The 113,595-nt window shown below is 58.4% G+C and carries 115 protein-coding genes and 1 riboswitch (2 of these 116 running past the window's edge); of the genes, 61 read left to right on the top strand and 54 right to left on the bottom strand.

Annotated features, from left to right (window positions below; translation table 11 throughout):
- The 5 genes from DHN55_RS08340 to DHN55_RS08320 all read right to left on the bottom strand — a co-directional run.
- Nucleotides 1-1,101: the 5' portion of an acyl-CoA dehydrogenase family protein gene (locus DHN55_RS08340; protein ID WP_108880839.1), read on the bottom strand. 123 nt of this gene lie to the left of the window's left edge; the window shows 1,101 of its 1,224 coding nt (coding positions 1-1,101); the start codon lies at nt 1,099-1,101; its stop codon lies off the left edge, out of view.
- 47 nt (nt 1,102-1,148) lie between these two features.
- Nucleotides 1,149-1,925, bottom strand: coding sequence for a glucose 1-dehydrogenase (locus DHN55_RS08335; RefSeq protein ID WP_108880838.1), 777 nt, complete (start codon nt 1,923-1,925; stop codon nt 1,149-1,151).
- 10 nt (nt 1,926-1,935) lie between these two features.
- Nucleotides 1,936-4,599: a TRAP transporter large permease subunit gene (locus DHN55_RS08330; protein WP_108880837.1), complete on the bottom strand. Its 2,664-nt coding sequence runs from the start codon at nt 4,597-4,599 to the stop codon at nt 1,936-1,938.
- A 73-nt stretch (nt 4,600-4,672) separates the two neighbouring features.
- Nucleotides 4,673-5,653, bottom strand: a complete 981-nt coding sequence (locus tag DHN55_RS08325) for a TRAP transporter small permease subunit (RefSeq protein WP_337660061.1) — start codon at nt 5,651-5,653, stop codon at nt 4,673-4,675.
- Nucleotides 5,654-5,793: 140 nt separating this feature from the next.
- A complete protein-coding gene (locus tag DHN55_RS08320) occupies nt 5,794-6,888 on the bottom strand; it encodes a TRAP transporter substrate-binding protein DctP (RefSeq protein ID WP_108880835.1) in 1,095 nt (364 codons plus the stop codon).
- A gap of 303 nt (nt 6,889-7,191) precedes the next feature.
- Between DHN55_RS08320 and DHN55_RS08315 the strand changes: the two genes are divergently transcribed.
- Nucleotides 7,192-7,980 (top strand): gamma-glutamyl-gamma-aminobutyrate hydrolase family protein, encoded by a 789-nt coding sequence (locus DHN55_RS08315; protein WP_108880834.1) that lies wholly within the window; start codon nt 7,192-7,194, stop codon nt 7,978-7,980.
- 138 nt (nt 7,981-8,118) lie between these two features.
- Nucleotides 8,119-9,270, top strand: coding sequence for an L-lactate dehydrogenase (locus tag DHN55_RS08310; RefSeq protein ID WP_108880833.1), 1,152 nt, complete (start codon nt 8,119-8,121; stop codon nt 9,268-9,270).
- A gap of 80 nt (nt 9,271-9,350) precedes the next feature.
- On the opposite strand, the gene DHN55_RS08305 is transcribed toward DHN55_RS08310, so the two are convergent.
- Both DHN55_RS08305 and DHN55_RS08300 read right to left on the bottom strand, forming a co-directional pair.
- A complete protein-coding gene (locus DHN55_RS08305) occupies nt 9,351-9,572 on the bottom strand; it encodes a hypothetical protein (RefSeq protein WP_337660060.1) in 222 nt (73 codons plus the stop codon).
- Between the two features lie 75 nt (nt 9,573-9,647).
- Nucleotides 9,648-9,887: a DUF1127 domain-containing protein gene (locus DHN55_RS08300; protein ID WP_108880831.1), complete on the bottom strand. Its 240-nt coding sequence runs from the start codon at nt 9,885-9,887 to the stop codon at nt 9,648-9,650.
- Nucleotides 9,888-10,126: 239 nt separating this feature from the next.
- Between DHN55_RS08300 and DHN55_RS08295 the strand changes: the two genes are divergently transcribed.
- Nucleotides 10,127-11,038: a transcriptional regulator GcvA gene (locus DHN55_RS08295; protein ID WP_108880830.1), complete on the top strand. Its 912-nt coding sequence runs from the start codon at nt 10,127-10,129 to the stop codon at nt 11,036-11,038.
- A gap of 1 nt (nt 11,039) precedes the next feature.
- Here the strand turns inward: DHN55_RS08295 and DHN55_RS08290 are convergent, their stop codons facing one another.
- From DHN55_RS08290 to DHN55_RS08275, 4 genes are all read right to left on the bottom strand, one after another.
- Nucleotides 11,040-11,822 carry a transglutaminase domain-containing protein gene (locus DHN55_RS08290; protein WP_108880829.1) on the bottom strand — a complete coding sequence of 261 codons (783 nt, stop codon included), beginning with the start codon at nt 11,820-11,822 and terminating at the stop codon, nt 11,040-11,042.
- A gap of 123 nt (nt 11,823-11,945) precedes the next feature.
- Nucleotides 11,946-13,079 (bottom strand): aminotransferase class V-fold PLP-dependent enzyme, encoded by a 1,134-nt coding sequence (locus DHN55_RS08285; protein WP_108880828.1) that lies wholly within the window; start codon nt 13,077-13,079, stop codon nt 11,946-11,948.
- A 206-nt stretch (nt 13,080-13,285) separates the two neighbouring features.
- On the bottom strand, nt 13,286-14,488 hold the full coding sequence (locus DHN55_RS08280) for an amidohydrolase family protein (protein WP_108881785.1): 1,203 nt from the start codon (nt 14,486-14,488) through the stop codon (nt 13,286-13,288).
- 17 nt (nt 14,489-14,505) lie between these two features.
- A complete protein-coding gene (locus DHN55_RS08275) occupies nt 14,506-14,952 on the bottom strand; it encodes a MarR family transcriptional regulator (RefSeq protein WP_108880827.1) in 447 nt (148 codons plus the stop codon).
- A 144-nt stretch (nt 14,953-15,096) separates the two neighbouring features.
- A riboswitch (TPP riboswitch) is annotated at nt 15,097-15,222 on the top strand.
- An 88-nt stretch (nt 15,223-15,310) separates the two neighbouring features.
- Between DHN55_RS08275 and thiC the strand changes: the two genes are divergently transcribed.
- Genes thiC through dusA form a run of 8 tightly spaced genes read left to right on the top strand, consistent with a single transcriptional unit; the run spans nt 15,311 to nt 22,456 of the window.
- Complete coding sequence (gene thiC / locus DHN55_RS08270) at nt 15,311-17,125, top strand: phosphomethylpyrimidine synthase ThiC (RefSeq protein WP_108880826.1); 1,815 nt, start codon at nt 15,311-15,313, stop codon at nt 17,123-17,125.
- 7 nt (nt 17,126-17,132) lie between these two features.
- Nucleotides 17,133-18,143: a glycine oxidase ThiO gene (thiO, locus tag DHN55_RS08265; RefSeq protein WP_337660059.1), complete on the top strand. Its 1,011-nt coding sequence runs from the start codon at nt 17,133-17,135 to the stop codon at nt 18,141-18,143.
- A complete protein-coding gene (thiS, locus tag DHN55_RS08260; protein ID WP_108880825.1) occupies nt 18,112-18,309 on the top strand; it encodes a sulfur carrier protein ThiS in 198 nt (65 codons plus the stop codon). The genes thiO and thiS overlap by 32 nt, the downstream gene beginning before the upstream one ends.
- Before the next feature lie 4 nt (nt 18,310-18,313).
- Entirely contained in the window at nt 18,314-19,084 is a 771-nt protein-coding gene (locus DHN55_RS08255; RefSeq protein WP_108880824.1) for a thiazole synthase, read from the top strand.
- Nucleotides 19,081-19,692, top strand: coding sequence for a thiamine phosphate synthase (locus DHN55_RS08250; protein ID WP_108880823.1), 612 nt, complete (start codon nt 19,081-19,083; stop codon nt 19,690-19,692). Before DHN55_RS08255 ends, DHN55_RS08250 begins: the two co-directional genes overlap by 4 nt.
- Nucleotides 19,692-20,657, top strand: a complete 966-nt coding sequence (locus DHN55_RS08245; protein ID WP_108880822.1) for a ThiF family adenylyltransferase — start codon at nt 19,692-19,694, stop codon at nt 20,655-20,657. Before DHN55_RS08250 ends, DHN55_RS08245 begins: the two co-directional genes overlap by 1 nt.
- A 7-nt stretch (nt 20,658-20,664) precedes the next feature.
- Nucleotides 20,665-21,399, top strand: a complete 735-nt coding sequence (gene thiD / locus DHN55_RS08240; RefSeq protein ID WP_108880821.1) for a bifunctional hydroxymethylpyrimidine kinase/phosphomethylpyrimidine kinase — start codon at nt 20,665-20,667, stop codon at nt 21,397-21,399.
- A gap of 34 nt (nt 21,400-21,433) precedes the next feature.
- Nucleotides 21,434-22,456: a tRNA dihydrouridine(20/20a) synthase DusA gene (gene dusA / locus DHN55_RS08235; protein WP_108880820.1), complete on the top strand. Its 1,023-nt coding sequence runs from the start codon at nt 21,434-21,436 to the stop codon at nt 22,454-22,456.
- An 8-nt stretch (nt 22,457-22,464) separates the two neighbouring features.
- On the opposite strand, the gene DHN55_RS08230 is transcribed toward dusA, so the two are convergent.
- A complete protein-coding gene (locus DHN55_RS08230) occupies nt 22,465-23,784 on the bottom strand; it encodes a 2OG-Fe(II) oxygenase family protein (protein WP_337660058.1) in 1,320 nt (439 codons plus the stop codon).
- 202 nt (nt 23,785-23,986) lie between these two features.
- Here DHN55_RS08230 and DHN55_RS08225 point away from each other — a divergent pair, with 202 nt between their 5' ends.
- Complete coding sequence (locus DHN55_RS08225) at nt 23,987-25,060, top strand: COX15/CtaA family protein (protein ID WP_108880818.1); 1,074 nt, start codon at nt 23,987-23,989, stop codon at nt 25,058-25,060.
- Between the two features lie 3 nt (nt 25,061-25,063).
- On the opposite strand, the gene DHN55_RS08220 is transcribed toward DHN55_RS08225, so the two are convergent.
- From DHN55_RS08220 to DHN55_RS08200, 5 genes are all read right to left on the bottom strand, one after another.
- Nucleotides 25,064-26,344: an O-acetylhomoserine aminocarboxypropyltransferase gene (locus tag DHN55_RS08220; RefSeq protein WP_108880817.1), complete on the bottom strand. Its 1,281-nt coding sequence runs from the start codon at nt 26,342-26,344 to the stop codon at nt 25,064-25,066.
- Nucleotides 26,345-26,445: 101 nt separating this feature from the next.
- Nucleotides 26,446-26,973: a CoA-binding protein gene (locus DHN55_RS08215; protein WP_108880816.1), complete on the bottom strand. Its 528-nt coding sequence runs from the start codon at nt 26,971-26,973 to the stop codon at nt 26,446-26,448.
- On the bottom strand, nt 26,970-27,401 hold the full coding sequence (locus DHN55_RS08210; protein WP_108880815.1) for a VOC family protein: 432 nt from the start codon (nt 27,399-27,401) through the stop codon (nt 26,970-26,972). The genes DHN55_RS08215 and DHN55_RS08210 overlap by 4 nt, the downstream gene beginning before the upstream one ends.
- Complete coding sequence (locus DHN55_RS08205; protein ID WP_108880814.1) at nt 27,398-28,195, bottom strand: enoyl-CoA hydratase; 798 nt, start codon at nt 28,193-28,195, stop codon at nt 27,398-27,400. The genes DHN55_RS08210 and DHN55_RS08205 overlap by 4 nt, the downstream gene beginning before the upstream one ends.
- The gene (locus DHN55_RS08200; RefSeq protein ID WP_337660057.1) at nt 28,195-28,920 is read right to left on the bottom strand and encodes a hypothetical protein; all 726 of its coding nucleotides are present in this window, start codon (nt 28,918-28,920) and stop codon (nt 28,195-28,197) included. Before DHN55_RS08200 ends, DHN55_RS08205 begins: the two co-directional genes overlap by 1 nt.
- A gap of 383 nt (nt 28,921-29,303) precedes the next feature.
- Here DHN55_RS08200 and DHN55_RS08195 point away from each other — a divergent pair, with 383 nt between their 5' ends.
- The 3 genes from DHN55_RS08195 to rpsI all read left to right on the top strand — a co-directional run bounded on the left by DHN55_RS08195 (nt 29,304) and on the right by rpsI (nt 30,865).
- Nucleotides 29,304-29,732 (top strand): hotdog domain-containing protein, encoded by a 429-nt coding sequence (locus DHN55_RS08195; protein WP_108880812.1) that lies wholly within the window; start codon nt 29,304-29,306, stop codon nt 29,730-29,732.
- 181 nt (nt 29,733-29,913) lie between these two features.
- Nucleotides 29,914-30,378: a 50S ribosomal protein L13 gene (gene rplM, locus DHN55_RS08190; RefSeq protein ID WP_108880811.1), complete on the top strand. Its 465-nt coding sequence runs from the start codon at nt 29,914-29,916 to the stop codon at nt 30,376-30,378.
- 4 nt (nt 30,379-30,382) lie between these two features.
- The gene (gene rpsI, locus DHN55_RS08185) at nt 30,383-30,865 is read left to right on the top strand and encodes a 30S ribosomal protein S9 (protein WP_108880810.1); all 483 of its coding nucleotides are present in this window, start codon (nt 30,383-30,385) and stop codon (nt 30,863-30,865) included.
- A 100-nt stretch (nt 30,866-30,965) separates the two neighbouring features.
- Here rpsI and DHN55_RS08180 read toward each other — a convergent pair whose 3' ends face one another.
- From DHN55_RS08180 to DHN55_RS08150, 7 genes are all read right to left on the bottom strand, one after another.
- A complete protein-coding gene (locus DHN55_RS08180; protein WP_108880809.1) occupies nt 30,966-31,175 on the bottom strand; it encodes a hypothetical protein in 210 nt (69 codons plus the stop codon).
- A 318-nt stretch (nt 31,176-31,493) separates the two neighbouring features.
- On the bottom strand, nt 31,494-33,074 hold the full coding sequence (locus tag DHN55_RS08175; RefSeq protein ID WP_108880808.1) for a sulfotransferase: 1,581 nt from the start codon (nt 33,072-33,074) through the stop codon (nt 31,494-31,496).
- Nucleotides 33,075-33,242: 168 nt separating this feature from the next.
- The gene (locus tag DHN55_RS08170; RefSeq protein ID WP_337660056.1) at nt 33,243-34,112 is read right to left on the bottom strand and encodes a hypothetical protein; all 870 of its coding nucleotides are present in this window, start codon (nt 34,110-34,112) and stop codon (nt 33,243-33,245) included.
- Between the two features lie 467 nt (nt 34,113-34,579).
- A complete protein-coding gene (locus tag DHN55_RS08165) occupies nt 34,580-36,058 on the bottom strand; it encodes an FAD-dependent monooxygenase (protein WP_108880806.1) in 1,479 nt (492 codons plus the stop codon).
- Nucleotides 36,055-37,296: a S8 family peptidase gene (locus DHN55_RS08160; RefSeq protein ID WP_337660055.1), complete on the bottom strand. Its 1,242-nt coding sequence runs from the start codon at nt 37,294-37,296 to the stop codon at nt 36,055-36,057. Before DHN55_RS08160 ends, DHN55_RS08165 begins: the two co-directional genes overlap by 4 nt.
- A 428-nt stretch (nt 37,297-37,724) precedes the next feature.
- The gene (locus DHN55_RS08155; protein WP_337660054.1) at nt 37,725-38,393 is read right to left on the bottom strand and encodes a hypothetical protein; all 669 of its coding nucleotides are present in this window, start codon (nt 38,391-38,393) and stop codon (nt 37,725-37,727) included.
- Entirely contained in the window at nt 38,390-39,166 is a 777-nt protein-coding gene (locus DHN55_RS08150; RefSeq protein ID WP_337660053.1) for a sigma-70 family RNA polymerase sigma factor, read from the bottom strand. Before DHN55_RS08150 ends, DHN55_RS08155 begins: the two co-directional genes overlap by 4 nt.
- 662 nt (nt 39,167-39,828) lie before the next feature.
- Between DHN55_RS08150 and DHN55_RS08140 the strand changes: the two genes are divergently transcribed.
- Nucleotides 39,829-43,365: a hypothetical protein gene (locus DHN55_RS08140; protein WP_337660052.1), complete on the top strand. Its 3,537-nt coding sequence runs from the start codon at nt 39,829-39,831 to the stop codon at nt 43,363-43,365.
- A 97-nt stretch (nt 43,366-43,462) separates the two neighbouring features.
- Here DHN55_RS08140 and DHN55_RS08135 read toward each other — a convergent pair whose 3' ends face one another.
- Entirely contained in the window at nt 43,463-44,923 is a 1,461-nt protein-coding gene (locus tag DHN55_RS08135) for a solute carrier family 23 protein (RefSeq protein WP_108880801.1), read from the bottom strand.
- A 292-nt stretch (nt 44,924-45,215) separates the two neighbouring features.
- On the opposite strand from DHN55_RS08135, the gene DHN55_RS08130 reads away from it, so the two are divergent.
- Entirely contained in the window at nt 45,216-45,818 is a 603-nt protein-coding gene (locus DHN55_RS08130) for a CapA family protein (protein ID WP_337660051.1), read from the top strand.
- The gene (locus DHN55_RS08125) at nt 45,808-47,100 is read left to right on the top strand and encodes a Mur ligase family protein (RefSeq protein WP_108880799.1); all 1,293 of its coding nucleotides are present in this window, start codon (nt 45,808-45,810) and stop codon (nt 47,098-47,100) included. The genes DHN55_RS08130 and DHN55_RS08125 overlap by 11 nt, the downstream gene beginning before the upstream one ends.
- 620 nt (nt 47,101-47,720) lie before the next feature.
- Here the strand turns inward: DHN55_RS08125 and DHN55_RS08120 are convergent.
- The 9 genes from DHN55_RS08120 to DHN55_RS08080 form a co-directional block, all read right to left on the bottom strand.
- On the bottom strand, nt 47,721-48,173 hold the full coding sequence (locus tag DHN55_RS08120; protein WP_108880798.1) for an SRPBCC domain-containing protein: 453 nt from the start codon (nt 48,171-48,173) through the stop codon (nt 47,721-47,723).
- Between the two features lie 88 nt (nt 48,174-48,261).
- Nucleotides 48,262-49,101 (bottom strand): XdhC family protein, encoded by an 840-nt coding sequence (locus DHN55_RS08115; protein WP_443111092.1) that lies wholly within the window; start codon nt 49,099-49,101, stop codon nt 48,262-48,264.
- The gene (locus DHN55_RS08110) at nt 49,101-50,288 is read right to left on the bottom strand and encodes a VWA domain-containing protein (RefSeq protein ID WP_108880796.1); all 1,188 of its coding nucleotides are present in this window, start codon (nt 50,286-50,288) and stop codon (nt 49,101-49,103) included. Before DHN55_RS08110 ends, DHN55_RS08115 begins: the two co-directional genes overlap by 1 nt.
- Nucleotides 50,288-51,163 (bottom strand): AAA family ATPase, encoded by an 876-nt coding sequence (locus DHN55_RS08105; RefSeq protein ID WP_108880795.1) that lies wholly within the window; start codon nt 51,161-51,163, stop codon nt 50,288-50,290. The genes DHN55_RS08110 and DHN55_RS08105 overlap by 1 nt, the downstream gene beginning before the upstream one ends.
- Before the next feature lie 44 nt (nt 51,164-51,207).
- Nucleotides 51,208-53,634, bottom strand: coding sequence for an aerobic carbon-monoxide dehydrogenase large subunit (locus tag DHN55_RS08100; protein ID WP_108880794.1), 2,427 nt, complete (start codon nt 53,632-53,634; stop codon nt 51,208-51,210).
- A complete protein-coding gene (locus tag DHN55_RS08095; protein ID WP_108880793.1) occupies nt 53,631-54,122 on the bottom strand; it encodes a 2Fe-2S iron-sulfur cluster-binding protein in 492 nt (163 codons plus the stop codon). The genes DHN55_RS08100 and DHN55_RS08095 overlap by 4 nt, the downstream gene beginning before the upstream one ends.
- 15 nt (nt 54,123-54,137) lie before the next feature.
- The gene (locus tag DHN55_RS08090) at nt 54,138-54,992 is read right to left on the bottom strand and encodes an FAD binding domain-containing protein (protein WP_108881782.1); all 855 of its coding nucleotides are present in this window, start codon (nt 54,990-54,992) and stop codon (nt 54,138-54,140) included.
- A 161-nt stretch (nt 54,993-55,153) separates the two neighbouring features.
- Nucleotides 55,154-56,356, bottom strand: a complete 1,203-nt coding sequence (locus DHN55_RS08085; protein WP_108880792.1) for an MHYT domain-containing protein — start codon at nt 56,354-56,356, stop codon at nt 55,154-55,156.
- A 130-nt stretch (nt 56,357-56,486) separates the two neighbouring features.
- Complete coding sequence (locus DHN55_RS08080; RefSeq protein ID WP_108880791.1) at nt 56,487-57,329, bottom strand: helix-turn-helix domain-containing protein; 843 nt, start codon at nt 57,327-57,329, stop codon at nt 56,487-56,489.
- Between the two features lie 125 nt (nt 57,330-57,454).
- On the opposite strand from DHN55_RS08080, the gene DHN55_RS08075 reads away from it, so the two are divergent.
- Entirely contained in the window at nt 57,455-57,691 is a 237-nt protein-coding gene (locus tag DHN55_RS08075) for a DUF2061 domain-containing protein (RefSeq protein ID WP_108880790.1), read from the top strand.
- A 146-nt stretch (nt 57,692-57,837) separates the two neighbouring features.
- Here the strand turns inward: DHN55_RS08075 and DHN55_RS08070 are convergent, their stop codons facing one another.
- Nucleotides 57,838-58,776, bottom strand: coding sequence for a PilZ domain-containing protein (locus DHN55_RS08070; protein ID WP_337660050.1), 939 nt, complete (start codon nt 58,774-58,776; stop codon nt 57,838-57,840).
- A 424-nt stretch (nt 58,777-59,200) separates the two neighbouring features.
- Here DHN55_RS08070 and DHN55_RS08065 point away from each other — a divergent pair, with 424 nt between their 5' ends.
- From DHN55_RS08065 to DHN55_RS08045, 5 genes are all read left to right on the top strand, one after another.
- Complete coding sequence (locus DHN55_RS08065) at nt 59,201-61,222, top strand: BTAD domain-containing putative transcriptional regulator (RefSeq protein WP_337660049.1); 2,022 nt, start codon at nt 59,201-59,203, stop codon at nt 61,220-61,222.
- 102 nt (nt 61,223-61,324) lie between these two features.
- Complete coding sequence (locus DHN55_RS08060) at nt 61,325-61,513, top strand: hypothetical protein (RefSeq protein WP_108880787.1); 189 nt, start codon at nt 61,325-61,327, stop codon at nt 61,511-61,513.
- Nucleotides 61,514-61,589: 76 nt separating this feature from the next.
- On the top strand, nt 61,590-62,834 hold the full coding sequence (locus DHN55_RS08055; RefSeq protein ID WP_108880786.1) for a YcaO-like family protein: 1,245 nt from the start codon (nt 61,590-61,592) through the stop codon (nt 62,832-62,834).
- A complete protein-coding gene (locus tag DHN55_RS08050) occupies nt 62,831-63,568 on the top strand; it encodes a TfuA-like protein (protein ID WP_108880785.1) in 738 nt (245 codons plus the stop codon). The genes DHN55_RS08055 and DHN55_RS08050 overlap by 4 nt, the downstream gene beginning before the upstream one ends.
- Nucleotides 63,569-63,649: 81 nt before the next feature.
- Nucleotides 63,650-64,111, top strand: a complete 462-nt coding sequence (locus DHN55_RS08045; RefSeq protein ID WP_108880784.1) for a MerR family transcriptional regulator — start codon at nt 63,650-63,652, stop codon at nt 64,109-64,111.
- A gap of 113 nt (nt 64,112-64,224) precedes the next feature.
- Here DHN55_RS08045 and DHN55_RS08040 read toward each other — a convergent pair whose 3' ends face one another.
- Nucleotides 64,225-64,896: a transmembrane anchor protein gene (locus DHN55_RS08040; RefSeq protein ID WP_108880783.1), complete on the bottom strand. Its 672-nt coding sequence runs from the start codon at nt 64,894-64,896 to the stop codon at nt 64,225-64,227.
- An 18-nt stretch (nt 64,897-64,914) separates the two neighbouring features.
- Nucleotides 64,915-65,637 carry a HupE/UreJ family protein gene (locus DHN55_RS08035; RefSeq protein ID WP_108881781.1) on the bottom strand — a complete coding sequence of 241 codons (723 nt, stop codon included), beginning with the start codon at nt 65,635-65,637 and terminating at the stop codon, nt 64,915-64,917.
- 212 nt (nt 65,638-65,849) lie between these two features.
- Here DHN55_RS08035 and DHN55_RS08030 point away from each other — a divergent pair, with 212 nt between their 5' ends.
- The 4 genes from DHN55_RS08030 (at nt 65,850) to DHN55_RS08015 (ending at nt 68,712) form a co-directional block, all read left to right on the top strand.
- Nucleotides 65,850-66,242 carry a hypothetical protein gene (locus DHN55_RS08030; protein ID WP_337660048.1) on the top strand — a complete coding sequence of 131 codons (393 nt, stop codon included), beginning with the start codon at nt 65,850-65,852 and terminating at the stop codon, nt 66,240-66,242.
- A gap of 147 nt (nt 66,243-66,389) precedes the next feature.
- Nucleotides 66,390-67,373 (top strand): DUF1775 domain-containing protein, encoded by a 984-nt coding sequence (locus DHN55_RS08025; protein ID WP_108881780.1) that lies wholly within the window; start codon nt 66,390-66,392, stop codon nt 67,371-67,373.
- Entirely contained in the window at nt 67,373-67,981 is a 609-nt protein-coding gene (locus tag DHN55_RS08020) for an SCO family protein (RefSeq protein WP_108880781.1), read from the top strand. The genes DHN55_RS08025 and DHN55_RS08020 overlap by 1 nt, the downstream gene beginning before the upstream one ends.
- A 440-nt stretch (nt 67,982-68,421) precedes the next feature.
- Nucleotides 68,422-68,712 carry a hypothetical protein gene (locus DHN55_RS08015; RefSeq protein WP_108880780.1) on the top strand — a complete coding sequence of 97 codons (291 nt, stop codon included), beginning with the start codon at nt 68,422-68,424 and terminating at the stop codon, nt 68,710-68,712.
- Between the two features lie 16 nt (nt 68,713-68,728).
- Here DHN55_RS08015 and DHN55_RS22270 read toward each other — a convergent pair whose 3' ends face one another.
- The 5 genes from DHN55_RS22270 to DHN55_RS07995 form a co-directional block, all read right to left on the bottom strand.
- Complete coding sequence (locus DHN55_RS22270) at nt 68,729-68,896, bottom strand: hypothetical protein (protein WP_337660047.1); 168 nt, start codon at nt 68,894-68,896, stop codon at nt 68,729-68,731.
- 129 nt (nt 68,897-69,025) lie between these two features.
- On the bottom strand, nt 69,026-69,238 hold the full coding sequence (locus DHN55_RS08010; RefSeq protein ID WP_108880779.1) for a DUF6434 domain-containing protein: 213 nt from the start codon (nt 69,236-69,238) through the stop codon (nt 69,026-69,028).
- A 51-nt stretch (nt 69,239-69,289) separates the two neighbouring features.
- The gene (locus DHN55_RS08005; RefSeq protein WP_108880778.1) at nt 69,290-70,678 is read right to left on the bottom strand and encodes an ATP-binding protein; all 1,389 of its coding nucleotides are present in this window, start codon (nt 70,676-70,678) and stop codon (nt 69,290-69,292) included.
- Entirely contained in the window at nt 70,675-71,340 is a 666-nt protein-coding gene (locus tag DHN55_RS08000; RefSeq protein ID WP_108880777.1) for a response regulator, read from the bottom strand. Before DHN55_RS08000 ends, DHN55_RS08005 begins: the two co-directional genes overlap by 4 nt.
- A 33-nt stretch (nt 71,341-71,373) precedes the next feature.
- Nucleotides 71,374-71,829 (bottom strand): hypothetical protein, encoded by a 456-nt coding sequence (locus DHN55_RS07995; protein WP_108880776.1) that lies wholly within the window; start codon nt 71,827-71,829, stop codon nt 71,374-71,376.
- 138 nt (nt 71,830-71,967) lie between these two features.
- On the opposite strand from DHN55_RS07995, the gene DHN55_RS07990 reads away from it, so the two are divergent.
- The 8 genes from DHN55_RS07990 to DHN55_RS07955 all read left to right on the top strand — a co-directional run bounded on the left by DHN55_RS07990 (nt 71,968) and on the right by DHN55_RS07955 (nt 80,225).
- On the top strand, nt 71,968-72,279 hold the full coding sequence (locus DHN55_RS07990; protein ID WP_108881779.1) for a hypothetical protein: 312 nt from the start codon (nt 71,968-71,970) through the stop codon (nt 72,277-72,279).
- Nucleotides 72,280-72,553: 274 nt separating this feature from the next.
- Complete coding sequence (locus DHN55_RS07985; protein WP_108880775.1) at nt 72,554-73,462, top strand: CPBP family glutamic-type intramembrane protease; 909 nt, start codon at nt 72,554-72,556, stop codon at nt 73,460-73,462.
- Between the two features lie 16 nt (nt 73,463-73,478).
- The gene (locus tag DHN55_RS07980; RefSeq protein WP_108880774.1) at nt 73,479-74,552 is read left to right on the top strand and encodes a hypothetical protein; all 1,074 of its coding nucleotides are present in this window, start codon (nt 73,479-73,481) and stop codon (nt 74,550-74,552) included.
- 73 nt (nt 74,553-74,625) lie between these two features.
- On the top strand, nt 74,626-74,913 hold the full coding sequence (locus DHN55_RS07975) for a hypothetical protein (protein WP_108880773.1): 288 nt from the start codon (nt 74,626-74,628) through the stop codon (nt 74,911-74,913).
- A gap of 31 nt (nt 74,914-74,944) precedes the next feature.
- Nucleotides 74,945-75,193 (top strand): hypothetical protein, encoded by a 249-nt coding sequence (locus DHN55_RS07970; protein ID WP_108880772.1) that lies wholly within the window; start codon nt 74,945-74,947, stop codon nt 75,191-75,193.
- Between the two features lie 102 nt (nt 75,194-75,295).
- Entirely contained in the window at nt 75,296-75,724 is a 429-nt protein-coding gene (locus DHN55_RS07965) for an ion channel (RefSeq protein ID WP_337660046.1), read from the top strand.
- A 160-nt stretch (nt 75,725-75,884) separates the two neighbouring features.
- Entirely contained in the window at nt 75,885-77,042 is a 1,158-nt protein-coding gene (locus DHN55_RS07960) for an efflux RND transporter periplasmic adaptor subunit (RefSeq protein WP_108880770.1), read from the top strand.
- A 12-nt stretch (nt 77,043-77,054) separates the two neighbouring features.
- On the top strand, nt 77,055-80,225 hold the full coding sequence (locus DHN55_RS07955) for a multidrug efflux RND transporter permease subunit (RefSeq protein WP_108880769.1): 3,171 nt from the start codon (nt 77,055-77,057) through the stop codon (nt 80,223-80,225).
- 14 nt (nt 80,226-80,239) lie between these two features.
- Here DHN55_RS07955 and DHN55_RS07950 read toward each other — a convergent pair whose 3' ends face one another.
- Nucleotides 80,240-80,902: a winged helix-turn-helix transcriptional regulator gene (locus DHN55_RS07950; RefSeq protein ID WP_108880768.1), complete on the bottom strand. Its 663-nt coding sequence runs from the start codon at nt 80,900-80,902 to the stop codon at nt 80,240-80,242.
- Between the two features lie 83 nt (nt 80,903-80,985).
- On the opposite strand from DHN55_RS07950, the gene DHN55_RS07945 reads away from it, so the two are divergent.
- Nucleotides 80,986-82,092 carry an NmrA family NAD(P)-binding protein gene (locus tag DHN55_RS07945; RefSeq protein WP_108880767.1) on the top strand — a complete coding sequence of 369 codons (1,107 nt, stop codon included), beginning with the start codon at nt 80,986-80,988 and terminating at the stop codon, nt 82,090-82,092.
- Nucleotides 82,093-82,383, top strand: coding sequence for a DUF1330 domain-containing protein (locus DHN55_RS07940; RefSeq protein WP_108880766.1), 291 nt, complete (start codon nt 82,093-82,095; stop codon nt 82,381-82,383).
- A 59-nt stretch (nt 82,384-82,442) separates the two neighbouring features.
- Here the strand turns inward: DHN55_RS07940 and DHN55_RS07935 are convergent, their stop codons facing one another.
- Nucleotides 82,443-83,387: a glutathione S-transferase N-terminal domain-containing protein gene (locus DHN55_RS07935; protein WP_108881778.1), complete on the bottom strand. Its 945-nt coding sequence runs from the start codon at nt 83,385-83,387 to the stop codon at nt 82,443-82,445.
- A 9-nt stretch (nt 83,388-83,396) separates the two neighbouring features.
- Nucleotides 83,397-84,080: a haloacid dehalogenase type II gene (locus DHN55_RS07930; protein WP_108880765.1), complete on the bottom strand. Its 684-nt coding sequence runs from the start codon at nt 84,078-84,080 to the stop codon at nt 83,397-83,399.
- A gap of 88 nt (nt 84,081-84,168) precedes the next feature.
- On the opposite strand from DHN55_RS07930, the gene nthA reads away from it, so the two are divergent.
- The 5 genes from nthA (at nt 84,169) to ppk2 (ending at nt 87,677) form a co-directional block, all read left to right on the top strand.
- Complete coding sequence (nthA, locus tag DHN55_RS07925; RefSeq protein WP_108880764.1) at nt 84,169-84,813, top strand: nitrile hydratase subunit alpha; 645 nt, start codon at nt 84,169-84,171, stop codon at nt 84,811-84,813.
- Nucleotides 84,810-85,472 (top strand): nitrile hydratase subunit beta, encoded by a 663-nt coding sequence (gene nthB / locus DHN55_RS07920; protein ID WP_108880763.1) that lies wholly within the window; start codon nt 84,810-84,812, stop codon nt 85,470-85,472. The genes nthA and nthB overlap by 4 nt, the downstream gene beginning before the upstream one ends.
- Nucleotides 85,459-85,818 (top strand): nitrile hydratase accessory protein, encoded by a 360-nt coding sequence (locus tag DHN55_RS07915; RefSeq protein WP_337660045.1) that lies wholly within the window; start codon nt 85,459-85,461, stop codon nt 85,816-85,818. The genes nthB and DHN55_RS07915 overlap by 14 nt, the downstream gene beginning before the upstream one ends.
- A gap of 6 nt (nt 85,819-85,824) precedes the next feature.
- A complete protein-coding gene (locus tag DHN55_RS07910; RefSeq protein ID WP_337660044.1) occupies nt 85,825-86,694 on the top strand; it encodes a metallophosphoesterase family protein in 870 nt (289 codons plus the stop codon).
- A 107-nt stretch (nt 86,695-86,801) separates the two neighbouring features.
- Nucleotides 86,802-87,677: a polyphosphate kinase 2 gene (ppk2, locus tag DHN55_RS07905; RefSeq protein WP_108881777.1), complete on the top strand. Its 876-nt coding sequence runs from the start codon at nt 86,802-86,804 to the stop codon at nt 87,675-87,677.
- A 20-nt stretch (nt 87,678-87,697) separates the two neighbouring features.
- On the opposite strand, the gene DHN55_RS07900 is transcribed toward ppk2, so the two are convergent.
- Both DHN55_RS07900 and DHN55_RS07895 read right to left on the bottom strand, forming a co-directional pair.
- A complete protein-coding gene (locus tag DHN55_RS07900) occupies nt 87,698-87,952 on the bottom strand; it encodes a DUF6489 family protein (RefSeq protein ID WP_108880760.1) in 255 nt (84 codons plus the stop codon).
- Nucleotides 87,953-87,990: 38 nt separating this feature from the next.
- Nucleotides 87,991-88,764 carry a cytochrome c biogenesis protein CcdA gene (locus DHN55_RS07895; RefSeq protein WP_108880759.1) on the bottom strand — a complete coding sequence of 258 codons (774 nt, stop codon included), beginning with the start codon at nt 88,762-88,764 and terminating at the stop codon, nt 87,991-87,993.
- Between the two features lie 332 nt (nt 88,765-89,096).
- Between DHN55_RS07895 and DHN55_RS07890 the strand changes: the two genes are divergently transcribed.
- The 3 genes from DHN55_RS07890 to DHN55_RS07880 are packed head-to-tail and all read left to right on the top strand — an operon-like array spanning nt 89,097 to nt 91,772.
- Nucleotides 89,097-89,786: a DUF1007 family protein gene (locus DHN55_RS07890; protein ID WP_108880758.1), complete on the top strand. Its 690-nt coding sequence runs from the start codon at nt 89,097-89,099 to the stop codon at nt 89,784-89,786.
- Between the two features lie 16 nt (nt 89,787-89,802).
- Entirely contained in the window at nt 89,803-90,909 is a 1,107-nt protein-coding gene (locus DHN55_RS07885) for a HoxN/HupN/NixA family nickel/cobalt transporter (protein WP_108880757.1), read from the top strand.
- A gap of 11 nt (nt 90,910-90,920) precedes the next feature.
- Nucleotides 90,921-91,772, top strand: a complete 852-nt coding sequence (locus DHN55_RS07880; RefSeq protein WP_337660043.1) for a fumarylacetoacetate hydrolase family protein — start codon at nt 90,921-90,923, stop codon at nt 91,770-91,772.
- Nucleotides 91,773-91,829: 57 nt separating this feature from the next.
- Here the strand turns inward: DHN55_RS07880 and DHN55_RS07875 are convergent, their stop codons facing one another.
- Nucleotides 91,830-92,300 carry a DUF302 domain-containing protein gene (locus DHN55_RS07875; RefSeq protein ID WP_108880755.1) on the bottom strand — a complete coding sequence of 157 codons (471 nt, stop codon included), beginning with the start codon at nt 92,298-92,300 and terminating at the stop codon, nt 91,830-91,832.
- Nucleotides 92,301-92,404: 104 nt separating this feature from the next.
- Here DHN55_RS07875 and DHN55_RS07870 point away from each other — a divergent pair, with 104 nt between their 5' ends.
- Nucleotides 92,405-92,911, top strand: coding sequence for a tryptophan-rich sensory protein (locus DHN55_RS07870; RefSeq protein WP_108881776.1), 507 nt, complete (start codon nt 92,405-92,407; stop codon nt 92,909-92,911).
- 3 nt (nt 92,912-92,914) lie between these two features.
- Here the strand turns inward: DHN55_RS07870 and choV are convergent, their stop codons facing one another.
- From choV to DHN55_RS07855, 3 genes are all read right to left on the bottom strand, one after another.
- Entirely contained in the window at nt 92,915-93,970 is a 1,056-nt protein-coding gene (choV, locus tag DHN55_RS07865) for a choline ABC transporter ATP-binding protein (RefSeq protein ID WP_108880754.1), read from the bottom strand.
- Nucleotides 93,967-94,833 carry a choline ABC transporter permease subunit gene (gene choW / locus DHN55_RS07860; RefSeq protein WP_108880753.1) on the bottom strand — a complete coding sequence of 289 codons (867 nt, stop codon included), beginning with the start codon at nt 94,831-94,833 and terminating at the stop codon, nt 93,967-93,969. The genes choV and choW overlap by 4 nt, the downstream gene beginning before the upstream one ends.
- Nucleotides 94,834-94,960: 127 nt before the next feature.
- Nucleotides 94,961-95,917, bottom strand: a complete 957-nt coding sequence (locus DHN55_RS07855) for a choline ABC transporter substrate-binding protein (RefSeq protein WP_108880752.1) — start codon at nt 95,915-95,917, stop codon at nt 94,961-94,963.
- A 193-nt stretch (nt 95,918-96,110) separates the two neighbouring features.
- Here DHN55_RS07855 and betI point away from each other — a divergent pair, with 193 nt between their 5' ends.
- The 8 genes from betI to DHN55_RS07815 all read left to right on the top strand — a co-directional run bounded on the left by betI (nt 96,111) and on the right by DHN55_RS07815 (nt 105,029).
- Nucleotides 96,111-96,695, top strand: a complete 585-nt coding sequence (gene betI / locus DHN55_RS07850; protein ID WP_108880751.1) for a transcriptional regulator BetI — start codon at nt 96,111-96,113, stop codon at nt 96,693-96,695.
- 7 nt (nt 96,696-96,702) lie between these two features.
- On the top strand, nt 96,703-98,364 hold the full coding sequence (betA, locus tag DHN55_RS07845; protein ID WP_108880750.1) for a choline dehydrogenase: 1,662 nt from the start codon (nt 96,703-96,705) through the stop codon (nt 98,362-98,364).
- A 41-nt stretch (nt 98,365-98,405) separates the two neighbouring features.
- Nucleotides 98,406-99,875, top strand: a complete 1,470-nt coding sequence (locus DHN55_RS07840; RefSeq protein WP_108880749.1) for a hypothetical protein — start codon at nt 98,406-98,408, stop codon at nt 99,873-99,875.
- 142 nt (nt 99,876-100,017) lie between these two features.
- Nucleotides 100,018-101,055, top strand: coding sequence for a TRAP transporter substrate-binding protein DctP (dctP, locus tag DHN55_RS07835; RefSeq protein WP_108881775.1), 1,038 nt, complete (start codon nt 100,018-100,020; stop codon nt 101,053-101,055).
- 100 nt (nt 101,056-101,155) lie between these two features.
- Entirely contained in the window at nt 101,156-101,767 is a 612-nt protein-coding gene (locus tag DHN55_RS07830) for a TRAP transporter small permease subunit (protein WP_108880748.1), read from the top strand.
- Nucleotides 101,764-103,125 (top strand): TRAP transporter large permease subunit, encoded by a 1,362-nt coding sequence (locus DHN55_RS07825; RefSeq protein WP_108880747.1) that lies wholly within the window; start codon nt 101,764-101,766, stop codon nt 103,123-103,125. Before DHN55_RS07830 ends, DHN55_RS07825 begins: the two co-directional genes overlap by 4 nt.
- Nucleotides 103,126-103,240: 115 nt before the next feature.
- Nucleotides 103,241-104,593: a selenium-binding family protein gene (locus tag DHN55_RS07820; RefSeq protein ID WP_337660042.1), complete on the top strand. Its 1,353-nt coding sequence runs from the start codon at nt 103,241-103,243 to the stop codon at nt 104,591-104,593.
- 103 nt (nt 104,594-104,696) lie between these two features.
- On the top strand, nt 104,697-105,029 hold the full coding sequence (locus DHN55_RS07815) for a 2Fe-2S iron-sulfur cluster-binding protein (protein ID WP_108880745.1): 333 nt from the start codon (nt 104,697-104,699) through the stop codon (nt 105,027-105,029).
- Nucleotides 105,030-105,043: 14 nt separating this feature from the next.
- Here the strand turns inward: DHN55_RS07815 and DHN55_RS07810 are convergent, their stop codons facing one another.
- The gene (locus tag DHN55_RS07810; RefSeq protein WP_108881774.1) at nt 105,044-105,901 is read right to left on the bottom strand and encodes a D-amino-acid transaminase; all 858 of its coding nucleotides are present in this window, start codon (nt 105,899-105,901) and stop codon (nt 105,044-105,046) included.
- 293 nt (nt 105,902-106,194) lie between these two features.
- On the opposite strand from DHN55_RS07810, the gene DHN55_RS07805 reads away from it, so the two are divergent.
- From DHN55_RS07805 to DHN55_RS07790, 4 genes are all read left to right on the top strand, one after another.
- Nucleotides 106,195-107,262, top strand: a complete 1,068-nt coding sequence (locus tag DHN55_RS07805; RefSeq protein ID WP_108880744.1) for an MBL fold metallo-hydrolase — start codon at nt 106,195-106,197, stop codon at nt 107,260-107,262.
- Between the two features lie 23 nt (nt 107,263-107,285).
- Entirely contained in the window at nt 107,286-108,446 is a 1,161-nt protein-coding gene (locus DHN55_RS07800) for a thiolase domain-containing protein (RefSeq protein ID WP_108880743.1), read from the top strand.
- A 200-nt stretch (nt 108,447-108,646) separates the two neighbouring features.
- Nucleotides 108,647-109,807 carry an ammonium transporter gene (locus DHN55_RS07795; protein ID WP_443111091.1) on the top strand — a complete coding sequence of 387 codons (1,161 nt, stop codon included), beginning with the start codon at nt 108,647-108,649 and terminating at the stop codon, nt 109,805-109,807.
- 26 nt (nt 109,808-109,833) lie between these two features.
- Nucleotides 109,834-110,172 (top strand): P-II family nitrogen regulator, encoded by a 339-nt coding sequence (locus tag DHN55_RS07790; protein ID WP_108880741.1) that lies wholly within the window; start codon nt 109,834-109,836, stop codon nt 110,170-110,172.
- A 9-nt stretch (nt 110,173-110,181) separates the two neighbouring features.
- On the opposite strand, the gene DHN55_RS07785 is transcribed toward DHN55_RS07790, so the two are convergent.
- Both DHN55_RS07785 and DHN55_RS07780 read right to left on the bottom strand, forming a co-directional pair.
- On the bottom strand, nt 110,182-112,443 hold the full coding sequence (locus DHN55_RS07785) for a molybdopterin cofactor-binding domain-containing protein (RefSeq protein WP_108880740.1): 2,262 nt from the start codon (nt 112,441-112,443) through the stop codon (nt 110,182-110,184).
- A gap of 4 nt (nt 112,444-112,447) precedes the next feature.
- Nucleotides 112,448-112,909, bottom strand: coding sequence for a 2Fe-2S iron-sulfur cluster-binding protein (locus DHN55_RS07780; protein ID WP_108880739.1), 462 nt, complete (start codon nt 112,907-112,909; stop codon nt 112,448-112,450).
- Between the two features lie 118 nt (nt 112,910-113,027).
- On the opposite strand from DHN55_RS07780, the gene paaI reads away from it, so the two are divergent.
- Both paaI and paaK read left to right on the top strand, forming a co-directional pair.
- Nucleotides 113,028-113,462, top strand: coding sequence for a hydroxyphenylacetyl-CoA thioesterase PaaI (gene paaI, locus DHN55_RS07775; RefSeq protein WP_108880738.1), 435 nt, complete (start codon nt 113,028-113,030; stop codon nt 113,460-113,462).
- Between the two features lie 30 nt (nt 113,463-113,492).
- Nucleotides 113,493-113,595 carry the 5' end (the start) of a phenylacetate--CoA ligase PaaK gene (gene paaK, locus DHN55_RS07770; protein ID WP_108880737.1) on the top strand. It continues 1,205 nt past the right edge of the window, so the window shows 103 of its 1,308 coding nt (coding positions 1-103); it begins with the start codon at nt 113,493-113,495; its stop codon lies off the right edge, out of view.

Below are 113,595 nucleotides of genomic sequence, written 5' to 3'. Positions count from 1 at the left end.
ATAGCGGTAGATCCACTCAACCACGCTGTCTTCGGAATACCCTTTGGCGCCCATCAGCTGCAACGCCGTGTCAGCGGCCTGGTGCAGCGTATCCGCAACATGGATTTTCGCCATCGACACTTCGCGCTGCGCCTTGTCACCCTGGTCGATCAGCCAGGCTGCATGCATGGTCAAAAGCTTGCCGGTCTGTATGGCAGCGGCCACATCGCCCATCATGATCTGGATGGACTCCCGTTCGACCAGCTTCGAGCCGAACGCCTCGCGTTTGGAAACATAATCGTTGGCGATCTCCATGCACCGCTTGGCCATGCCAAGCCAGCGCATGCAGTGCGTCAGCCGGGCCGGGCCGAGCCGCATCTGGGTCAGCCTGAGGCCATCGCCTTCTTCCATCAGCCGGTTGGCCATGGGTATCTCAAGCCCGTCAAATTCAAGCTCGCACACACCGCCGTGCTCGTCCGGCCCCATATTGCCGATGCGGCGGACAATGCGCCATCCCGGATCGTCCTTGTGGAACAGGAAGGCGGACAGGCCGTTGCGCGGATCATCGGACGTGCGCGCCATCAGGATGAAGTGCGATGCAACTGCAGCCCCTGAGATATACCATTTGCGCCCCGAGATGATGTAGCGGTCGTTCTTGCGCTCGGCACTGGTCAGCATCATGCCGCCGGGGTCGGAGCCGGATCCGGGCGCCGGTTCCGTCATCACGAAGGACGACCGTACGTCACCGTCAATGATCGGCTGCAGCCACTTGTCCTTCATCTCGTCGCTCGCCAGCGCCTTGTTGAGGACCGACATGTTGCCGTCATCCGGTGCCTGGCAATTCAGCACAACCGGCCCGAAAATAGACCGCGCGGCTTCTTCGTAAAACACTGCCCATTCAGCAACGCCCAATCCGAGCCCGCCGCGTTCCTTTGGCATTTGCGGTGCCCACAAACCTTCCTTGCGGGCTTTTTCACGCAACGGTTTCAGCAGCGACAGCCGGATATTCTCAAACTCGTTATAGCTGTCCTTGCTGTCTTCAAGCGGCAGCACTTCGCCTGCAATGAAATCCCGCACGCGCAGCCTGAGTTTGTCGAGTTCCGGTGAGATTGTGAAATCCATTATACTGCCTTTCGGGCCTGGAGTGTCGTGTGCGGATCTGGAAGCGTCTAGTCGACCGGCAGGAGATGCCCGCCGTCCACCACCACCGTGCTTCCCGTCATGTACCCTGACGCCTTGTTCGAAGCCAGCAGCAACAGGGTGCCGTCCAGATCCGATACATCGCCGATGCGGCGTTGAGGAATACGCTTGATCATCGGCGCACTGTCGTCTGATTCAAAATATTCCTTGTTGATCTCGGTCAAAATGTATCCAGGTGCAATACCATTGACGCGAATATCGTAGCGTGCAAATTCCAGCGCCAGGTTGCGCGTCAGTTGCAGCACGGCGCCTTTTGACGCGGCATAGGCTGCAACCGTGCGCGCGGCCCGGAAGGACAGCACCGAAGCAATATTGATGATATTGCCGTGGCGGCCCGCATCCTTCATCCGGCGCGCCGCCTCCTGGGCGGCAAACCACACCCCGTCCAGATTTACCGACATGACTTTGCGCCAGTCTTCGGGTGTCACGTCGAAAACCGCCCTGTTACCGGCAACACCGGCATTGTTGACCAGTATCGTGACGGTACCGAATGCGGTTTCAGCCGCGTCGAAAGCGCCTGCAATTGCTCCCTGGTCGGAAACGTCCAGTTCCACCGCCTGGGCTTTTCCGCCTGCATCGGAAATCCGCCCGACAAGCGACGCCAGGCGGTCGGCGCGGCGTGCCGCCACTACGACACTGGCACCATGGGCCGCCAGCACTTCGGCAAACCGTTCTCCCAGGCCGGAAGAGGCACCGGTGACCAGCGCGACTTCACCGGACAGATCAAACAGTTTGCTGGCGTGCATGAGGCCCCCGTCAGAAGCTCAGCGACACATCGGTGTGATGCGACATGCAGGCGGCAACATTCAGAGCGGTACCTTCCGGCAGGCGTCTCAGCGACCTCAGGCCAATGGTGTTCCTGATCGCAGCCTCGTACTTGCCGAGTCCCTCACCAAGGTCTGCTTTTGCCGCTGTGCGCCAGCGCACTTCATCGTCATAGACCCTGCTTGTTTCAACCAGGAGGTTTTTCAACGCCGGCACATCGTCCGGTGACCTGGCTGCATGACGCGATACCTTGCGCAGCTCTTTTCTGATGTCATTGCTGCCGGCAATCGGAGAGAGTTTCGAACTCAGGGCCTTGGCAGCGGCTTCAACCGCCGTGGCATCGCCGCTGTCCGCCAGCTTCGTCAGTGCGGCAAAGTCCGGTGCAAGTTCACCCAGCGCATCGCTGGTTTCAAGAATCTTGGCAATTTCGATCACCGGCTTGTAGGACTGGTCAGTGTTGCGCCGGTAGGTCGTGCGGGCTTTCTTGTCTGCATTCAGCAGCAGTTTGAATGCCTTGTTTTTCTCTGCCCAGTCCGCCGGAATCCGGGCTTCAAGGCGTTCGACTTCGGCCATGTCCTTGTCGATACTGGCCTGCAGGCGCTCGCGCGCCGCCTTGGCTGCATCATCATCGCCGCGGGTCCGGCTCAATGCGGTGCGCAGGTGTTTCACTTCCACCTGCACCTTGCGGACATCACGCTGGATTTCGCGCACCTGGACATGCAGCGGCGAATAGGCGGGAACCGCCTGCTTCAGCGAAACCTCCGTTGCCTTGATGTCATCCAGCAGCTTGAAGGTGTTCTCCGCCTTGGCAAGACTGTCGCCGAACGACTTTGCAAGCTTTGGCGGCAGGCTCGATACATTGAGATTCTTCGCGTCACCTATGGCAGACCTGATGCGGTCGCCATCGCTCTGGAACTGGGTAAACACGGTTTCTTCAATGCAGGTCTGAAGTTTCGGATTGATCGGAGGCGGTGCCTGTTCACCCAGCAATGACAGCCTGGTCGGCAGGTAATTCACCAGGCTCGGGAAGTATCCCACGATCCCCAGTGCAGCCAGTTGCAACCCGATAAACGGCACGACGCCCTTGTAGATTGATGTGGTTTTGACCGCAGCCGGCGCCACACCGCGCAGGTAGAACAGCGCAAAGCCGAACGGCGGCGTCAGGAACGATGTCTGGATGTTCAGGCCGATCATCACGCCAAGCCAGACGGCAGTGATGTTCGCCTGCGGGTCCGCCAGCAGGATCGGCGACACGATCGGCACCACCACCACGGCGATTTCGATAAAGTCGAGGAAGAAGCCGAGCAGGAAAATCACCGCCATCACGATAATGAACTGGGCCCAGAAACCGCCCGGCAGACTGGTCAGGAACTCCTTCACCAGCTCTTCACCGCCAAAGGCGCGGAAGGCAGCCGTCAACATCGCCGCGCCGAGCAGGATGATGAACACCAGCGACGTCGTCTTGGCGGTATCGAGCATCACACCGCGCAGTGTGTTGTCAATCTGCAGGGCCCGTTTGCCGCTCCACAAAAGGGCAACAATCAGTGCGCCGAGCGCCACCACACCCAGGCCGATCCCCAGGGCATCGGTAGAGGTCTGAATGTTCTTCACGTTCATGTTGAACTGCGATGACAGGATGAAGATGCAGACAACGGCAGCCATCGCCAGCATGGCCGGCCAGTAGGCGCGCGGCTGGCCCTCCTTGAGCCGGTAGCCTGCCATGATCATGGCGCCAGCAGCACCAATGGCGCCGGCCTGGTTCACCGTCGCAACGCCTGCAATGATGGACCCCAGTACGATGAAGATCAGCACCAGTGGCGGCACCAGCGTGATCATCGCCTTGGCAATCAGGGTGCGGTCGTAACCGCCTTCCAGCGGCACGGCGGGCGCAAGCTTCGGCCTTATCAGCGCCAGCACCAGGATGAACGTCATGTACAGCCCGACCAGCACCAGGCCCGGAATGAAGGCACCAAGGAACATGTCGCCGGCACTGGTTGATGTAACGGCAAACTCGGACGGCATCGAGAACTCGCCGGTCGTCGCCTTGTACAGGGACTTGCGCGCGGTATCAGCCTGGTCGACCGCGCTGGCAAGCTGGTCAGCCAGAATGATCAGCACGATGGACGGCGGAATGATCTGGCCCAGGGTACCGGAGGCTGCAATCGTGCCGGTGGCAAGCGGGTGCGAGTAATTGTTGCGCATCATCACCGGCAGCGAGATCAGGCCCATGGCCACAACCGTCGCGCCCAGGATACCTGTGGTCGCAGCCAGAAGCGCGCCCACGAATACGACCGAAATACCGAGCCCCCCCGGTATCGGGCCAAACAGCTGGGCCATGGTGACCAGCAGGTCTTCGGCGATTTTCGAGCGCTGCAGCATGATGCCCATGAACACGAACAGCGGGATGGCAATCAGCGTATCTCGCTCTACCTCCCAGTAGATACCGCGGAAGTTGGTCACCCCGGCACTCAACCATTGCGACGGAGACCCCTGGGCAAAATAGGCCGCGCTGTCCCCGGCAAACAGATAGCCGGAAACCGCCGCTGCACTGATGGTGAGAATGGCAGCTCCCGGAAGGGCAAATGCCACCGGATAGCCTGATCCAAGCGCCGTAGCCATGACCAGCACCAGCATTGCAAGAAAGAAAAGTTCCATAACCGAATTGCCCTCAAAACCCTAGATCAGGTTGATCTGTTCACTTGAACCAGGTTGCCCTGACCTGGCCCGTTCAGTGTCCGCCGGCGTCTGCGACCTTGCGCTTGCCGGGTTCATTGCGTTGATCGGCCACTGCATCCAGCAGGTAACCGGCAAACTGCACCATCATTGTCACTGCAAAAACCGCCAGGAAGCCTGCCATCATGTATTTGACATACATGCCAAAACCGGATTGCGAGACTTCGAAATTGAGCAGTGGCGAGTTGATCACGCTGGCTTTGCCTTCCATGCCGAACCACAAGACCGCGAAGCACAAGGTCATGCCCAGCAGGATCGATCCGACATGATTGACGATGCCCTTGGCCCTGGTGGTGAAGCCTGCATAAAGCACGTCCACCCGGACATGGCCCTCCTCGATCAGCGTATAGGCGCTGGCAAACAGGAAAAGGGCGGCATACCAGAACCGCACGAGATCGCCCATATAGGCTTGTTCATATGAGAAAATGAACCGGGTGAACACGATCAGCAGCTCCGCAATCACCACCAGCAGCGCCAGCCAGATAAATCCTAAAGTCCGCGTGAATGCCGCAATGACGAATGATACCAGCAGCAGAGGGACATGTACCCAGAGCCCGCGGAACACCGGCCTGCCGAGCTCCGCCGACAAGCTGCTGCCGACAACGCTTTCAAGAAAGCCTTCGACGCGCAAGAATGAGATGAATGCATCAACCAGCCCGACCAGAAGCACCGAGAAAAACGCCCAGCGAATGATATACGCGGTCAGTCCGTAGAGCCGGTTGGCATCATCGCGCAATGGCAGTTGCGGCGACCTGCGCACAAACCATACCGCACCGGCCAGCCCCAATCCGTAAAGTGCGACCTGCAGCCAGGCAAGCGCCCCGCCACCGGCTGAAACCGACGTGGCTCCCGGCCAGCCGAACCAGTAGGTCAGAAAATTGTTTAAGAGAAAAACGAACATCAAAAATGTGACGGCCCATGAAAACGTCCGCCAGCCCAGCGTCGACATCGACGCCTGATATGTTTGATCGCTCACAGTCAGCACCCACCCTTGATTGCCGCAGCAAAACCCTCATCGATATACGCTTTTTACCTCTTGCCGGGCTTCTGGGCGTAACAGGTGGAACAGGAATTCCTGTTCCACCTGCGTCATTGTCTGTCAGGCAAAAGGCCTGCTTACAGGCCCAGCACGCGGTTGCGCTGCTGGAAGTATGCGCCTTCGGAAAGTTTCATCCAGCCGCCAACGTCGGCACGTGCTGCAACAAAGCTTTCGTGGGTCCGTTTTGCCAGATCCGAGTGTGCAACGGTTTCGCCAAACACTTCTTCGGCAGCGACACCGAAGCTGTCATAGATGTCGTCGTTGAACTCACGCAGCTCAACACCGTTTTCCTTGAGCAGCTTGGTCAGGAAAGTACCGTTGTTTGCATTGTACTCGGACATCGAGAACGTGTGCTCTTCGCCACACGCAGCCTTGATGATTTCCTGATCGGTCTTGCCGAGATCGGACCACCACTTTTCGTTCATGCCGAGAGACAGCGTCGAACCGGCTTCGTGCATGCCCGGGTAGTAGTAGTACTTGGCAGCTTCGTAGAACTTCATGAAGTAGTCATTCCACGGGCCGACCCACTCGGTTGCATCGATCGCGCCTGAGACAAGGTTTTCATAAATCTGGCCGCCCGGAAGGGACACAGGAGACGCACCCAGCTTTGCCATGACGTCACCGCCGAGACCCGGGATACGCATCTTCAGACCTTTCAGGTCGTCAGCCGAATTGATTTCCTTGTTGAACCAGCCGCCCATCTGGACGCCGGTGCTGCCGGCCATCAGGCACTTGAGGCCGAAACCGGAAGCTACTTCATCCCACAGAGCCTGGCCGCCCATATGGTTGATCCAGGCATTTTGTTCATTGTGGGTCAGGCCGAACGGTACGGATGTGAAATACGCCCATGCAGGGTGTTTGCCCTTCCAGTAATAATCGGCGGCGTGATAGGCCTGTGCGTTGCCTGATGCAACTTCGTCGAACGAGTCAAAAGCGCCGACGCGCTCACCGGCAGAGAAGTACTGCACATTTATGCGCCCTTCGGTCAGTTCACCGATACGTGCGGCAAGACGCTGCGCACCTGTACCCAGGCCCGGGAAATCCCGTGGCCATGTCGCCACGATGACCATGTCCTTCTTGGCTTGCGCAATGGCAGGCGCGGACAATGTGGTTGCGGCAGCTGCTGCACCGGTGGCGATACCGGCAGACTTGATAAACTTACGACGATCCATTCGGATACTCCCTTGTTTTCGAATGTGCCCCGCTCAACTGGAACGGGCATAATTTAAGGACCAAACACGCCCTGTCGCGAACCGTTCGATCCTCAAAGCCGACCCTTTCGGTCTGCGTGACAAGAATAAACCCCAAAGTTTTCACAGACACAACAGCAAGATGCAGTTTTTGAGATGACATTCCGGCAATGTGGTGAACGCGCGGCGAGCTAATTGGTTTGTCAATGGCGGCAGGGAGAAACTGTTGGACATGTCGGCCATCGCCAGTTTACCAAAGCCTCATTCGTTTTCAGGATCCAGCCCATGTCGACAGTACCCAGACCATCTCTTGTAGGCGTGCCCGCCGATGTATCGACCAAGGACGGGCTGCATTTTCATTCAGCCGGAGACAAGTATATCCGCGCCCTCATGGACTGCTCCAATGCACTGCCGGTCATCATTCCCGCTATGGGCGGTGATCTTGATCTGGACCAGTTGCTCGACCGGCTTGACGGTGTTCTGGTTACCGGTGCGACATCCAACGTCCATCCGCCCAGGTTCGGCGCAAAACCAAGCGCGGATCATGAACCTTATGATCAGCTTCGCGACAGCCTGACCTTGCCGCTGATCCGCGCGGTGCTCGACCGGGGCATGCCGCTTTTCTGCATTTGCCGCGGTTTTCAGGAGTTGAATGTGGTGTTTGGCGGCACTCTTGATACCGAGGTCCAGACCAAATCCGGCAATCTCGATCACCGAGCTGCGGACAGCGACGATATTGAGGTGCGCTACGGCCCGGCGCATCCGATTGCCATCGAACCAGCCAGTATACTGCACTCGATTCTGAAGAAGTCGGGCACGATCGTGAATACGGTTCACCGCCAGGCCATTGCCAGTCTGGGCACCGGGCTGAAGGTCATGGCGCGCGCGCCCGATGGTGTCATCGAGGCCGTAACCGTGGCCGAAGATACCGACAGCTTCGTGCTGGCGGTACAATGGCATCCGGAGTACCGGGCCAAGGACAATCCTGACTCGGTCCGGTTGTTCCAGGCGTTCGGCCAGGCCATGCAGCGATACACCCAGCTTCGCGACCGGGCAGCGACCCCGGACAGCTGAGCGGAGCGGCGCAGGTGCCGGGTGGTCATTTCAGCCACCGGGCTGAAATCCCGCAGGCGGGGACGGTGTTGGCCCTAGATTTTCCGGTCAGTTTATTTTACCAATTTGCCGAACCCTGAAATCGACGCCGGAGTGGCCATGCCGATCATCACCTGTATTGAAGACCTGCGCGTTCTCGCTCAACGCCGCGTGCCGCGCATGTTTTACGACTATGCGGATTCCGGCTCCTACACCGAAGGCACCTACCGGGCCAACGAAACCGATTTTTCGAAAATCAAGCTGCGCCAGCGGGTGGCGGTGGACATGGACAACCGCACCACCAAAACCAAAATGATCGGTGAGGACGTGGCCATGCCGGTCGCTATTGCGCCGACCGGACTGACCGGCATGCAGCATGCCGATGGAGAAATCCTGGGTGCCAAGGCGGCCGAAAAGTTCGGCGTACCGTTTACGCTTTCCACTATGTCGATCTGCTCGATCGAGGATGTCGCGGAACACACATCCAAGCCGTTCTGGTTCCAGTTGTATGTCATGCGGGACCGCGAGTTTTCGGAAAACATAATTGACCGGGCCAAGGCCGCGGGATGTTCCGCCCTCGTGCTGACGGTTGACCTGCAATTGCTCGGTCAGCGCCACAAGGACCTCAAGAACGGTTTGAGCGCCCCGCCGAAGCTGACCATCCCCAACATGATCAACATGGCGACCAAGCCCCGCTGGGGTCTGGGCATGCTGGGCACCAGCCGTCGCACTTTCCGGAACATCGTTGGCCATGCCAAGGGTGTCGATGACATTTCATCGCTCAACAGCTGGGCCAATGAACAGTTCGACCCGCAACTCAACTGGAAAGATCTCGAGTGGATAAAGAAGCGCTGGGGCGGCAAGATCATCCTGAAAGGCATCATTGACCCTGAAGACGCCAAGATGGCCCTGAAGGTCGGCGCGGATGCGCTGATCGTATCGAACCATGGCGGACGTCAGCTGGACGGCGCCTTGTCATCCATTTCGGCACTGCCGGCGATTATCGATGCGGTGGGGGACAAGATCGAAGTCCACATGGATGGCGGCATCCGCACCGGGCAGGATGTATTGAAGGCAAAGGCACTCGGGGCTGCCGGCACCTATATCGGGCGCGCTTTCCTGTATGGCCTTGGCGCCATGGGCGAACAGGGTGTCACCACGGCGCTCGACATCATTCGGAAGGAACTCGACACCACCATGGCTTTGTGCGGATTGCGCGATGTCAACGACCTGTCGCGCGACGTGCTGCTGATGCCGGACCGGTGGTGGTGAGTTGAAAGCCGGGGGCGGGCTTCTTCATCAACATCACCATCACCAGCGGGGGGAGAGCATCGCGGCAGTGTGGGTGAAACTTACATGTAGCCTGTCCATTTGCCGCGCCCGTCCAGCTTGACGTCACCGGTTTCGGAACCCTGGACCCGGCTGGCATCGCCGGCTTGCGGTTCGATCAGGTGAGCGGCGCCGATGACGAGCAATATGGCAATCAGCGCCCCAATCATGGTTGTCCAGGCAGGGTTTGCCTGCGGGTCGTCCTGCCTGAGCAGCAGGTGGGACGGATGGTGAATATCAGTCATGATCAATACTCCGGCATTGCGGTGAGGGCACAACAGCGCGCTCACAGATGTTCATGTTCAAAGGTCGTGTCAGCTTCAGGCCTGCCAGAATGGCTTGCTGCTTTCGTTGCTGGCATCGATGCGGCTCACGCCGATGTCGGCAAGCTGACGGTCATTCAGTTCACTCAACTGCCTGCGCTGCTTTGCCCGTTCGTGCCACTGCGCCAGTTGCCCGCTGGCATTGCCGGTCCAGCGAAGGGCCGTTGCAGACCACGAGCCGGAAGCGGATTTGGACACTGAAATTCTTGGAACTGCGTTGTATGATGAAGTCTTCATAATGATGCTCCAGTTTTGTCTTGCCCTGCGGTCGCCTGTCGACCTGACGGGTTGGTTTGTGTGAGAGCATTTATACGAAACCGGTCATCCGCCGACAAACGATCTTAATTGCATATCGGGTTAGAAAAACTAATTTGAATCTATTTCGCCAGCCCTATTTACAACAAAATTGCCATGATAATCCACTTTTCGCCCAATGTGCGGTTGATTCATGAATTATTTTTTCTTATTAAAATGCCATGACCAGACGATTACCTTCCCTGAACGCAATGCGCGCTTTTGAATCGGCAGCGCGGCATTTGAGTTTCACTCTGGCGGCAGAAGAACTGCACGTTACCCAGGCCGCGGTGAGCCATCAGATCAAGGCATTGGAGGAACATCTGGGGATGCCGGTGTTCAAGCGTCTGAACCGGGCCCTGATACTGACGCCGGCCGGGCAGGCGCTGTTTCCCGCCGTCAGCGAAGCCCTCGATATCATGGCATCTGCCGTCGACAGGCTGCATCATCAGGATCAGTCGGGTGAGTTGACCGTTACAACGATGGATTCGTTCGCCGCGACCTGGCTGGTTCCGAAGCTCGGCAGGTTCCGCAGGTCAAATCCGGACATCGATGTCCGCATCACAACATCAGACGAAAGTGTCGATTTTGACCGGGTAAACATTGACATGGCCATCCGTTACGGTGCCGGCGACTGGCCCGGCCTGAGCGTCGAGCGCCTGATGACAGAAGAAGTGTTTCCGGTGTGTGCGCCGTCACTGCTGCAGTCTGGCCCTCCCCTGACCAGCCCGGCGGATTTGATGAACCACACCTTGCTGCATGATGACCTGCGTGTGGACTGGCGCATGTGGTTGATGGCCACCGGTCAGGACAACATCGACTCGAGCAAGGGACCCGGATACCAGCACTCCAACCTGGTTCTCCTGGCCGCCGAGCAGGGCGATGGTGTCGCTCTGGCGCGCAGCGTGCTGGTCCAGCACTCGCTGGCGACGGGACGGCTGGTGAAGCCGTTCGATTTCGCCATCCCCGGTGAATATGCCTATTACATTGTCTGTCCGGAAGCGAACCTGAAACGGCCCAAGGTGAAAGCATTTCGCGAATGGCTCATTGCAGAAGCCGGCGCTTCAGTTACAAGTCTGGCGCAGCATTCCTGACTCAATTCTGAGCGGTCGAAATGTCAACAGACTGGCTGATCAGTTGCATCGGTCCATAACTGCTCAGAAAGGCGACTTCCGCGGCATCAAGCCCCACGCCGATGATCGCAGTAGCATCTGGTTGCGCCATTCCCGTCGCATCTACCAGGTGCCAGGCATCATTCAGAAAAACTTCAGCCATGGCATGAAAGTCCGGCGGTGTGACATCCGGCGCATAGACACTGGCAAACCGGGCCGGTATGGCCGAAGCCCGCGCCAGGCAAATCATCACATGAGCAAAATCACGACAAATCCCCTGCCGTTGCACGAATGTGTCCAGCGCCGTGGTCTGGCCGGTGCTGGAGCCTACGACATACTGAAACTTGTCGCCAATCCAGTCTAGCATTGCCGCAATCCGGGCTCCGCCGGAAAGTTGCCCGAATTCCGCCGACACAAACGCCTGCAACTCATCGCACGGGCAATACCGCGACGGCATCAGGTATCTGACGGTATCTGCCGGCAGAAGATGCGGCGCCACCGCGGCAAGAGACCCGACCTCCTCCACAGGACGACGGATTGCGATCCTGGCTGAGTAGTCACACAGAAAGTCGCCATTGGCGCGCAACCAGATACGTTCGCCGAGCCCCTCCTCCGCCGCAATACGGGAAAAGTGCTCGGTTTCGCTCAGATTGATATTGGCCCTCACAAGCTGTTGCCCACCGCCATCGGCTGCTTCAACCTGCAACAGGAGATCAGTCGGTTGCGCGAGGCGATAGTGAAGGTGAACCTTGATATCGAGCATCATATGGCGGGCCGGGGATCAGTGGCGAAATTCCAGGAACAGGTGTGCACGGTACTGCCGCCTGAGGTCGTCAAATTCAGGAGACCTTGGGACAGATGGTCACTGTACCCGTTCCGAAACACACCTTCACACAGGGCCCATTTGGGACAGGACCGCGTCGAGCTTGCCGATAGCAGCGTCTGTATCAGCCAGTTTCTCGAGACCGAACAGGCCCAGCCGGAAAGTCGAGAAACCTTCAGGCTCATCAACCATCAACGGCACACCGGCGGCAATCTGCATGCCGTGCTCGACAAACTTCTTGCCATTCTGGATATCCGGGTCATCGGTATAGCTGACCACCACGCCCGGCGCCTCGAAACCGGCAGCGGCCACACTCTTGAAACCGCGTTCCGCCAGGAGTCTCCGGACACCGCTGCCCAGTTCCAGCTGCTGATCGCGCAATTTGTCAAACCCCAGAGCCTGGGTCTCCAGCATGGTATCGCGAAATCCGGTCAGGGCATCTGTCGGCATGGTGGAATGATAGGCATGGCCGCCGTTTTCATAGGCCTGCATGATCTGGTGCCACTTGCCCAGGTCAACGGCAAAGCTGCTGCTCTTGGTTTCCTGCAACCTGGCCAGTCCGCGTTCACTCAACATGACCAGGCCAGCCGACGGAGAAGCGCTCCAGCCTTTCTGAGGCGCGGATATGAGAACGTCAACACCGACGTCCTGCATGTCCACCCAAACCGTTCCCGATGCCACGCAATCGAGCACAAACAGCGCTCCGACTTCATGAGCCGCATCCGCCACAGCCTTCATGTAACTGTCCGGCAGCATGATGCCCGATGAGGTTTCGACATGCGGCGCAAACACCACGTCGGGACGTTCGTCGCGTATCGACTTGACCACCTCGTCGATCGGACACGGCGCATATGGCGCCGGCAGTTCATTGCCGACGGCGCGCGCCTTCAGCACAACTTGCCCGCTGGGGATGTTGCCGGCGTCGAATATCTGGCTCCAGCGGTAGGAAAACCAGCCATTACGGATAACCAGCGCTTTGCGGTCGGTTGCAAACTGACGCGCAACCGCCTCCATGGCATAGGTGCCGCCGCCGGGCACGATTACGGCGGCCTCGGCATTGTAGACATCCTTCAGCAGTCCGGAAATATCGGTCATGACCTTGCGGAACACGGCTGACATGTGGTTCAGGGACCGGTCGGTGAAAACCACCGAGAACTCCATCAGACCATCAGGATCGACCATCGAAGAATTAGCACTCATGACAAGGTTCCCGTTAATGCAAGAAGTCCGGCCGCAGGCCTGACAAGGATCGTCCTTGTAGGCCCCATGCATGCCCGCAACAATAAGCAATTGACGCATACTTGGCATGCGTTAAGCAAAAGATTTTTACACGTATTATCGGGATCACTCTTGTCTACGCGGTTTCAGGCGCCGCTGGATAAACGCTTGCCGGCACCCGCGTCGGTTCAGTGCCCGCCCCCGGCAGCGGCCAGCGGGGCCTTGACCAGTTCCGGCAGCGTTTCAGCAGGTGGCGTGTTGCGTGAGCGTTGCGACCGCACGACGCCATCGATAATGGTCATGCCTACACCAGGCAGGTTGCCCTGCCGTATGGATTCTAACATGTCCTTGCCCGGCGCGTGCTGGGCCTTGTCAACGATGATCATGTCGGCGGACTTGCCGGCTTCGATAACACCGCAGTCCAGGTCCCGCATGCGCGCCGTGTTGCCGGTACCGAAGCACCAGGCAATTTCGGCAGGCACATCGCCCAGGCTTGAGAGCATGGCGATCATGCGCAGGATTCCGAGCGGTTGTGCACCGGACCCGGCGGGCCCGTCAGTACCGAGGATAATGCGCTCAGGCTGTTTCAGTTCAAATGCGGTGCGCATGGCCAGCAGGCCTGCGCGCTCATTGCCGTTATGCACAATCTCGATGCCGCGCAGGCAACTTTCACACAGGCAGGTGATCTGGTTGTCCGGCAGCGCGGTGTGCCCGCCATTGATGTGGCCGATAATGTCCGCATCGGCTTCCAGCACCACGTCCTTGTCGATCAGCCCCGATCCCGGGATGGACGGACCGCCGGTGTGGATTGTCGACTGGATGCCGTACTTGCGCGCCCATGAGACCATCTCTTTCGCGGTTTCACCTGCCTTGACGGTGCCCAGTCCCACCTCGCCCAGCAATTTCACACCGGCATCGGCGAGATCCTTGAAGTCTTCCTCGACCATACCCTGTTCAAGCACCGGCGCTCCGGCCAGTACCTTGACGCCTGACGGGCGGAAATTCTCGTACCAGCGCTGGGCTGCAATCGCCATGGCCTTAAGGCCGACAATATCTTTTGGTCGGCCCGGCGCGTGTACTTCTCCGGCTGAAATCATGCAGGTCACCCCGCCGTGCAGCGTGCTGTCGATCCAGTTCAACTGTTGCTGGCGCGGCGTGTAATCGCCGATCACCGGGTGCACATGACTGTCAATAAGGCCCGGCGAAACGCAGGTGCCGTGCGCATCGATCAGCGTGTCGGCATTATCGGTATCTAGATCCTTTGCATAACCGACCTCGGAAATCCTGCCGTCAAGCGCAATGATGCAGTCACCGTCCAGTATGGGTTGCTCGATCTTGCCGGACAGAATGAGGCCGATGTTCCGAATGACAAGTTTTGCGGGTGCGGTCATGGTTTTCTCTTTCTGCATTAAGCCAGTTTTTTCAGCAGCCTTATCAGCTGGGCATGTTCGGCATCACTAAGGAGCGAAACCGTTTGCGCCGTGATGGTCGCAGCCTTGGCGGCCTGGACGAGATATTGTTTGCGCCCCTCGACCGTGAGGTCGAGATAGATGCGGCGCTGGTCGCGGTCATCACGTCGCGTCGATATCAGGTCGCGTTTGCGCAGGCGGTCGATCACCCCCTTGATGGTGGCGGCATCCATCGCTGCCTGGCGGCCAAGCTCGTTTTGTGACAGCGCACCGGTCTCGTACAGCTTGGCCATGGCGGCAAACTGGGTCGGTGTGAAATCCGGGATGTGTTCGGAAAAGATCGACAAATGGCGCTGCTGCGCCCGGCGCAGCAAAAATCCCACCTGATCATCCAGCCGGTAGGGCCGACTGGCAGGTTTTTTCGCTGACGCTGGTTTGTCTGGCATGAACCGTGTCCATTGAGTACGAAGCCGTTGCCGGCAATGTTGGCAGCAAAGTCACAAGAAAGCAATTTGTTGGTGTGCATACATGTTGGACGCGAGTTGTCCACTGCCACCCTTGACATGTCCAGCACACAGGTCCATTTGTTGAAACGTAGCCAGGGGAGCTCCGCGCAAAGGAGCTGAGAGGCCGGTAAGGTGCATAACGCACCAGTACGGCGACCCTTCGAACCTGATCCAGTTAACGCTGGCGGAGGGATGCTGACACCGGACTGGGGCCATGCAAGGTCCCAGAAACCCGGCAACAAACCCCCTCTCCCGACAAGTGCGAACTGGGTCTTCAACCGATCAGGGAGAGCCCGGAATGAACGCCATTACACCTACAGTCACCGAAGGCCCGTTGCCTGCCTCGCGCAAGGTATACAAGTCAGGCACATTGCACCCGTATGTCCGTGTGCCGATGCGCGAAATCTCAGTCCATCCGACATCCGGCGAGCAACCGGTAACCGTCTATGACAGTTCCGGCCCGTACACGGACCCCAACGTCAAGATCGACATCGCCAAGGGTCTGAGCCGGCATCGCGAAACCTGGCTGGAAACCGTGGGCCATGTGGAACGCTATGAGGGCCGTCATGTGAAGCCGGAAGACAACGGCTTTGTCACAGGCGACAAGCTGACGCCTGAATTCCCCGTGCGCAACCAGCCGTTCAGGGCCAAGGACGGTCAGGCTGTCACCCAGCTGGCCTATGCAAGAGCCGGCATCATCACCCCGGAAATGGAATTCATCGCCATCCGCGAAAACCTCGGCCGCGAGGCTGCGATGGAGAAGCTCGAACGTGACGGTGAGAGCTTCGGTGCCTCAATTCCCGATCATGTCACACCCGAATTTGTCCGCGATGAAGTCGCCCGCGGCCGGGCCGTCATTCCGGCAAACATCAACCACCCTGAAGTGGAACCGATGATCATCGGTCGCAACTTCCTGGTCAAGATCAACGCCAATATCGGCAACTCCGCCGTGACTTCTTCCATGGAGGAAGAGGTTGAAAAGATGGTGTGGGCAACCCGCTGGGGCGCCGACAACGTCATGGACCTGTCGACGGGCCGCAACATCCACAATATCCGCGAATGGATCATCCGCAATTCGGCGTCACCGATCGGCACGGTGCCGATCTACCAGGCGCTGGAAAAGGTCAACGGCATTGCCGAAGACCTGACCTGGGAGGTTTATCGCGACACGCTGATCGAACAGGCTGAGCAGGGTGTCGACTATTTCACCATCCATGCCGGTATCCGGCTGCACTACGTGCCGCTGACGGTAAACCGCACCACCGGCATCGTGTCGCGCGGCGGTTCGATCATGGCCAAGTGGTGCCTGCACCATCACAAGGAAAGCTTCCTGTACCAGCATTTTGAAGACATCTGCGACATCATGCGGGCCTACGACGTGACCTTCTCATTGGGTGACGGCCTGCGCCCGGGCTGCATCGCCGATGCCAATGACGCGGCACAGTTCGCCGAACTGGAAACCCTGGGCGAGCTGACCCAGATCGCCTGGAAAAAGGATTGCCAGGTGATGATCGAAGGCCCCGGCCACGTGCCGATGCACAAGATCAAGGAGAACATGGACAAGCAGCTCGAAGTGTGCGGTGAAGCGCCCTTCTATACGCTTGGCCCGCTCACCACCGATATTGCCCCGGGTTATGACCACATCACCTCCGGTATCGGTGCCGCCATGATCGGCTGGTACGGCACGGCAATGCTTTGCTATGTGACACCAAAGGAACACCTTGGCCTGCCGGACCGTGACGACGTGAAAACCGGCGTGATCACCTACAAGATTGCAGCCCATGCGGCTGACCTTGCCAAGGGGCATCCGGCCGCACAGGCCCGAGATGACGCCTTGTCGCGCGCCCGGTTCGAGTTCCGCTGGGAAGACCAGTTCAACCTGGCGCTTGATCCTGAAACCGCCCGTGACTTCCACGACCAGACCTTACCGAAGGAAGCCCATAAAGTGGCGCATTTCTGCTCAATGTGCGGGCCGAAATTCTGCTCCATGCGCATCAGTCACGACATTCGTGCCGAGGCGCAGAAGGAAGGCATGGAAGCAATGGCGCTGAAATACCGTGAAGGTGGTGACCTCTACATGCCGGTCGACGAAACCGCTGATCCTGCGGAGTAACCAGGCCATGAACGTCACCGTGGTCGGGGCCGGCGTTGCCGGCCTCACCGTCGCCACAGAGCTTGCCGAACGCGGCTGCAAGGTAGAGGTCATCGACCGGGCGGAAAGCTTCGGCCGGGACACCTGTTCCTGGTATGCCGGTGGCATGCTGGCACCCTGGTGCGAGGGCGATACGGCAGAAGAACCTGTCGTACGCCTTGGCCAGGAGGCCTTAAGCTGGTGGCGCAAGCATGTGCCTGAAGTCATCGAAAACGGCTCTCTGGTTGTCGCACCGGCCCGTGACACCGGCGAACTTGCCCGCTTTGCGCGGCGTACCCGGGCACATGAGACAATTGATGCTGCCACACTGGCGGAGCTCGAGCCTGATCTTCAAGGCCGCTTCCGCCAGGCGCTGTTTTTTACCGGCGAAGCTCATCTCGATCCGCGCAAGGCGATTGCCGCACTGACGGAGAAACTGGCCGGGTCGGGGGTGAACATCAGCTATGGCACGGCGCTTGAAGATCACAGGATCAGCGGATCGGTTGTCGTGGATACGCGCGGGTTTGCAGCCCGGGACGTGCTGAAAGACCTGCGCGGCGTGAAAGGCGAGATGCTGGTGCTCAAGGCAAAGGGGGTTGAGTTCTCACGACCCGTCCGGCTGCTGCACCCGCGCTCACCGGTCTACCTCGTGCCGCGTAGCGACGGTCATTTCATGGTCGGCGCGACCCAGATAGAAGCCGAGGACCGGGGCCGTATTACCGCGCGCGGCATGGTCGACCTGCTCAACGCGGCCTATGCCGTACACCCCGCCTTTGCCGAAGCTGAGATCATTGAAACCGGCGCGGACGTGCGCCCGGCCTTTCCCGACAACCTGCCCAGGCTGCGCTGGCACGGCCGCACACTGCATGTGAACGGCCTGTTCCGGCACGGTTTCCTGCTGGCACCGGCGTGTGCACGCATGGCCGCAGAGGCCATAGACAGTCCTGGCTACAAACCGGAGTTGATGGATGAAGATCATCGTGAACGGTCAATCGCTTGAGGTAACAGCCACGTTGCTTGATGCAGCGTTAGGCGAGCTCGGTTATGGCGAGGCGCGCGTGGCGACGGCACTGAACGGCGAATTCGTACCGAAACCCGCCCGCGCCGCAACAATTCTGGGCGACGGCGACCGGCTGGAAGTACTCGCCCCCATGCAGGGAGGCTGATCCGGTGCAGGTTTACGGTACCCACATCAACTCGCGCCTTCTGCTAGGCACGGCGCAATACCCCTCGCCTGCCATCCTCGGCAAGGCGGTAAAGGCATCTCGCGCTGACATCATTACCGTGTCGCTGCGCCGTGAAGCCGGTGGCGACCAGCACGGCCAGGCGTTCTGGAACCTTGTCCGCGAAATGGGTGTCCGCGTCCTGCCGAACACTGCCGGTTGCCACTCAGTGAAAGAAGCCGTGACCACCGCCCAGATGGCACGGGAAGTGTTCGACACCAACTGGATCAAGCTTGAGGTCATCGGCGACAATGACACCTTGTGCCCGAATGTGTTTCAACTGGTTGAAACCGCCCGCGTGTTGAGCGAAGACGGTTTCGACGTGTTTCCCTATACCACCGAAGACCTGATCGTGGCGGAGCACCTGCTGGAAGCAGGCTGCAAGGTGCTGATGCCGTGGGGAGCGCCGATCGGCACCGGACTTGGCCTGAACAACGTCTATGGCCTGCGCACCATGCGAGCCCATTTCCCGGACGTGCCGATGATCATCGATGCCGGTATGGGCCTGCCGTCACACGCGGCACACGCCATGGAACTCGGGTTTGACGCCGTGTTGCTCAATACCGCCGTTGCCAGGGCCGGCGATCCTGTGGCCATGGCACGTGCTTTCGCGCAAGCCGTCGAGGCCGGTTCGATGGCCCACGGCGCCGATCCGATGGAGGCTCGCGACATGGCCAGTCCGTCGACACCTGTTCTTGGAAAGGCCAGCCTCGGATGACGCGCGAGCTCGACCCGTTTTACCTGATCGTTGACAATGCCCAATGGCTTGAACGGCTGGTGCCACTCGGTGTCAGGCTGGCACAACTTCGCTGCAAGGACATGGACGACGCAACCGTTCGCGATGAAATCCGGCGCGCCAGGACCGTGTGTGCGAAACATGACTGCCAACTGGTGATAAACGACTACTGGCAGGCGGCCATCGAACTTGATTGCGACTATGTCCATCTGGGCCAGGGCGACATGGACACGGCCGATTTCAAGGCCATTCGCCAGGCCGGTGTCAGGCTCGGACTGTCTACCCACGACCATGCGGAACTGGAGCGTGCCCTTGCGCATGACCCGGATTATGTGGCGCTTGGGCCGGTTTACCAGACCATCCTGAAAAAGATGCCGTGGGCGCCGCAGGGCCTGGACAAGCTGGGCGAGTGGAAGAAGCTGGTGGGAGACCGTCCGCTCGTGGGCATCGGCGGGCTGAATCCGGAGCGCCTGCCCGGTGTGTTTGCAGCAGGTGCGGACAGTGCCGCCGTCGTCACCGACATCACGCTCAACCCCGATCCTGAAGCCCGCACGCATGAGTGGCTTGCAGCAACGCGAAGGCATGCCTGATGAGCCGCTATGCCCGCCAGATGGTGCTGCCGGAAATCGGCGCTGACGGTCAGGCCCGGCTGGCCAAAGCCCGTGTGGTTGTCGTCGGCGCAGGCGGCCTTGGTTGCCCGGTGCTGAGCTACCTGGCCGGTGCCGGTGTCGGCAGCATCACCATTTTAGATGCGGACGTGGTGGAGGAAAGCAATCTGCACCGCCAGCCGCTCTATTCCATGGCCGACATAGGCCAGGCCAAGGCCACAGCAGCCCGGCGCACGCTGGCCGCCTACAATCCGGAGATTGAAATCCTGGCCGAAGTTCACCGCCTTGAACCGGCAAACACTGTGGCGCTGTGCAAAGACGCCGACATTGTCATCGATGCCGCAGACAGTTTCGCCGTCACCTACACCTTGTCGGACCATTGCCTGGCATCCGGCCAGGCATTCGTGTCGGCATCGGTGTTGGGATTTGCCGGCTATGCCGGCGGGTTCTGCGGTGCCCGCGCGCCCAGCGTCAGGGCAGTGTTTCCTGACCTGCCGCAGTCTGCAGCCAACTGCGCGACCGCCGGGGTCAGTGGTCCTGCGGTGGGCGTACTCGGGTCGCTGCAGGCACAGATGGCATTGAGTTGCCTGCTTGGCCTGGATCCCTCCCCCCTGGGGCGCATGATCAGCCTCGACCTGCGCCAGTTCACAACCTCTTCGTTTTCTTTCAGCAACGCGCCGGAACCGCACGACGGGTTTGGCTTTGTCTCCGTTGACGACATTGCAGAGAGCGACCTTGTCATTGATCTGCGTGGAGCTGAAGAAGCGCCAGGCGTCGTCACCGCCGCGGCACATCGTTCAACAGTCGCGGACGTGGGAGCTCTTGCCGGCGATGCCCGCAACAGGCGGGCAATCCTGTGCTGCCGCTCCGGTCTGCGGGCCTGGAATGCCGGTCTTCGGCTGCGCCAGGCAGGCTGCACAGACATCTCCCTGATCGCATTGGGATAGTGCCTTCATGAAACCGGCAGTCATCATCATTGGCGGTACGGATTCCAGCGGCGGCGCAGGTATCTCCAGAGATATGGCCACGCTCACCGAACTGGAGTGTGAGGCAAGACCGGTTGTCACCGCCGTAACGGCGCAAACCGATATGGCGGTTCACGCTGTTACGGCCATCTCGCCGGACCAGGTCGCACAACAATTGTCGGCAGCCCTTGCAAGCGGACCCGTCGGCGCCATCAAGACAGGAATGCTGCATTCGGCGGAATCGGTTGTGGCGATTGCAGATGTCTTGCGTGACTTTTCAGCGATTCCGCTGGTCATCGACCCGGTGCTGGTATCGTCGTCCGGCACGCCGTTGCTGAGCCCCGACGGCATTGCTGCCCTCAAAACGCATCTGCTGCCCCTGTGCACGCTGGTTACCCCCAACCTGCCGGAGGCCCAAATGCTGACCGGCAGCAAGCAACCCGAACAGCAGGCAAGAGCCCTGCTGGAACTGGGGACAACCGGTGTGCTGATCAAGGGCGGTCACGGTGTTGGCGACGCGTCCATCGACCGGTTATTTCAGGCCAACCTTCGCACCAGGGAATTCGCATCCCCGCGACTGAACGCGACCCTGCGCGGCACCGGCTGCATGCTGGCAAGCGCCATCGCGGCAAACCTCGCTCTTGGAATTGACGTGGGCCAAGCTTGTTCAGAGGGAAAACAATTCATCGGCAAAAAGCTGCAGCGGACATTGTCCCAAGTTTGACATCACGCAACCTGTCTCTGTATGGACTGATCCCATGAGCAACCACGCCGACATATCCGCCAATGCTGCGCGCCGGCTGTCCATTGCGCCGATGATGGACTGGACCGACAGGCATTGCCGCGTGTTTCACCGGCAACTGACCCGGCATGCCCTGCTCTATACGGAAATGCTGACCACCGGTGCGGTGATCCATGGCGACCGCGGGCATCTGCTTGGCTTTGATCCTTGCGAACATCCCGTCGCCCTGCAGCTTGGCGGCTCCGACCCCGCAGAGCTTGTCGAAGCCGCCCGCATTGGTGAAGGCCTTGGATATGACGAGATCAACCTGAACTGCGGCTGCCCGTCGGACCGGGTGCAGTCCGGCCGTTTCGGCGCCTGCCTGATGGCGGAACCGGACACGGTGGCGCGTGGCGTCGATGCCATGCGTGCAGCCGTTGCTGTTCCCGTGACCGTCAAATGCCGAATCGGCATCGATGACCAGGACTCAGAGGCGGACTTTACCCGTTTCATCGAAACCGTCGCGTCAGCAGGCTGTGACACGTTCATTGTCCATGCCCGAAAGGCCTGGCTTGACGGTCTCAGCCCGAAACAGAACCGTGATGTGCCGCCGCTGGACTATGACCGGGTCTACCGGTTGAAGGCGGCCCGGCCTGACCTGCATATTTCTATCAATGGCGGCATCGAAACCCTGGCACAAGCGCATGAACACCTGACGCATGTGGACGGTGTCATGCTGGGCCGCGCCGCCTACCAGCATCCCTGGCTTCTTGCCGACGTGGACCGGGCAATATTCGATGCACCTGAAAATCCGGTGGCAACCCGGATGGACGCTGCCGAGGCCATGACAGGCTACATCGAGCAGCGCCTGGCGCAGGGTGACTATATCACCCGCATCACCCGGCACATGATGGGCCTGTTTCACGCCCAGCCCGGCGGCAGGCTGTGGCGCCGTGTCCTGTCGGAAGACGCGCGCCGCGACGGTGCCGGTGTTGAAATCATCCATCAGGCACTGGCCGTCGTGGCGGATGCGATGGCAGCGCGTCAGGCGGCGGAGTAAAACCGGCTTCAGGCTGCCTGTTTCGGGATCACGTCAAACGCGACGCAGATGCGTTTCTGCTTCGACTTGAACGGCACCGTGCCGTGGTACATGAAGGCTGGAAACAACAGCATCAGCCCTTCATGCGGCTTGACGGTTTCAACCGGAAACTCGGCCTTGAACGGCAGTTCTTCCGGTGGCCGGCCCATTTCGAAGGCACCGGCATTGTCGTCCCCCGATCCCGAAACCTCGTCCGGAATGGTCACATAATAACAACCCGACAGGTAACCTGACATGTGGATGTGCGGTTTCTGATTGCCTTCGCCGTCCAAAACGGCAGACCAGGCCACGATTTCATAGTCCCTGGGCTCTGTCGTCAGGAACGGATGATTGTCGTCATTGGGGCTTTCGGCAAAATACTTGTCGACGGCCATGCGCATCTGCTTTTCAAGCTCGCCAACCGGGCCGGAATGATCATTGTTGATGTCCGGGCCTATGCGCAATGCGGGATGATGCCAGGTCGGATGATCCTCAGGTGGTGTTTCCAGCCGGTCATGGCCCAGTACGACTGCTTCGATAGCCTTGTTGAAGGCATCCAGGTCGTCATAGCCTTCCGGCACCGCAATGGTGTGTCCCTTTACAAACCGGGCAAAGTCAAACCAGCGTGCCGCGACATCATTATTGCCCACCTCGACCTCGAGCAGGGCCATGAAGGCCATTGCCTCTATGTCCGCCGGCATGGCGGCACACCAGTCAACAGCATGGCGATGGGCTTCATCGACACGCCCCAGTTCAATCAGTGCGGCAATCAGGTTGGAATAGATCTGCTTGTCGGCAAGGCCTGCTGCCATGGTGCGGGTATACAGTTCCACGGCCCGGGTATTCTGTTTGCTCATCTGCGCCGAAATCGCGGTTGAGCGCAAAAGCGATGCGTTTTCCGGGAATTTCTTGACGGCTGCTTCAAAGATCATCAGCGCTTCGCGCCACTGTCCGGCATTGGCCAGCATGTCTGCATGCTTGACTTTCAGCTCAATATTGTCCGGCTCCTGTGAAACCGCCACTTCAAGAATGGATGTCGCGGTGTCCCACTCATCAGCCATGGCATAAAACTGGGCGAGATTGGCCCTCGCCAGTGCCGGGCGCGGAGCTTTGTCGACATAGCCGGCAACTGTCGCCAGATGATCCAGCGCCTTGTCGCGATGACCAAGCGCCAGCCAGCAACGCGCAGACAGGGTTTGCCCGCGCATCATGCCGGGTGCACCGCTGGTCACAGGTTGCAGCATTTCAAGCGCTTCACGTGGCTGCCCCGCCTGGAACAGCTGCGCCGCCTGTTCGATCTTTTGCTTCACTTTAGTCTGGTACTCCGTAGTGGCGCATATCCCGGTTCGCCATCTTTTGTAAACCATATGTACCAAGATTTGGGTGGTGTGTGCTAGAGCAACAATGACACGGTTAATTGCCCCTGCGGCAACGCGAAGACCGCGAGCAAGGCGGTGGGGTGCGGCGCTGTGCGCCCTTCAAACCGGACCTGTCACGCAATAGGTCAGGGATATGACAAGCCTGACCGAAAAACAGCTCGCAGCCCTGCCCTGCATACGCGGGTGGCTGGTGTTTGTTGCTGCAATGGTGTTTGCCATGGTGATTGTCGGCGGCGCCACCCGGTTGACGGATTCTGGCCTGTCCATCACCGAATGGAAACCGTTGCTGGGCGCCATTCCGCCATTGAGTGAAGCCCATTGGCTCGAGGCACTGGAAAAATACCGCCAGATCCCGGAATACCAGCTCATCAACAAGGGCATGAGCCTGGACGAGTTCAAGTTCATCTACTGGTGGGAATGGGGGCATCGGTTTCTGGGCCGCGCCATCGGTGTGGTTTTTTTCATACCGTTCGTCTTCTTCTGGCTGACCGGCAGGTTGCACAAGTCCCAGGTTCCCCGGCTTTTGGTGCTTTTCGTGCTGGGCGGGCTGCAGGGCGCGCTGGGCTGGTACATGGTGAAATCGGGCCTGGTGGAGCGCACGGATGTGAGCCAGTACCGGCTGTCGGCACACCTGACACTGGCAACGGTTATTTTTGCCGCCATCGTATGGACCGCGCTCGGCATTGGCCGTGACAAGCGCCGGGTTGCCACGGACGTCAATCTCGGCTGGTCCGCTCTGGCGCTCACCGGGCTGATCATCGCGCAAACGGCACTGGGCGGATTTGTGGCCGGTCTGGATGCCGGGCTGTCCCACAACACCTGGCCGTTGATGGACGGCCGGCTCGTACCCAACGGCCTGATGGCAATGGATCCGGCCTGGCGCAACTTCTTTGAAAACGTCCTCACGGTGCAGTTTCAGCACCGGGTCATGGCCTATGTCATAGCCGGGCTGGCACTGGCGCACGCCGCACGCGCCATGGGCGAGCAAAATCGCCCCGCCGTGCGCATGTCAGGCCTGGCAATCCTGTTGACCGTGCTGGCGCAGATCGGTTTCGGCATCTGGACACTGCTGGCCCTCGTACCGATCACACTGGGTCTCATCCATCAGGGCGGCGCGCTTGTCGTGCTCACAGCCTGCATCTGGCATCTGCATGAAGTTTGTGCTGCGCCGCGGACAACTGCATCATCCGCGGCACAGGCAACCTGAAGCTCAGCTCATCGCCTGGTCAAGATCGGCAATGATGTCGGCGACGTCCTCGATACCGATGGAAAGGCGCACGACGTCTGCACCGGCACCGGCACTTTCAAGCTGCTCGGGCGTGAGTTGTGAGTGCGTGGTTGAAGCCGGGTGGATGATCAAAGACCTAGTATCGCCCACATTGGCCAGGTGCGACAGGAGCTCGACCTTGGACACTGTGCCGACACCGGCGTCGTAGCCGCCTTTCAGTCCGAAGGTGAACACGGCACCAGCGCCCTTTGGCGCATACTTCTTCTGGTTGTCATGGTCCTTGTCGCCGGGAAGGGCCGCATAGCTGACCCAGGACACACGCGGATCACTGGACAACCACTCGGCCACTTTCAGCGCATTATCGCAATGGCGCTGCATGCGCAGCGACAGGGTTTCCATGCCGGTCAGGATCTGGAAAGCGTTGAACGGTGAAATGGCCGGCCCCAGATCGCGCAGGCCCAACACCCGGCAGGTGATCGCAAAGGCGATATTGCCGAAGGTTTCATACATGGTCACGCCGTTGTAAGAGGCATTGGGCTCCGACAGCATCGGGAACTGGCCCTTGTTCTTGCCCCAGTCGAAATTGCCGCCGTCGACAATGATGCCGCCCATGGAATTGCCGTGCCCGCCGAGGAACTTGGTCAGCGATTCCACCACGATATTGGCACCATGTTCAATCGGCCGGCACAGATAGGGCGAGGCCAGCGTATTGTCGACGATCAGCGGTACATGCGCCTTCTTGGCAACGGCGGCAATCGCGTCCATGTCGGTGACGCGGCCGCCGGGATTGGCGATCGATTCAATGAAGATCGCCTTGGTTTTCGGGGTTATGGCTTTTTCAAACGAAGAGATGTCGTCGATATCGGCCCACACCACGTTCCAGCCGAACGACTTGAACGAATGGTTGAAGGCATTGATCGATCCGCCATAGAGCTGGCGGGCACAGACGATTTCATCGCCCGGCATCATCAGCGAATGACAGATAATGAGCTGGGCGGAATGGCCCGATGCGGTCGCAAGTGCCGCCGTGCCGCCTTCCAGAGCCGCCACCTTTTCTTCCAGCACTGCCTGGGTCGGGTTCATGATCCGGGTGTAGATATTCCCGAATGCGCGCAGGGCAAACAGGTCTGCCGCATGCTGGGCATCATCAAACACGAACGATGTCGTCTGGTAGATCGGCGTGGCGCGCGCGCCGGTCGCAGGATCAGGCTTTGCGCCCGCGTGGATGGCCAGTGTGTCAAAGCCCGGTTGCTGATCGCTCATGTGAAATGCTCCTTGAATACGCTTGAGATTAGTCGACGCAGGGGGAGCCTTTTAGCAAAGGGCGGCAAATCAAACAATTGTTCTTTTTAGAGAACGCCAATCTACTGCTTGACGATCCCGAGGCTCTGCATCTTGCCGGACCCGTGCAGCGACTGCTTTCTCGACGATATCACACCGGAATTGCCACCAACCCAGCCCCATTCACCCGACAGTTTGCCATATTCGATTTTCGGGCACCGGTTCATGACAACGCGCACGCCGGCCGCTTCAGCTCTTTCAGCGGCCTCGTCATGGCGCACCGTCAATTGCATCCAGATGACTTTCGGCACCGGTGCTAGTGTCAGGGCCTGGTCGACAAAGCTCGCCGCAACCTCGGAATTGCGAAAAATGTCGACCATGTCGATGGCTTCCGGCACGTCGTTCAGGGATGCATAGACCTTGCGGCCGCAGATTTCCCGGCCCGCCATGCCCGGGTTGAGCGGGAACACCTTGTATCCCTTGTCGACAAGGTACTTGGTCACAAAGAACGATGGCCTGGCTTCATTGGAGGATGCCCCGACAATGGCGATGGTCCTGACATCCTCCAGGATCTTGCGGATGTAGTGGGCTTCGTAAACGTCGTGATTCATGGCGCGGTGATCCGCCCGTCTTCATCCAGCGGGAAGAACGGATTGTGGGCAATCTCCCACAAATGACCGTCCGGATCGGAAAAATACCCGGAATACCCGCCCCAGAACACTTTTTCAGGCTGCTTTACAACCTTCGCCCCGGCAGCTTCGGCAACAGCCATGACCGCGTCCACCCGTTCTTCGCTTTCGCAATTATGCGCCAGCGACACACCGGTGAACGAGCTTTCCGAAAACTCGACCTCAGCGTCTTCCGCAAGCGCCTGCCTGCCGTACAGGCCAAGGATCATGCCGCCCATATTGAAGAACGTCACATTGTCGTTGGACGACCCTGCCGCACTCCATCCCAGGCGCTCATAGAACGACCTGGCACGTTTCATGTCGTCTACCCCGAGTGTCACGATGGAAACGCGTGGTTCAAGACCGCTCATTCGTCATTCCATTCCGGTTTGCGCTTTTCAAGAAACGCGCCAATGCCTTCCTCGGCATCCTTCATCATCATGTTGTCGACGATGACTTTCGATGTGTGCCGGTACGCCTCGTCCAGCGGCATTTCAAGCTGCTCGTAAAACGCCTTCTTGCCGAGCGCCAATACGGCCTGGGACCGCTCGGCCAGTGTTGTTGCCAGTTCTTGCGTGACCTTGGCAAGGTCGTCATCGGCGCAAATCCGGTTGACGATACCTGCCGTCATCGCCTCATGTGCATTGAGCAGTGCACCGGTGGTCAACAGCTCCATGGCGCGCTTGCGGCCAATGTTGCGCGACAGCGCCACCATCGGCGTTGAACAGAACAGGCCTGAGTTGATTCCGTTGACACCGAACCGGGCGGAGGCACCTGCAACCGCCATGTCACAGGCCGCGACCAGCTGGCAGCCGGCGGCCGTGGCAATGCCGTTTACCTCCGCAATTACGATCTTCGGATGCGCAACGATCATCTGCATCATCTCAGAGCAGCGGGCAAACAGCGCTTCATAGAAAGCCCGCCCGCCATCGGCATCAGTGCGATGCGCCGTCATTTCCTTGAGGTCATGACCGCCGCAAAAACCCGGCGCCTGGCCCGCAATGACAATGGCGCGAACCGATTTGTCGGTTGCTGCCGCCTCAAGCGCGGCCACAATGGCATCAAGCATGGCTCTGGACAGGGGATTGCGTTGCGATCCGCGCATCAGCGTCAGCCGCAGTATGCTGCCGGTGTTTTCAACAGACAGTAACGGTATCTCTTTCATCAGTGCTCAACCTCTTCGGCGGACTCTTCAAGCAGTTTCAGCTTCTCCGCCCAGTCATTTTCCTTGTTGAGATCAGCGACAACCTTCTTGTTGTTGTCGGACGGCAGCATGGATTGCAATCCCTCTATGAGCGACTTCTTCATCTGCTCGTCAAGATCGACCTCGTTCTCGATGTTTTCAAGCTCCTGCTTGATCTCGTCTTCATGGGTTCCCGACAATGCCGCATAGGCGAAACTCACCGACGTGATAGCCGTGTTCCATTCGCCGACCGTCTTGAACCCGAAACTCTTGATGTCTTTCTCAAGCGCCGGACCTTCCTTGGCCTCGGCCACGAACTGCTCAAGCGATTCATACTCCGCAATATCGGTATCCTGATAGCTGTTCTTGAGTTTGACGAATCCGTCTATTGCCCGTTTGGCCAGGTCCGGTGTCAGTTCAATTGTGTCCACCGTGGAAATGGCCGGGGTCATATCCATGGTATTGTCGTCACCGGTGTTCGGGTCTCCGGTACTTCCGGGGTCGGTCTCATCACCTGACGGTATCTGCAGCAATGGCTCGTTGCCGGGCGACGGCGCAAACGGGGCCGCGCCCAGCCCGCCACCGCCTGCGGCAGGGCCTTGCATCTCCGGCAGGCGCGTCTGGTCCTTGGCTGCCAGCACAGGCTCGGCGCACACGGCAACCAACGCGGCGCCCATCAAAACAGCAATATCTCCCGTACCCTTCATGGGGACGGATTGTAGGGCACGCCAGTTTGTGGGGGAAGTGCCGAAGTGCCATTGACGGGAATGCCCGACTTGCCCAAAACCAGTGAATAATACCAAAGGAAGTAGTTATTGATCCATTTGACCGGTTTTTCGCGTTTGCTGGCTAGGCATGCTTCACGCCTTGGTCTGGCCGACCACAAGTGGAGCATAACGACGTCCGGCGAACGCGAAAAACCGGCCTTCGGTGGGTCAAATCCGTCACTCTGGTGCGTTCCGGCGCTTGCCCGATGCACCGCATCGCGCTACGCACCGCGCCTGCCAGAGTGACGGATTTGACTCCATCAAACGGATCAATAACTACTTCCTTTGGTATAATTGCAACGAGCTTGGCAGGATGCGAATAAATGGCACTTAAATGGTCGGCGGAACAGGTATTCGAATTCGTGAAGACGGAATTCCCGCAGGCCCTGCGCGATGGCGTGAATTATGAAGTGGTGAAGCTGGAGCCGGAAGAAGCCCATATCCGCCTGCTCGCCGGCGAACAGCAGTTGCGTCCCGGCGGCACGGTTTCCGGACCGGCCATGATGGAAATGGTGGACTTCTCGATTTACGTGCTGCTGCTGGCGCACCACAAGGAGGCAGCACGTCTTGCCGTGACCACCAATCTGGCAATTTCGTTCCTGCGCAAGCCGCAGCCAGGACCCATCGTGGCCCAGATCCGCCTGATAAAGCACGGCCGCACTCTCACCGTGGCCCGGGTCGATATCATTTCCGAAGCCGACGACAAGCTGGTGGCAAGCTCGGAAGCGACATATTTCATGGGCAGTGTGTGAGGTAAAATAATACCACATATATATTATATAATTAAATCAATATCATAGATGAATTATGAATTTCACAATGCGCTTGACCCGACCTCCGGACCGGCGTAGAACCCATCGCCAGCAGGATACGCGATCTTCAATGGGTCCAAAGGTATCCGGTCTGTAACTTAATCACTCAGGACTGACTGTCATGAAAACCTTTTCCATTCGGGCATCCGAAATCGAGAAGAAGTGGATTTTGATTGACGCTGAAGGTCTGGTTGTAGGGCGCCTCGCCGCCGTTATCGCCACCCGTCTTCGCGGCAAGCACAAACCTTCTTTCACCCCTCATATGGACATGGGCGACAATGTCGTCGTCATCAACGCCGACAAGGTGGTGTTGACCGGCAACAAGCGCACCCAGAAAACCTATTATCGCCACACCGGTTATCCCGGCGGCATCAGGGAAGCCAAGGCCGACAAGGTTCTCGATGGCCGTTTCCCCGAGCGCGTGCTGGAAATGGCCGTCAAGCGCATGATGCCTGGCGGTCCGCTGACCCGGGATCAGTTGTCGAACCTGCGCATCTTCGCAGGCTCCGAACATCCACATGAAGCACAGCAACCCGAGATCGTCGACGTCAAGGGCATGAACCCCAAGAACTCGCTGAGAGGTTAAGGCAATGGCTGAAGAAATCACCACACTGGAAGACCTCGGCGAAGCACTGGGCGCGACGCCTGAAGCTGCTGCGGCACCTGCGGAACCGAAAATCGACGCCCTGGGCCGCTCCTACGCGACCGGCAAGCGCAAGGACGCGGTCGCCCGCGTCTGGATCAAGCGCGGCAATGGCAAGATCACCATCAATGGCCGTGAAATCGAAACCTATTTCGCTCGCCCTACCCTGCGCATGATCATCCAGCAGCCGCTGGAAGCGTGTGAGCGCAAGGACGAGTTCGACATCGTCTGCACGGTTGGCGGCGGCGGCCTGTCCGGTCAGGCCGGTGCGGTTCGCCACGGCATCTCCAAGGCGCTGACCTATTTTGAACCGGCACTTCGCCCGGCCCTCAAGAGCGGCGGCTTCCTGACCCGCGACTCGCGTGTCGTCGAGCGTAAGAAATACGGCAAGGCCAAGGCCCGCCGCAGCTTCCAGTTCTCGAAACGCTAAGCCGCAACGGCTTCCACGAAATGCAAAACCCCGGCCTGAGTGCCGGGGTTTTTTTATGCTGATCGGCCATCGGGTTAAAACCGGATACAGCCCAAATCGCTCAGATGTCCTGTGTGATCTGCGCGGCCGTGGCACACTTCCAGCGCTTCACCTGCCACTTTGGATGGCCGTTGCTCCATTGCGCGATCTGCGCCTGCCCGCCCATCAGGCATTGCATGGGCGACACTGACTGGGCGGAATAGGTCAGGTGGACATTTTTGCAGGTATCAGCCTCGGCAAGGAGGCAGACAGACAGGACAAGCACAATCATCTTCTCAACCTTTCATAAGGCTGGCAGGTGCTCTGCTGAAATCTTCTTATAGGCCGTCTTTTTCGGTTGTCAGAGCCCGCCAGGCGGGTGGCTCTTTTTCCTGCAGAAAGTTTGAGCGTCAAAAGTTAACAATTCCGCAAAACCGGCAACCGGATACATCGGCATACCTAACGTATTGAAAAATATATACAATCAAGCGCTTCACTTCTCGCCATGTCAGGAGTGCCGAATCACTGAAACGATCATCACGGATGTGCGTTTCACATCCGGTTTTGCCTGCTTATCGCAAATTCGATCACGAAACCCGACATGCCGGGGTCAGCTTGCCGTTTCCGGCGCAGGCAGCAAGTCTTCATAGTGCTTCCAGTAGTCAACGAACCTGTCTGTCAGCTTGATTTCGCAGGTATGATCGTGCGCATCCGGCAGGGCAACTCCCAGAAAGTCCATTACACTGGCAACCGCGTCATCGGGCGACGTGACAACATCTTCATAGCAAAGTGTCAGAAAATCCTGCCCCAGATACTGCTGCCAATGAGAAATCTGCCGCTCAAACATGGCGTGATATTGCATGAATGAAGCAAAATCCCGGGTGTAATTGTACTGATTCATGAAGTGCTTCATGAAGCAGAATATGAAAATATCCTTTGGATTTCTGTCCAGGTAGAGGAATTTTGATGTCGGGAACACATGACGCAAAACTCCAATGTTGAGGAAGTTCTGCGGCAGCGTATTCACAATGAACCTGGTTGTGTGGGGCAATGAAAGCTGCTGCATTATGCCGTCGCAATATTGTTTTGCATGCAGGTTGCGACGCGCTGGTCCCAGGGATTTCAGCCGCTCGGCAAAGTTTTCAGGTATCTGGCCTTCCGGCCCCACGAAAATATCGGCGTCAATGAAGAAGCGAGGTGATATCTCGCCGCATGCGGCAATCTCCGGTGATCGGGTCAACAGTGTTTCCAGTGTCGTTTTCCCCGATCTCGGCATCCCGACAACAAACACGGGAGTGACGGCACCGGATTGCCGGTCGGCGGTCGTATTGCCATCATTGACCATTTCCGAAAGGTCCATGCAGCCCGTGATCGCCTTGCCAAAGACATCAAAGTCAAATGGCTTGGTGGATTGCGCCTTTGCGTCGGCAAAATACCTGTAGGCGTCTGCGTAATGCGACTGCTGGTCTGCAATACGACCGGCGGAAAACTTCAGCAGAACCTGGTGTTTTGCCGAAAGCGTTTTTCCGGCAAGCCGCGAAGCAACCGCCTCGCAGGTTTCTCCCGTCCAGGTTTCCGGTGGCAATCGGATCAGTTCGTACAGGGCTTCCACGTGCATGTTGTGCTTTTGCATCAGCCGGTCCAGCACCTGGCGAGCCTCCTGATACAACTCCAACTGGGACAGCACGATCGCATGCGTCATGACGTCGGATACCGCCCTCGCGGCCAACTCCGGTGGCTTGGTCAGCATTGATCTTCCCGCTGCCACATCACCTGTTTCAGCCTGAATGCGCGCAACCAGCAATCGCGCAAGCGCCATGGCGGGATCATGGGCAAGAGCATTTGTGAGATGTCTCAGCGCCAGCTTGAAACGCTTCATCAGATAATAGCCATACCCGACAAAATACTGGGTCGCGGCGTTTTTGCCACTGTCGTGCTTGCCCCACCTGGACAAAAACCTGATTGCCCCGCGATAATCATGCTGCTGGATCAGCGCGAGGCATTGCAGATGCACAGCATCCGGGTTCCCCGGATTAAGCCGCAGTACCTGCTCATAATGTTGCATGGCCTGACCAGCGCGTCCCTGCGATTGCAGTGCGTGGCCCTTTTGCAACAATTGCGGCACATGGGTAACCGCCGCCTGATTTGACGGGTGCACCGTCCTCAAATTGTTCTTTTGACGTTTCTTCATGAGCGCGGGGTTCGAAACCAATCAGTGGTGAGCAGACTCAAGTGCAAAGCGCGGCCATATGGCAGCCTCGCATTAGCATGACCGGGAGCCAGATACAAAAAGGGCCCGGCATAGTTGCCGGGCCCAGAGGATTCAATCTGAACGCTGTCTCGTCAGCGTCGTCACAGTTTACAGTTCATCAGGCCATGCAAAGGCCCGGAACAGGTCCGGCATATTGAAAGTCCCGGCACCCTCGACATCTCTCTGGCGCAGGCTGCCCGCGCCGACATCGACCCGGAAGCCTACCAAGCCGGCGTGACTGACCGCATCGGGGGTAGTGGTGCCATCTGTGGAATCTTCCACAAAATGGCCCCGATAGGCAACGAACCAGCTGAATGGCCCGGACAGTTGCTGTTCATACTCAGCCCCCCAGGCCGCGGTAAAGCCAACATCATTGTCATCGTCAAAATTGCCGAATCCACCCATGAAATCAATTTCGAATTTCTGGTCATCCGTTGGGAAATAACGGAAACCTACGCGACCGAAACCGCCTGCTTCCCAAGTGTCAGAACAGGCGCCATTTACACAAACGACACCGCCAGCTTGCGCAAACCAGGTAGATTGTGCACCGAAACCTGCGAATTCCAGACCGCCGAATACATGCTGTGCATAATCATCGCTGTCGGCAAATTCCGTATGGGCCAACGCCCCGAAGAGACCCCATGTGTTGTCCTGTGACCGCGACAGCCAATGGCCAGCACCGGAAAAGTGAGCACCGCCGCCGTGCCCACTTGAGCTATTGTCATCGGTGGTTGTATGACCTGCCCCTGCGATTTCAAACAGCCAGCTTTCTCCGGCTACCCGTGCATCTCCACCAAAAATGAAATACCCGTCTTCATCAAACTCAGCATCATCGGAGTCAAGGACTGCGCCACCGCCGTAAATTGACATGACCGAGCTGACCGACGGCAACGATGGCTCCGTGAAATCAGCCGCCGACGCCTGACCGGCACCGAACACCATCATGGCCGCAATGCTTGATTTGATAATATGTTTCATGACAACCCTCACTTCGTTGGGAACAACTAACCTCTGCACTACAAGCAAGAAATGCCTGATTATCAGGCAAACGCAAGTGAAATTGAACCGGGCACGGATTTTTTCAAAATGTGTTGCCAAAATGTCACAGTTGGGTATTTGAAGTGTTTTCTGGTGACGGCAGGCGAGGTTGCGTTGCCGGCTGTATGCGCGCCTGAGAGCAAGACATCCCGGTTTTTCGGCACAGTTGCGCGGCTCGCTGGCCTTGCACCAATCCGGGGGACCTGCCGGAAGCATCAACGCCATCGGCATGCATTGGGCAAAATTTTGCCGCTATTTCGCCCGAACTCATCCATTCTTCACTCCTGTGAACAACTTTGAGCTGAAAACATTCCGGTTTTCGGGACGACAGGCCGCAACAGCTTTCAGGAATCACCGGACCCCGGCCATGTGTTCCGCAGCTTCCTGTTGCGGTTGCAGCGTTTGCGTCATTCGGCCGTAATCTGTGCCACGTGCATATCCGGGCGCACAACCACGGCGCCTCGATCCGGCAATCCTGCTTTGGCGGCGGTCACCGCAGCTTCGCCTGTGACCTCGATTGCGGTAACCGGCCCGGTCCAGCCCGCAATGTCGCTTGCCTTGGCACCATCAAACCGAAGCACGACATATCCAGGATTTGCGAGCCATTCAAAGCTGTTTCCGCCGTCCCATTCAAACCAGGGAAACCGATCCCCGCTTCGAATTGAACGCGAGCCGGATCCGTCGCTCAGGGAACTCTTGCGGTAATCGATAACCGTCTGCGAGATGGTCTTGAACAGCAGCCGGCGGGTTTTTTGAAAGCGCAGCACCGTACTCAGCCAGTGCGGCAGAATGCGGGTGCGGACAAACTCGGCAAGCGCGGATTTCGACACCAGCATGGTGAATGCCCGGTCCGTCGTATGAACCAGCCGCATCCCGAACGGCCTGCGTTCTTCACTGTAGGAGCTCAACAGGTCCGGCCCGGCCCATCCATTGACCACGGCAGCGAGTTTCCAGCCCAGATTGACGGCATCACCAAGCCCTGTGTTCATCCCCTGCCCCCCGGCCGGGCTGTGGATGTGCGCGGCATCGCCGACCAGAAAGGCATCGCCAGAGCGAAAACTGTCCGCAATCCGGTGGTGAACCCGATAGGCGGAGTACCATGTGTGGCTGGTGATCTTTGCCGGAATCCCGAGATTGTCCTCGATATGGGCCTTTAACTGGTCGAACGGGAAGTCATCCGGATCGGCAATGGAAAGCGGCAGAACCCCGATTGCCCGATAGTGGTTGCGGCCCGGCATCGGGAAAAACGCGAAAAACTCTGCCTGGTTGAAGACCAGCAGCAGGCCGTGTTTTTCCAGGTCTATGTCCAGGTTGATGTCAGCCACAAAGAACGATTGTTCGTTGGTAGCCCCCCTGAACGGCATGTCGAGAAAGTGCCGTACCGGACTGCTGGCGCCGCCGCATCCGATAAGATACCGGCACCGGAATGGTTCCGAGGTCCCGTCTGAGCGTTTCAAGGTGCCGGTATAACCGTCAGCATGACGTTGCAGGTCCGTAACCTCGGTCGACCACTGAACTGCGCCTCCGCGCGAGGTGATGTGATCCAGCAGCAACGCCTCATTGCGCGATTGCTCCAGAATGAACAGAAACGGGTACGGGCTGAGCCCGGCACCGATCTCGCCGAACTGGGCGGTCGCCCTGATGCGGCCGTTGATGATGAACCGCGCACTTTCCGCCATGAAGCCGTCATCAATGGCAGCGTCGGCAATGCCGAGCTGACGATATTGTTCAAGCGTCCGGGCCTGCACGGCCAGGGCTTTGCTGACCTCGGTGACACCTTTCTTGCGGTCGGCAATGACATGTGCCGCTCCATAGCGGTGCAACTGCGCCGACAACATCAGGCCGGTCGGTCCTGCCCCGACAATGAGGATGGGTGTCTTTATCATTGGCGATACCCGGAAGTTCGCCTGGATTTTTTAATCAAGGCCAGTGATTTGTAAGCACTGACGCGGCCTGCCCCGAAGGTTTCATCGCGGCCCGGCCGGCCTAGATCGCCGGCCGTTTCGCTGAGCGCCCGCAGCACCGCCTTGGCCGTCAGTTTCGGTGCGCGCCCGACAATGAGCGCGATTATGCCGCTGACATGGGCGGCGGCAAATGACGTGCCGGTCTGCAGCAGGTGCGCATGCCCAAGTGCCGGTGCCAGAATGTCGACACCGGGAGCAGCGACTGCGATGTAGCTGCCCTGGTTCGCAGACCTGTACACGCGGTCGGCAATGTCGGTTGCGGTGACCGCGATAACCTGTGCATAGGCCGCCGGATAGGCTGAAGGCGCATTTGCACCGCCATTTCCGGCAGCGGCAACAATGATCGCCCGCTTTCGATAGGCGGCGATGATTGCATGGCGCAACAAGGGGTCATGCGGGCCTGCAAGGCTCATATTGATGACCCGGGCACGCTTTGACACAGCCCAGTCAAGGCCGCGCAGGAGGTTGGCTGTAGTGGCAATCGCCGGACGGCCTGAGCCGGACGACTGGAACACGTTTACATTCAACAAAGCGGCTTCGGGTGCGACCCCGCGCAGCAGCCCGCGCGCCCTGATGATGCCGGCGATTGCGGTGCCGTGATCGCCGGGCCGGATTGCGGCTTTGCCGGCGGCATCAAATGACGCCACAACCGCTTTGGCGAGGTCGGGATGGGTCACGTCAATGCCCGAGTCGATGACGGCAATGCGTACGCCGCGGCCGCGCGCCAGCGAATGTGCCGATATGATATCGGCCTTGCTCAGCGCATACTGCAGTCCGGCAGCCGGTGTTTTTCGGCCACCGGTCTGTGCGCGATACTGGTAATTGGGTTGCGGTGCCATAACCCTCGGATCGCTGCGCAATGCTGCGACCACCTGGGCAACCGTGCGCCTGTCGCGAATACGGAAACGCACCAGGCGCGCGTCAATACTGCCAAGGCTCCAGCGGCCGGCAATCTCAAGGCTGAATTTCCTGGCAACCGCATCAGCTTCAGCCGCTTTGGCGGTCCGGCGCATCATCACCAGCACGTCTCCGGCAACAGTGCGCGGAACTCCGGCGCCAGTCGCGGCAGGAAGCCCGGCACTTGCAGGCACGGTATCGCTGATCTGCCCCGCCGCTGGCTTGCCGGCACCGGGCACTGCCAGGCGCTTGCCATTCCGCATGCACGCGTATACACGCCGGCTGATTTTATACCGCCTGGCTTTTCGTGGACAGCGGCAGCGCCGGATTTTCACAAACCCGCCAATGCAAACCGTATGGGCGCGGCGGCGAGCGGTAACAGTGGGCTTTTTCGGTTTGTGATGCTTGCGCCTGTAACGCCGCTTCCTCATGCGATGCATGCGGCGAAGGACATGCCGCCGGAAGCGCTTGCGCATCCGCATGCGCATTCTCCATCTGCGGGAAACCAGAATCGGTTCAAGCAGTGTTCCGCCCTGAAGTGCGGAAACCGGCAGTATTTTGGCAGGAATCGCCGCCGCCCCGGCAGTAGCGCTGCCCGCCGCAAGCAGGCAGACACACATCGCGCCCAACGCAGACAAGAGAGCGAAACGGTTACGTATTCCTGAATGTCCGTATCTTGGCATGGCGCTGCTCATCTGGTTTCCGTGACCAGGGTCACCAGGTCGGATCGCGCAGACAGCGCCGCGAGCAATCGCTGACGATCACCCTTGCGGAGTTTGGCCGGGCCAATGCGAACCTTGAACAGCCGCCCTGCCCAGGGACCTTCGGTGATTGTCATATCCAGCTCTTTCAAGAGCCGTGCAATTTCCGGGGCCGATGCGGTATCAGTGAAACGGACAAGCGCAAATGTTCCTGCTCCCACGGTCCGCGCCTCGCCGGACGCTTCACGATAGCCCTGAACGGGCTCCGGCTGCGCAAGCAGGAAAATGGCGGCACCCTGTGCGAAAATTGTCAGCGCAGCGGCAGCGCCGACCCAACCAACCGAGCCCGAGGCCGGTGCCGTCAGCAGATGCTTGAACCGGTGCCACAGACCGGCACTCTCGTTGTCTGCACCGGATATAACGTCCGTCACAAATCGGTCGGCGGTCATAATCGGCACCGAAGACCCGGTTTCGTTGAGGTGCAGCGCCTCGTTCCGTTCCTTGGCGATCAGGTCCAGGCGATCCTGCATATCCGCATGCGACGCCAGATAGGCCTCGACGCGGGCAGTGTCCTCAGGATCGAGCTTGCCGGTGTGATACCACGGCAACAGCATTTCGATCTCGTCATGCCCGGAGATAATATTATTGCTTGAATTCATGGCCAACCTCGATCCACACCTGCCGCTGTCAGAAGCGCCTGAAGCTTCTTGCGGGCATTGAATAATCTGGCTTTCACCGTTCCCTCGGGAACGTTGAGAACGTTGCTTGCTTCCCTGATCGACATCTCGTGATAATAGACGAGGTCGATAATTTCGCGGTGCAGTGGCGCCAGCGCGTCGGCGCATTTGCGCAGCAATGCGCTTTTGCCGGCTTTCTGGCTGGCGACCTCCGGATCATCCTGCAAATCGGGAATTTGTGCGGCATGGTCCTCGTTCCAGCACAGCTCGCGCCGTTTTCTGAGCACGTTGAGCGACCGGTTATGGGCAATCGCTAAAATCCAGGTTGAAGCCGATGAGCGGCCCTGGAAGTTACGGGCACCGCGCCATACCTCCAGAAAAACTTCGTTGGTCACTTCCTCTGCGATGGCCGGATTGCGCAATATCCGCTCGATGAACCGGAAGACACGCAGCTGGTGGCGCGCGAACAGGGTTTTCATGGCTGCCGCATCAGCATTGGAAATACGCGCCATCAGGTCGCGATCATCAGCACCATGGTTCTCTGCCTGCTTGACCGGCCGACTTGCCGGGGACGCTTGGCCGCGGATTGCCGCCGAACGGGTACCGGTACAATGTGACCCACATCCCGCAGCTTGTTCGCCGGGGGCCAGGGCAAGCTCACGCAACTCGCCTGCGGCGGCACCGTTGCCTCGGGCCCGCAGGCGCCTGCGTGCAGATAATTGCGGGAACATGAAGGGCGGTTCAAACGTGCTCATGCCGCCTCCGGGAAATCCTTTGTGTCGTGTCGGTCGTCACGCCCCGCCCGCTAAGGTGCCGGCTTGGCAATACGTCGCCCCGAGTTGGCAGAACAGGCACCAACGAAGCGGTGATGACGACGACTGTGTCGATCGATCCGGCCTTGTTGATACCCATAATGATACTCCTTCACGTCCTGGCTTTTTTCTCTCTCCCGTCTTGATAAGTCGCTGCATCAGAGGTCACGGGTCCATGTAACGTTAGTCACATCACGCCGAATTCGGTTGTGTTGCACGATGCTCTCTTCCAGGCGGACCTGCCATTGGATTAGCCATCTGGTGAGCGGCACCGGCTCTCTGTTCCAGTTGGACACTTGATACTCACATCACCACACCCGGTCTGTGAGGATTTGCACAACCAGCCAAAAATTTGAGAACCGTCCTGGCCATCATTGGTCAGCGCGAGCGCAGTTTTCAGCCAAAAATATCAATATCGAAAGGACGCTCCGCGGCGCAGCAACTTGCAGGCGACAGACGCGCCGACCGTGATGCAGGTCAACAATTTTCCGCTCAGGCCACAACCAGATGACGCCCGGGCGTGACTAACGAGGTGACAAGAACGCGAAGCAGACCTTCGTGAAAATTCAACTCTTAACAGCCGGCACACCGGCAGGAGATCACCAATGTTAGATAAACTTTACAGAACCAGTTCCACACAAGCCTTATGCGCTTTTGCGCTGGCTGCCACGGCGGCCATCGTCTTGAATTCCGGCGATGCGCGAAGCGCTGCGGCAACAGAAAGCATGCTGGTCCCGGGCGACTCTGTCGTAACCGGGTTTTCCGGCGTAATGCACTCTGCCGACCCCGTTTTACCGGGCAGCAGTTCGGTGCAGGACCGCTTCATCGACCCTGACGGACCGTCCGTTCAAGTCCTTTCACTCTCCGATTTCGGACGCGCGCCGCAAGGGGCGCTTTCAGACGCTGCAATCAAGCATCGCATTACCGCCGGCCAGGTTGGCCAGGTGTTTGCAATCGCGTTGGATGACGGACGCGACAAAGCAGCTCCCGACATTTATCTCGGCTCGACATCCTATTTCGGCCTTGAGATCGTCATTCCTGATCGCAATGGCGACGGCAAGGCCGATCGGGTGAAAATAGGTCACCCGGACGCACATTGGATGCCCGGCCAGTTTGGCCCGAACGGCAAACCCGGCTCGATCTGGCGCGTCAATGGCCAGACCGGAGAGGTCACGCTTTTCGCCGCCCTTCCAGACAACAGCGGAGCCGGTGTTGGCGACATTGTCTTCGACAAGGCGCAGCGCCAGTTTTTCGTATCGGATCTCGATACAGGCCTGGTCTACCGCATCAGCCTGGACGGCACGGTCATCGACAGCTTCGACCATGGTGTTGCGGGAAGATCTGCTGTCGGCCTTGCTGCAATCGAGGACGACGGCAGGATTGCAGACATCAGCAACTCGTCGTTCAATAGTGCGGATCCCGCCACCTGGGGTCATACCCAGAAGCACCGCCGGGTTGCCGGCATGACGCATTATGACGGCAGACTCTACTATGCCGTTGCCGACGGGCCGCAGATCTGGTCGGTTGGCATTGCTGAAGATGGCAGTTTTTCCGGTGATGCCCGGCTTGAACTGGTTGTCGAGGACCTGCCTGGAACCGGTCCGGTGACCGACATGCTGTTCGACAGGTCGGGACGGCTTTACCTGGCCCAGCGTGGCGAGCAGCGCGCCAGTGATGAGCCATCGAGTTTTGCCGGGCCCGATACATCGGCAGTTGTAAGATACAGCCGCTCAGACAGCGCCGGCAGCGGTGACGCCCCGGTCTGGACGAAAGATGCAGACGGCTACGCGATCGGCACCTCTGCAGGGCATAACCAGTCCAATGGCGGTATTGCACTCGGCTATCAGCATGATCAATCCGGTGGCCTGCAACACGGCAGGCCCGACGCAACCTTATGGGCCACGGGTGACCGGCTGCGCGCCGGAACACCATCAGGTGATGCAGCCCCGGCACAGCCACGCCCGGACGTTCATGGTCTGCAGGGCAACGATGTCTCGCTCATGCGCCCGCTTAACGTTCCGCCGACACAGTCTTACTTCGTTGATTATGACGGCAAGTTCGGCGACCCGGCCAAGTCCGGCCATATGGGCGATGTGGAAATCTGGCAGTCGGACGGCGGCCAACCCCCGCAACCGGACAACGACCTGCTTGCAGAGCCCGGTTTCGAGGACCCGGATGTCGCCGGTTTTGAACCTCCCACGGACGGGCACCCGCCGGACGTACCGCCGGAGTTTCCGCCACCGGACGTTTCGTTCAAAACCAACCTGAAGCTGACCAAGCGGGTTTTGTCCAAGCCTTGCAAGACCGTCGCAAGCGGCTGGAAATGTCGTTACAGGATACGCATAAGGAACACCGGACCCGACACCTATGTCGGCCCGATCCAGATTTCCGAGCGCCTGGCAAATGCGGGCGGAGCCACGCTCAACTTCAGTTCATCGTGGAACTGCTGGACGGTTGGTACAGCCAGCTATAAGTGCAGGTTGCCGAACGTCGAGTTGCCAAAAGGCGCCAGCGTGACTTTGACCGCGGTCGCCAGGGTGCCGGCAAGTTTCGCAAGGTGCCGCCTGAAGAACATTGCGAAAATCCGCCTTGCCCCCGGCGGTTCGCGGTGGAACACCAACCCGCTGGATGATCGTGGTGTCGCAATCGCGAAAATTCCAAACGAGGATTGCGGCAACCCGCCACCGAAGCCCACCAATCTTTCATTGAAAAAGAAGGTAATGTCGTGTGGCGAAGATCAGAACAAGGTCGTGTGTTCATATCGGATCACCGTGACGAACACGGGCCCGAACACGTACGACTCACCTCTGATTGTCCGCGACGTGCCGCAGGCCGGCGCCATCGCGCCGCAGTTTGGATCACCTTCCTGGAATTGCGTGCCCGGAACCGGCAATGGCTACAAGTGCACTTATACCGGCACAAGCCTTGCGCCCGGCAATACAACTACATTGCTGACGTGGATGGGTGTTCCCAAACAGGTCGTGCGCAATAACAATTGCCGCGTCAGAAACTATGCCGGCATCGTGCGCGCACCGGGTGGTTCACCGCAAAACAGCAACCCGCAGGATGACAGCGAGCTGGCGATCGCGCAGATTCCAGAGGAAATGTGCGGCAAGGATCTCGAACCGGATCCCCTGCCACTTACCAGCAATCTCAAGATCGAGAAACAGGCTGGTGAAAGCTGCCAGATCGCTGACGGCAATCGCTGGTGCGTCAACTGGCAGATCAAGGTGACCAATACCGGTCCGGCCAGCTTCAATGATGTCATCCGGTTCAAGGAGCAGTTTCCCGCCGGTGCCACGTTGACCCCCCTGTCAACGGATCTGTCCTGCACGGGCTCCGAGTGCCAGACCAGTTCCGCGGTTGCCTTGACTGCACCGGGTTCGGTCAGGTCGTTCTATGTCCGTCTTTCGGGATCGGCAGCGCTGGCCAGGCGGCTCAAATGCCAGGTCACCAACCGGGTGAAACTGATCGCTCCGACAGGCATTCCGAACAAGAACACCGACAAGAGCGACGACCGGGCAAAGGACACGGCGTCACTGCCGGCGGAGTTCTGCAAGTGGAAGCCGCTTGATCACACGCCGGCTCCGGGTCCTGGCACGGTCAAACCGCCATCTGACAAGTGTCGCCCCGGATTTTCTCCGGTGCATGGCCGGTGCCTGCCGACCGTCGGCAGTTGCCCGCGCGGCCTGAAGAAAGTATCGGCTTCGCGTGTTCGCAAACTGCGCCACAAAGGATGGACCGTTCGCCGTGTTGCGCAGGCCGGTCGCGCGCTGTGGTGCGGTAAACCGGGCAAGAAGCAAGTGCTCAAGTGCCGCAAGACCTGGAAAAAGGTCGCAACGAAGCACCGCATTCCCAAAGGCTGGAAGAGCTACAGCATCGGCCGCGGCAGTGCCCTGATCTGGTGTGCCAAGAAGGCTCGCAAGCAGGTATCCAAGTGCCGGCGCCCGGCGCGCTGGAACGGGAAGAAGTGCGTATGCCCCGGCCACAAGAAGTGGAACGGCAAACGTTGCATTACCCCGAAAGTCCGTTCATCGAGGAAATGCAAATCAGGCTATGTAGGACGCAAGCCAAACTGCCGCCGGATATCTGCACCCAAGCGGAACAGACACCGCAACCGGCCTGGCCGCAACCGCCGCTAGAAGCCACGCGGACTTGAACAAGACCGGCGCCGGATGCTGACCGCATCCGGCGCCAATATTTTAGCACTAATCAGGCTGGTCACCCGGGGCCGTGACTCTAATTGTCCTTGTTCCCCGCCATGCCACCAGTGACCTCTTCGGTCTGATCTTGACCGATTTCCTCGGGCAGCACCAGGTTGAGAACGATGGCAAGGAATGCCGCCGGCAGCAGCCCTGACGTCAGCAGGACCTTCGCCGTGCCGGGCAGGTGGAACAGTGCATTCGGCTCCAGTTGAAGGCCGAGCCCGACCGAGATGGATATTGCGAAAATCACCATGTTGCGACGGTTCCAGTTGACGTCCGACAGCATCGAGATGCCTGCAGCAACCACCATGCCGAACATGACGATCACGCCGCCGCCGAGGACTTCGATCGGCACCGTCGAGATCACCGCGCCGACCTTCGGGAAGAACCCGCCGGCAATCAGGAACAGCGCCCCGATGGTCACGACAGTCCGGCTCATGACACCGGTCATGGCGATAAGACCGACATTCTGCGAAAACGAGGTATTTGGCAGCGCACCAAAAAGCCCGGACACGAAGGTGCCGATGCCGTCGGCAAATGTCGCCCCGCGGATCTCCTCGATTGTCGCTTCACGCCCTGCCCCGCCCTTGGTGATGCCCGAAACGTCACCGACGGTTTCAACCGCGGATATGAACGACATCAGGCAGAACCCGATTATCGCGGCAACGGAGAAGTCAAAGCCGAAATGGAACGGCTGCGGCAAAGCGAAGACGGCTGCGCGGCCAACATTGGTAAAACTTACCATGCCCAGGAAATAGGCCACGATATATCCGGCGATCAGGCCGATGAGGACGGCCGCGACCGAGACAATGCCGCGGGTGAAAAATTTTACGCCGAGCGTAACCGCAATCACCACGAGCGCCACGCCCCAGTTGAGCAGCGAGCCGTATTCGATACCGGAGAGGTCCGCCGGGGTGCCGGACGCCTTTGCAGCAGCCAGCGCGCCGGTCAGCTTGGCCATGGCGGGAACCCCGCCGGCAGCGTACTGGATGCCGACCTTGACCAGCGCGAGACCGATCATGGTGACGACCAGGCCGGTGACAAGCGGCGGCAGCGCAAACCGGATCCTGCCGATCACCGTGCCCAGCAAGGCATGGAACAGGCCGCCCACGATCACACCGCACATCAATGCCCCCATGGCATCGACACCCTTGCCGGCCACCAGCGGGATCATGATCGGAATGAAGGCAAAGCTGGTGCCCTGCACAATGGGCAGGCGAGCCCCGACCGGGCCGAAGCCGATGGTCTGGATCAGGGTTGCCACCCCTGCAAACAGCATCGACATCTGGATCATGTATATCAGGTGCGGGAAGTCCGGCGAGTTTGACCCGAAGCCAAAACCGGCGGCGCCTGCAATGATGATCGCCGGCGTCACATTGGAGACGAACATGGCCAGGACATGCTGTATGCCCAGCGGAATTGCGGACGCCAATGGTGGTGTGTAGTTGGGGTCTCGTAACTGCTCGGGCGTGCCGAGCGATGAATGTGCAGCCATTTTCGTCCTCCCCGCTGTCCGTCCCCTGTCGTTCAGACTGTTATGACTGCAGCAAGCGGGTCAAGTCAGCCTGTTCACAACTTCAGCCGCGATGTCGGCAATGGATCGGCGACAGAAGCTGCAACGCTGATGGTTTACCGCCCGCCCGGGGCCGGGAACGGACATGGTGGACACCATTCGTCGGCGTAACTAGCATTCACGAATTACTTTTATTTTCCAGGCGTACAATTTGCCATCGCTCCCAAAACCACTGTCCCTGATGAACACTTGCAGCTTTTCCTGTGACCGCTGCATGATCAATAAGGAAGATGAACGGAGAGAAAACATCGAGGCCGTAAAGCAAGCCGCCGGGCAGTCTGACCTGACGATCGTCTCAGTCCACACACACGATGAGACGAGGTGGTTATCCGGCTATGTGTCAGATGTGCTTGCTGCCGGTGCGGACATCGTACACGTCCATGGTGTCCATGCATTGTGCGGCATCCAGATCCGCGATGGCCGTCCAGTTTTTTTCGGCCTGGGCAATTTCGTGTTTCAGACAGCGCAAATCACCCCGCTGCCCGCTGAGGCCTACGAAGCTGTGGGGCTCGACGACACGGCAAGCCCTGCCGATGTTCTGGAAGCCTCAAGGCCCTGGGCTCAGTCTTTCAGACGCAATATCTTTGAAGCGTGCGCAGCCCGCTTGACGTATGCCGATGATCGTCTGACAACCATCGAGCTGGTCCCGCTGGACCTGCAGTTTGGCAAGGGTCTGGATGATCTGGGCAGGCCGCAACTTGCAGGTCCGGAAATGGGCAGAAGTATTGTCGGGGAAATCGGCTTGCAGTCTGCCCGGTTCGGAACCAGGGTTCGCTATGACGCTGCCACCAACACCGGGCGTATAGATGTTCTTTAGGCGACCAACCCTCAACGATCATCGGACAATAACCTTCCGGCGGTTAATGAGGAAAAATGTACTTGGCCCGCTGCGGGGATTGCGTGCGCCGCGCATCCCGACCGCAATGATTACCGGGTCTAGTGGCAAAACGACAACGTCAAGAATGTTGGCGCACATACTTGCATGTGCGGGCCATACGGCCGGACTTGCATGTACGGATGGTATCTATATCGCAGGCCGGAAAGTTCGGGATGGCGACAGTGCCGGCTATGACGGGGCAATGCGGGTATTCGCTGACAAGTCCATCGATGCCGCCGTACTCGAGACGGCAAGAGGCGGGCTGATTTCCAGCGGTCTCTATACCCGGCGCTGCCATGTCGCTGCATTGCTCAATGTGCAAACCGGCCAGGTTGGGATTGACGGCATCGATACACTTGACGCAATGGCAGCGCACAAGCGGCAGGTGACAGATGCGGCAACCGATCGTGTCATTCTCAGCCTTGATGATGACCGGTGCCGGAGCATGGCAGATCAATATATCCCATCGAAAACCACCTTCTTCTGCATTGATCCCAGCCGCAGCGATATTGCAGAAAGAATAACTCTGGGGAGCAGGATCTGCACCCTCGACGAAACCGGTGAATGGCTTGTGTTGATATCGCCGGAAAAGGCGCATCAGAAAATTGCGCGCGTCAACGACATCCCGGCAACCATGTCAGGCATAGTGCAGCACAACCTGCTCAATGCCATGGCTGCCGCCGCCCTCGCTGATGGTATGCAAGTGGCAACCGAAACCATTGCTCAGGGACTGATGGCATTCGAAAACTCGTTGGACATGAACCCGGGGCGTTTCAACATTATTGATGACTGTCCATTCACGATGGTGTTGGACAAAGCCTTGAGCCCACCCTCGCTGAGAATATCCATCGGGGGTTTCCTGCAGCTGCCTTGTGAAGGCCGGCGTTTTTGCATGATCTCCTCTGTCGGGAACCGGCCGGACAGCACGTTTGACGAAATGGCCAGCGTTATTGCAGGCCGGTTTGCGCGCTACATCTGCTTTGAGACAGACTATTTTCGTCGTGGTCGGCAATCCGGTGAGATTGCCCGGCGACTGTCACAAAGCCTGGTTGCGCGAGGCGTTGATGAAGCGCACATAATTTGTGTGGAAACCCCCGGCGACGCCCTCAAGCACCTCAAATCCCTGGCGACCGGTTCCGACATGGTCTTCGCCAACATGTTGTCACCGGACGAGCTTGACCAGGTTGCCGGACCAAAACTGGAAACCCCTTTATTGCCGTGACGCAATGTTGATAAGTTTCGATTGCGAAGTGAAGGTTGAAGATGCACTGTGCAACAACCTTAGACAGGTATTTTTCGATATATTGAGGCAACTGTCCCGCATCGCTCCTTGAGCAATATGCGGAACGAAAAACTGAAAGGAGATCCGAAATGATCTTTTCACCTGAACCCGACATCTCGCCGGAACCTGAAAACAACAAGTAGACGCAAGTTCTGAGAGATTGAAAACAACACGTTTCAAACGCTTCGGTTGTTGAAGCAGTGATCATCTCCGGGCATTTATCAGAATCGAACCCCGGCCAATGACCGGGGTTTTTTTATTGTGCCGTTTCAATGGGAAAACGGCAAACGCAAGCTTTCCGAAACCGGATTCCAGGCGCAATTGCCGGCATGAAAATCCCTGAACGTCTTGCAAAGGCTGAATGTCATCACCCATGGCATGATCGGATTGGTCATGCCGAACTATGAACAAACCTGGGCCAACATCCGCAAGCTGGCGGATGCTCCGGCCACAGTGGCTTCCATGTCGTTCAAGTCGAAGGAATACGCTTCCGGCCCGAGCAACTCCGGCCCCGCTGCTGTTCCCGGCAGCGAGGCCGACCCTCCCCCCGGGCTTCGCGGTCAGACAGTTGTCTCTGCACTGAGCTGCTTCGCAAAACTTGCAAAGAATTTTGCAGCCAGCTTTTTCGATGTACCGGTAACCAGCCGGCTGCCCAGTTGGGCAAGCTTGCCGCCGATGGCGGCCTTGGCCTGGTATGTCAGCACTGTTTCGTCACCGTCTTCGGCCAAATTCACATCCGCACCGCCCTTGGCGAAACCGGCAACGCCGCCATTGCCTTCTCCCTGCAGTGAGAAACTCTCAGGCGCCTCGCTGGGATCGAGGACGACATTGCCGGAGAAGCGGGCTTTCACCGGTCCGATCTTCAGCGTCACCTTTGCTTCAAGCTCGGTATCGGAATGCTTGATCAGTTCTTCGCAGCCGGGAATGCACTTTTTCAGTATCTCGGGGTCGTTGAGGGCTGCGTAAACCTGGTCTCTCGGCGCGGCGATCCGAATTTCGTCCTGAAGTTCCATATTCCCTCTTCCTTTTGATGCTCGCCCGGTACAGGAATTCACCTTGGGCTGACAGTGGTTGTCTTGCTGAATGCTTTTTTGCTTGGTCTTATGAGGTGGTGCCCTGCATAACTGCGTCACCGCGTTGGCCTTGCCTGCGAAACACAGTTATCTCCGCCAGAATGGACAAGGCGATTTCCTCCGGTGTGATGGCCCCGAGGTCCAGACCGGCCGGTGCTTTGATACTGTCGAAACTGCTCTCGCTGACCCCCGTGCTCGTCAGCTTTTGCCGCAGTGATTTCACTTTGGCCTTGCTGCCCACAAAACTGGCGAAATCGGACGGCAGTGAAAGCGCGTCTCTGGTGGCCGCCTCATCGCCGTTGCCCTGGGTGGAGATCACCACAAAGCGCTGCCGTTTACCCGCCATGTCGGGCGTATACCGGGCGACGAAATTTGCAGGGGTGTCAAACTCGCCGTGTTGATCTTCCGGCGCGCAAACCGTGCAGAAATACCCAACTGCAGGTGCCATTTCAGCCAGCGCGACGGCAACCGGGCTGGATCCGAAAATCACCAGTTCAGGTTTTGGCAGAACCGGCTCGACGAAAACATCCATTGTCCCCTTGCTCGGGCAGAAATTGGCAGCAAACCTGACACCGCCCACTTCCTCGCCAGAGGTGACACCTTGTTCATCGAGCAGGTCTTCCGGCTGGATCGAAACCAGTTGCGGCGTGCCGGACGCAATCGCCTGTCTGGCCGCTTTGACAACGGCTGCCCTCGCACAACCACCGCCAATCCATCCGTCGCTGATGATGCCGTCCGAACGCACCAGTGCCCTGGCACCGGCCTTGGCAGCGGTCACTGATACGGTTCGCACCACGGTGGCCAGCGCAAACGCCTCGCCTTCCGCTTTCAATTCAGATGCCAGCTCCAGGATGTCCGTACCGCTCATCACAACGCCTCCAGATGAGGAGTGACGGCTTTCAGCGACTCCAGGGTGTTGGCAGCGGCAAATAAGTCGACGAACGGCAGTGCCGCCGCCATGCCTTGTGCAACCGGCGCATAGTCCTTCCATCCGATCAGGGGGTTGAGCCAGATGACCTTGCACCCGCGTTTCTTCAGGCGATGCATCTGCGATGCCATTTCCTCGGGCGCATCGGTGTCATAGCCGTCCGACAATATGATCACCACGGTTCGGCCATTGACCATGCTCCGGGCGTACTGCGCATTGAAACTGGCAAGGTTGCCGGCGATCTTGGTCCCCCCGCCAAAGCCCTGCGCCATCATCGACAGCCGGTTTATGGCTCGCAACGTGTCGTGGTCCCGCAACGCCTCGCCGATGTTCACCAGCTTGGTGTGGAACAGGAAGGCTTCGGTTTTCTGGTCCGCGCTCATCAGGCCCTTTAAGAAAGCCAGAAACACCCGCGCATAGACGGTCATCGACCCGGATACATCCAGCAGCGTCACCAGGGTTACAGGCCTGTCCGGTTTTTTGAGCCTGAACAGGCTTAGTGGTTCGCCACCGGTCTGAACCGCGGCACGCGCAACCCGCCTGAGATCGATCAGTTTGCCGCGACTGTGGGCGCGCCGGCGGCGCGAGCGCCGGTCCCGGAATTGCCGGGCGATCAGACGGGCAACCTGCTCCGCCTGTGCCAGAGCTTCCGGTGTCATCATCTCGCGGAAATCGGTTTTCTCCAGGTTTGAAACCCGGCTTGCAACCAGTTTGCCTTCACCGCCTGCCGACGCCTCGCCTGTCCTGTCGGCGTCGACTTCCGACTGTGCACCGGATGAACCGTCGGTGGTCCCGTCGTCTGCCTGGCTGAGATTGGAGCGCTGGCTGGCATTATTGCGAATTTCATCGCGGCGTTCGGTGCCGCTTTTTTCACGCCCCCGGTTCAGCCAGAACGCCGTAAACAGTTCGTCGAACCGTTCAAACCCGTCCTCATTGCGCGCGCAGATGGCCTTCAGCGCCATCCGGGCAGCGTCCACGTCGACCACGTTGATACTCGCAAACGCCCGCATGGCCGCATCGGTTTCCACGAAACCGACCGGAATGCCGTTGCCGCGCAGGTGTGACATGAAATCGGTTACCCGCTCGGCAATCGAGCCGCTGCGCTCTAAAAACCGGGTCGTTTGCATCACGCTGCCTTGCCGACAAGACGCTGTGCGACCTCGGGCGGGACCGCAGCCTGGTCGGCTTGTGTCTTCAACAGGCAGACCAGCGTTGCCTGCAAGGTTGCCGGATCGTCGCTGAGGTCATTTATGCCCAGCCCGGAAACCGCCGCCGTCCAGTCCAGTAATTCCGCCACGCCCGGTTTCTTCTCCAGGTCTTCCTTGCGCAGCGCCTGCACAAACCCGACGATCTGTTCGGCAAGGTGTCCGTTCAGCTGCGAGAAGTGAGCCTTGAGGATCACCAGTTCGGTTTTCTTGTCCGGATAGTCGACGAACGAATAAATACAGCGCCGGCGCAGCGCATCCGACAGGTCACGCGTTCCGTTAGCGGTCAGCACCACATGCGGCCTGGTGGTTGCGGCAATAGTGCCAAGCTCGGGAATGGAAATCTGGAAATCCGACAGCAGTTCCAGCAGGTAGGCCTCGAACTCTTCATCCGCCCGGTCTATTTCGTCGATCAGCAATACCGGCGATACGTCCTGCTGAATGGCTTCCAGCAGCGGCCGCTTCAGCAGGTATTTTTCCGAAAAGATCCTGTCCTCGATCTCCGATGACGCAGCACCCTCATCAGCCGCCGCGCGAATGGACAACAACTGTCTCTGATAGTTCCACTCATAGATCGATGTCGCGGCATCCAGGCCCTCATAACACTGCAGGCGTATCAGCCGGGTATCGAGAACGTCGGCAAGTGTCTTGGCGATCTGCGTCTTGCCGACGCCGGCCGCACCTTCCAGCAACAAGGGCCTGCCAAGCGACTGGGCAAGATGAACCGCCATGGCAAGTTCATCGGATGCAATATAGCCGGCATTGGCGAGGTCAGATCTGATGTCTGTCCAGGTCATTTTGTCTGCTCACTCCCTGCGCTGAAACATGCCGGGCACAACACCTAGTCGTGCATGCCGAGGTCCCTGGCGGTTTTCCAGATGCGCCAATGGTCATGCGGCATGTCCGTGTGGGTGTGATTTACCCCGAACGCCCGGAACGCATCGTTTACCGCGTTGGAGAACGCAGGCACGCCGCCCACATTGGGACTCTCGCCGACCCCCTTGGCGCCAATCGGATGATGCGGGCTCGGCGTCTCGGTAAAATCGGTCTCGTAGTGCGGAGTTTCCCATGCGGTCGGAATGAAGAAGTCCATCAGCGTGGCCGTCTTGTGTGTGCCCATTTCATCATAGGCGATCTCCTGGCCCATGGTGATCGCCAGCGCCTCGGTCAGCCCGCCATGCACCTGGCCCTCAATGATCATCGGGTTGATGCGTGTGCCGCAATCGTCCAGGGCGTAGAATTTGCGGATTTCATGCTCGCCGGTGTCGACGTCGATATCCATCACGCAGACATAGGCCCCGAACGGATAGGTCATGTTGGGCGGATCATAATAGCTCACCGCCTCAAGGCCGGGTTCAACACCCGGGATTTCCTGGTTGTACGAGGCGTAGGCCACTTCCTTCATGGTCTTGAAGCGCTCTTCGGCGCCCTTGACCACGAAGCGGTCCACATCCCACTCGATGTCGTTGTCGTGCACTTCCAGCAGGTACGCGGCGATCATCTGCGCCTTGGCGCGGATTTTCCGGCCCGCCATGGCGGTGGCAGCGCCTGCAACCGGGGTAGACCGCGAGCCATAGGTGCCAAGCCCGTAAGGTGCGGTATCGGTGTCACCTTCCTCGATGGTGATGTCGTCAGCCGATATGCCGATTTCGCTGGCGAGAATCTGGGCGAAGGTTGTGGCATGACCCTGGCCTTGCGAAATGGTGCCGAGGCGGGCGATGGCCGAACCAGTCGGATGAATGCGGATCTCGCAACTGTCAAACATGCCCATGCCGAGAATGTCACAGTTTTTCATCGGCCCGGCACCGACGATCTCGGTGAAATGGCACAGGCCGATGCCCATCATCTTGCGGGTCTCGCCTTTCTTGAAGGCTTTAACCCTTTCAGCCTGTTCCTTGCGCAGCCCGTCATAGTCGACAGCCTTCATCGCCTTGTCCCACGCCGTATGGTAATCACCGGAGTCAAACTCCCAGCCAAGCGCCGAATTATACGGAAACTGATCCTTCTTGATGAAGTTGATCTTGCGCAGTTCACCGGCGTCCATGTCCAGCTTGATGGCCAGAACTTCAATCATGCGCTCGATGAAGTAGGCTGCTTCGGTAACCCGGAACGAGCATCGGTAGGCGACACCGCCGGGCGCCTTGTTGGTGTAGATACCGTCAACCGCCAGGTATGCGGTCGGGATGTCATAGGATCCGGTGCAGATGTTCATGAAGCCTGCCGGAAACTTGGTCGGGTCCGCACACGCGTCAAACGCACCATGATCGGCGATTGTGTGACACCACAGGCCGGTGATCTTGCCTTCCTTTGTTGCCGCGATCTTGCCGGTCATCCAGTAATCACGCGCAAATGCCGTGGCCATAAGGTTGTCCATGCGGTCCTCAACCCACTTGACCGGCACACCGGTCACGATGGATGCAACGATGGAACACACATAGCCCGGATAGACACCGACCTTGTTGCCAAATCCGCCGCCGATATCAGGCGAGACCACCCGGATATTGTGCTCGGCTATGCCTGACAGCAGCGAGGCAACGGTGCGCACCACGTGCGGCGCCTGGAAGGTGCCGTACAGTGTCAGCTTGCCGTTGACCTTGTCCATCGACGCCACGCAGCCACAGGTCTCCAGCGGGCACGGATGCGTGCGGTGATAGTAGACGGTTTCTTCCGCCACCACGTCGGCACCCGACAACACGGCTTCTGTCGCTTCCTTTTCACCCTGTTCCCAGGTGAAGATGTGGTTGGGGTGCCGCCGGGCGCCGTGCGCCCCGGTCTTCTGATCGGCAATGTCTTCGCGCAGGATCGGCGCGTCATCCAGTTCGGCTTTCATCGGGTCGACGAGAACCGGCAGTTCTTCATAATCCACTTCCACCAGTTCAATGGCGTCAGCCGCGATATAGCGGTCTTCCGCCACCACGAAGGCCACTTCCTGGCCCTGGAACAGGACCTTTCCATCAGCCAGAACCATCTGCTTGTCGCCCGCCAGCGTCGGCATCCAGTGCAGGCTGAGCGGTTCCAGGTCGGCTGCCGTCAAAACCGCGATCACACCGGGCAGCTCAAGCGCCCTTTCCGCGTTGATCGATTTCACCCGGGCATGGGCATAGGGCGAGCGGACGAAATCACCGAACACCATACCAGGCATCTTGATATCATCGATGTAATTGCCCTTGCCCTGGGTAAAACGAGAGTCCTCGACGCGCTTGCGCGACGTTCCAAGCCCCTTGAGGGCAGCGGCGCGTTCGGATTTTGTGGGGGTCATTTCATTCATTGTGCCGCCTCCCTGGCTGCATTCATTTCAGACGCTGCCGCCATGATGGCCTTGACGATGTTCTGGTAGCCGGTGCAGCGACACAGGTTACCCGCCATGCCGAAACGCACTTCCTCTTCGGTCGGGTTGGGGTTTTCCTGCAGGAACCGGTGCGCACGGGTGATCATGCCGGGGGTACAGAACCCGCACTGCAAGCCATGGTGTTCCTTGAACATCTCCTGCAGCACGTGCAGGTTGTCCGGCGTCCCGAGACCTTCAATCGTGGTCACGTCAGCGCCATTGGCCTGTGCTGCGAACACCGTGCAGGATTTCACCGACTTGCCGTTCATGTCGACGGTGCAGGCGCCGCAATGGGAAGTTTCGCAACCGATATGGGGGCCTGTGAGGTCCAGCCGCTCTCGCAAAACGTGGATCAGCAGTTCACGGGGTTCGGCAAGCGTTTCCACCTGCTTGCCGTTCACCGTCATCTTGATGTGCATTTTTGACATTGTTGTATTTCTCCCTCAGGCGCGTGCAATGGCGCGCTCGATCGCGCGACGCAAAATCACGCCTGCCACATGTTTCTTGAATTCAACTGGGCCCCTGCCGTCTTCGGCTGGATCGATATCAGCGAGTGCTGCATCAACAGCAGCGGAAACTGCAGCTGCATCCAGTGAGGAACCGGTCAGTGCGCCCGACGCAGCGGTGCTGTAAATCGGCGTATCGGACAGGTTGGTCATGGCAATCGACGCCTGGCTGCAAATCTCGCCGTCCTTGGCAATCAGCACCGCCGAGGCGGCTGTGGCGTAATCGCCGATTTTCCGTTTCTGTTTTTCATATGCATACCCGGCCGGGTGCGGCTTGAAGGAAACGGATGTCAGTATTTCGTCGTCTGCGCGCGCGGTGAAATAGGCCGCTTCGTAAAACTCCCGCGCGGCGATGTCGCGTGAGCCATCGGGACCTTGCACGGAAAACACCGCGTCGAGACACTGCATCAGGCCCGGCATGTCGTTGCCCGGGTCGCCATTGGCCACATTGCCGCCAACCGTTCCGACATAGCGCACCTGCGGGTCGGCAATCTGCAGGGCCGCTTCGCGAATGATGGGCGCAGCCTTGAACAGCGCCTCGTCGGCAATCAGTTCGTGCTGTGTCACCATGGCGCCAATGCGGATGCTGTCACTGCCGACCTCCATGCCCTGCAATGCATCTATGTCCTGCAGGTCCACCAGATGGGGAATGTCAGCCATGCGCAGCTTCATCATCGGGATCAGGCTGTGGCCACCCGCCATCACGCGCGCATCATCGCCGTGCGTCGTCAGCAGCTTGATCGCTTCCGGCAGGTCCGACGGGCGATAGTATTCAAAAGTACCTGGTATCATTTCTGTTTCCTCCTGCGGCCGGTCGTTTTCTGCGACCGTGCCAACTCGAAGGCACAGACTCTCAATAATGGTTTTGCCGGGGCGAGGCTCCATTCACGACTAAATCGTCAATTTGCACGAAGTGCGAAATATCAGCACGAAATGCGAATATTGGGCGAAATCTACAGGTCCAGCAAATCGCGCAAGGCGCCGACCTTGGACCGGCTGACCGGTACGCTGTCGATCGCCTCATCCCGCAGGATACACACACCGGTATCCTTGCGGCGCTCAAAAGCTGTTATCCTTGCGGTATTGACCAGGTAACTGCGGTGGGTCTGAAAGAACATCGGCGCGGGAAGATTTGCCACAGACTTGGTGATTGACCAGGGGCAGAACAGCTTTTTACCCCGGGCATAAAGCAGGGTGTAATGTCCTTCCGCCCTCACCGCAGCTATTTCATCGCATTTCACAAAATAGATTTTGTTCTCACGTTCAAACGGCACCTGCAGGTTCGCCTGTGCAGACGCGGTGTTCGTACCGGGGGGAAATGCGGAAACTGCTCCCCCCGGCCCCGCTATGGCATCTGCCTCCGAGCGGATGGCTGATGCTGCGGCGGCTTCAAACGGCATATCGGCGAAAGCAACTCCGGGCGGTGTTTGAGTGCCGCCTGGCCCGGCTGCCTGCAGGGCGAATGTCGAAGCCGACAGCAGGAAAGCCCCGCAAATTACAAAAGCGGCAAGTGTCACGATCATCGCCAGCTGGCTGTTGTGTATCGACGGCTCTATTGCAACCCCTGCAGGCAGCCGGGCAAACCCGGTCCAGTACATGGCGATAAAATGGGTGATCACCACCGACAGGCCAAACACGATTGTTCCGGTCAATACCGAGCCTTGTGTCCTGCGTGCATAGGAAATCCAGATGGCTGCAATGCCCATGATCGCGGCTGCCAGGCCTGACAGCATCTTGCCGGCAGTTGCAAATTGCGGGATGCAGCCGCGTATGCCCAGCATACCGACATAGTGCATGGAAAGGATACCTGCGCCCACCAGCAGGCCTGCAACAATGATGTTCTGCAAGGTGCGCTTGCCGAAATGCATCAGCAGCAGAGCCATGCCGACCAGCAAGATCGCGAACATTGCCGAGGCAAGCGTCAGCAGCGGATCATACCCAATATCAACGGGCAGCTCCAACGCCAGCATTGCCACGAAATGCGTCGACCAGATGCCACCTCCAAGCGCCAGGGCGGCCATGCTGACAAAGACTTTCCGTTTGACATGGGAAAGCGCAGACAGACCGCTGGTCAAGGTTAGGCCGGTGAACGCGGCAATCATGGAAATACACAATGCTGCCGCAACAAGTGTAACATCGTAGGTAAATGTCAGCATGCGCGCATCACCCTAGCGCTCAACCTTGCAGCCATCAACAAGCGACTTCAGACCGGTACAGCTACCATTTTACAGTGGGGGATCGAGATTCCTGATCTGACCATAACACCCCGGCCGGTCAGCACTTCGCTCAATCGTCCACAAGAGACCCGATATAGTCAGGAACCTCACGGGCATCCACCGTTGCCTCGCGTACCAGCCAGTCAAAATGATCTGTCAGCGAGCGCACCCGCTGACTTTCGCGGAAGGCCAGGTAGCATTGGCCAACATAGATAACAGCCAGGTTCGGCCCGAAGACGGTGACAGGCGCACTGAACACCTTATGGGCATCGAACAGGAACAGGCGCAGCCTGGGAAACATGTCGCGGCACAGCTTTGCGATAAAGCTCAGTTGTTCAAGCCGGACATTCTGTTCAACGCCTGCGTAATAAGCCGTTCCCGCCGCGCAGGCTTCCAGTTCGTGGACAGGCAGGGCAATTTCGTAATCCGACACGCCCGACTGCAGCCATTCCAGTTGGCTGCGCATCGCATTGATCGCCAGAACCAGGCGTTGATCGCGAAACGAAGAATATTCCCAGTCCAGCATTCTTTCTGTTTTCAGAATGTCCGGCAGGGTTGCGGGGACATGGCGCACCTTGTAACCGGCCGCCTCCCGGTACCATTGCATGAGCTGGGCATCAGCCGAGAGCCGTTCAGCCGGACTGAGAGACATCGCCGCTGCAACAATGTCACCAGGCCGTTCCGGACGGCCCGTGAGGCCCAACAGCCAATCTGTGCTGACACCCAGTGCCGAGGCTGCATCGGCTGCGAGTTGAGCATTGGGCAGGCGCGGCAGGTCATCTTTCAGAAGCTGGCCGATCGTCGACCGGTCAACGCCGGTTTTCCTGGCCAGTGCACTGCGGGACACATTGTTGCGGGCCATCGCATCCAGGAGGCGATTCCTGAAAACCTCTGATCGGTCACGTTTGTCCATAAAAGCCTGCTCTGCAGATAATAATCATCAAAATGGAGATTATGCAGCGAAAGAGCGTAATGTCCAGATGGTGTTTTCTGCGCTAGCAACACCACTGGCACGCTTGGGCAACACGGAGAACTGCAATGGACACCACAACCAGACTTATCGTCAAATCAGCCACCTGGCAGATCGCAGGGTTTGTCATGATGATGCTCATCGGTTTTCTGTTCACAAGCTCGATTGTGGCCAGCGGCGGCATAGCAATCGCCGGCTCAATAACCGGGTTTTTGAGCTATTTTCTGCATGAGATGGTCTGGTCGAAAATCAGCTGGGGGCGCAAGGACAACCTAGGAGCAGAATCCCTGCCCCGAAGCACTTGAATGGCAGGCAGCGGATACCCCGGAAAAAATCTACTCAAGTAGGGGCGAGAATAAATTTCAACCTGGAGACCCGCTGCCTGCCTTGCTGCTGACACTGTAGGAGACGGTGCCTAGCAAAGCCGGGTTATTCGGCAACACATCACTTTTCACTTGGGTAGTGTTTTTTGGTTTGAAACCAGGCTGTAAAACGGATCGTCGAAAAACAGTCCCTTGTCCATCACCACACCGGCCCAGTTCTTGTCGATCCGCTGGATTCGACCGGTAATATCATCACCGACCACTCTTTTGATCGTTACCCTCTCATTGATCCCGATACCGCTGAGACCGGTTATACCAAGGCCCTCTGCGGAGAAGTTCTTGATTGTGCCGGATTGTGTTCGCTGCTCTGAAACGACACTGACCTCGACCCGGCATGGATACCTCTTCGACCCTCTGCGCTCCGCCCAATTCGGAACGGACAGCCGGCCGGAACGATCCAGGCACGGGTGTTTGCCGGACAGCACGTTGCTGAGCAGTCCGGCAGGCAGTGATAGATCGTAAATCTTCTGCTCACATTTTGACTGGACATGATCACAAAGGTCCGAAGCCTCCAGCATGCCGCTTGCAATGTGTTTCCAGGCATCGGCGAAGACGTCGCTTGAGATCCTCTTGTCTGCAGGATCGCCCGCTAGTTTTGTTGCCATACGCATGCCAAACTGCATTCTGGCCGGCAACAGCATTATGTCTCCGAGATCATAGTCTTCATCAACGTTCTTGAGCAGTGAAGCCAGGGGTTTGCGCAAATCACCGACCTCGGTGGGCAGGTACAACTGCAAATCTGCATATGAGTCCCGCGACGTCATTGTTTCGTCGACGGCAATCGCCAGATCAGTAGTCGCGGCAGTCAGATAAGCGATCCCCGCTACGTTGCCGATAGCATTTGACACTTCATGCGTGCGTTTGGGCGTGCCGGGTGAACCCAGGTCCGCTGCGGCTGTCCCGGACGTAGCATAGCTGAAGTCGAAGGGCGGATCTTCAGATAAATCTTGTTCGTTAAATAGTTGCTGCGCCGTCAATAAACCGTCTCCGGATTTTGAAATATTCATCGCAATACGTCTCCCGTGTACAGGTATACTGTATTAATGCGATGGAATTTAAATTATCTAAAAAAACCTATTTCATGTTGTTTTTTCCCGCACGGTATATAAAGGCATAAAGGCATATTTCTATATCAAGATAGTTATCTCACCTTACGTTATACGCACCTATCGCGTTTGATTTGTATCAAGGTCAAAAATTTTCATTGGGTAAATATTCTGCGAGATTATCTATTTGCAGACGAAACAGTAGTAATGTGATAGTTTCCGTCTACGTCAAGTTGAGTCGTGATTCAGCTTTCCTGCAGGCGGTAACAGTGCCGCTGCTGAGTTATCGGAATTTTGTGCGCACGACGAGAAATGCAGTCCAGGTGAACGGATGCATCTTGCAATTTGCTTGGAGGTAAATTGGTCTTTGACCGGGGGAGGCGAAGTGGAGCAGATCAATCGCAAAGTGCGCGAACCAATCTATATGGTGAGTGCATTCGGCTATCCGCACGCAAGTGTGGATGGCAGGGCGATTTCTGTACCCGAGAAACTGCCCATAGCTCTCGCCGTCCTGGCAAGCCAGCCGGATCGCATGTTGAGCCAACGGCATCTGGTATCCATGCTTTGGGGCAATGCTGACAGGGCCAAAGCCAATGCCAGTTTCCGGCAATTCCTGGTCAAGGTCAGAAAGCTGGAGAAGCAATATGGCGGCGGTTTGCTGGTCAAATCCGGCAAGCTCGTTTCCTACGACTGCGCAACCGTACAGGTTGATCTCGAAAAGGTGCTTGCAAATGATATTGTCGAAGATGCCAGAAACGGCAACTATTCGCGTCTTGCAGCCTTTGTCGGTACGCTTGGCTCGCCGCTGCTCCAGGGTGCCGGTATTGATACCCATGAATTCGAAGATTGGTACTACGAGCTCACAAACAAGCTTCTGAACGCCAAGACTGCGGCACTTTCCGCACTGATGGACCACGAAACCGAGCCCAGCCAGGTTGAGAATATTGCCAATGCGCTTCTGCAACTGGATCCCAGCAACGAAGCCGCCTACAGGGCCTTGATGAAACTCTGGTGCGAGTTGGGAAACCACACCAAGGCTCTGAAGGTCTACAATGACTGTTGTCAGGTTTTGTTGACCGACTATGGCATTAAACCAAGCCTGTCGACCGAACAGCTTGCCACCACCATGGGTATCAAGGACCCCGCCTCCAGCCCGGTATTGGCACCCTTCACAGCTGCGGGCAACGCGCGCGGCGGCGAACCCGGAAACCAGCCGGGGCAGGTTGAACAGACACAGCGAATAGGCGCACCTCGAATGATCCTGTTGCCACCGCGTATGGTCATAGGCGCAGATCCATCGGTGCAACTGATAGAAGCGCTGCTTGATGATATTACTGCGGGCCTGACCCGGTATCGCAGTATTGCCGTACTTGCTGCCCATAGCGGGCGCATGGCCAGCCAGGACAGCAATCGCGACTTCGATGCAATCGGCAAGCGTTTTGGTGTCGACTATATTCTCTCCACTATCGTGACCGCCGACGATGCCGGGCCAACTGCGACCTTCCTTTTGCTTGATGCGCACACAAGCGAAAGCTTGATGGCTCTGGATAAACGGTTGTCGGAGGATCAACTGCCGAAGCTGTTTTCGCGACTGAGTTTCGAGATTGTCCGCCAGTTGGTATCGACGATTGAGCGTCGTGAAATTGCAACTCCCAAGACAACCGACAACAGCAGTGCATACCGCTATTTTCTCAATGGCCGCCGTTTGATGTGGCACTCCGATCTGCCGGAGATCAGAAAGGCGCGCAACAGTTTTCGCCGTTCGATGAACGAAGCTGAAAACTTTGCACCAGCCTATTCCGGACTGTCTCGAACCTTGAGCATGGAAAGACTGGTGCGCGGCATGTCGTCCAGCGATCTGCTCATCGAATCACTCGAATTTGCCAACAAATCGATCCGGCTGGACCCGATGGACGGGCGTGGACTGCGTGAACTTGGCTTTACCAATCTGTATCTGCGACGCCATGATCAAAGCCTTGAAAACTTTGCTGCCGCGGCAGACCTGACCCCAAATGATGCGGATATGCTTGCCGACTATGCCGATGCTCTTTCACATGCCGGACAAGGTGCGGAAGCACTTGCAATCTGTTTGCAGGCAAAGGCTTCCAACCCGGACCCGCCAGCTTATTACGACTGGATACACGCCAGCATCCTCTACCAGCTTTCTGCCTACCGGGCAGCTATCACGATACTGAAGCCGCACCGGAAAAACCCCGGCATCGCCCGTTTGCTCGCCGCATCGTATGCCATGTCAGGAGACCTGGACACCGCAAGCCAATACGGCACAACCGTCCGTGAAAACTATCCGAGCTTCGAACTCAGCCGGCTAAGTGAACTCGTTCCAGACAAAAATGCAAATGATACCAGGCACTTGATCGAAGGCCTGCGCATGGCCGGTTTGTCTTAACAAGTAACCCGGCCCACCAGATCCCACATAAATCACACTTGAGTCACACCCGACCGCATACGATTCGGCTGTTAACCAAACCAATCAAAGGCGGATACCCTGATGAACACATCATTCTCAAACGATGCATCTTCCGGCAACACTGTTCGGGCTGGCAACGGTCAGTTGTTTCCGGTTTCTGTATGTGCAGACGCGGCAGCAGACGGCGATCTTATCGACAATGGCGTAATGTCGAATATCGTCTTCACCATGCGCTCAGAGCCGGGCCGTGTGTCTTGTGATGGCAACTAGGCTGCGGGATTTTCAGATTGACTGAATTATCAACAGCACCAGTGACGGTCTTTCCATACAAGTCAGGAGCAGACCAATGATGGTCCCGAAGCAGGAAATGCGGACATCGTATCCGGCGAACGACCGCATATGCGGATCGCGTCGCACATTGTCCAGGATCCGTCCTCATTTCCCCGCTTTGGGAATCACCAGGCTCGGCGAGTTGACCGGATTGGACAATCTGGGCCTGCCCATAGCCTTTGCCACCCGGCCAAACTCGCTTAGCCTGTCCGTAAGTTTGGGCAAGGGTGCCGATCTCGACTCCGCGATGGTGTCAGCGGCAATGGAAGCGGCAGAAACCGCGATCGCGGAGATGCCACCGAAAGAACTGGTCAGGCTGTCAATATCCGAAGTGGGCACCAAAGGGTGCCGGGCGGTGGATGTCCACCGTATTGCCCGTTGTCACCCTCATCGCCTGAATCTGGAAGACAAGATATCCTGGATTGAAGCGCTCGATCTGATATCGGGCGACCGGTTTCTGATCCCGTGGAGTCTGGTAGGCCTGGATCACCGGCTCAGCCCGCCGGAATTCAACAACGCATTTTACGTTACCTCGGACGGGCTTGCATCCGGCAACAACCGCGGCGAGGCGATATTTCACGGCATCTGCGAACTCGTTGAACGTGACGCTCTGGCATCCTGGCAATTTGCAGGCACTGACGAAATCAGACGGTCACAGGTGACGGTTACGGGCGATGAAGACCCGCGTCTGCCGGTTATCCTGGAAGCCATAGCGGCTTCAAACACATCTTTGCAGGTCTACGAAATGCCCACCGACACCGGAATTCCCTGCATCATGGCAATGCTGGACGCGACACGCCAGCAAGGCGCGGTCGCCGGATCGGCGATGTGCGGAGGGTGCGGCTGTCATCCGTCATACGGGCATGCCATTGTGAAAGCCATAACTGAAGCTGCCCAGGCCCGGCTCGCTCTTGTTGCCGGCGCGCGCGACGATTTCTGCGCAAGACACTATGAGCCGGAAGATACGGTAAGACTGCCGGCTGCAGGCCACGGCAAGCGGCCATTCCGAAAAAGAGAGACAGCCGCGGTGTCGGGTCAGTTCGGCGATGGTCCGCACGACATGGACACAAACGTGTCTGATGTGGCGGGAACACTGGCCAAAGTAGGTGTTGACCAGCTTTTCGCTGTCGAATTACCCGCGCAACAATTCGGTATCAGCGCCGTACGTGTCATCGCCACTGAACTGCAGGTACCTCTTCAGGGCGAACGGGTGCAAGTCACACCTAGAGGGTTGCGGAACCTGAAGGCGGCAGCAGCATGAAAGTCCTGTTTACCGGCCCAACCCTTGCCAGCCAGTTGCCGACCATAGAACAGCGCGGTTCAGCAATTGACATCCGCGGACCGGCCGCGTGGGGTGACGTGGCACAGGCCGTTCATGACGGTGCGACCAGGATTGGCATCGTCGATGGATACTTCGAGCAAACCAGATCTGTGTGGCACAAGGAGATCATTTTTGCCCTGTCGCACGGCGTCAAGATTGCCGGAGCGGCAAGCCTGGGCGCGTTGCGCGCGGCAGAGTGCGCCCCGTTCGGCATGATCGCGATCGGCACCATTGCGAATGACTACATCTCGGGCGCACTGGTCGATGATTCCGATGTGGCGCTTGTGCATGCCCCTGCCGAAGTCAATTATCTGGCATTGTCCGAGCCCCGGGTAAATGTGATTGCCACACTCAACGCAATGGCGAAGGAAAATCTGCTTTCCACAACTGAGTGGAAAAACGCCAAGGCTGTTGCCGACAGGATGTTCTACGCCGAACTCAGTCTGCGCGCAGTATTTTCAAACATGCAGATCATGAATGCAAACCGCATCGAACGGCTGATTGAATTGGCCAAGGTCAAGTACGTAGACCAGAAGCAGGTAGATGCCCTGGAACTGGTTGACTGGCTTCAGTCTGACATAGACGTACCTGCAGCAACTGGAAAGCCCTGGGCATTCAACCAGACAACACAATGGCTCGAAATGCGCGAGGCGATGGATTCACACGATGGATAAAACTGGTTGGCTTAATGGTTTCCCGGATTGGCATCTTGCCACTCACGGGCCCTGTTTCGCCGGCACATGGGGGAGTAAGCGATGACCGTTACGATGGCCACTACCAAGATTGCGAACTTGCTGAATGAACTTTCGCAAGTCAACGGAGTGAGCAGCAAGTCTTTGATGACAATCGGAGAGGTGTCGAAGAATTTGGACATGACGCCCCGGACCATTCGGTTCTACGAGCAATCGGGCATCGTGACCCCGCACAGGAGCGGACGGTTTCGATTGTTCAGTTACAAGGACATCTGTTCCCTGCGATTGTCAAAGCAACTTCGGTCGCTGGGCATGGAAGTCAAGGACATCGCCAGCCTTGTACAGACCGCTTCAGCCGGCGGCCTCGACATTGACTACAACGATCTTCTTCTGAAAACGCTGAGCTCCCGGCTGGAATCTCTTGGATCGGAACTGCGTGCCGCCGAAGACCGCTTTTCCAGTTGCCAGCAGGCATTGAATGAACTGACCGGCAAGATCTCTGCAGACAAGCGTGCCCGGAAGTGAGAACGGGTCACTGGGAAGAACATGCCGGCTTGTGAGTGGAACCATGGACTTGGCAAGCAGCTACAGTCGCTGGCGCGGCCCACTGGCCAATTCAGGCAAGCGCCACCCCCAATCTAACGATACTCCTTGATATCGCCGTACCGGCCGTTGGTGCGCAGGGTTATGGTCACATCTTCACCGGTCCGGTTGCGCCACCACCAGCCGTGTTCACCATCGAACAATGCCTGGAACTGACCCTGTTTATCCGCTACCGCGCGACCCTTTTCATATACCACTGACTCGCCTTCAGCCTCACCATGGTGATTGAAGTTGACCACGGCACCATTGGCTGTCCAGTCGAATTCGACGACATCACCCTTGTGCATCTCAAGCTTTACTTCCAGGCCTTCGCCCGGCGCCAGTTTTACCGATGTCTCACCGGATTGCGGATCATACTGGTCCTTGCCGTCATGTGCATGGGCAGGTGTCACGAACAGGCTTGCGAGCAACTGACCGAAACTGACAGTGCTCGACTGCTGGCCGCTTGTCGGTACATTCAGCTGCACCGGCTTCCTGGAATCACGCTGCCTGTCCGCCTCGGCCTCTTCGGCAAGTTGCGACTTGATCTCACCCATCTGCTTCAGGCCCAGCATCTTGCCGGCACCGGTCGGATCGATGTTGTACTCGGACGGCAGGACCACCGTCACCAGCAATGTCGCCGCCACTCCGGCAGCAACAAGCGTGGACTTCAGCAGTTGAGCGGACGTCGGCAATTCTGGTTTTGGTGGAACCGGTGAATTGTACATGGTGTACCTCCAATAGGTTTAGGTGACGGCATATCCTGTCAGCTGGTATCCAACGAGCATGAAACCGGCTGTCATGATCACAACGTTTGCCGTGTACGCGTGTTTGGTGAATGTGGTGGTGCGCCGCCAGTAACCCATGATTATGAGCATGACCGCCAGCGCCGAGATTTGTCCCAGTTCAACCCCGACATTGAAGGCCAGCAGGTTTGGCAGCAGGCCATAGGGCGCAATGTCATAGTCGAGTATCTTGGTGGCAAGCCCGAAGCCATGGAACAGGCCGAATATCAAGGTGGCCAGCTTCGTGTCGGGCTGGAAGCCAAACCAGCGCTGAAACGCCCCAAGGTTGTCCAGCGCCTTGTAGACCACCGACAGTCCGATTATTGCGTCGATCAGATGAGCATTGATCTGCCAGCCGAAATACACACCGGAGATCATCGTGATCGAATGGCCAAGCGCGAACAGGCTGACATAGACCGCCACGTGCTTGAGGCGATAGAGAAAGAAAATCACGCCGAACAGGAACAACAGGTGATCATATCCGGTGACCATGTGCTTGGCGCCCAGGTACAGGAAAGGCACCAGGTGCGGGCCGACGATTTCCTGAATATAGCCCTTGTCGCCTTCGGTCACGTTGTGGGCCAGCACATCTGCTGCAAACAAAGGCAGAACCAGCAGTGACAGCAGCAATGCCAGCGACCACCGGGCCTTAACCGGCAGAAAACCTGTTTCGAACTGAGACATATGACCCGGCATTTCGACTCCAATCGCCCATTTGCACCAAAACCAAGCAAGCGGAATGCCAATCAATTCCCGGGTATCAGGGGCCTTCAGCTTTCCCCCACGCTGGCGGGCGACGGGCAGCCTTGGCGCAGATTTGCCGGGTCGGCTGCGCCATCATGTCAAATCGCTATTCAGCACACTGCATGATAGCTGGAAACAGGGATAAGGAAATCATGCAACCGCGCGGGCTCAGGAACCACAACACGTTCAACACATTGACACGCTTGCTGTGTGTCATCGCCCTGCTCGTCGTCGGTTTTGCACACAGAGTTCCGGCAGCGTCGCCGCAACCGGACATTGATCTTTCAGCCTATGCCCTGCCCGACGGCACCCTGCCGGTCATCTGTCATACTCCTGCCGGCACGGACGACGGCAGCGGTAACGCCATTTTCTTCAGTGACTGCGAATTCTGCCGGCTTGCCAGCGCGGCAATCCTGCCGTCCCCTCTCGATATCCGGGCACAGGCATGCGCGCCTGCGGACGTGCCGCTGCACGTGGTTCACGATCTGGCCGTGTTCCCGACCCACTACGCGGGAACACCTACACGCGGGCCACCAACCGCCTAGGCTGAAACTCCGTCTGGCGAAGCACCGGCAACAACCGGATATTTTATGCCTCGACGCTGAGATCAGCCGCGCAATTCATCTTTCCCGACTTGAAATCAAACAATTGACCGCTGCAGCAGGATCATCCGTGCGGCTATGGAGACAATAATGCACGTAAAATTTCTATCCCTGGCACTGTTTGCCAACCTCATCGCTGCGACAAGCGCCCACGCGCACGCAACATTCGAAACCCCGCAAGCCAAGGTTGACAGCTATTACAAGGCTGTTCTGAAAGTGCCCCACGGGTGCGACGGGCAGCCGACGCTTAACCTCCGCGTCACGGTTCCAGAAGGCCTGATCGCCGTCAAACCAATGCCAAAGGCCGGTTGGACACTGGAAACCAGCACGGGCAACTACGCGCAAAACTACTCGTTGCACGGCAAGAAAGTCATGTCGGGTGTAAAACAAATCACCTGGACCGGCAGCCTTGAGTCCGACCACTATGACGAGTTTGTGTTTCAGGCCCGCGTAACAAACGCCCTCATGCCCGGTAAACCGGTCCATGTGCCGGTCGTGCAAAAGTGTGCCGATGGCAGTGTTGCCTGGACCGAGATTCCGGCTGCCGGCCAGGACCCCCATGACCTCAAACGGCCGGCGCCCGGCATCATGATCCTGGCGGCATCATCAGATCACGAAACCGGCCATGCGTCGATGAAACAGCCGTCCTATAACATTGGCGACCTGGTTATCACCAATGTAAGGGCTGGCGCGACCGTGCCGAAGGCACCCGTTGCAGGCGGCTACATGTTGATAAAAAACAATGGCAGCGAAGCTGATTTCCTGGTCGGCGGCAAGGCCGCCTTTTCCGGCGATGTCCAGATCCACGAAATGAAAATGCAGGGCGACGTGATGAAAATGCGCGAGCTTGCTGATGGCCTGGAAATTCCCGCAGGCGGTGAAGTCATGCTGAAGCCCGGAGGTTACCACGTCATGTTCATGAAGTTGACTGAACCGCTGAGCGAGGGTGAAAGCCGGAAGGCGACCCTGACTTTCAAAAAGGCCGGAAGTGTTGAAGTTGAATTCGATATCAAAAACCGCAAGCACCTGAAATCTCACGGCATGGACCACTCCAAACACGGGAACAGCAACTAATGACTGCTTTACGCAGGAGACTGGGAATCTGGGCAGCAGCTGCTGCCCTCATTCTCTGTGCTGGTGTCGTCTGGCTTGTTACTACAAACGCGCCGCAGCAATTCGCTCAAAGGGTTGTTCAGTCCAAGGGCATCGGCCAGCCCTTCAACCTTACTGATCACAACGGGAACCCCATAACCGAGAAGGCCTTGGCGGGGTCTCCCTCCGCGGTGTTTTTCGGGTTTACCCATTGCCCGGAAGTATGTCCGACCACGCTTTATGAAATGGCGTCATGGCTGAATACGCTTGGGCCGGACGGAAAGTCCATCAAGGCATTCTTCATAACGGTGGATCCGGAACGCGACACGCCGGAAATCATGAAGAGCTACGTGTCCAATTTCACCGATCGCATTGTCGGCATCACCGGCAAGCCGGCCGATATCGCCGAACTGGCGAAATCCTGGCACGTCTACTGGAAGAAGATACCGCTTGAAAGTGGTGATTATACCATGGACCACACCGCTTCGGTGTTTCTGATCGATGCGAAAGGCAATTTCAAAAGCACCATCGCTTTTCGTGAGAATACCGATACGGCGGTTGCAAAATTGCGAAAACTGGCATCGCCCTAAGTCTTGGCTTGGGAACCAGCCCTGAGGCGGATAATGCAGCAGGCATTCAAAGCCGAACCTCAACCACGACACTCAAAATCCCGGCTTTGTGCCGGGGTTTGCTTTCCCCGCTGTTCCGAAATGCAATGCAGATCTGGCCACGCCATGACGGCAGCATAGTCGAGGACGCCGGATTCCCGGCTATTGCCGCACCACTTGCAACCAATCTATCTGGAATACTCATTGTGCGAATCAGTTTAGATTTTCCCCGGAACGCTCATTCGCCCGGAATTCAATCAGGCTTTGGCAACCGCCCGATTAAGAAGTTCTGGATGAATAGCTGTTACCTGTTTGGATGTTTGTGAGTTCAGCGCTAGCTTATCAGCCGGACGGAAAAGGGAATCACGCTCATCTTACCTCAATCGAACGACACGCTCTGGCAGTTTGCCTATGACAACGCTGTGCTGGTGCGTGATGCACTGGCTCGTGCCCTGCAACTCTATGAAAACGATCAGCAAACTGCAGCCGCCAGCATTCAGACAGCTTTGAGTGCCCTTGCAAGGCTGCGCGCGCGCGCACCTGAGTCTTCAGCGCTTCTGGCAACTGTGCTGTTTTTTGGCATCGAGCTGGAAGTCAGGCTGACTGGCGCAATCGCTACCGAAGGCAGCGACTTTGAACAGGCAGTTGGTGGTGAGATCGCACGAACCGAAGAACTGATTGCTGCAATCAAGAAGCATCTGGACCAGGAATAGAGTCGGGACCTGGAATCTATCCGGGAAACATCTTGCGGACAGTGACGACAATCACACCCAGAACAACAGCAAAACCGCCAAACTGAACAGCGGTGCTCTGGCTCTCGAAATCAGTAAAGACCTGCAGCAGGAAATAGGCGATGCCGAAAAAAATCCCTGCCATGATGAGTTGAACAAAGGTCACAGTTTCCTCCGCTCTTTGCCATGCTCCCACCAGGTTGTTTGATGAAGCAAGAATACCCGCTATGGTAGAATATGCAACAGGGTACTGATCCCTGCTTTGCCAACCAGACGGCAAGCGGGGGGTACCGTCTCACTCGCGTCCGCGTCTAACCCACTCATCGGCCACGTCACCCATTGTCTTGTGTGTGCCGTCCTTGATCCACAGCATGAAGGGCCGGTCAAACCTGAAGTCGGGGCCGCACTGGATTTTCAGGAACCGGCGGACGTTCTGCGTGTTTCTGTAACTCGCCGTGACCGGTGTGGACCGGGTGATAGTGTCGGTGTGCCAGTTAAACTCGTTCATGCCGGACGCCTCCTGTTCAAAGGTTCCCCGCCCCGCTGGCCAGGCTCAGGGTCAATTGCTCTTATCCAACCTGTCTGCTTCATCTGCTGCGGGCAGAAATATCTCGACTTTCAATCCGTGCGGCTCGAGATTCCCGATATCCATGCGACCGTTGTAGATTTCCAGAATGTCCTGGGTGATGGCCAGGCCCAGACCTGATCCAGGCGTTTCCTCATCCATCCGGCTGCCGCGTTGCAGTATCGACAGGGATTGCTGCTGCGGCACACCGGGCCCATTATCTTCGATGACAATTGCCACTTCGCTGTTGCCGTGAGCGCGAGCACTGACGGTGACTTTGTCGTCAGCCCATTTGCGGGCATTGTCCAGAATATTGCCCGCAACCTCTTCAAGATCCATCGCATCGATGTCGGCCCGCAAACCGGCGGCGATGTCTTCCTGCCAGGAAATTTCCTGGCCGCGCGGCAGTTGGCGGAACGCCCGGATGAGCTTGCTGACTGCCGGTTTCAGTTCCGTACCCTGGCCCACAAGCCGCTGCTGTCCGCGCGCCCGCGCCCTGGCCAGCTGCCGTTCGATCTGCCGGTTCATCACGCCGATCTGCAGATTTATCTCGCGCGCAATGCGGTCATGCCCGGCCGCTTCGATAGCCCGCCCCTCTGCCGCCAGTATAGCCAGCGGCGTTTTCAGGCCGTGAGCCAGGTCCGATGCGCTGGCCCGCGCACGATCGACCATTTCGGTTCTCTCGCCCAGCAGGCCGTTCAGTTCTGCCACGAGCGGCTCCACCTCACTGGGAAACTGCCCGTCCAGTACATCCTGCCGGTTTGTCGAAATAGCGCTGACCCGCTGCCTGAGAGTACTCAGCGGCCGCAATCCTATCAGGGTCTGGACAGCCATGGCGGCAAACAGAAACAGCGCAAGCAGGGCAACCAGAACCGACACGTCAGATGCAAACGACGCCCTTGCCGTATTGAGTTCGTTCTGGTCCATGGCCACGATCAGCCGGACCTGCAGGTCCTTTGCGCCAGCCTTCATGACTACCGTTCGTCCCACCAGCAACAAGGTCCCGGCGTTGGACTTGACATCGCGGTGCCTGGAAATTTCACCGGTTCTGCCCTGAACCGCCGGTGCCGCGATTGTCTGGTCCCACAATGACCGGGATGAATACACCTCACCGCTTGCGGTTTTCACCTGCCAGTACAGGCCGCCGAACGGGCGCTCAAACCGCGGATTGTCCAGGGTGTCGGTAACCGCGACCTCACCCTTGTCCGATGCTTCAATCCGCGTGGTCAGCTGATTGAGATGGGCTTCCAGTTCCCTGTACAGACGCTCTGATACGTGTTGCTCGAAAATTTGCGACAGCACGCTCCAGTACAGCACCAGCGCGCCGACAATGCAGATCGCCGCTGCCGCAAACAGTCGGAATTTCAACGAACGCCAGATCATTCCGCCTCATCGCCTATTATGTAACCATAGCCGCGGCGGTTGCCGATGACGGTGGCGCCGATCTTGCGCCGCAGCCGGCCGATCAACACCTCAAGGTTGTTGTTTCCCCGTTCCTGTCCGATGCCGTAGACGTGTTCGGTGAGCTCATGCGGGGCGACGACTCGACCGGCATTGTAGATCAGATAGGTCAATGCCCGATACTCCAGCGGCGTCAAACTCACCCGGGCACCGTCCACCGATACCCGCATCAGCCGGGCATCAAGCGTCAGCGGGCCGATACTGATGGACGACGTGGCCTTGCCGGCCGTCCGGCGTACAATGGCATGCAGGCGGGCAACCAGCTCTTCCATCTGGAACGGCTTGGTAAGGTAGTCATCAGCACCCGCGTCTATCCCGGTTACCCGCTCACGCCAGCCGGACCGCGCCGTCAGGATGAGCACAGGAATGGTCACGTCAGCCTCGCGCCAGCGCTGCAGCACACTGATGCCGTCGATTTTTGGCAAGCCGAGATCAAGCACGATGGCGGCATAGTCCTCGGTGCTGCCGAGGAACCAGGCATCTTCGCCGTCCTCGGCAACCTCCGGTACGAAGCCGGCGCCTGACAGAACCCGGCACACATCGCGCGACAGTTTCGGTTCGTCCTCAACAACCAGAATACGCAGAGTCTGTACCTCCCCTTGTTACCTGCCACATGGCTAGTCCCGGTGCCTCAAGCCATAATGATCGAATGCCTCGTCCAGGGTGAATATCCTCTCGTTCCTGGCATCCATGACATATCGGGTGACGCGTCCGTCCGGCAGAAGAACGATAAAAATATAGACCCGGTTCAGACCGCGCTCGCGATACCTGACATCGAGCACCTCGCCCTTCACCTGCCGCTTGAACTTGCGCATCAGGTCGAACAGCGGTCTGACTTCACCGCTTTCAGTCGCATCACGCAACTGCCGGCGCTCACGCCTGCGCAACCTGCGCAACCTGCGCCGCCGGCGTTCGCGGCGTCGCCGGCGACGGCGACGCTGCCACGGTGGCAGTCCCTGTGCTGCGGCGGGATCACTATCAAGGGCGCAACACAATATCGCCGCGCAGGCCGTCAGGAAGGCCCGGCGCGACAATTCCTGCTGATTGTCCGGCGCATTGGGAGTCTCGTTCATTTGATGTGAGCTACCATTTTAAAACTGACAAAACACTGACATCGCCTGTCAGCTGGCTCTCAGCGGCTTTTGCATATGGTTCGGGCATCGGAGCAAGACTATCCGCTCTGCCGATGAAAAAGCCAGATGGAGAAGAAAATGTACAAGTCACTTCTGATCGTTGCCGCTTCGGTCCTGACCATTTCGTTCAGTGCCGGCACAGCTTCCGCCCAGTCGACGCCGGGTGCGGACTGGCGCCAGCACAACCAGTCGGAGCGGATTTTTAATGGCGTGCAGAACGGCTCACTTACCTTTCGCGAGACCGGACAACTGGTTCGTGGCCAGGCCCGCATTCACAATCAGGAACGCCGCTTCAAGAGTGACGGTGTCGTCACCCGCCGGGAACGGGTGCGCATGCACCGGACCCTGAACCGCCAGAGCCGCCGCATCTACCGTCGCAAGCACAACTGAACGTTGCGTCCAGACAGTGTTGTGATGCTGACCAATGCCCCTTCAGATGCGTCACAGCCTGCATGCCGATCGCCGGTTCCGTCTTTGACCTCCGCCAAGCCCGCTTACCAGGCAGGTTCAATGACTGCCCAGCGCTCAGCATGAAAGCCCCGGAGAAATCCGGGGCTTTTTCGTTCTGCTGACATCAACAACTCATTGCCACGGCAAGCCCGGCCTCAACTTCGCCCTGTTGCAGCGATACGCAAATTTCGCGTAACGGGAGTATCACATCGACATGCTGCATCAGGTGGCGGAGTTTATGGCGCGGCGGGTCTGGTACGCCTGGCTGCTGCGTGTTGCAATCTGCTCGGCTGGCACTCTGCTCATCGGCCCGCTGACGGCTGCGGCACTGTTCCTGTTTTTCCCGACCGGTGATCCCGATGCCCTCAGGCAGATGCTGGGCTGGTTCAGGATAGCCATCGTGGTCAGCGCCATCGTCGCGATGGTGCTGACATACTATTTCGTCCGCCTGTGTTTTCGGTTTCTGGACCGGCGTGATCCAAGCGAGCTTCGCATGGATATCAATGCGCGCATGCCGCTGATGCTGGTATCCGGCTGTATCGTATCGGCCAACCTTCTGGCTGTCATATTCCTGTTTCAGTGGTCACTCGGCTGGATCGAGGTAAAGTCGGTGTCCGATCCCGTTAATCCGGTGTTCTTTTGGTCCGCGTTCACCAGCCTCGTCCAGTTTGCAAGTATCGGCTTCAGCGAGGAAGTACGCTATCGCGCCTATGGCTATGCATCGGGAGAGGGTTCGGTTCCGTTGCCGGTTCTGGTCATCGCAAACGCGGTGATCTACGCGCTGCTGCATGCGCAATATAACCAGTTTGGCATCATCGCATTGTTGAACCTGATGGTGATTGCGGGCTTCTACATTGCCGCGCTGCACTTCTTCAATTCGATCTGGTTTGGCGTGGGCTTTCATTTTGCCTGGGATTTCGTGCAGGTCTCGGTCCTGGGGCTGGCTTTTTCAGGCACGGGGAACTCCAGTCTGTTCGTGATCGAACAAACAGGCCCGCCCATTTTGGTGGGGGGCACTGCCCTTATTGAAGCGGGGCTGGTGTACTTCGTGGTGTTCGCAGCCGCCACGTCACTCATCGTCTACCTGCTCAGACAAAGGTCTGCTAACCTGACCCCGGTTTAGAAAGCGGGTGGCGGCGATGAGATTTCTTGAGCCGGGTGTGTTGATCAGTCTGGCGGTTATTGCAGTTGGTGTGATTTGCTATTTGGGGTACGGCATTTTTCTGAAATCGGTCAATGTGAGTGTCCCCCGCGGCGACGAAGTGGCCGAGGCCCATGACACTGAACCCGACAAGGCATCCGAACCAGCCCGGATCGCAGAACGGCTGGTCGCGGCAGGATTGAATCCGGCACCCGTGCTGGGTGATGTTGGGGTAACGGGCCATATGGAGCGCCTGGCGCAAGGTACCACCAACACTGCCACGCTTACCCGCTATGCAGAAAATCTTACATATATCGGCGAGACAACTGCGGCCAGGGGTGCCCGCATCCCGGCCAGTTTCTGGGATGTGGAAACGCCGGACCTTAAGGCAGCCGGCTGGAACACCTATCGTATCGCATATGAACTGTCACAGGATCACAGCGCGCCGTATCTCGACGTGCTGGCCCGATCATATGCCCGCTTTGCGCGCTTCAAGGCCGCTGAGATCAACTCTGATGATACTGCGCTTGATGCAGCGCTCGATATCATGCTCATCGCACGCGATTACGTGAAGTCGATACCGCCGGATCGGTTGCTCCAGCACGCCAAGGAAATCCGCACCGAAACAGATGCGATTCTGGTTGCCTGGCAGAACCTCGTCGCAGGTTCCACCCGGCGAAATCCGATTACGCACAAACCGGTATTCTCGCACGGATTTATTGCACGCTACAATGTCTCGACTATGCATCAATATGCGCTCGGCAGCGCAATGCCTGTTTCCCAGACATGGGGGGTATCCGGATTCGCGGACCGGTTCGTGGGTACACCAGACAATGCCAATCAGGTCGAGCATCTTTCTATCAGCCTGGTGCTGCAGGCAGTCCTCAAGAAGCCTTTGCTGGTTCTGAACGCGATCGAGGAAGAGAAGCTGCTGCTTGGCAAGGCAGACAAGGCCGAAGCCCGCGCCGACATGGCGTTGAATACTGCCATTCGCAAAACTTTTCTGCCCCTGCTCGATGACGACCTGGTCAAGGCGGCAATCGCGTTGCGTAGGGAACTAAAGGGCAAGTGAGACTTGTACGCTGCTGTAACATGTTTGATGCTGAGGACCGGGGTGTTGCAAACCAAACAGATGGACAAAAACTATGATCAAAAAAACTCTTGCTGCAGCGATCATGATTGGCGCCTGTGGTCCGGTCATGGCCGGCGAGTTTGACCAGCATGTCAAAGCCTGTCACGACGCGGCATGGGCACAGGAGGAGTTCAAGGATATTCCCAATGCCGGTGTGTCTGCTTATCCAGGTGGTTATGATGACAAGATCTTCTACTCCTACTGGATTATTGACTGGGATGATGTCCAGGTTGCGGGCAAGTGCACGATGGAACTCAACTCCCCTAAGCTTCTGCAACTGATCGACTTTCGCAAGAAGTGATCAATCGCGGCAATAAGGTGAGTGGCTGCACATGATTTGCAAATATGCACGTGCTGTATTCGCCGTCATATACGTTACGGCGCTGTTGCTCTACCTCACCGGCACCTATGGCTGGTTCGGCCAGGAAACTGACGCCTTGTCGGGTGTATTCCTGATCCCCCTGGGTTTCCCGTGGATACTTTTCAATGTTCCTGACAACTTTTCCGCACTGTTCGGTGCCGGTGCACCGCTGATAAATCTGGCTTTGCTCTGGATTGTCTGTCGCAGATTTGCGTCCTAGATTATTGTTTTGAAGCGCCGGACCAACGCCCCGGCCCGGGGGGTTGAAAACGGACATGCTTTGCTGCTTAGATTCCCAAGCTATTGATTAAAGAGGATAACCATGTCGGGTCAGATGATCTGGGGAACGGTGATGCTGGGCATTTGCCTGTTTTTGCATGTCGGTTTCCTGATAGTCGACATAAGGCTGTTGAAGTCGCTGAACGCGAAACTGTGGGCATCGGGACCCTTGGTCAGCACAGCAGTGCTGCTGAGCGCCGCAATTATCATAATCGTGTTTTCCCACTCGGTTCAGGTGTGGTTGTGGGCACTGTCGTTCATTGCGTTCGGTGCGTTCAATGATCCCGGCACGGCGGTATACTTTGCACTCGTCACCTATACGACGCTGGGTTATGGCGACGTCGTTCTGGCTGAAAACATCCGCCTTTACGGGGCATTTGCATCCGTCACGGGTCTGTTGGGTTTCGGGTTGAGCACGGCCTTTCTGGTAGCCGTGTTCGGCAAATTGCTGCCAAACCATCTCGCCGACTAGATGCTCCTTGTACATATCTCGAAAACGTCATATTTCAGGTGCACAGCAATGGGCTAGGCGGTAATCCGCGACGAGCTTGTTCCCGTAGGGAGAACACGCCTGGGCAACCGCTTCGCATGCCTGAAAAGACCGGGTTTCCCGACTTCGTGAGGAATTGAACATGCCAACAGGTACATCATCCCTGGCTGCCGCCCTATTGTTCGCCGGCGCGCTGCTGCTCGCCGGCTGCGACGAAGCGCCAAAGTCCCAGAGCGCACCCCCACCTGCTCCCAAGGTCAGTGTCGCCAAGCCGGTTGTTAAGAAAATTATCGAGACCGACGTCTTCACCGGGCGCTTTGAAGCAAAGGAAGATGTCGAGCTTCGTGCCCGTGTCGCCGGCTACCTGCAGGAGATTCATTTCAAGGACGGCGAGCTGGTCGAGGCCGGCGATCTACTGTTCACCATTGACCAGAAGCAGTTCCAGGCGGAGCTCGAAAATGCCCAGTCCAGTGTCGAGGTGGCGCAGAGCCGGCTTGACCTGACCAAGGAAGAATTCGAGCGCGGACAGAAACTTCGCACCTCAGGCACAATTGCCGCGTCTGCCCAGGACCAGCGCCGTCAGGAGTTCCTGGCTGCACAGGCGGAACTGGCCGGTGCCACCGCCCGGCTTCGCACTGCCCAGTTGAACCTCGGTTACACGAAAATCTATTCACCGGTGAAGGGCCGCATCGGCCGTAACCTGATATCCGTGGGCAACCTGGTTCAGGCAAACTCCACCGTGCTGGCATCCATCGTATCGCTTGATCCGATCTATTTTTATTTCGATGTGGATGAGCGCTCCTACCTTGCCTATTCCAGGTTGGGTCGCAATGGCACGGGGCCATCCGGCAGGTTGGCGCCGTATGAAGTGAGAATACAGCTCACCGACGAGGACGAGCCGAAGCACACCGGCAACCTTGATTTTCTCAACAACCGCATCGATAACGCAACCGGCACCATGCGCGGACGTGCTGTTATCACCAATGCCGATCTGTTCCTGCAGCCCGGCCTGTTCGGGCGCATTTCAATCCCCGGTTCAAATGAGTATGACGGCGTGCTGATACCGGATCAGGCCGTGGGAACGGATCAGAACCGGCGCATCGTGTTCGTGGTCGGCGAGAACAATGTGCTCACCCCCACCGTCATCAGACCCGGCCCGCGCATTGACGGTTATCGCGTGGTTCGAACCGGCCTCAAGGGTGACGAAACCATCGTGGTCAACGGCCTTGCCAGGGTTCGTCCGGGCATGACCATCGATCCGCAACTGCAGGACCTTCCCCCTGTCGCAGCCAAGAACTAGGGGCAAACAGACATGCGCTTTGCCCACTTCTTCATCGACCGGCCGATATTCGCCAGCGTGATCTCGATCCTGATCGTGCTGATGGGCGCCATATCCTATTTTCAACTGCCTGTCGGCCAGTATCCCGACATTGCGCCTCCCACCATTGTGGTGACGGCGAATTACTCCGGCGCAGATGCGGAAACGGTCGCTGAAACCGTGGCGGCACCGATCGAGGAGGAGATCAACGGCATTGAGAACATGCTGTACATGTCGTCCTACTCGACCAGTGCCGGCACCATGGCGCTGACCATTACCTTCAAGAGCGGCACCGATCTCGACGACGCCCAGGTACTGGTCCAGAACCGGGTGGCGATTGCCGAGCCCCGCCTGCCCGAAGAAGTCCGCCGCGTCGGTATCACCACCCGCAAGAGCTCACCTGACCTGATGATGGTGGTTCACATGCTGTCTCCCGACGACAGCCTGGATCAGCTCTACGTCTCCAACTATGCCCGCAACAATGTGCGCGATGTGCTGGTGCGGCTGGACGGTGTCGGCGACCTGACCATTTTCGGCGAACGGGAATACTCGTTGCGGGTCTGGATCGACCCTGAAAAACTCGCCTCGTACGGCATGACTGCCGCAGACCTGCTGGCCTCCCTGCGCGAACAGAATGTCCAGGTATCGGGAGGCTCAATTGGCGCCGAACCGGCACCGAGCGACAATGACGTGACCTTCACGGTCACCACCCAGGGCCGGTTTTCCACCGTACGCCAGTTCCGCAATGTGATCGTGAAGGCCGGCGATGACGGTCGCCTGATCCGGCTGCAGGATGTCGCGCGTGTCGAAATCGGTGCCAAGAGCTACACAACCAATTCGTATCTCAACGGCAAGTCGGCAGTTGCGCTGGCGATCTTCCAGCGTCCCGGCACCAATGCCCTGCAAAGTGCAGAGGAAATCATCGCTGCCATGGAGCAGCTGAAAACGTCGTTTCCACCCGGCATTGAATACCAGATCGTCTACAACCCGACCGAGTTTATCGCGGAATCCGTCAACGAGGTCTACAAGACACTGTTTGAGGCCATCTTGCTGGTTGTGCTGGTGGTCATCGTATTCCTGCAATCCTGGCGCACGGCCATCATCCCGATCGTTGCCATTCCGGTATCCCTGATCGGCACCTTCATGGTGATGTCACTTCTCGGGTTTTCGCTCAACACGCTGACGCTGTTCGGCCTGGTGCTGGCTATCGGTATCGTGGTGGATGACGCGATTGTGGTCGTGGAAAACGTCGAGCGCAATATCGCCAACGGGCTGTCGCCCAGGGAAGCATCGCACCGCACCATGGATGAAGTCGGCTCAGCCGTCATCGCCATATCGCTGGTGCTGGTTGCCGTGTTCATCCCGACCGCTTTCGTGCCCGGCATCTCCGGTGCCTTCTACAAGCAGTTCGCCATCACCATCGCCACGTCGACGGTTATATCGGCAATCAACTCACTGACCCTGTCACCGGCGCTGGCAGCGCTGCTGCTAAAACCTCATGATGCACCCAGGTCCAACTTCTTCCTCGCCAGGATGGGAAGCTGGGCAGCAGACAAGTTCAATTCCGGTTTTGACAAGACAAGCACAGGCTACGCCCGCATTGTCGGGTTTATGTCGCGCCGCACCGTGATGGGCCTGGTCATCTATGCAGGCCTTATCGGCCTGACCGTGTGGACGTTCGGCAAGGTGCCCGGCGGGTTCATCCCGCAAACCGACCAGGGCTACGGCATTGTCGCTATCCAGTTGCCCGAGGGCGCATCGCTGGATCGTACCGACAAGGTTGTGCAGCGCGCCACCCAGATCATCCGGGAAACCCCCGGCGTCAAGGATGCCGTCGCCTTTGCCGGTTTTTCCGGGGCGACATTCACCTCAGCCACCAATGCAGCAGCCATATTCGCGACTTTCGACAACTTCGCCGAGCGCAACAAGAAGGGCCAGTCATCGCAGCAGATCATCGGGTCGCTGTTCGGACGCCTGCAACAGATCGAGGAGGCGTTCATCATAGCCATCCAGCCGCCGTCGGTGCGTGGCATCGGCCAGGGCGGCGGTTTCAAGATGCAGATCCAGGAACGCAGTGGCACCAAGATGGACCGCGCACTCGGCACTGCCTTTGCCATGATGGGTCAGGCGCAGCAGACACCCGGTGTCAACCGTGTCTTCACTACATTCTCCAACTCCAGCCCGTCCTACTATCTGGAGATCGATCGCGTTAAGGCGCAGCAATTGCAAGTATCCATCGGCGCGATCTTCGAGACACTGGAACTCAATCTCGGCTCATCCTTCGTGAACGACTTTACCGCCTTTGGCAGGCGCTATGACGTGCGCATGCAGGCTGACCAGTCATTCCGGCTGGAGAAGGAAGACATTGCACGGCTCAAGGTGCGCTCGACCACCGGTGCGCTGGTGCCGTTGGGCACGCTGGTGGAAATTCGCGATACCAGCGGTCCCTACCTGGTGCAGCGTTACAACCAGTTCGTGTCAGTGCCGCTGCAGGGCTCAACCGCGCCCGGCGTGTCGACCGGCGAAGCCCTGACAATCATGGAAAACATGGCTGCACAAAACCTGCCGCAGGGCATGACGTTCGAATGGACTGAACTTGCCCTGCAGGAAAAGCAGACCGGCAATACCGCCATCTACCTGTTTGGACTGGCGATCGTCGTCGTATTCCTGCTGCTGGCGGCACAGTACGAAAGCTGGACCTTGCCCATGGCCATCATGCTGATTGTACCGCTGTCCATGCTGGCGGCCCTGCTGGGAGTTATGCTGCGCGGCATGGACAACAATATCCTGACCCAGATCGGGCTGATCGTGCTGGTGGGCCTGGCGGCAAAGAACGCCATTTTGATCGTGGAGTTTGCCCGGCAGGAGGAAGATGACGGCAAGCCGCTTCTGGAAGCCACCATCAATGCCTGCCGCCTGCGCCTGCGCCCCATCCTGATGACCGCTTTCGCGTTCATCCTGGGCGTTGTGCCGCTGGTCATTGCCAGCGGTCCGGGTGCCGAACTGCGTCAGGCGCTTGGCACCGCGGTGTTCTTCGGCATGCTCGGCGTCACCTTCCTCGGCCTGTTCCTGACGCCGGTGTTCTATGTGGCGATCCGCTCCGTCTCACAACGGCTGTCCGGCAAAAAGACCACGCCGACAACCGCTGAAGAAACGGCGAGCTAGCGCAAGCCAGTGAACTAGCCTGAAAACACGGCAATGGCCGCCGACATCAACTGCATCAGTTCGGCCTCCTTGCCCGGCGTGTTGATATCAAGGCGGCAATGGTCCTGGGCGAACTGAGCCATGTCGATTTCGCCCTCGGAGACTGAAAGCAGTGCTTCATAAGAGGTTTCCAGCATCACGTCAGGTGCCGTAGCCTGCCCGGCCTGCATGACAGTCTCACAGTCTCTCGCCAGCAGTGCAAAAGGCTCATCATTGATAATGAACTGCACTTCGAGATTGATATCTCCTGTGATGGCCCGTTGGCAGGCGGTTCCCAGTGTCACGGCTACGGTCCGCATGTTTCCCGGATCGACGACCTCGCCTTCCGGCGCAAACTGCCCGCCAAACAGTGCCAGGTCGAACAGGATGTTGCGGGTCCTGCAGCCAAGGTCCGTCAGCGAATAGAGCGTCGTGCCGTGAGCACCGGCGTCCTTGGAGATCAGGCCATCACTGACCAGCTTGTTCAACCGGTCGGTCAGGAGATTGGCCGCTATGCCGGTCAATCCGTGCTGCAGATCGGAAAACCGCGCCGGTCCCGCATGCAGGTCCCTGAGGATCAGCAGGGTCCAGCGATCACCAATCCTGTCGAGCCCGCGCGCGATCGGGCACAGCAATTTGTAGGAACGGACTTTCGCCATCGACACCTCACGGTTTTGTTACTTTATTTTTTAAAGTAATCACTTTATCGAATTAAGCAGTTAAGCAATAAGGATCAATCGCCATGTCTTCAAGGCCGAAAATTCTCATCACCAGTGCTGCCGGCAAAACCGGACTGCCGACAACCCTGCAACTGCTTGAAAGGGGATACCCGGTTCGCGCATTTGTCAGGCGCCTGGATCATCGCTCTGAAGTGCTGGAGCGTGCCGGCGCTGAGATTTTCGCAGGCAACCAGTACGCCCTGCGCGATATGCAGGTGGCAATGCAGGGTGTTCAACGGGCCTATCAATGCGCACCAACCGCGCCCAATGGCCTGCATTTCAACGCCGTGTTTACCGCCGCAGCACATCAGGCGGGTCTGGAGCATGTCGTAACGCTCAGCCAATGGCTGTCCAGCCGGGATCATCCGTCCCTGTTCACCCGGGAAGTCTATCTGAGCGATATCCTGATCAGGATGCGACCGGACATGACGGTCACCACGGTCAATGTGGGCTGGTTTGCCGACAATTATCTGATGGTCCTCGACATGGCGGCTCATCTGGGCCTGTTTGCCATGCCGCTTGGCAACGGCGATGCAAAGACCAATGCACCGCCATCCAATGCTGACATCGCCAGTGTCGTGGTCGGCGCACTGCTCGACCCTGCAACTCATGCCGGCAACACCTACCGGCCGACCGGGCCGCAACTGCTGTCACCCAACGAAATCGCCACCGCCATGGGCAAGGCCCTGGGCCGCCGGGTCAGGTACCGCAACATATCCGACAGGATGATGCTCAAGGCGCTCAAGGCGCACCCGCCGTCGAACTATTCCGATGCCGCCGTGTCGCAACTGAAGGTTTACGTTGACGAGTACCGCCGCGGCACCTTTGCGGTGCATGCCCCGACTACCGATGTGCACGATGTCGGCGGGCGGCAACCGCAAGACTTCGAGACCATAGTTCGCGAGGCTGTTGCGCGGCGTCCCGATCTGCGGCCGGGTTTGGCGCACACGCTGCAGGCGATGGCCGGGTTCCTGAAACTCCTTGCAACCACGCCGCCCAACCTGTCCGCCATCGAGGCGGGCAAGGATTTCGTTCAACTGGACAATCCGGCTTTCAGCCAGGACGACGCCGACTGGCGCGCCACACATCAACCCAATCCTGAAACCAACTTCCTCGGAAAGGTCGCCTGAATGCCAGCCCTGATGATTTCCAATATCACCGTAACAGACCCCCAAAAATTCCGTGACTACATCACCAGGACACAGGCCATTGCGTCTGGTTATGGCGCAAAACTGCTGTTTCGCGGCATGCTGAACGAAACCCTTGCGGGCAAGCATATGGCCGGACCCATGGTGGTCGTCGCCGAATTCCCGGACATGGAAACCTTGAGGCGCTGGAACAGCTCGCCCGAATACCAGGACATCGTGGCCCTGCGCGAACAGAGCTCGGTGCAGGTCATGAACGCCTATGAAACTCTTTAGCACTTCGGAAACGATCAGTTTTACGGGTTTTGATTGCTTCAATCAAAACCCGTACCGATCTAGGTGACACCGACCCGGTATCCGGCACGCGGAAAGTGTACGTGCAGGCTGCCGGTTTCAGGTTCGGAGCGGTGCAGCGTGATGGTGTCACAGTTCACAGCCACCACTTGTCCTGCGACCGGCTGTTCGCCGCCATCGAGGTCCGGTGATACCGTGACCTGCATGCCGGGTTCCAGGCCTTGCGGATCATTGGCGTCCTTACCTTCAACAGGGACAGGTTCGCAGGCCCCGGCACGGTCAATGGCGTCTTGCGGCGACATGTCCGTCATGGCGCCGTGGCCAAGCTTGCGGACATTGTCCCGCCATCTCTCCAGCGCCGGAAACTCCGACAGAAACGTCGGGCCCTGATCCCACCGGCCGTGCAGGAACCACACCACGTGGTAGATCTGCGCATCGATTGCAGCCGGTGCGCGCCCGAGCAGGAAATCGCGGCCATCACCCAGTTGGCGGTCAAGCCAGGCAAACGGCGCGCGCACCTGAGACACAAGATGGGGCAGTCCGGCATTGGCCGCTTTCAGGCCGTCCGCCCAGTTTTCACCGAAGTACAGCCGGCCGCGATCCTCAGCAAATTCCGGCGGCAGGTTGTTGCCCGCCGACCCCAGCACGATTTTAACCCCGAGATCGAACAGGCCACCGTCCGTCCACCGGCTCAGGCACCACATCAGGCCGGCATCTTCACCGGGAAAAAACCTTGGCGACGGATAGCGTCGCTCCAGCTCCCTCAGGATGCACTGGCTGTCACAATATATGTCAGCACCGATCTGCATCACCGGCGTACGCCGGTATCCACCGGACAGCGCGGTCAGAAACGGCTTCGGCGGCAGTCGCGGAATTTCCACATTGCGCCAGCTCAGGTTCTTGATGCCAAACGCAACCCGGGCCTTCTCGGCCACCGGCGATTGCGGATAATTGTGCAGGATGATCTCGGATTCAGAATCTGGCATGTCGATCACCTACCGCACCACGCCGGGCAGCTCTTCCAGGCTTTCGAGCAGCATGTCGGGTGTGCCGGGAATACGGTCATCCTTGAGGCCGAAGCGGTTGATGCGGGCGACCTGGAAACCAAAGCTTTTCGACGCCTGGGCATCCCATGTGTTGGCAGACACGAAGCAGATTTCGGATCTCTCTGCCACGCCCATGCGATCCACTGCCTGCTGGTAGACCTGCGGGTCCGGCTTGAAAATGCCGACATCCGCCACCGAGATGTTTTCGTCCAGGTAGGCATCAAGGCCGGACGATTTCACCGCCGCATCCAGCATGTCGGGTGACCCGTTGGACAGGATTGCCGTGGCAACGCCCAGCTCCTTCAGTACTTTCAGACAGGCCACCGCGTCATCGTATGCCGCCAGGTGCAGGTACAGTTCCATCAGGTCGTCGCGCAGTGCCTGGTCTTCGATGGAAAACGCCTCCAGCGTATAATCCAGCGCATCTCCGGTGATCTGCCAGAACGGGACATAAGCCTTCATCAGGGATCGCAACCATGTGTATTCAAGCTGCTTCTGCCGCCACAGCTTGGAAACCGCATCTGCATCCTTTCCGATGCGGGAGGACAGTTGCGCCACCGGGGCATGAACGTTCAGCAGTGTGCCATAGGCATCGAACACACATGCCTTGATGCCCTCAAGTTTCACAGCCATGTTGGATTTCCTTGTAAATTTGTGAGTTGTTAGTCTACTGACTTGATTGCAGTATGGCGCTCATTCAATCAAGAGAGTAACCCACCATATGGCACACGACACTCATGACCACGATCACCACCACCATGATGGCGAGCATTCCGAGCTGTCCGAGACAGCCCTGCGGGTCAAGGCGCTGGAAAGCCTGCTCGTGGAAAAGGGCTATGTGGACCCGGCCACACTCGATGAACTGATCGAAACCTATGAGACGCGTGTTGGCCCGCGCAATGGCGCCCAGGTGGTCGCAAAAGCCTGGACCGATGCTGCCTTCATGAAAAAACTGCGCACCGACGCCACCAACGCCATTGCCGACTTAGGGTTTATCGGCCGCCAGGGAGAGCACATGGTGGCGGTCGAGAACACCGAAGACACCCACAACATGGTCGTGTGCACGCTGTGCTCGTGTTATCCGTGGCCCGTTCTGGGGCTACCACCGGTCTGGTACAAGGCCCCGCCCTACCGCTCGCGCGCGGTATCCGACCCGCGCGGCGTGCTGGCCGAATTCGGCGTACAACTGCCCGAGCACGTCGGCATCAAGGTGTGGGACTCGACGGCTGAAGTCAGATATCTGGTAATTCCGCAACGCCCGCAGGGAACCGGGGGCTGGGATGCTGAAAAACTTGCAACCCTGGTCACCCGCAACTCAATGATCGGAACCGGGCTCGCGTTGACGCCCGAGCAGGTGGCATCATGAACGGCGGACAGGATCTCGGCGGCGTCCACGGCCTCGGCCCCATCGATCCCGAAATTGACGAGCCTGTATTTCATGCCGAATGGGAAAAGCGGGCCTTTGCACTAACCCTTGCCATGGGTTTTTACGGCCAGTGGAATATTGACCAGGGCCGCCATGCCCGTGAAAGCATGCACCCGGCCAAATACATGACATCCAGCTATTACCAGATCTGGACCGAAGGCCTGATCAAGCTGATGCTGGACACCGGGTTTGTGGTGCCTGGCGAAGTGCACCTGGGCCGGCAGGAAGTGACGCCGCGCGATTTGCATCGCGATCCGGTGGCTGCCGATGAAGTGGCCGGCATTCTGGCAAAGGGCGGACCGGCCAATCGTGACCTCGACACACAACCAAAGTTCAAGACCGGCAGCAAGGTTCGCGCGGTACGCATGAACCCGGACGGCCATACCCGGCTGCCACGATACTTGCGTGGCTGCGAAGGCGAGATCGTCGCCTGGCACAAGGGTCACATATTCCCCGACAGCAACGCCCACGGCAAAGGTGAAAACCCGCAGCACCTGTATACTGTGCGATTTGCAGCCCGTGAGCTTTGGGGAGAAGATGCCCCGGCCAATGACGCCATGCATGCTGACCTGTGGGAGAGCTACCTTGTCCCTGCCTGAAGATGTCAGACAGCTCCCCGGTCTTGTTACGGAAGCTGACGAGCCGGTGTTTGCCGAACCCTGGCAGGCGCAGGCCTTCGCCATGACCGTGAAGCTGCATGAAAAAGGCCTGTTTACCTGGGTCGAATGGGCTGATGCGCTGAGCAGGGAGATTGCCGCTGCCGGTCCCGACGATGCGGCGGAGAACTATTATATGCGCTGGCTTGCGGCGCTTGAAAAAATCACCCAGGAAAAGGGCGCACTGAGCGAGAACGAACGTCTTGACCGCAAGGATGCCTGGGATCGGGCGGCCAGAGCCACGCCACATGGCAGCCCGATTGAACTCGGCGCCGAGACACGGAACTGAGCAATCGTGGAAACTGCTGATCTGGGAACCTTCACCGAACCGGTGCTGATCTGCGGCGGTGCCTACGGCAACCTGCAGTCGCTTGAGGCGCTGGCAGAGTTGCAATTGTCACTCGGCATCAGCGATGCCCGTGTCATTCACTCAGGCGATGCAGTTGCCTATTGCGCCGACACTGAAGGCTCGGTGCGGTTCATGGCGGCGCGCGGATGGCACGCCATCAAGGGCAATGTCGAAGAACAGATTGTGGTGGGCGGCGCTGATTGCGGTTGCGGATATGCAGAAGGCTCCGCGTGTGATGCCGCATCCGTACGCTGGTATGCGCATGCGCTGGCGACACTGTCTGCCGGCAGCAGGCAGTGGATGGCCGACCTGCCCGCACAACTGGCTTTCTCGGTGGGCGGCGTGTCCGCGCGGGTCGTGCATGGTTCCGTCCGGCAGACCAACCGCTTCATGTTTGCGTCACTGCCTGATACCGAATTCGAGCGCGAACTGGATGCGACAGGCGCCGACCTGGTGATCGCCGGACACGTCGGCATCCCGTTTACGAGATTCATCGGCAATCATTGCTGGCACAATTCCGGCGCGCTCGGCATGCCGGCGAATGACGGCACCAGCCGGATCTGGGCCTCCGTTCTGACACCGCAACCCGGTGGCGTGTCGCTGACCCACCATGCGATCGGGTTTGACGCGCACACCGCAGCCACGCGTATCAGAACGCAAGGTCTGCCATACGGCTATGCCGACAGCCTGGAAACCGGCCTGTGGCCATCGCTCGACGTCCTGCCTGAACACGAACGCACAACCACCGGCCAGGCCCTGCCGCTCGACGGCCGGACGTTCCTCATGGCCGGCCGATCGTCGATCGCAGCAGAGTGATAATTGCTGCTGCAGGCCAGCGAGAAATCAGGCCTCATTGTCCTGACTGGCTTGACCTTCATGCCCTTGCTGTGTTGCCGTAAAGGAAAACATGGGAGGAAATGGGTATGGCAAAGAGCGTTGACACCAAGCTTGCAGGCGATCCAGACAAATCTGGCAATGGAACCAAATCACGCAAGCCAGGCGGACAAAAGTCCAAAAAGATATCCAACACCGCCTATGAAAAGGCGCTGGTCCAGCAACAAATCGAACTGGTCAAGCTCCAGGAATGGGTGAAACAAACCGGTCACAGGGTGGCTATCGTGTTCGAGGGCCGCGATGCAGCCGGCAAGGGCGGTACCATAAAGCGTATCACCGAAGCCTTGAACCCTCGCATCTGTCATGTCGTGGCTTTACCGGCACCGACGGAACGGGAAAAAACCCAATGGTACTTCCAGCGCTATGTGCCGCACCTGCCTGCAGCCGGAGAGATCGTTATCTTTGACCGGTCCTGGTACAATCGCGCCGGTGTCGAGCGCGTCATGGGATTTTGCAAGGACGAAGAATACCGGGAGTTCATGCGCAGCTGTCCCGAGTTTGAACGCATGCTGGTACGTGCCGGCATTCAGCTGATAAAATACTGGTTTTCTGTCAGTGATGAAGAGCAGGAACGCCGGTTTCAGAAACGCCTGACAGACCCGACCAAACGCTGGAAGCTGAGCCCGATGGACCTGGAGAGCCGAAAACGCTGGGTCGAGTATTCAAAGGCCAAGGACATGATGTTTTCCCATACCGACATCAAACAGGCGCCCTGGTACGTCGTGGCCTCCGACGTCAAGAAACATGCTCGCCTCAATTGCATCAGCCACTTGCTGTCATTGATCCCGTACGAAGATGTCACGCCGGAGACGGTGGTTTTGGATGAAAGACCGGAACAAGCCGGCTATGTCCGCCCGCCGATGGACGACCAGACCTTTGTTCCGGAAATTCATCATTTGATCTGAGCGCGATTGCACGTCCTGCCCTAGTCCTTGCCCGGTTTCGCCGGGTTCCCGCTGGTCGCTGCTGCCCACATGGCCTTTTGAAACTGGCCGAAGCCCTCAATGCCCGGTGTCATCCAGGTTTTCATGATCTCTGTTGGGTCGAGCTGGTCCATCTGGCTTTCCATCTGCGCCTGCATCTTGGCCATCATGGCCTTTTGCATCGGCTGCACGTCAGGCAGGCCAAAGAAGGTGCGCGCCTCTTCCGGCGTGCAGTCAATGTCGATGGTAACTTTCATGGGGCTCTCCATTCCAATTCAGGTGAATGGAAGCAAGTTTAGCCCAAGGTGGCAAGACCGGGGAAGGTTTCGATCATCCAGTATGAAAGCGCGGTAAACGTGCCGGTCAGGAACAGCACACCGGTGACCACCAGCATGCCTCCCATGGCCTTTTCAACCAGGCCGAGATGGCGGCGAAACTTCTTCATGAAAACCAGGAACTGCGGCATGGCAACCGCAGCCAGCAGGAACGGCACGCCAAGCCCGGCTGAATAGATCGCCAGCAGCCCTGCCCCCTTGGTTACACTGTCGGCCGAACCGGCCACGGTCAGGATGGCAGCCAGCACCGGCCCGATGCATGGTGTCCACCCGAGCGCAAAGGCAAGCCCGATGGCATAGGCGCCGAACAGCCCGACCGGTTTTGCTTCCTGCTGATAGCGCACCTCGCGCGACAGGAAGCCGATACGGAACGCGCCGAGGAAGTGCAGCCCCATGATAATGATGATGACACCGGCAACCGACGTCAGCACCGGAAAATTCATGCTGCCGATGGTGATTTCCCAGGTGGTGGCTTCCCTGAGCCACTGCCCGATCACGCTGGCCGATGCGCCAAGCGCTATGAAAACCGTCGAAAAGCCCAGCACGAACAACACCGAAGCCACCAGGGCCCTGCGCTGCACGGCACCATCGGTTTCAGCTTCTCCCGTCAGCTCTTCCAGCGATGTCCCGGCAATAAAGCACAGGTAAGGCGGCACCAGCGGCAACACGCACGGGCTCAGGAAACTCAGCAGTCCGGCAAAGAATGCCGCCCAGATAGATACGTCCAGTCCCATGTTTTCCTTGCCTGATACCGTGGTCGGGTAATTTCGCCCGAAAGTGCTGGTAAAAGCGCCGTGATGCAACAGCGAAGCGGGCAATTCACTGTCACATATGCGTTAGATCACGGCGCTTTTTTGACCGTCACAAGCAGCCTTGCAAACTCCTGTTTCGTGCTGGTTTCTGCCACAAACCCCATGCAAAAGACCGCACTTGGCGTGGTTCAACCTGTGTCAAAGTTAATTTGCAAATCACGTCTGTTGCGCAATAATGCGCGCGAGACATCACGATATTGCTGCAAACTGCGGCTAACACTCGAATTTCCGGCTTCCCGCAAACGGACCGCATCATGACCGTATTGTCGAAAAAACACATCGCTGCGTCTTCGGGCCTGATTGTTGCAGCCGCGTTGTTTTCACAACCTGTTTTTGCCCACCCGCATGTCTATTCCGACATGCGCACCGACATCATCCTGGATGAACAGGGCCGCGCCACCGCCATTCATGTGGAATGGATTTTCGACCAGGGCTATACCGAAGCCGCCACCGAAGGCATGGATGCCGACAAGGACGGCATCTACACCGCCGCCGAACTGCAGCCGGTGGTGACGGAAAACATCAATGCCCTGAAAGAGTTCCGGTATTTCACCGCAGCCAAGGCAAACGGCAAGGACATCGCTTACGCCGATGTTACCGAATACGGCCAGCGCATCAACGATCAGGGCCGGCTGTCGATGACTTTCGTGGTCCCGTTCACAACGCCGGTGGACCTGACAACCGGAGAGTTTACCTACAAGATTTATGACCCGGACTTTTTCATTGCCTTTGATTACATCAAGGGTGAAACCGTCGCTGCCATCGGCAACTTACCAAAGGGTTGCGTGATCAATGTCGGCACACTGGCTTTCGATGAAAGCATCGAGCAGACCAAGCAGGAACTGGCGGAAAAGCCGGCAGACTGGCAACCGGAGCAGCCGCAGGATTTCGGCTCCTTGTTCGCACAACCCGTTTCGGTTTCCTGCAAGCCGCCAGCAAGCTAACCGTGAGGGGTGAACCTTGATCCGCATTGTTCTTGTCCTGCTTGCACTCGCTGCCGCCTGCCTGCCCGGCTGGCAGATGGCGCACGCCAACCCGCCTGTCCCTGTCTTGATGGCACAGGCTGACACTGCCCAGCCCCAAACGGTAAAACCGGGCCAGTTATTGTTGCAGCGCCGCAAGAATGCAGGCAGCGCCGACGCCGTGCCGACGCTGACCGGCAGCCCGGTTGAATGGATAAAGGCGCAGCAACGTTCCTTTTACGGCAAGATGTCAGCGGCACTGACCGCCATGAAACGCGGATCGCCCTGGTCTGCGGCGCTGACGCTGATGGCGCTGAGTTTTGCCTATGGCATCCTGCATGCCGCAGGTCCCGGCCACGGCAAGGCCGTGGTGTCCGCCTGGCTGCTGGCCAACGAGCGCCAGTTGAAACGGGGCGTGATGATCTCCTTCATGGCGGCCATGTTCCAGGCGATCACTGCCGTTGTACTGGTATCGGCTCTGCTGCTGACTGTGAAGGCTGCGGCAAGCTCGGCCAAGTCCATGGCCATAGCACTGGAAGCCACCAGTTACGGGCTGATCGCCTTGACCGGCCTGTGGCTGGTCTGGCAGGCCATACGCCCGCGCCTGGCGCCAATAGCGGCTGTATCGACGGCACCCGCCCATGATCACCTCCACCACCAGGACCATCACCACACACATCAGCATGATCACCATCATGATCATGAGCATGGACCCGACTGCGGTTGCGGCCATGCGCATATGCCGTCGGCCAAGGATCTCGATCATCCGGTGGATATCTGGAAGGCTGTAACAATCGCCTTTGCCGTGGGCATCAGGCCGTGTACCGGAGGTATTCTGGTACTGCTGTTTTCATCGGCACTGGGCCTGTACTGGGCAGGCGTGGCGGCAACATTTGTCATGGCACTGGGCACAGCCATTACGGTTTCGATCATCGCCAGCCTTGCGGTAAAGTCACGCGACTTGGCATTGAAGTACTCCGGTCACAACCCCTTATGGCTGGACAGAACCGCCTTCGGCCTGAAACTCATGGGCGGACTGTTCATTGCCTGCGTCGGCGGGTTATTGTTCTGGGCAACAGCCACCAACACGGCGCCCCTGATTTAAAGGCCTCAATCATGTTTTGTACTGCTAGAACCGTGCTCGCGAGCTTCGCCCTGCTCGTGTGCCTTTGCATACCGACACTGTCACAGGTAACTGAAGGCGATGACGGACCCTTGCGCTTCGGCCGCTTCGAGCACGAAGGCAAGGTCCATTACGGTTTCATTTCGTTTGGTGGTGTCCACACACTGACCGGCAGCTTTTTCGACAAGGAAACCGTGGTCACCGGCAACGTGATCCCGCTTGAGGAGGTAAAGGTGCTGGCGCCGGTCATCCCGGGCAAAGTCATCGGCATCGCATTGAACTACAAGAGCCATGGCGGCAGCGGCGGCGACCTGCAGTTCTTCGCCAAACTGCCATCATCCGTCATCGGTCATGAAGACACAATCACGCCGCCGAAGGGTTCGACCAACCTGCATTATGAAGGCGAGATGGTCATCGTCATGGGTGCACGGGCAAAGAACGTCTCCGAGGAAAAGGCATTGTCTTTCGTGTTCGGGGTCACCGCCGGCAATGACGTGACTGAACGCAGTTTCGGCTCAGGCGGGTTCACGGTCCTGAAATCCAAGGGCTCCGACACCTTCGCGCCGCTGGGACCCTGGATTTCACCCGGACTGACCATAGACAACCTGAAATTCGAAACACAGGTCAACGGCAAGACGGTGCAGAAGGGATCAACCAAACAGATGATCCACTCATCGGCAAAAATCATCTCCGAGCTGTCGCGTTACATGACACTGGAACCCGGCGACGTGATCTACACCGGAACCGCCGGCACCACCGCCGCCCTCAAGGAAGGCGACGTGGTGGATGTGATGCTGGAGGGCATCGGACGCTTGCGCAACACGGTAGGCCCGACGCCCAAATAGTGTCTGTTTTTCGCACAATTTGCCCGAAAACCGGCATCCGCTCTTCGGATCGTGCTTTTACTCTTTAGAGGTGGCCTTTTTGCCCATGGCAGTCACGGCGCCGCTCATTTTCTCGATCACCGGTGCAGCCGCATCCAGACCATAGCGTGACTTCAGGGCCGCAGGATCGGTGACGGCGAGCCATGTCTTGCCGGCGTCATCGGTCCAGGCAAGCGCCTTCATCGGCAGGTCGAATCCGGCTTCGCGATTGACCTTCATCAGGGGTGTACCAAGTTTGGGATTGCCAAACAGCAAAAGCTGCGTCGGCGCCATGTCTTCACCGATTTTCTTGGCACCGGCGGCATGGTCGACCCGGGCAAATACCGTAATGCCCTTTTCCTTGAAGATCGCTTCCAGCCGGTCCAGCGTGGTTGCGGCGTCATGGGCACTTTCCATCTTGATGGTGCCGTTTGCGCTATCGCCGGCCAGTGCAGGCGCAACCGCCATGGAAAGGGAAATGGCAGCAGCGGCCAGAAGTGACTTGATCATCAGAATGCTCCTCAGGAATGAACAGGTTAGATCTAATATGTGGAATGTGTTTATGTCATGCTGACGGCACGCCGAACACAAGTCACATTATCGTGGGGAATGACATGACGCCAAAAAACGACGCCAACGGCTCTGCGGCAAACCAGTGGCTCGTGCTGGCGGGCTTCATAGCCTTGTGTCTCGCGGTGGCGGGTATCGCCGGATGGGCGACCAATCAGTCGGTTGCCACCTGGTACCTGACTCTGAACCGGCCGTCATGGACACCGCCCAACTGGCTGTTCGCGCCTGTGTGGACCCTGCTCTATGTCATGATGGCGGTGGCCGCCTGGCAGGTATGGCGTGTCGGCGGCGGCTTCAGCGGCAAGGCACGCTCCGCACTGATCATCTTCTTCGTGCAGCTGGCATTGAATTTCGCCTGGTCTTTTGCGTTCTTCGCTGCCCGGTCTCCGGCACTTGGTCTGCTGGTCATCGTTGCCATGTGGCTCGCCATCGCGGCTACCATTGCAGCGTTCCGCCCCATTGATCGCCTGGCGGCATGGCTGCTGGTGCCCTACCTGGTCTGGGTCAGCTACGCAACCGCCCTGAACTTCTCGATCTGGACGCTGAACTGAGTTTCACGCCGTTGGCCGGTTAACCAGTGCTGAGTAGATTTCCGTCTCACCGACTTCGCCGATGGCTTTGCCGTCCGTGCCGATCATGACGCTTTTGCCGGTGCGCCAGCATTCAGCGATAATCTCGCGCATGGTGGCATCGGGTGGCATCATGGCAGGTGCCGCCTTGCCCTTGGCCACCTGCTTCGGCTTGGCCAGCTTCTTCATGATGGTCGCGCCGGTCATCACGTTGAGCGGGTTCATGTGCTGCACAAACTGCTCGACATACTCATTGGCCGGCTTGAGCACTATTTCCTGCGGCGTGCCGGCCTGAACTATGCGGCCATCTTCCATGATCGCAATCCGGTTGCCGATCTTCATGGCTTCGTCGAGATCGTGCGACACGAATATTATGGTGCGTTTCAGTTCGCGCTGCAGGTTGAGAAGTTCGTCCTGCAGGTGGGTACGGATCAGCGGGTCAAGGGCTGAGAACGGTTCATCCATCAACAGGATCGGGGCTTGCGTGGTAAAGGCGCGCGCCAGTCCTACACGCTGCTGCATGCCGCCTGACAGTTCATGCGCATACCTGTCCGCCCACTGGTCCAGGCTGACCAGCTTCAACTGCTCTGCAACCCGGGCCTTGCGTTCTGCCTCCGGGACACCCGCCAGTTCCAGGCCAAGTCCGACATTTTCCTCAACCGTGCGCCACGGCAGCAGCGCAAATTGCTGGAACACCATGGCAACCTGGTGCATGCGAAGTTCGCGCAACTGCTGGTCGTTGCACGAGGCGACATCAACCGATGTTCCGTCCGTTGACACAATCACTTCGCCGCGTGCCGTTTCATTGAGGCGGTTTACCGCGCGCAACAAGGTGGACTTGCCCGATCCGGACAATCCCATCAGGACGAATATTTCGCCTTCCGCCACGTCGAGCGAAGCCCCGGCCACACCCAGCACAGCGCCGGTTTCCTCATTGATCTCCTGTCGCGTTGCCCCGCCATCCAGCAGGCGCAGCGCGTCCTTCTTGTTGTCGCCGAAAATGATGTCGACGTTCTTGAAGCTGACAGCGGTCTTGCTCATTTGCTCTGCCCCCCATTGCCTGGTTCCTGGATGCGACAAATGCGGTCCAGCATGATGGCAACCGCCACAATGGCGAGGCCGGCTTCAATTCCCATCGGTATGTTGACCGTGTTCAGGGCGCGCACCACCGGTTTTCCCAGCCCGTTGGCGCCAATCAGCGCGGCAATCACCACCATCGACAGCGACAGCATGATGCACTGGGTAAGCCCGGCCATGATGGTCGGCATGGCAGCCGGCAGTTCCACCTTTTTAAGCAACTGCCACTTGGTTGCACCAAACGCCTGCCCAGCCTCGATCAGCTGCTTCGGCACCGATGTGATACCGAGATGGGTCAGCCGGATCGGCGCGGCAATGGAGAAGATGACGGTGGTCACCAGGCCGGGTGCCAGACCGAGGCCGAACAGGATCAGTGCCGGGATCAGGTACACAAACGTCGGCAGGGTCTGCATCAGGTCGAGTATCGGGCGCAGGATGCGGAACAGCCAGTCATTGTGCGCCGCCACGATACCCACCGGCACACCGATCAACATGGAGGCTGACGCCGCCCCGACGACAAGCGCCAGTGTCTCAACGGTTTCCTTCCACAAGCCCTGATTGATCACGAACGCCAGGCAGACAACTGCAATCGCGGGAATTTTCCAGGATCGCGACAACCACCACGCCAATGCTGCAATCAGCCCGACGATGACAATCGGCGGCGGCAGCAGCATCAGGTCGATCATTGCTTTCAGGATGGCTTCTATACCGCTGGCAATGCCGTCGAAAAACCAGTCGAAACTGTCTGTCAGCCAGTTGAAAAGCTGTTTGCCCCATCTGCCAAGCGGGATTTTGTTGTCTTCGAGGAAGGCGCTGATCGGGTCCATGAGGTCAATCCGGTTGATGGGTGTTGCGGCACTTTTGATGTCCTGGCGAACGGTGCAGAAAACGAGGCTACCCGGTTTTGCTGTTCAGGCAAAACCGGGTAGCACACTTTCAAACAAGGCAATCAGTTTACTTGATTGCAGATTTTGCGGCAGCCATGCCGTCTCCACCGTCAAATGTGGTGACCCCGGCAAGCCAGGCATCCATCACGCCGGGATTGGCCTTGAGCCAGTTGGTGGCTGCCTTTTCAGGATCGGTGCCATCATTGAGAATGGCGCCCATGATCTCGTTTTCCATCTGCAGTGTAAATTTGAGATTGGAGATCAGCTTGCCGGCATTCGGGCAATCGGCAACATAGCCTTTGCGCACATTGGTGTGCACCGTGGCACCGCCGAGGTTCGGGCCGAACACGTCATCGCCACCTTCAAGATAGGCCATTTCGAAATTGGCATTCATCGGGTGCGGCTCCCAGCCGAGAAACACCAGGTGCTCCTTCTTGCGACCGGCCTTGGCGACGGCGGACAGCATGCCTGCCTCCGATGATTCAACCACTTCAAACCCCTTGAGGTCGAAAGTGCCCTTCTCAATCATGTCGAGGATCAGGCGGTTGCCGTCATTGCCCGGCTCGATGCCATAGATCTTGCCGCCGAGCTGGTCCTTGAACTTTGCGATGTCCTGGAACGTCTTGAGGCCCGCATCATAGGTGTATTTGGGAACCGCCAGCGTGTACTTGGCGCCTTCGAGGTTCGCCCCGATGGATTCCACTGTACCGTCTTCGCGGTACGGTTTGATATCCGCTTCCATGGTCGGCATCCAGTTGCCGAGGAAAACGTCGATATCCTTGTTCTTCAGGGATGAATAGGTCACCGGCACAGACAGAACCTGGGTAACGGGCTCGTAACCGAGCGCTTTCAGGACGACAGTGGCGGTTGCAGTCGTTGCGGTGATGTCAGTCCAGCCAACGTCGGAGAACCTGACGGCCTTGCATGCTTCGCTGTCGGCAGCCTGCGCCGCGCTCATCGGTACGAATGCGAAGATCGCCGCTGCCGCGACACCTGTCATCACTTGTGAAATTGTCCTGGTCATCAATATCTACTCCCTGTTTCAGTTTTCGCCCGACCATCCTCAACTGATGGTCTTCAGCAGTCCGGATTGGCCGGAATGTGCGCTGCAGCACACGTGCAAGTCAACAGCCCCGCCGAACTTAGGCTGTTTTTAATTGACTGATCAATTAAAAAAAATATTCTGCAACTGAACGCAACACTCCCTGAGAGGTGAAATGCCGAAACTTGGCATGGGTCCGGTGCGCCGGAATCAACTGATAGAAGCTGCAATATCTTCCCTGCATGACTACGGCTATGCAGACACCACTGTTGCGCGCATTGCCAAGAAGGCCGGTGTTTCTTCCGGCATTGTGCATCACTATTTCGACGGCAAGGACGACCTTTTGTTCGCCACCATGCAGCACATGCTGCGCGACCTGCGCGCCGAAACGCTCAAGCGTTTGAAACAGGCGCAGACGCCACGCGGCAGGCTGTCCGCGATTGTCGAGGCAAACTTCGCGCCAAGCCAGTATTCACCCGACGTGATGACCGCCTGGCTCGCCTTGTATGGCTCTGCCCGCCAGTCATCGAACCTCACACGTATCCTGCGATTGTACGATGCGCGGCTGAAATCAAACCTCAGCGATGCCTTCAAGAAACTCACCGGTCCGGCCCAGGCCGCAGAACTGGCGATGGGCGTTTCGGCCCTGATCGACGGTGTCTGGTTGCGCGCCGCCCTGTTCGGTGACGTCTACAACCGCGAAACGGCAATCCATCTCGTCGAATCCTATATCGACGGCCAGCTCCCCCACACACATTGAGACACCTATGAGCGACGGCACGTTTGACTACATCATCATCGGCTCCGGTTCGGCAGGCTCCGTGCTGGCGAACCGGTTGACCGAAAACGGCAGGCACACCGTACTGGTGCTGGAATATGGCGGCAGCGATATCGGGCCTTTGATCCAAATGCCGTCGGCCCTGTCGATCCCGCTGAATACAAAGACCTACAATTGGGGGTACCTGTCCGAACCGGAACCCGGCCTCAACAATCGCCGCATCACCGCACCGCGCGGCAAGGTGATAGGCGGGTCTTCCTCCATCAATGGCATGGTGTATGTCCGCGGCCATGCCCGGGATTTCGATACCTGGTCCGAACTGGGCGCAACCGGCTGGGCCTATGCAGATGTGTTGCCCTACTACAAGCGCATGGAAACCTCACATGGCGGCGAAGAGGGTTGGCGCGGCACCGACGGTCCGTTGCATGTAACCCGCGGCGAACGCACAAACCCGCTTTACCACGCCTTCGTCGATGCCGCTGAACAAGCCGGATACCCGACCACAATCGATTACAACGGCCAGCAGCAGGAAGGTTTCGGCGCCATGGAGATGACGGTCTGGAAGGGTCGTCGCTGGTCTTCCGCCAACGCCTACCTGAAACCCGCAATGAAGCGCGACAATCTCGAACTGGTCACCCGGGCCAAAGCCCGCCGTATCGTGCTGGAGAACAAACGCGCCACCGGTGTGGAGTATGAAAAAGGCGGCCGCATCAAGACCGCCAATGCGCGCCGTGAGGTCATTATTGCAGCCAGTGCCTTCAACTCTCCGCACCTGCTGCAGCTTTCCGGCATTGGCGACGCCGCCACGCTGAAGGCCGCCGGCATCGAGCCGGTGCATCATTTGCCCGGCGTCGGCGCAAACCTGATGGATCACCTGGAAGTCTACTTCCAGCTGCACTCCAAGAAGCCTGTGACGCTGAACACCAGGCTGGGCCTCATCTCCAAAGGATTGATCGGCCTGCAATGGCTGCTGTTCAAGACCGGCCTGGGGGCCACCAATCACTTTGAATCGGCAGGCTTCATCCGTTCGCGCGCCGGTATCGAGTATCCCGACATTCAATACCATTTCCTGCCCGGCGCCATTGCCTATGATGGCAAGCCCGCGACCAAGGGGCATGGTTTCCAGGTGCATGTCGGGCCCAACCGGTCAAAATCCCGCGGTATGGTAATGCCCGTCAGCGCCAATCCGGATGACGCACCGAAACTGACCTTCAATTACATGTCCAAAGACGAGGACTGGACAGATTTCCGTTCCTGCATTCGCCTGACCCGTGAAATTATCGCCCAACCGGCCATGCAGGAATTTGCCAACGGCGAAATTCAGCCCGGTGATGATGTGACCAGCGATGCGGCAATCGACGATTTCATCCGCCGGCACGCCGAAAGCGCCTACCACCCGTGCGGCACCTGCAAGATGGGATCCGAAAAGGACCCCATGGCAGTGGTCGATCCACAGTGCCGGGTAATTGGTATCGAGGGCCTGCGCGTGGCCGACAGCTCGATTTTTCCGTCCATCCCCAACGGCAATCTCAACGGCCCGTCCCTGATGGTGGGTGAAAAGGCATCGGACCATATTCTCGGTCTTGACCCGCTGCCGCCATCCAACCAGCAACCGTGGATCAATCCTGACTGGCAAAATTCGCAACGCTAGGGCCTGACCCTGGCCCGCGATACGCGGTATAGAATTGGCGCATGAACAACGGGGCTGATACCACAACCGGGCGCAACGGCGCGCCGGCGCGCTGGAGCGACCGGCTGGTAACCGTCTGCCTTCTCGGCATGAGCGTGTTCGAACTAATCGAACTGCACATGCATTTTACCCCTGCAGCGAGAATTGCCGCTGTTCTGCTGGTTGTGTTCCTGCTGGTCGGACAGACCCGGCTGGGCCTGCGCGAACGATATCTCATCGGCCTTGCCGTGATAGCAACCGTGTGCGCCTTGCTGTTTTCAGATGCGCCCTATGCCCTGATCGAGAAAGGCTTTGGACAGGCAACCTACCTTGCAGCCTTCATGTTGCTGCTGGCCTTGCTCCGTGATGGCGCGGTGACCTCTCCGTCGGTCCTGAAACTCGGGCGCTACCTGACCCAGCGCCCGCCGGGCCAGCGCTATATCGCCATCCATGCTGGCGGACATGCCTTGGGCATGATCCTGAATTTCGGGGCCCTCAGCCTTCTGGGGCCCCTGATCCAGCGCGGCATCAAGGCGGATGCGGAAACCAATCCGGAACTGGCCGGATGGCGCGAGCGACGACAGATGTCCGCCCTGGCGCGCGGCTTTTCATGGATTATCGCCTGGTCGCCGACGGCTGTCACGCAAGCCCTGGTGGCCAGCGTGGTGTCAGGCTCAAAGCCGCTCGTCATGGCCGGCATCGGGTTTTTCATTTCATTGGGGATCGTGGCAATCGGCTGGGCAGAAGACCGGGTTACCGGCAAGCGCGCCCGGGCCACACTGGCGGCCCACGATGCACTGCCACGACCGGGCATGGCGGCAGAACCGTTTCCCTGGCAGGCCTTCAAGCGCTTCGGGCTGGTATGCGCTGCGCTCGCAGGTATCTCGCTGGTCCTGATATTTGCCACCGGCGCAAAGGTCGTTCCGGCCCTCATGCTGGCAAGCCCGATCGTGACCGCCGTGTGGGTCTGGGTCCAGTACAGGTCAAGACCGGATCAGGCCGTTGCTGCTATTGCCCGCGTCAGGGATATTGCAGGTACGTCGGTTCCTGCAGGTTCACCGGAAGCCGTTACCCTGTCTGCTGCCGGTTACATCGGAATAGTAGCCGCAGGCCTGAGCAATGCGCCGGTCCTTGCAGACATCACCGGGCTTGCAGCCTGGCCGCCGATTGCTGTGTATCTCGCGATCATGGTCATTGTGCCGGTTGCATCCAACCTGGCCATGCCGCCGATGCTGACCGTCACCTTCATGGGGTCGCTGTATTCCGCCCTGCCGGACAGCCAGCTTGACCCGACCCTGCTGGCCACCGCACTTGCACTCGGCTGGACACTGAACCTGACCGCATCGCCGTTTGGCGCCACCGCCCTTATACTGGGCCGGATCACCGGAATTGCCGGCACAACCCTGTCGTGGAAGTGGAACACCAGGTTCACGATTGTCGCTTTCTTCTGGGCGGCACTTGTACTTGGTTGCATCAGCGTTCTCACCAGTTAATCCAAATACCGGAACCACGCTTGCCACGGCGGCCAGTTCAACGCATCATGCGCCGCAGGAAGCCCGGCGGGTGTTTTGCCGAGGCTTGCAAAGCCTGCCCGAAGACAAGCGGGCAATGTCTGTTACAGGGAGTAAAGACGACATGATCAAGAAACTACTGGCGACCACCGCATTGGTCGCGTTCGCCACCACATCCACCATGACGATCGCCCAGGCGGCCGAAGTCGAAGGTCCGGAAGTCAAATGGAACGTATCGCTGTGGGGCAAGAAACGTGCCTTCACCGCAGGTTTTGAAAAGCTTGCCGAACTGGTCAGCGCCAAGACCGACGGCAAGTTCACCATGACACTGCATTATGGTGCAGCGCTTTCAAAGTCCCGCGAAAACCTTGACGGCATCTCGGTCGGCGCATTTGAAGCTGCCATGACCTGCAATTTCTATCATCCGAAGAAAAACGCCGCCCTGATGGTTCTGACCATGCCATTCCTGCCCATGTCCGGCTGGGATGACAATCGCAAGATTCGTGACGCGGTCTATGCCCATCCGGCAATCGTCAAGGAACACGCCCAGTGGAACGCCATGCTCTACATGTCGTCCTACCTGCCGCAGTACGAATTCCTCGGCAAGGGCGAACCGCCAATGAAGCTGGAAGACTGGAAGGGCAAGACCGTGCGCGCCGGTGGCGGCGTCGGCAAGGCCATGAAAGTCATGGGTGCAACACCAACCAGCTCAACCGCAACCGAGGTTTACACCGGTGTGCAACAGGGCACCATGGACGCTGCGTCGTTCCCGTTCACCTATTCCCACGTGGCCTACAAGATCCACGAAGTGACCGATTGGTTCACGGCCAACCTGTCACCGGGCACATCGGATTGCCCGCTGGTGTTTTCCAAGAGTGCGTTCGACGGGCTGCCGGAGCAGTACCAGAAGCTGCTGATGGACGTGAAGGACGAGGCTGCAAAAGCCCAGATCCAGGCCTATATCGACATCGACAAGGTCAACCTGCCGATGCTCGAAGGCAAGCTGAAAAAGGTGACCTACACCGAAGAACAGCTGTCCGCCTTCCGGGCTGCTGCCGGCAAGCCGGTCATCGATGCCTGGATCAAGGAAAATGAAGGCAAGTTCGATGCCAAGGGCCTGGTCGAACTGGTCTATTCCACAGTCGGCAGAAAATACGAATAGTCACGACAAGACACGCCACGGACCCTGATGTCGCCGAACCAAGAGCGATACGGGGTCCGTGGCGAACACGACTGAACTTCGTCCGGGGAGGCATGAAGGGGTGGATAAATCATCACGCGATGATGACGGGCTGGCACGGGTTCTAAAACAGGCCGACCGTCTGCTGTCACCAATTGAAGATGCACTGAACCTGTTGTCCGGCTTGCTGATTTTCGGACTGATGTTTCTGGGCATGCTGCAGATCATTCTGCGCACCGTATTTCGAAATCCCATATTCGGTTACATCGACGTGGTTGAAGCAACCATGATCGCCTTCGCCCTGCTGTCGATCTCGCAGGTCCAGCGGCTTGGCGGCCATGTGCGCATGGAAATCGTGGTCGGTTACCTGAAGGGCGCGGCCCTGTGGGCTGCTGAAACCATTGGCGTCGCGGTCCAGATGTTCATCGTCGCCGTCCTGATCCCCTATTCCTACAGCCACTTCATGCGCTCATGGAGTTTCGGTGACTCAACCATCGACATCGAACTGCCCACCTGGCCGGCCAAGTTGCTGGTCCCGGTCATGCTGAGCGTGTTGCTGCTCCGGCTCTGCATCCAGTTGCTCGGGTACATGCGCCTCGCCCTCAACTCCAGCCTTGCACCCGTTGCCGTGCCGGTCATGAAGACGGTGGAACAGCAGGCCGAAGAAGAGATCAAGGGAGCAAGCACTCCATGATCCTCGGTCTTGACGCCTTTTCCACCGGTATTGCCGGTGTCTGCCTGCTTATCGTGCTGGTCTTGCTGGGGGTCCGCGTGTTCGCCGCCGCTGCGATCACTGGTTTCCTTGGCCTGCTGGAACTGAAAGGCTGGCATGTGGCCGCCTCCATAGCGGGCCAGATTCCCCATTCCAAGACGGTGACCTATCCCCTGTCGGTGCTGCCATTGTTCATCCTGATCGGCTTCCTGGCGTTTTATGCCGGGCTGACCACGCGCCTGTTCGAGGCCGCGCGGCGCTGGATGGGCTGGGTGCCGGGCGGTCTCGCGGTTGCGACCGTCATGGCCACGGCCGGGTTCGCCGCGGTTTCCGGTGCATCAACCGCCACGGCCGCTGTGTTCTCGCGCGTCGCCATTCCCGACATGCTGAAGAACGGCTACGACAAGCGTCTCACCGCCGGTGTTGTCGCTGCCGGCGGTACACTGGCTTCCCTGATACCACCCTCTGCCATTCTGGTGATTTACGCGATCATTGTGGAGCAGTCGGTTGGCAAACTGTTGCTGGCCGGTTTCCTGCCCGGGCTTTATTCGGCGGTAGTCTATGTCGCACTGATTGTCGGCATGTGCTGGTGGAACCCGAAACTGGGCAGCCCGATCAGGAGTTTTTCCTGGAAGGAGCGGTTCGAGAGCATTCCCGGCACGTTGCCGATTTTCGTCGTTGTCGGCATCATCTTTTCAGCCATCTACACCGGTTCGGCCACGCCGACGGAAGCCGGTGCGCTCGGTGCCATGGTGGTGTTCCTGTTCTACCTGTGGCGCGCCTTCCGCGAAAACGAGATGTCGAAAATGTCGGGCCGCCTTAAGGAGGCCCTGATCGAAACCGCGCGGCTGTCCGCCATGATCTTCACACTGATCTGGGGTGTATTCCTGTTTGTGCGCTTTTTGGGCTTCGCCGGCTTGCCGGCAGCGTTTTCCGCCTGGGTAGTCACCCTGGATGTGCCGCCGATCGTCATCATGATCTGTATCCTGCTGGCCTATGCGGTCCTCGGCATGTTCATGGACGCCATCGGCATGCTCATCCTGACGCTGCCGGTGGTCTACCCGGCCGTGATTGCGCTGGGGTATGACCCCATCTGGTTTGGGATCATCGTCGTCAAAATGGCCGAGATCTGCCTGATCACCCCGCCGATCGGACTAAACTGTTTCGTGGTGGCCGGGGTCTCGCGAGACCTGAAGGACGAAGACGGCAACTCGCTGGAAATCCCGCTGCAGGATGTGTTCCGCGGCATCGGCCCGTTCTTTGTCGCCGATGTGGTTACCGTGGCCGGATTGCTGGCCTTCCCGGGCATCATCACCTGGCTGCCGAGCCTGATGGACTGAATCCGGTCCCCGGTCCTGCGCTGCAGAAAGTGCCCCTAGCCTTATATGCAAATATAGGAATACTATTCAATTGAGGCACCAACAGAAGGAACGCCCATAACAGGAGGAAACTATCATGAGCAAAGAGTGTTGCGGACCGGGTTATGCGTCGCCCAAGGAGGCCATGCAGGCAGATCGTGAAAAACTGCTGCACACGGTGGCACTGTATGTCGGCACCGGCGTGGAAAAACCGGACTATCTGGCCACGGTTGACGTGGACCCCGACAGCCCGACCTACTCTTCCGTAGTTGCGCGCACCGAGATGCCGCAAATCGGCGACGAATTGCATCACTCCGGCTGGAACGCCTGCTCAAGCTGTCACGACGACGCCTCGAAATCACGGCAATACCTGCTGATGCCGGGCGTGCGCACCTCCAACATCAATGTGATTGATACGTCCGATGACACCAACCCCAAGTTGCACAAGGTAATTTCCGGCGACGACATCAAGGCCAAGACCAACCTGTCCGCGCCGCATACTGTCCATTGTCTGGGCGCCGACATCATCATCTCCATGCTGGGAGACGCCGACGGCAATGCGCCGGGAGGCTTTCTGCACATCAATGAGGACTTCGAGATTGTCGGACGCTGGGAAAACGACATCTCCGGCATGAACTACAATTATGACTTCTGGTATCAGCCGCGCCACAACATGATGGTCAGTTCCGAATGGGGCGCGCCCAACACCTTCATGCCGGGCTTCGACCTGGAAGATGTCGGTGCCGGGAAATACGGTCAGTCGATCCACTTCTGGGATTTCGACGGCAAGAAAATCGTCAAGTCCATCGACATGGGCGCTGACGGCATGATCCCGCTCGAAGTGCGCGGATTGCATGATCCGGAATCCAATGAGGGCATGTTCGCAGCTACGCTGTCATCCAACGTGTTCCGCTGGTGGAAAACCGATGATGGTGATTTTGAAATCGAGAAGGTCATCGACATTCCGACCATCGATGTCGACGGTTTTCCGGTCCCGATGCCGTCGCTGATCACTGACATCCTGATTTCCATGGATGACAAGTACCTGTATTTCGCCAACTGGCTGCACGGCGACCTGCGCCAGTATGACATCACCGACCGCGCCAACCCGAAAATGACTGGCCAGGTGTGGCTCGGCGGCATGCTGGGCAAGGCACCGGAAGTAAACGGCGTCAAGGTTCAGGGTGCACCGCAAATGATCCAGCTGTCGCTGGACGGCAAGCGCCTGTATGTAACCACGTCACTGTTCTCTTCATGGGACAATCAGTTCTATCCCGGCATGAAAGACCAGGGCGGGCAGATGTACATGGTCGACTGCGACACCGAAAAAGGCGGCATGTCGATCAATCCCGACTTCGTGGTCGACTTCGGCAAGGAGCCTAACGGGCCGTCCCGGTGCCACGAAATGCGCTATCCCGGCGGAGATGTAACGTCCGACATCTGGATGTGAACGCCATGTGTTGTTGCATGCCGCCCAGCGCGGCTCGGGACCTGCCCGACAAGACGCCGACATTCGCCTGGCTACGCCGCTTGCTGGGACTTCCCCGCAAGTCATGACGGGTAACTCCATCCACAAGATCACGGTCGCCAATCGCGGCGGCCGTGAACTGAACGTTGCCGAAGGCGAAAACATTGCCGATGTGTGTGAAGCAGCCGGCATCGCGGTGCCGATAGCGTGCCGCTATGGCGGCTGCATCACCTGTGCCGGCCGACTGGTGTCAGGCAGTGTCCGCCAACCCAAGGGAACAGCACTCAACAAGCGCCAGTCGCAGGACGGCTACATCTTGATGTGTGTGGCGCAACCGAAGGAAGATTGCGTGGTCGAGGTAGGCGTTGAAACCCACACCAACCTGTACCGCAATCCGTTTCTCGGCCCGTTGAAGTAGACGCCAGGCCTGGTTCAGGCGATGCCTGCCTCCGCCTTGATCTCGGCAATGTAGGCTTCGCGCATTTTGCGCGCCATCGGCCCGGGCTGGCCGCCACCGATCATGGTGCCGTCAATGTCGACAATCGGCATCACCAGCGTGGTCGCCGACGACAGGAACGCCTCGTCTGCCGCCAGGGCTTCGTCCACGGTAAACAATCGCTCCTCCAGCTTCACATTATGCTTGTCACACAACTGCAGCAGCGCCTTGCGGCGAATGCCGGGCAGGATCGAGTTTGACAGCGGCCGGGTGATGATGGTGTCGTCCTTGACGATATAGGCCGTTGAAGACGTGCCTTCGGTGACGAAACCGTCCTCAACCATCCAGCCTTCAAACCCGCCCTTTTCGACAGCCTCCTGCTTGGCCATGACCTGGCCCAGCAGGGCAACGGATTTGATGTCGCGGCGCTTCCAGCGAATGTCCTCCACGGTTACCACCTTGACGCCGGTGGTCGCGTTCGGATTGTCGAGCAACTGCTTCTTCATGGTAAACGCCGCCACCGAAGGTGTCGCGGCTTTCGGGAACGCGAAATCCCGGTCGGCAGCGCCGCGGGTAATCTGCGAATACACACCGCCTTCATCGATACCGTTCAGTTCTATGAGTTTTTCATGCATCGCCAGGTAGTCGGCATCGCTCATCGGCATGTCGATGCGCAGCTCGCCCAAAGACCGCTTCAGGCGCTCCAGGAACGGCGCCTTGTCGACCATTTTGCCGCCGATGACCGGCACGACCTCATAGATGCCGTCACCGAATACGAACCCGCGATCGAAGATCGACACCTGGGCCTGATCTTCGGGAACATACTGACCATTTACAAAAACCGTGCGGGTCATCTTTTGCCTCATTGAAACTGGTTGAACGTCTTGATTTCACTAGGGTCAGGAACCATTAATCTTATTCAACTCTGTTTGGAAGAAAACATTCGGATGATGGTGAAAAAGCGCAAGGCAAGGCTTTGTGCCTTGTCGAGCATTTTTCGCCTTCAGGCGGGTGTTTTCCTTCAAACCCGAAGGGCGGGGTCTATTTTGCCCCTGACCGCGTTGAAAGGACTTGAAAACCGGACGGTTTCCTGCGTCATTTCGCCTTGTCAGAAGCAAAATATCTTCCCGCAGAATGGATAAGATTAATGGTTCCGGACCCTACACCAGACACGATGTGCCACAAGATGCCAGAAGACGACAAGTCATATCACCAGACCGGACTGAATGTGCACCATGACGGCGAGCGCTATCATGTGCCGGCCCACAATGTGGTCAACTGCACCAGCGACTTCTGGAAGTGGCAGACCTCCGGCGAACGGCAGAAATGGCCGAAGTGGATCGACAACGATGTTCACCCGGCGCCGCCGCAGCGAGTTAACGGAAAAGACCTGTCAGCCACCTGGATCGGCCATGCCACCGTGCTGGTGCAGACAGGTGGATTAAACATCCTGACCGATCCGTTTTTCTCGAAACGGGCCAGTCCGTTCCAGTTTGCCGGGCCGAAGCGCGTACGCAATCCCGGCGTGGCCCTCAAAGACCTGCCGCCGATTGACCTGATCCTGCTCAGCCACAACCATTACGACCACATGGACCTGCCCGCATTGCGCAAGCTGGTGCGGCACCATGATGCCCCGATCCTGACACCGCACGGCAATGCGCGCATCGTGAAGCGATGGATACGGCAGGCCAACGTAATCGAACACGGCTGGCATGAACCGTTCGAACACTCATCTGATTTAGTGATCACGCCCACCCCGGCGCTGCACTGGTCGAAACGCACGTTCAAGGACCGCAACAAGGCGCTCTGGTCGGCGTTCATGATCGAAGCAGGCCGGCACAAGGTGTATTTCGGCGCGGACACGGGATTTGGCACAGGCGAACACTTTACTCAGACCAGAGACCGGTATGGCGCTCCGGACCTGGCCCTGTTGCCCATCGGCGCCTATGAGCCGCGCTGGTTCATGAAGGCGCAGCATATCAACCCGGATGAAGCAGCTCGCGCTCACAACCTTCTCGGTGCCACCGCGTCCCTGGCCATCCATCACGCCACCATTCAGTTGACCGACGAGGCAATTGACGCACCGGTCGAAGCACTGCAGGCCGCCAAGCTCAAACACGGCATTGCGGATCACGCCTTTCGCGCGACTTCCGTTGGCGAGACCTGGACGGTATCGCCAACCGGTCAGAGCCATGATAGTCATAGCCCGGATTAGAGAATTATTCAGGAGTAGCACGCATGTCAGCAATTATCGGTTGGGCGCATTCACAGTTCGGCAAGCTCGAAGACGATGATCTTGAAACCATGCTGGCAAGGGTATGCAAACAGGCCGTAGAAGACGCCGGTATCGGCTTCGACGAAGTTGACGCCATTTATGTCGGCAACTTCGGCATGTTCGAAAAGCAGTCATTTCCGGCCGCTTTTGCACTGGATGCCGATCCGGCCCTGCGCTTCAAACCGGCCACCCGCGTTGAAAATGCCTGTGCCACCGGGTCGGCGGCCGTTCACATGGGGCTCAATGATCTGGCCTCGAAGAAGTCGCGGTTCGTGCTGGTGGTCGGCGCGGAGAAAATGACCTCGGCACCGGGCAGCGTTATCGGCGATGTACTGCTCAATGCGTCTTACCGCAAGACCGAAGCCGATACGCCGGGCGGATTTGCCGGCGTGTTTGCCCGCATTGCCGATCTGTACTTTCAGCGTTATGGCGACCAGTCGGAAGCCATGGCGCGGATTGCCGCAAAGAACCATGCCAATGGCGTGCACAATCCATACGCCCAGATGCGCAAGGATTTCGGCTATGAGTTCTGCAACACCATCTCCGACAAGAACCCGACGGTGATCGGCGCCATTCGCAGGACCGATTGTTCGCTGGTGTCCGATGGTGCCGCTGCCGTGGTCATGACCGACACCGAAACCGCCCTGCGGTTTCCCAAGGCGGTACATTTTCGCGCTGCCGCCCACGCCCAGGATTACCTGCCCATGGCAAAACGTGACATCGTTGCGTTTGAGGGCTGCGAGCAGGCCTGGGGCAAGGCCCACCAGCAGGCCGGCACCTCACTGGACGACCTGTCGTTCGTGGAAACCCATGACTGCTTCACCATTGCCGAACTGATCGAGTATGAAGCCATGGGACTGACCCCCAAGGGTGAAGGCGCGCGCGCCATTGCCGAAGGCTGGACCGCCAAGGACGGCAAGCTGCCGGTCAACCCGTCCGGCGGCCTCAAGTCCAAAGGCCACCCGATCGGCGCCACCGGGGTGTCCATGCACATCATGGCGGCCATGCAACTGACCGAAAACGCCGGCGACATGCAGCTGCAGGCGCCGGAACTTGCCGGAATCTTCAATATGGGCGGTGCGGCAGTAGCCAACTATGTGTCAATTCTTGAGCGCTTGCGCTAGGCACTTGCCTATATTTTAATCAGCACGATCGACTGATGTCAGAATCTACGTGTTTTGCACGGAAATCGTGCAAAATGCGTTTGCGCGTGCCCGGTATTTGATTAAACCTTCGGCAAATTGGAACCTGCAGAAGGGCAATACTGATGGTAAATGGCGCCGATACGGCCTGGATTCTCACCTCAACCGCACTCGTTCTATTCATGACATTGCCTGGCCTGGCATTGTTTTATGCAGGCCTCGTGCGCGCGCGCAACATCCTGTCGGTTCTGATGCAGTGTGTCTCGATAGCCGCCCTCATGTCCCTGCTCTGGCTGATCGCCGGGTACTCTCTGGCGTTCGCCGAAGGCTCCCCCTGGGTCGGCGGTCTCGGCAAGATGATGCTGACAGGCGTAACGCGCGGTCAGGTGTTCGACGGCACCGGCATCCCGGAAAGCCTGTTCTTCATGTTCCAGATGACATTCGCCATCATCACCCCTGCCCTGATCGTCGGAGCCTTTGTCGAACGCATCAAATTCTCCGCAGTGTTGTTGTTCTGCACGCTCTGGCTATTGCTGGTCTATGCACCGGTGACCCACTGGGTGTGGGGCGGCGGCTGGCTCGGCACCATGGGCGTCAAGGATTTTGCCGGCGGCATCGTAGTTCACGTCACCGCCGGGGTGGCCGCCATCGTACTGGCGGTCATGCTCGGCGCGCGCAGCGGTTTTCCCTCTCACGTGCAGCCACCGCACGCGCCCTGGATGGTCATGGTCGGCGCGTCAATGCTGTGGGTCGGCTGGTTCGGCTTCAATGCCGGCAGCGCACTGTCTGCCGGTGCCGACGCCGGCATGGCCATGCTGGTGACCCATGTATCTGCTGCCACGGCAACACTGGTTTGGATCGGCATCGAGTGGAAGCGTTTCGGAAAGCCGAGCCTGGTTGGCGCCGTGACCGGCACCATTGCCGGACTGGCAACCATCACTCCCGCGTCGGGCTTTGTCGGTCCGATCGGCGGATTGACCTGCGGACTTGCCGGCGGCTTCATCTGCTATTTTGCGGTCGACCTGATCCGCAACCGCATGCGGATCGATGACAGCCTCGATGTCATGGCGGTACATGGTGTCGGTGGTGCAACAGGCACGCTGCTGACCGCCGTGCTGATGGGTGCCGGGCTCGGTGGTGTCGGGTTTGACGAAGGCACCAGTGCCGGCAGCCAGTTCCTGGTGCAGTTGACCGGCGTGGCGGTAACCGCTCTCTACTGCGCCATTGTCAGTGTCATCATCGTCATGGTGGTCAAGGCAACCACCGGTTTGCGGGTCAGCACGGACGAAGAGCGCGAAGGCCTCGACCTCGCCTCGCACGGCGAAACCGGTTACAATCACTAATCCAACTGGATGCAGGAGTTCGAACGATGAAATTCATCATAGCCATTATCCAGCCACACCGGCTTGACGCAGTCCGCGAGGCCCTGTCGGGCGTTGGAGTGAGCGGCATGACTGCATCCGAGGTCAAGGGATTTGGCCGCCAGGGCGGGCACTCCGAGATTTACCGCGGCGCCGAGTACACAGTGCACTATTTGCCAAAGGTAAAGCTCGAAATCGCGGTCAACGGCGACGTGGCCGACAAGGTCGTTGAAACCATCACCCAGGCCGGTCACACCGGCAAGATCGGCGACGGCAAGATTTTCGTGCTTGATCTGGAAAACGCCTTGCGCATCCGCACCGGCGAAACCGGATCGGACGCGCTCTAGGGTTATCACCTATGCGAAAGAGATTTCTTTCGACAACGGCAGTTGCCGGATACGCTTGCCGGTTGCGGCAAATATCGCATTGGCAAGTGCCGGCAGCGACGGCGGCGTGCCCGGCTCTCCGGCGCCGCCCATCTTGCCGGAATCCTGCAACACCCGCACTTCGATTTCAGGCGCCTGGTTCATGCGCATGGCATCGTAGCTGTCGAAATTGCCTTGTTCGACCGCACCGTCGGCAAACGTGATCTCCTGCCCAATGGCAGAAGACAGGCCGAATATGATCCCGGACATCATCTGCGCTTCAAGGTTTTTCGGATCTAGCGCAGTACCAAAATCAGCAGCGCACCAGACCTTTTCGATCCGAATACCGTCATCAGTATCAGCCACCTGGACCACCTGCGCTACCCATGTGCCAAATGACAGGCAGAAGGCAACACCGCGCCCGCGTGATTTCACACCGGCAGCCGACAGTGGTGTTCCCCATCCCGACATGTCCTTTACCGCTTGCAGGGCAGCAACGGCGGCAGGGTAAGGCTGCATCAGCTTCAGGCGCATTTCCAGTGGGTCCTGACCGGAAGACTGGGCGATTTCATCCATGAAACTCTCATGGAAAAACGGATTGTGCGAATGGCCCACGGAGCGCCAGAACCCGACCGGTATGTCCATGTCCACCGGAATGCCGGTGACGCGATAATTGGCCAGCGCATAGGGCTGGTCCCACAAACCGTCGACAATGGTCTTGTCATTGCCCGGTGGCGTGATAGCGCCTGCCAGGCGTCCGAATGTCGATGCGATGGGTGACTGGCTTGCCACCCTGAATACCACCGAAGGCATGCCCTCGCTGTCAACCACCGCAGCAGCCTCACAGATTGCGCCGGGCCGGTACATGTCGTGACGCATGTCTTCTTCCCGGGTCCAGGTGACCTGAACCGGCTTGCCGTCGGTTTCTTTCGCTACGCGGGCCGCCAGTATTGAAAAGTCGGTTTCAAACCGCCTGCCGAAACCGCCACCAAGATAAGTTGAGTGAACCGACACATCACTTGCGTAAAGGCCAAACACCGAGGCGGCCTGCGTCACGATCGACGTCGGCGCCTGGTTGCCGCTCCACACGGTAAGCTTGCCGTCTGTCCATTGCGCCGTGGCATTCATCGGTTCCATGGTGGCATGGGCCAGATAGGGCGCGGTATAACGCGCGCTGATCGCCTTGCCGGATGCCGCTGCTATCGCGCCGGATGCATCACCGTCATTGCGCATGTTGAATCCGCCACCCGCTCTAAGGGCTGCATCAATGCCGGCGAAGATCGCCTCCGTTGTTGCGGGATAGGTGGCTTCGGCCCATTCAGGCGCGACCAGGTCAGCCGCCTTGAACGCGGTCCACGTGTTATCGGCAACCACCGCGTAACCGGTGCCAAGGTTTATCACCTTGACCACGCCGGAAACCTTTTCGGCAGCCGATGCATCCATGCCGGTCATCTTTGCGCCCTGGCGCGGGTTCATGCGCACCGTGGCGAACAGCATGTCGGGCAAGCGCACATCAACGCCAAACTCTGCCTTGCCGGTAACCTTTGCGGCCATGTCCAGGCGTGGTTGCGATTTTCCGAGATAACGCCAGTCCGCCGGGTCTTTCAGCGTAATGGTCTCCGGCACGTCCTGCTCGGCTGCAGTGGCGACCAGTTCGCCATAGGCAATGCTGCGGCCAAGCGCCGGATCCAGCACCTTGCCGTTCTCGGTTTTGAGCGACGCCGCCGCCACCTGCCATTTATCGGCTGCGGCAGCGATCAGCATGGCGCGTGCGGCGGCGCCTGAGGTGCGCATCCGGTCGAAGGCGTCAATGGTCGAACTCGACCCGCCGGTTGCCTGCATCGCAAGGAACTTGGCCACAACACCCTGAATGTCGCGGGTCATCTCCGCGATAAATGAATTGTCGAACACCTGGAAAGGCGCACCTTCCTCGAGCATGGCGCGGTTGTAATAGACACTGGCAGCCGGTGCGAATTCGGTTTTCACGTCTGAAAGCTCGATATCAAGCTCTTCCGCCACCAGGGCGGCCATGGTGGTCACGACACCCTGGCCCATCTCGGCCCGCGGCACGATAATGGTCACCGAATTGTCGGCGGCTATCTTGACGAACGGGTTGAAGACACTTTCACCCTTGTCAGCGTCAGCCGTGAGCGGGTTCGGATACGGCGTCTTGTACATGTAGAACCCGACAGCCACCCCGCCGGCAACTGCCGCGGAACCGATGAGGAATGTTCGCCTGAGCAGTTTTCCCATGTGCCTAGGCCCCCGCCAGTTTCCTGGCAGCCGCATGGATGGCTGCCCGGATGCGCGGATAGGTGCCACAGCGGCACAGATTGCCCGACATGGCGTCGTCTATGTCGGCATCGGTTGGAGAGGAATTGCCGGCCAGAAGCGCCACTGCCGACATGATCTGGCCGGACTGGCAATAACCGCATTGCGCGACCTGAAGCTCGATCCAGGCTTCCTGCACCGCATGCAGTGCACCGTCGTCGCCTTCCAGCGCCTCTACCGTCGTCACCTCGCCCGACACGTCTTCCAGCGCAATGGAACACGACCGGGTCGGTTCGCCGTCGATCAGCACGGTACAGGCTCCGCACATGGCGATGCCGCAGCCGAACTTGGTACCGGTCAGCCCCGCAACATCGCGCAGTGCCCACAGCAGGGGCATTTCAGGGTCGGTTTCAATCGAAACCGTCTTGCCGTTGATCTTGATGTCCATGCGCGTCGCCTAAACCTCCGATGCAGCAAAATTGTGAAGCCGCAGAATCGACTTTGCCATTGCTGGCTACATTTGGCACATTGTGATTACAACTGTTTAGTTCAATCCACGAGTCTTCATGACATCCAGCAAAGACAATACCGCAAGGGCCTGTGCCGACGCCCTTTGGGCCAACGACAATGCCTCTCAGGCACTCGGCATGCGACTCGTGTCGGTTTCGCCCGGCAACGCCGAACTGTCGATGACGGTAAGGCCCGACATGACCAACGGCCACGGCACCTGCCACGGCGGATTCATATTTACCCTCGCCGATTCAGCCTTCGCCTTTGCCTGCAACACCTATGATGAAAGAACGGTCGCACAACACGCCCAGATCACTTTCATTGCGCCGGCAAAAGCCGGAGACAGGCTGGTCGCCACGGCCGTCGAGCGCTCACGCACCGGCCGGTCCGGCATCTATGATATCACAGTGACCCTCGAAAGCGGCCAGCAGATCGCCGAGTTCCGGGGCCACTCCAGAACCGTCGGAGGCTCGATTATCGAGGCCTCCTGACCGTAGCTTTCACCTAACCAGGAAAAACCAATGCTTGACCCGGCAACCTACACCCCCATGACAGACGCCATAGAAACCGCATCGCGCGATGAAATCTCGGCGCTGCAGCTGCATCGGCTGAAAACGACGCTGG

This window comes from Anderseniella sp. Alg231-50 (assembly GCF_900149695.1).
Lineage (GTDB): Bacteria > Pseudomonadota > Alphaproteobacteria > Rhizobiales > Aestuariivirgaceae > Anderseniella.
This window is presented reverse-complemented; position numbering and strand designations above follow the sequence as displayed.

Coding starts and splice junctions, on each gene's coding strand:
- DHN55_RS08335 (WP_108880838.1), bottom strand. CDS start 1,925: ATGCACGCCAGCAAACTGTTTGATCTGTCCGGTGAAGTCGCGCTGGTC.
- DHN55_RS08330 (WP_108880837.1), bottom strand. CDS start 4,599: ATGGAACTTTTCTTTCTTGCAATGCTGGTGCTGGTCATGGCTACGGCG.
- DHN55_RS08320 (WP_108880835.1), bottom strand. CDS start 6,888: ATGGATCGTCGTAAGTTTATCAAGTCTGCCGGTATCGCCACCGGTGCA.
- DHN55_RS08315 (WP_108880834.1), top strand. CDS start 7,192: ATGTCGACAGTACCCAGACCATCTCTTGTAGGCGTGCCCGCCGATGTA.
- DHN55_RS08310 (WP_108880833.1), top strand. CDS start 8,119: ATGCCGATCATCACCTGTATTGAAGACCTGCGCGTTCTCGCTCAACGC.
- DHN55_RS08305 (WP_337660060.1), bottom strand. CDS start 9,572: ATGACTGATATTCACCATCCGTCCCACCTGCTGCTCAGGCAGGACGAC.
- DHN55_RS08300 (WP_108880831.1), bottom strand. CDS start 9,887: ATGAAGACTTCATCATACAACGCAGTTCCAAGAATTTCAGTGTCCAAA.
- DHN55_RS08295 (WP_108880830.1), top strand. CDS start 10,127: ATGACCAGACGATTACCTTCCCTGAACGCAATGCGCGCTTTTGAATCG.
- DHN55_RS08290 (WP_108880829.1), bottom strand. CDS start 11,822: ATGATGCTCGATATCAAGGTTCACCTTCACTATCGCCTCGCGCAACCG.
- DHN55_RS08285 (WP_108880828.1), bottom strand. CDS start 13,079: ATGAGTGCTAATTCTTCGATGGTCGATCCTGATGGTCTGATGGAGTTC.
- DHN55_RS08280 (WP_108881785.1), bottom strand. CDS start 14,488: ATGACCGCACCCGCAAAACTTGTCATTCGGAACATCGGCCTCATTCTG.
- DHN55_RS08275 (WP_108880827.1), bottom strand. CDS start 14,952: ATGCCAGACAAACCAGCGTCAGCGAAAAAACCTGCCAGTCGGCCCTAC.
- thiC (WP_108880826.1), top strand. CDS start 15,311: ATGAACGCCATTACACCTACAGTCACCGAAGGCCCGTTGCCTGCCTCG.
- thiO (WP_337660059.1), top strand. CDS start 17,133: ATGAACGTCACCGTGGTCGGGGCCGGCGTTGCCGGCCTCACCGTCGCC.
- thiS (WP_108880825.1), top strand. CDS start 18,112: ATGAAGATCATCGTGAACGGTCAATCGCTTGAGGTAACAGCCACGTTG.
- DHN55_RS08250 (WP_108880823.1), top strand. CDS start 19,081: ATGACGCGCGAGCTCGACCCGTTTTACCTGATCGTTGACAATGCCCAA.
- DHN55_RS08245 (WP_108880822.1), top strand. CDS start 19,692: ATGAGCCGCTATGCCCGCCAGATGGTGCTGCCGGAAATCGGCGCTGAC.
- thiD (WP_108880821.1), top strand. CDS start 20,665: ATGAAACCGGCAGTCATCATCATTGGCGGTACGGATTCCAGCGGCGGC.
- dusA (WP_108880820.1), top strand. CDS start 21,434: ATGAGCAACCACGCCGACATATCCGCCAATGCTGCGCGCCGGCTGTCC.
- DHN55_RS08225 (WP_108880818.1), top strand. CDS start 23,987: ATGACAAGCCTGACCGAAAAACAGCTCGCAGCCCTGCCCTGCATACGC.
- DHN55_RS08220 (WP_108880817.1), bottom strand. CDS start 26,344: ATGAGCGATCAGCAACCGGGCTTTGACACACTGGCCATCCACGCGGGC.
- DHN55_RS08215 (WP_108880816.1), bottom strand. CDS start 26,973: ATGAATCACGACGTTTACGAAGCCCACTACATCCGCAAGATCCTGGAG.
- DHN55_RS08210 (WP_108880815.1), bottom strand. CDS start 27,401: ATGAGCGGTCTTGAACCACGCGTTTCCATCGTGACACTCGGGGTAGAC.
- DHN55_RS08205 (WP_108880814.1), bottom strand. CDS start 28,195: ATGAAAGAGATACCGTTACTGTCTGTTGAAAACACCGGCAGCATACTG.
- DHN55_RS08200 (WP_337660057.1), bottom strand. CDS start 28,920: ATGAAGGGTACGGGAGATATTGCTGTTTTGATGGGCGCCGCGTTGGTT.
- DHN55_RS08195 (WP_108880812.1), top strand. CDS start 29,304: ATGGCACTTAAATGGTCGGCGGAACAGGTATTCGAATTCGTGAAGACG.
- rplM (WP_108880811.1), top strand. CDS start 29,914: ATGAAAACCTTTTCCATTCGGGCATCCGAAATCGAGAAGAAGTGGATT.
- rpsI (WP_108880810.1), top strand. CDS start 30,383: ATGGCTGAAGAAATCACCACACTGGAAGACCTCGGCGAAGCACTGGGC.
- DHN55_RS08180 (WP_108880809.1), bottom strand. CDS start 31,175: ATGATTGTGCTTGTCCTGTCTGTCTGCCTCCTTGCCGAGGCTGATACC.
- DHN55_RS08175 (WP_108880808.1), bottom strand. CDS start 33,074: ATGAAGAAACGTCAAAAGAACAATTTGAGGACGGTGCACCCGTCAAAT.
- DHN55_RS08170 (WP_337660056.1), bottom strand. CDS start 34,112: ATGAAACATATTATCAAATCAAGCATTGCGGCCATGATGGTGTTCGGT.
- DHN55_RS08165 (WP_108880806.1), bottom strand. CDS start 36,058: ATGATAAAGACACCCATCCTCATTGTCGGGGCAGGACCGACCGGCCTG.
- DHN55_RS08160 (WP_337660055.1), bottom strand. CDS start 37,296: ATGCGGAATGGCAAGCGCCTGGCAGTGCCCGGTGCCGGCAAGCCAGCG.
- DHN55_RS08155 (WP_337660054.1), bottom strand. CDS start 38,393: ATGAATTCAAGCAATAATATTATCTCCGGGCATGACGAGATCGAAATG.
- DHN55_RS08150 (WP_337660053.1), bottom strand. CDS start 39,166: ATGAGCACGTTTGAACCGCCCTTCATGTTCCCGCAATTATCTGCACGC.
- DHN55_RS08140 (WP_337660052.1), top strand. CDS start 39,829: ATGTTAGATAAACTTTACAGAACCAGTTCCACACAAGCCTTATGCGCT.
- DHN55_RS08135 (WP_108880801.1), bottom strand. CDS start 44,923: ATGGCTGCACATTCATCGCTCGGCACGCCCGAGCAGTTACGAGACCCC.
- DHN55_RS08130 (WP_337660051.1), top strand. CDS start 45,216: ATGATCAATAAGGAAGATGAACGGAGAGAAAACATCGAGGCCGTAAAG.
- DHN55_RS08125 (WP_108880799.1), top strand. CDS start 45,808: ATGTTCTTTAGGCGACCAACCCTCAACGATCATCGGACAATAACCTTC.
- DHN55_RS08120 (WP_108880798.1), bottom strand. CDS start 48,173: ATGGAACTTCAGGACGAAATTCGGATCGCCGCGCCGAGAGACCAGGTT.
- DHN55_RS08115 (WP_443111092.1), bottom strand. CDS start 49,101: ATGAGCGGTACGGACATCCTGGAGCTGGCATCTGAATTGAAAGCGGAA.
- DHN55_RS08110 (WP_108880796.1), bottom strand. CDS start 50,288: ATGCAAACGACCCGGTTTTTAGAGCGCAGCGGCTCGATTGCCGAGCGG.
- DHN55_RS08105 (WP_108880795.1), bottom strand. CDS start 51,163: ATGACCTGGACAGACATCAGATCTGACCTCGCCAATGCCGGCTATATT.
- DHN55_RS08100 (WP_108880794.1), bottom strand. CDS start 53,634: ATGAATGAAATGACCCCCACAAAATCCGAACGCGCCGCTGCCCTCAAG.
- DHN55_RS08095 (WP_108880793.1), bottom strand. CDS start 54,122: ATGTCAAAAATGCACATCAAGATGACGGTGAACGGCAAGCAGGTGGAA.
- DHN55_RS08090 (WP_108881782.1), bottom strand. CDS start 54,992: ATGATACCAGGTACTTTTGAATACTATCGCCCGTCGGACCTGCCGGAA.
- DHN55_RS08085 (WP_108880792.1), bottom strand. CDS start 56,356: ATGCTGACATTTACCTACGATGTTACACTTGTTGCGGCAGCATTGTGT.
- DHN55_RS08080 (WP_108880791.1), bottom strand. CDS start 57,329: ATGGACAAACGTGACCGATCAGAGGTTTTCAGGAATCGCCTCCTGGAT.
- DHN55_RS08075 (WP_108880790.1), top strand. CDS start 57,455: ATGGACACCACAACCAGACTTATCGTCAAATCAGCCACCTGGCAGATC.
- DHN55_RS08070 (WP_337660050.1), bottom strand. CDS start 58,776: ATGAATATTTCAAAATCCGGAGACGGTTTATTGACGGCGCAGCAACTA.
- DHN55_RS08060 (WP_108880787.1), top strand. CDS start 61,325: ATGAACACATCATTCTCAAACGATGCATCTTCCGGCAACACTGTTCGG.
- DHN55_RS08055 (WP_108880786.1), top strand. CDS start 61,590: ATGATGGTCCCGAAGCAGGAAATGCGGACATCGTATCCGGCGAACGAC.
- DHN55_RS08050 (WP_108880785.1), top strand. CDS start 62,831: ATGAAAGTCCTGTTTACCGGCCCAACCCTTGCCAGCCAGTTGCCGACC.
- DHN55_RS08045 (WP_108880784.1), top strand. CDS start 63,650: ATGACCGTTACGATGGCCACTACCAAGATTGCGAACTTGCTGAATGAA.
- DHN55_RS08040 (WP_108880783.1), bottom strand. CDS start 64,896: ATGTACAATTCACCGGTTCCACCAAAACCAGAATTGCCGACGTCCGCT.
- DHN55_RS08035 (WP_108881781.1), bottom strand. CDS start 65,637: ATGTCTCAGTTCGAAACAGGTTTTCTGCCGGTTAAGGCCCGGTGGTCG.
- DHN55_RS08030 (WP_337660048.1), top strand. CDS start 65,850: ATGCAACCGCGCGGGCTCAGGAACCACAACACGTTCAACACATTGACA.
- DHN55_RS08025 (WP_108881780.1), top strand. CDS start 66,390: ATGCACGTAAAATTTCTATCCCTGGCACTGTTTGCCAACCTCATCGCT.
- DHN55_RS08020 (WP_108880781.1), top strand. CDS start 67,373: ATGACTGCTTTACGCAGGAGACTGGGAATCTGGGCAGCAGCTGCTGCC.
- DHN55_RS08010 (WP_108880779.1), bottom strand. CDS start 69,238: ATGAACGAGTTTAACTGGCACACCGACACTATCACCCGGTCCACACCG.
- DHN55_RS08005 (WP_108880778.1), bottom strand. CDS start 70,678: ATGATCTGGCGTTCGTTGAAATTCCGACTGTTTGCGGCAGCGGCGATC.
- DHN55_RS07995 (WP_108880776.1), bottom strand. CDS start 71,829: ATGAACGAGACTCCCAATGCGCCGGACAATCAGCAGGAATTGTCGCGC.
- DHN55_RS07990 (WP_108881779.1), top strand. CDS start 71,968: ATGTACAAGTCACTTCTGATCGTTGCCGCTTCGGTCCTGACCATTTCG.
- DHN55_RS07985 (WP_108880775.1), top strand. CDS start 72,554: ATGCTGCATCAGGTGGCGGAGTTTATGGCGCGGCGGGTCTGGTACGCC.
- DHN55_RS07980 (WP_108880774.1), top strand. CDS start 73,479: ATGAGATTTCTTGAGCCGGGTGTGTTGATCAGTCTGGCGGTTATTGCA.
- DHN55_RS07975 (WP_108880773.1), top strand. CDS start 74,626: ATGATCAAAAAAACTCTTGCTGCAGCGATCATGATTGGCGCCTGTGGT.
- DHN55_RS07970 (WP_108880772.1), top strand. CDS start 74,945: ATGATTTGCAAATATGCACGTGCTGTATTCGCCGTCATATACGTTACG.
- DHN55_RS07965 (WP_337660046.1), top strand. CDS start 75,296: ATGTCGGGTCAGATGATCTGGGGAACGGTGATGCTGGGCATTTGCCTG.
- DHN55_RS07960 (WP_108880770.1), top strand. CDS start 75,885: ATGCCAACAGGTACATCATCCCTGGCTGCCGCCCTATTGTTCGCCGGC.
- DHN55_RS07955 (WP_108880769.1), top strand. CDS start 77,055: ATGCGCTTTGCCCACTTCTTCATCGACCGGCCGATATTCGCCAGCGTG.
- DHN55_RS07950 (WP_108880768.1), bottom strand. CDS start 80,902: ATGGCGAAAGTCCGTTCCTACAAATTGCTGTGCCCGATCGCGCGCGGG.
- DHN55_RS07945 (WP_108880767.1), top strand. CDS start 80,986: ATGTCTTCAAGGCCGAAAATTCTCATCACCAGTGCTGCCGGCAAAACC.
- DHN55_RS07940 (WP_108880766.1), top strand. CDS start 82,093: ATGCCAGCCCTGATGATTTCCAATATCACCGTAACAGACCCCCAAAAA.
- DHN55_RS07935 (WP_108881778.1), bottom strand. CDS start 83,387: ATGCCAGATTCTGAATCCGAGATCATCCTGCACAATTATCCGCAATCG.
- DHN55_RS07930 (WP_108880765.1), bottom strand. CDS start 84,080: ATGGCTGTGAAACTTGAGGGCATCAAGGCATGTGTGTTCGATGCCTAT.
- nthA (WP_108880764.1), top strand. CDS start 84,169: ATGGCACACGACACTCATGACCACGATCACCACCACCATGATGGCGAG.
- nthB (WP_108880763.1), top strand. CDS start 84,810: ATGAACGGCGGACAGGATCTCGGCGGCGTCCACGGCCTCGGCCCCATC.
- ppk2 (WP_108881777.1), top strand. CDS start 86,802: ATGGCAAAGAGCGTTGACACCAAGCTTGCAGGCGATCCAGACAAATCT.
- DHN55_RS07900 (WP_108880760.1), bottom strand. CDS start 87,952: ATGAAAGTTACCATCGACATTGACTGCACGCCGGAAGAGGCGCGCACC.
- DHN55_RS07895 (WP_108880759.1), bottom strand. CDS start 88,764: ATGGGACTGGACGTATCTATCTGGGCGGCATTCTTTGCCGGACTGCTG.
- DHN55_RS07890 (WP_108880758.1), top strand. CDS start 89,097: ATGACCGTATTGTCGAAAAAACACATCGCTGCGTCTTCGGGCCTGATT.
- DHN55_RS07880 (WP_337660043.1), top strand. CDS start 90,921: ATGTTTTGTACTGCTAGAACCGTGCTCGCGAGCTTCGCCCTGCTCGTG.
- DHN55_RS07875 (WP_108880755.1), bottom strand. CDS start 92,300: ATGATCAAGTCACTTCTGGCCGCTGCTGCCATTTCCCTTTCCATGGCG.
- DHN55_RS07870 (WP_108881776.1), top strand. CDS start 92,405: ATGACGCCAAAAAACGACGCCAACGGCTCTGCGGCAAACCAGTGGCTC.
- choV (WP_108880754.1), bottom strand. CDS start 93,970: ATGAGCAAGACCGCTGTCAGCTTCAAGAACGTCGACATCATTTTCGGC.
- choW (WP_108880753.1), bottom strand. CDS start 94,833: ATGGACCCGATCAGCGCCTTCCTCGAAGACAACAAAATCCCGCTTGGC.
- DHN55_RS07855 (WP_108880752.1), bottom strand. CDS start 95,917: ATGACCAGGACAATTTCACAAGTGATGACAGGTGTCGCGGCAGCGGCG.
- betI (WP_108880751.1), top strand. CDS start 96,111: ATGCCGAAACTTGGCATGGGTCCGGTGCGCCGGAATCAACTGATAGAA.
- betA (WP_108880750.1), top strand. CDS start 96,703: ATGAGCGACGGCACGTTTGACTACATCATCATCGGCTCCGGTTCGGCA.
- DHN55_RS07840 (WP_108880749.1), top strand. CDS start 98,406: ATGAACAACGGGGCTGATACCACAACCGGGCGCAACGGCGCGCCGGCG.
- dctP (WP_108881775.1), top strand. CDS start 100,018: ATGATCAAGAAACTACTGGCGACCACCGCATTGGTCGCGTTCGCCACC.
- DHN55_RS07825 (WP_108880747.1), top strand. CDS start 101,764: ATGATCCTCGGTCTTGACGCCTTTTCCACCGGTATTGCCGGTGTCTGC.
- DHN55_RS07820 (WP_337660042.1), top strand. CDS start 103,241: ATGAGCAAAGAGTGTTGCGGACCGGGTTATGCGTCGCCCAAGGAGGCC.
- DHN55_RS07815 (WP_108880745.1), top strand. CDS start 104,697: ATGACGGGTAACTCCATCCACAAGATCACGGTCGCCAATCGCGGCGGC.
- DHN55_RS07810 (WP_108881774.1), bottom strand. CDS start 105,901: ATGACCCGCACGGTTTTTGTAAATGGTCAGTATGTTCCCGAAGATCAG.
- DHN55_RS07805 (WP_108880744.1), top strand. CDS start 106,195: ATGGTTCCGGACCCTACACCAGACACGATGTGCCACAAGATGCCAGAA.
- DHN55_RS07800 (WP_108880743.1), top strand. CDS start 107,286: ATGTCAGCAATTATCGGTTGGGCGCATTCACAGTTCGGCAAGCTCGAA.
- DHN55_RS07795 (WP_443111091.1), top strand. CDS start 108,647: ATGACATTGCCTGGCCTGGCATTGTTTTATGCAGGCCTCGTGCGCGCG.
- DHN55_RS07790 (WP_108880741.1), top strand. CDS start 109,834: ATGAAATTCATCATAGCCATTATCCAGCCACACCGGCTTGACGCAGTC.
- DHN55_RS07785 (WP_108880740.1), bottom strand. CDS start 112,443: ATGGGAAAACTGCTCAGGCGAACATTCCTCATCGGTTCCGCGGCAGTT.
- DHN55_RS07780 (WP_108880739.1), bottom strand. CDS start 112,909: ATGGACATCAAGATCAACGGCAAGACGGTTTCGATTGAAACCGACCCT.
- paaI (WP_108880738.1), top strand. CDS start 113,028: ATGACATCCAGCAAAGACAATACCGCAAGGGCCTGTGCCGACGCCCTT.